The sequence below is a fragment of the Pseudomonas sp. LSJ-87 genome (genome assembly GCF_032971465.1).
Taxonomy (GTDB): Bacteria; Pseudomonadota; Gammaproteobacteria; order Pseudomonadales; family Pseudomonadaceae; genus Aquipseudomonas; species Aquipseudomonas putida_Z.
In genome coordinates this window covers 230,687-340,788 of record NZ_JAWJYQ010000001.1, presented here as the reverse complement: position 1 = coordinate 340,788, position 110,102 = coordinate 230,687, and the positions used below count along the sequence as shown (strand labels likewise).

General features: G+C 64.1%; 107 protein-coding genes (2 of these 107 running past the window's edge). 64 read left to right on the top strand and 43 right to left on the bottom strand.

The features are described from left to right. The 17 genes from RYH74_RS01445 to RYH74_RS01365 form a co-directional block, all read left to right on the top strand. Positions 1-938, top strand: the 3' portion of a protein-coding gene (locus RYH74_RS01445; RefSeq protein ID WP_317408861.1) for an efflux RND transporter periplasmic adaptor subunit. Its footprint begins 130 nt before the window's first position; only the last 938 of its 1,068 coding nucleotides appear in the window; its start codon lies off the left edge, out of view; its stop codon occupies positions 936-938. After that, positions 935-3,988, top strand: coding sequence for an efflux RND transporter permease subunit (locus RYH74_RS01440; RefSeq protein WP_317408860.1), 3,054 nt, complete (start codon positions 935-937; stop codon positions 3,986-3,988). The genes RYH74_RS01445 and RYH74_RS01440 overlap by 4 nt, the downstream gene beginning before the upstream one ends. 249 nt (positions 3,989-4,237) lie before the next feature. After that, complete coding sequence (gene oscA / locus RYH74_RS01435) at positions 4,238-4,420, top strand: sulfur starvation response protein OscA (protein ID WP_003258557.1); 183 nt, start codon at positions 4,238-4,240, stop codon at positions 4,418-4,420. A 48-nt stretch (positions 4,421-4,468) separates the two neighbouring features. Continuing rightward, entirely contained in the window at positions 4,469-5,476 is a 1,008-nt protein-coding gene (locus tag RYH74_RS01430; RefSeq protein WP_317408859.1) for a sulfate ABC transporter substrate-binding protein, read from the top strand. Positions 5,477-5,674: 198 nt separating this feature from the next. Next, positions 5,675-6,493: a sulfate ABC transporter permease subunit CysT gene (gene cysT / locus RYH74_RS01425; RefSeq protein WP_025341028.1), complete on the top strand. Its 819-nt coding sequence runs from the start codon at positions 5,675-5,677 to the stop codon at positions 6,491-6,493. A gap of 11 nt (positions 6,494-6,504) precedes the next feature. Continuing rightward, entirely contained in the window at positions 6,505-7,377 is an 873-nt protein-coding gene (gene cysW / locus RYH74_RS01420; protein ID WP_025341027.1) for a sulfate ABC transporter permease subunit CysW, read from the top strand. A gap of 3 nt (positions 7,378-7,380) precedes the next feature. Further along, positions 7,381-8,370: a sulfate/molybdate ABC transporter ATP-binding protein gene (locus tag RYH74_RS01415; protein WP_013974693.1), complete on the top strand. Its 990-nt coding sequence runs from the start codon at positions 7,381-7,383 to the stop codon at positions 8,368-8,370. 368 nt (positions 8,371-8,738) lie between these two features. Continuing rightward, a complete protein-coding gene (locus RYH74_RS01410) occupies positions 8,739-9,524 on the top strand; it encodes an energy transducer TonB (protein WP_317408858.1) in 786 nt (261 codons plus the stop codon). Between the two features lie 30 nt (positions 9,525-9,554). Next, positions 9,555-10,274 carry a MotA/TolQ/ExbB proton channel family protein gene (locus RYH74_RS01405; RefSeq protein ID WP_075046694.1) on the top strand — a complete coding sequence of 240 codons (720 nt, stop codon included), beginning with the start codon at positions 9,555-9,557 and terminating at the stop codon, positions 10,272-10,274. A gap of 1 nt (position 10,275) precedes the next feature. Beyond that, positions 10,276-10,677, top strand: a complete 402-nt coding sequence (locus RYH74_RS01400) for an ExbD/TolR family protein (RefSeq protein WP_025341024.1) — start codon at positions 10,276-10,278, stop codon at positions 10,675-10,677. A 274-nt stretch (positions 10,678-10,951) separates the two neighbouring features. Next, positions 10,952-11,533, top strand: coding sequence for an alpha/beta hydrolase (locus RYH74_RS01395; RefSeq protein ID WP_013974692.1), 582 nt, complete (start codon positions 10,952-10,954; stop codon positions 11,531-11,533). Between the two features lie 64 nt (positions 11,534-11,597). Continuing rightward, positions 11,598-12,428, top strand: a complete 831-nt coding sequence (locus RYH74_RS01390) for a sigma 54-interacting transcriptional regulator (RefSeq protein WP_274078254.1) — start codon at positions 11,598-11,600, stop codon at positions 12,426-12,428. A gap of 174 nt (positions 12,429-12,602) precedes the next feature. Then, a complete protein-coding gene (locus RYH74_RS01385; protein WP_025341021.1) occupies positions 12,603-13,388 on the top strand; it encodes a MetQ/NlpA family ABC transporter substrate-binding protein in 786 nt (261 codons plus the stop codon). Positions 13,389-13,691: 303 nt separating this feature from the next. Then, a complete protein-coding gene (locus tag RYH74_RS01380) occupies positions 13,692-14,357 on the top strand; it encodes an amino acid ABC transporter permease (protein ID WP_075047059.1) in 666 nt (221 codons plus the stop codon). Further along, a complete protein-coding gene (locus RYH74_RS01375) occupies positions 14,338-14,997 on the top strand; it encodes an amino acid ABC transporter permease (RefSeq protein WP_025341019.1) in 660 nt (219 codons plus the stop codon). The genes RYH74_RS01380 and RYH74_RS01375 overlap by 20 nt, the downstream gene beginning before the upstream one ends. Then, a complete protein-coding gene (locus RYH74_RS01370) occupies positions 14,994-15,767 on the top strand; it encodes an amino acid ABC transporter ATP-binding protein (RefSeq protein WP_054573408.1) in 774 nt (257 codons plus the stop codon). The genes RYH74_RS01375 and RYH74_RS01370 overlap by 4 nt, the downstream gene beginning before the upstream one ends. Beyond that, complete coding sequence (locus RYH74_RS01365) at positions 15,764-16,636, top strand: transporter substrate-binding domain-containing protein (protein WP_015272203.1); 873 nt, start codon at positions 15,764-15,766, stop codon at positions 16,634-16,636. The genes RYH74_RS01370 and RYH74_RS01365 overlap by 4 nt, the downstream gene beginning before the upstream one ends. Positions 16,637-16,765: 129 nt before the next feature. On the opposite strand, the gene RYH74_RS01360 is transcribed toward RYH74_RS01365, so the two are convergent. Both RYH74_RS01360 and RYH74_RS01355 read right to left on the bottom strand, forming a co-directional pair. Next, positions 16,766-17,584: an alpha/beta fold hydrolase gene (locus tag RYH74_RS01360; RefSeq protein WP_075046690.1), complete on the bottom strand. Its 819-nt coding sequence runs from the start codon at positions 17,582-17,584 to the stop codon at positions 16,766-16,768. Between the two features lie 64 nt (positions 17,585-17,648). Then, positions 17,649-20,012, bottom strand: coding sequence for a penicillin acylase family protein (locus RYH74_RS01355; RefSeq protein WP_075046689.1), 2,364 nt, complete (start codon positions 20,010-20,012; stop codon positions 17,649-17,651). 86 nt (positions 20,013-20,098) lie between these two features. Here RYH74_RS01355 and RYH74_RS01350 point away from each other — a divergent pair, with 86 nt between their 5' ends. Next, positions 20,099-20,665 carry a sugar O-acetyltransferase gene (locus RYH74_RS01350; protein WP_015272200.1) on the top strand — a complete coding sequence of 189 codons (567 nt, stop codon included), beginning with the start codon at positions 20,099-20,101 and terminating at the stop codon, positions 20,663-20,665. Here the strand turns inward: RYH74_RS01350 and RYH74_RS01345 are convergent. Beyond that, entirely contained in the window at positions 20,644-21,213 is a 570-nt protein-coding gene (locus tag RYH74_RS01345) for a DUF6436 domain-containing protein (protein WP_075046688.1), read from the bottom strand. The two genes, RYH74_RS01350 and RYH74_RS01345, sit on opposite strands and share 22 nt — an antisense overlap. Before the next feature lie 215 nt (positions 21,214-21,428). Here RYH74_RS01345 and RYH74_RS01340 point away from each other — a divergent pair, with 215 nt between their 5' ends. Then, a complete protein-coding gene (locus tag RYH74_RS01340; RefSeq protein WP_084785297.1) occupies positions 21,429-22,355 on the top strand; it encodes an alpha/beta hydrolase in 927 nt (308 codons plus the stop codon). Here RYH74_RS01340 and RYH74_RS01335 read toward each other — a convergent pair whose 3' ends face one another. Then, entirely contained in the window at positions 22,356-23,108 is a 753-nt protein-coding gene (locus tag RYH74_RS01335) for a DUF2059 domain-containing protein (RefSeq protein WP_003258544.1), read from the bottom strand. Between the two features lie 113 nt (positions 23,109-23,221). On the opposite strand from RYH74_RS01335, the gene RYH74_RS01330 reads away from it, so the two are divergent. Continuing rightward, positions 23,222-23,854 carry a 2OG-Fe(II) oxygenase gene (locus tag RYH74_RS01330; protein WP_317408939.1) on the top strand — a complete coding sequence of 211 codons (633 nt, stop codon included), beginning with the start codon at positions 23,222-23,224 and terminating at the stop codon, positions 23,852-23,854. Then, the gene (locus RYH74_RS01325; RefSeq protein ID WP_286100731.1) at positions 23,841-24,344 is read left to right on the top strand and encodes a DUF523 domain-containing protein; all 504 of its coding nucleotides are present in this window, start codon (positions 23,841-23,843) and stop codon (positions 24,342-24,344) included. The genes RYH74_RS01330 and RYH74_RS01325 overlap by 14 nt, the downstream gene beginning before the upstream one ends. Before the next feature lie 122 nt (positions 24,345-24,466). On the opposite strand, the gene RYH74_RS01320 is transcribed toward RYH74_RS01325, so the two are convergent. After that, positions 24,467-24,955: a substrate-binding periplasmic protein gene (locus tag RYH74_RS01320; RefSeq protein ID WP_085614574.1), complete on the bottom strand. Its 489-nt coding sequence runs from the start codon at positions 24,953-24,955 to the stop codon at positions 24,467-24,469. A gap of 223 nt (positions 24,956-25,178) precedes the next feature. On the opposite strand from RYH74_RS01320, the gene RYH74_RS01315 reads away from it, so the two are divergent. Continuing rightward, positions 25,179-25,655, top strand: coding sequence for a DUF4399 domain-containing protein (locus RYH74_RS01315; protein ID WP_025341008.1), 477 nt, complete (start codon positions 25,179-25,181; stop codon positions 25,653-25,655). A gap of 166 nt (positions 25,656-25,821) precedes the next feature. Here the strand turns inward: RYH74_RS01315 and serA are convergent, their stop codons facing one another. Further along, positions 25,822-27,051: a phosphoglycerate dehydrogenase gene (serA, locus tag RYH74_RS01310; RefSeq protein WP_003258542.1), complete on the bottom strand. Its 1,230-nt coding sequence runs from the start codon at positions 27,049-27,051 to the stop codon at positions 25,822-25,824. A gap of 170 nt (positions 27,052-27,221) precedes the next feature. Here serA and RYH74_RS01305 point away from each other — a divergent pair, with 170 nt between their 5' ends. From RYH74_RS01305 to RYH74_RS01290, 4 genes are all read left to right on the top strand, one after another. Next, a complete protein-coding gene (locus RYH74_RS01305; RefSeq protein WP_286100730.1) occupies positions 27,222-28,619 on the top strand; it encodes an FAD-binding oxidoreductase in 1,398 nt (465 codons plus the stop codon). Positions 28,620-28,644: 25 nt separating this feature from the next. After that, positions 28,645-29,310 carry a fumarylacetoacetate hydrolase family protein gene (locus RYH74_RS01300; protein WP_317408857.1) on the top strand — a complete coding sequence of 222 codons (666 nt, stop codon included), beginning with the start codon at positions 28,645-28,647 and terminating at the stop codon, positions 29,308-29,310. 182 nt (positions 29,311-29,492) lie between these two features. Beyond that, entirely contained in the window at positions 29,493-30,413 is a 921-nt protein-coding gene (locus tag RYH74_RS01295; protein WP_317408856.1) for an SdiA-regulated domain-containing protein, read from the top strand. 90 nt (positions 30,414-30,503) lie between these two features. Then, positions 30,504-31,406, top strand: a complete 903-nt coding sequence (locus tag RYH74_RS01290) for an SdiA-regulated domain-containing protein (RefSeq protein WP_075046682.1) — start codon at positions 30,504-30,506, stop codon at positions 31,404-31,406. 104 nt (positions 31,407-31,510) lie between these two features. Here RYH74_RS01290 and rpiA read toward each other — a convergent pair whose 3' ends face one another. Then, the gene (rpiA, locus tag RYH74_RS01285) at positions 31,511-32,185 is read right to left on the bottom strand and encodes a ribose-5-phosphate isomerase RpiA (protein ID WP_170033521.1); all 675 of its coding nucleotides are present in this window, start codon (positions 32,183-32,185) and stop codon (positions 31,511-31,513) included. 134 nt (positions 32,186-32,319) lie between these two features. Between rpiA and ilvA the strand changes: the two genes are divergently transcribed. Further along, the gene (gene ilvA, locus RYH74_RS01280; protein WP_013974671.1) at positions 32,320-33,834 is read left to right on the top strand and encodes a threonine ammonia-lyase, biosynthetic; all 1,515 of its coding nucleotides are present in this window, start codon (positions 32,320-32,322) and stop codon (positions 33,832-33,834) included. A gap of 148 nt (positions 33,835-33,982) precedes the next feature. After that, positions 33,983-34,408, top strand: coding sequence for a DUF2269 domain-containing protein (locus tag RYH74_RS01275; RefSeq protein ID WP_015272187.1), 426 nt, complete (start codon positions 33,983-33,985; stop codon positions 34,406-34,408). Between the two features lie 129 nt (positions 34,409-34,537). On the opposite strand, the gene RYH74_RS01270 is transcribed toward RYH74_RS01275, so the two are convergent. Further along, positions 34,538-35,194: an HAD family hydrolase gene (locus RYH74_RS01270; protein ID WP_075046680.1), complete on the bottom strand. Its 657-nt coding sequence runs from the start codon at positions 35,192-35,194 to the stop codon at positions 34,538-34,540. A 141-nt stretch (positions 35,195-35,335) separates the two neighbouring features. On the opposite strand from RYH74_RS01270, the gene RYH74_RS01265 reads away from it, so the two are divergent. Both RYH74_RS01265 and ptsP read left to right on the top strand, forming a co-directional pair. Next, the gene (locus tag RYH74_RS01265; RefSeq protein WP_003249017.1) at positions 35,336-35,815 is read left to right on the top strand and encodes an RNA pyrophosphohydrolase; all 480 of its coding nucleotides are present in this window, start codon (positions 35,336-35,338) and stop codon (positions 35,813-35,815) included. 22 nt (positions 35,816-35,837) lie between these two features. After that, positions 35,838-38,117, top strand: a complete 2,280-nt coding sequence (ptsP, locus tag RYH74_RS01260; RefSeq protein ID WP_317408855.1) for a phosphoenolpyruvate--protein phosphotransferase — start codon at positions 35,838-35,840, stop codon at positions 38,115-38,117. A gap of 134 nt (positions 38,118-38,251) precedes the next feature. On the opposite strand, the gene RYH74_RS01255 is transcribed toward ptsP, so the two are convergent. Beyond that, positions 38,252-38,998, bottom strand: a complete 747-nt coding sequence (locus tag RYH74_RS01255) for an NRDE family protein (RefSeq protein ID WP_075046679.1) — start codon at positions 38,996-38,998, stop codon at positions 38,252-38,254. A 129-nt stretch (positions 38,999-39,127) separates the two neighbouring features. On the opposite strand from RYH74_RS01255, the gene RYH74_RS01250 reads away from it, so the two are divergent. Genes RYH74_RS01250 through RYH74_RS01240 form a run of 3 tightly spaced genes read left to right on the top strand, consistent with a single transcriptional unit; the run spans position 39,128 to position 41,756 of the window. Next, positions 39,128-39,910: a sulfite exporter TauE/SafE family protein gene (locus RYH74_RS01250; protein WP_024087873.1), complete on the top strand. Its 783-nt coding sequence runs from the start codon at positions 39,128-39,130 to the stop codon at positions 39,908-39,910. Positions 39,911-39,926: 16 nt separating this feature from the next. Further along, positions 39,927-40,733, top strand: coding sequence for a prolipoprotein diacylglyceryl transferase (lgt, locus tag RYH74_RS01245; protein ID WP_013974665.1), 807 nt, complete (start codon positions 39,927-39,929; stop codon positions 40,731-40,733). A 51-nt stretch (positions 40,734-40,784) separates the two neighbouring features. Then, entirely contained in the window at positions 40,785-41,756 is a 972-nt protein-coding gene (locus RYH74_RS01240; protein WP_013974664.1) for a thymidylate synthase, read from the top strand. Between the two features lie 130 nt (positions 41,757-41,886). Here the strand turns inward: RYH74_RS01240 and cadR are convergent, their stop codons facing one another. Beyond that, complete coding sequence (gene cadR / locus RYH74_RS01235) at positions 41,887-42,330, bottom strand: cadmium resistance transcriptional regulator CadR (protein WP_015272183.1); 444 nt, start codon at positions 42,328-42,330, stop codon at positions 41,887-41,889. Between the two features lie 84 nt (positions 42,331-42,414). Here cadR and RYH74_RS01230 point away from each other — a divergent pair, with 84 nt between their 5' ends. The 6 genes from RYH74_RS01230 (at position 42,415) to RYH74_RS01205 (ending at position 50,249) form a co-directional block, all read left to right on the top strand. Beyond that, complete coding sequence (locus RYH74_RS01230; protein WP_075046677.1) at positions 42,415-44,628, top strand: heavy metal translocating P-type ATPase; 2,214 nt, start codon at positions 42,415-42,417, stop codon at positions 44,626-44,628. 9 nt (positions 44,629-44,637) lie between these two features. Then, entirely contained in the window at positions 44,638-45,507 is an 870-nt protein-coding gene (locus RYH74_RS01225) for a LysR family transcriptional regulator (RefSeq protein ID WP_015272181.1), read from the top strand. Positions 45,508-45,738: 231 nt separating this feature from the next. Next, positions 45,739-46,797, top strand: coding sequence for a putative 2-aminoethylphosphonate ABC transporter ATP-binding protein (locus RYH74_RS01220; RefSeq protein WP_317408854.1), 1,059 nt, complete (start codon positions 45,739-45,741; stop codon positions 46,795-46,797). Position 46,798: 1 nt separating this feature from the next. Then, positions 46,799-48,523 carry a putative 2-aminoethylphosphonate ABC transporter permease subunit gene (locus RYH74_RS01215; RefSeq protein WP_317408853.1) on the top strand — a complete coding sequence of 575 codons (1,725 nt, stop codon included), beginning with the start codon at positions 46,799-46,801 and terminating at the stop codon, positions 48,521-48,523. Positions 48,524-48,541: 18 nt separating this feature from the next. Beyond that, positions 48,542-49,567 (top strand): putative 2-aminoethylphosphonate ABC transporter substrate-binding protein, encoded by a 1,026-nt coding sequence (locus RYH74_RS01210; protein WP_085592463.1) that lies wholly within the window; start codon positions 48,542-48,544, stop codon positions 49,565-49,567. A 133-nt stretch (positions 49,568-49,700) separates the two neighbouring features. Further along, positions 49,701-50,249, top strand: coding sequence for a phosphonate degradation HD-domain oxygenase (locus tag RYH74_RS01205; RefSeq protein ID WP_024087867.1), 549 nt, complete (start codon positions 49,701-49,703; stop codon positions 50,247-50,249). A gap of 125 nt (positions 50,250-50,374) precedes the next feature. Here RYH74_RS01205 and RYH74_RS01200 read toward each other — a convergent pair whose 3' ends face one another. After that, a complete protein-coding gene (locus tag RYH74_RS01200; protein WP_061550299.1) occupies positions 50,375-51,739 on the bottom strand; it encodes a GTPase/DUF3482 domain-containing protein in 1,365 nt (454 codons plus the stop codon). Beyond that, the gene (locus RYH74_RS01195) at positions 51,732-53,123 is read right to left on the bottom strand and encodes a DUF2868 domain-containing protein (protein ID WP_075047057.1); all 1,392 of its coding nucleotides are present in this window, start codon (positions 53,121-53,123) and stop codon (positions 51,732-51,734) included. Before RYH74_RS01195 ends, RYH74_RS01200 begins: the two co-directional genes overlap by 8 nt. A gap of 54 nt (positions 53,124-53,177) precedes the next feature. On the opposite strand from RYH74_RS01195, the gene RYH74_RS01190 reads away from it, so the two are divergent. Then, the gene (locus tag RYH74_RS01190; protein ID WP_075046671.1) at positions 53,178-53,693 is read left to right on the top strand and encodes a dihydrofolate reductase; all 516 of its coding nucleotides are present in this window, start codon (positions 53,178-53,180) and stop codon (positions 53,691-53,693) included. 121 nt (positions 53,694-53,814) lie between these two features. Here the strand turns inward: RYH74_RS01190 and RYH74_RS01185 are convergent, their stop codons facing one another. Further along, positions 53,815-55,206 (bottom strand): L-cystine transporter, encoded by a 1,392-nt coding sequence (locus tag RYH74_RS01185; protein WP_075046670.1) that lies wholly within the window; start codon positions 55,204-55,206, stop codon positions 53,815-53,817. A gap of 244 nt (positions 55,207-55,450) precedes the next feature. Here RYH74_RS01185 and RYH74_RS01180 point away from each other — a divergent pair, with 244 nt between their 5' ends. After that, complete coding sequence (locus tag RYH74_RS01180) at positions 55,451-56,506, top strand: haloacid dehalogenase-like hydrolase (protein ID WP_317408852.1); 1,056 nt, start codon at positions 55,451-55,453, stop codon at positions 56,504-56,506. A 192-nt stretch (positions 56,507-56,698) separates the two neighbouring features. Here RYH74_RS01180 and ilvD read toward each other — a convergent pair whose 3' ends face one another. The 4 genes from ilvD to RYH74_RS01160 form a co-directional block, all read right to left on the bottom strand. After that, positions 56,699-58,540 carry a dihydroxy-acid dehydratase gene (ilvD, locus tag RYH74_RS01175; protein ID WP_025340988.1) on the bottom strand — a complete coding sequence of 614 codons (1,842 nt, stop codon included), beginning with the start codon at positions 58,538-58,540 and terminating at the stop codon, positions 56,699-56,701. A 452-nt stretch (positions 58,541-58,992) separates the two neighbouring features. Beyond that, positions 58,993-59,982, bottom strand: coding sequence for a hypothetical protein (locus RYH74_RS01170; protein ID WP_317408851.1), 990 nt, complete (start codon positions 59,980-59,982; stop codon positions 58,993-58,995). Between the two features lie 175 nt (positions 59,983-60,157). Next, the gene (locus tag RYH74_RS01165; protein WP_013974648.1) at positions 60,158-61,354 is read right to left on the bottom strand and encodes a class I SAM-dependent rRNA methyltransferase; all 1,197 of its coding nucleotides are present in this window, start codon (positions 61,352-61,354) and stop codon (positions 60,158-60,160) included. A gap of 202 nt (positions 61,355-61,556) precedes the next feature. Next, positions 61,557-62,096 carry a type 1 glutamine amidotransferase domain-containing protein gene (locus RYH74_RS01160; protein ID WP_025340987.1) on the bottom strand — a complete coding sequence of 180 codons (540 nt, stop codon included), beginning with the start codon at positions 62,094-62,096 and terminating at the stop codon, positions 61,557-61,559. A gap of 191 nt (positions 62,097-62,287) precedes the next feature. Between RYH74_RS01160 and RYH74_RS01155 the strand changes: the two genes are divergently transcribed. Then, the gene (locus RYH74_RS01155; RefSeq protein ID WP_204249939.1) at positions 62,288-63,106 is read left to right on the top strand and encodes an HDOD domain-containing protein; all 819 of its coding nucleotides are present in this window, start codon (positions 62,288-62,290) and stop codon (positions 63,104-63,106) included. A gap of 3 nt (positions 63,107-63,109) precedes the next feature. After that, positions 63,110-63,922: a bifunctional DNA-formamidopyrimidine glycosylase/DNA-(apurinic or apyrimidinic site) lyase gene (gene mutM / locus RYH74_RS01150; protein WP_010955661.1), complete on the top strand. Its 813-nt coding sequence runs from the start codon at positions 63,110-63,112 to the stop codon at positions 63,920-63,922. Between the two features lie 168 nt (positions 63,923-64,090). Here mutM and RYH74_RS01145 read toward each other — a convergent pair whose 3' ends face one another. The 5 genes from RYH74_RS01145 to RYH74_RS01125 form a co-directional block, all read right to left on the bottom strand. Then, positions 64,091-64,342: a YfhL family 4Fe-4S dicluster ferredoxin gene (locus tag RYH74_RS01145; RefSeq protein WP_013974644.1), complete on the bottom strand. Its 252-nt coding sequence runs from the start codon at positions 64,340-64,342 to the stop codon at positions 64,091-64,093. Between the two features lie 108 nt (positions 64,343-64,450). After that, positions 64,451-64,930 carry a pantetheine-phosphate adenylyltransferase gene (coaD, locus tag RYH74_RS01140; RefSeq protein WP_014861498.1) on the bottom strand — a complete coding sequence of 160 codons (480 nt, stop codon included), beginning with the start codon at positions 64,928-64,930 and terminating at the stop codon, positions 64,451-64,453. Between the two features lie 112 nt (positions 64,931-65,042). After that, positions 65,043-66,641 carry a GMC family oxidoreductase gene (locus tag RYH74_RS01135; protein ID WP_075046665.1) on the bottom strand — a complete coding sequence of 533 codons (1,599 nt, stop codon included), beginning with the start codon at positions 66,639-66,641 and terminating at the stop codon, positions 65,043-65,045. A gap of 20 nt (positions 66,642-66,661) precedes the next feature. Then, complete coding sequence (locus tag RYH74_RS01130; RefSeq protein WP_075046664.1) at positions 66,662-67,147, bottom strand: twin-arginine translocation pathway signal protein; 486 nt, start codon at positions 67,145-67,147, stop codon at positions 66,662-66,664. A gap of 10 nt (positions 67,148-67,157) precedes the next feature. Then, positions 67,158-68,588: a coniferyl aldehyde dehydrogenase gene (locus tag RYH74_RS01125; protein WP_317408850.1), complete on the bottom strand. Its 1,431-nt coding sequence runs from the start codon at positions 68,586-68,588 to the stop codon at positions 67,158-67,160. A gap of 151 nt (positions 68,589-68,739) precedes the next feature. On the opposite strand from RYH74_RS01125, the gene RYH74_RS01120 reads away from it, so the two are divergent. Both RYH74_RS01120 and RYH74_RS01115 read left to right on the top strand, forming a co-directional pair. Further along, entirely contained in the window at positions 68,740-69,405 is a 666-nt protein-coding gene (locus RYH74_RS01120) for a TetR/AcrR family transcriptional regulator (protein WP_317408849.1), read from the top strand. Between the two features lie 47 nt (positions 69,406-69,452). Next, complete coding sequence (locus tag RYH74_RS01115) at positions 69,453-70,307, top strand: sulfurtransferase (RefSeq protein WP_025340980.1); 855 nt, start codon at positions 69,453-69,455, stop codon at positions 70,305-70,307. 128 nt (positions 70,308-70,435) lie between these two features. On the opposite strand, the gene RYH74_RS01110 is transcribed toward RYH74_RS01115, so the two are convergent. From RYH74_RS01110 to RYH74_RS01085, 6 genes are all read right to left on the bottom strand, one after another. Then, a complete protein-coding gene (locus RYH74_RS01110) occupies positions 70,436-71,428 on the bottom strand; it encodes a hydrolase (RefSeq protein ID WP_075046662.1) in 993 nt (330 codons plus the stop codon). Between the two features lie 59 nt (positions 71,429-71,487). Then, positions 71,488-72,888: a pitrilysin family protein gene (locus RYH74_RS01105; protein ID WP_317408847.1), complete on the bottom strand. Its 1,401-nt coding sequence runs from the start codon at positions 72,886-72,888 to the stop codon at positions 71,488-71,490. Continuing rightward, the gene (locus RYH74_RS01100; protein ID WP_317408846.1) at positions 72,885-74,228 is read right to left on the bottom strand and encodes a pitrilysin family protein; all 1,344 of its coding nucleotides are present in this window, start codon (positions 74,226-74,228) and stop codon (positions 72,885-72,887) included. The genes RYH74_RS01105 and RYH74_RS01100 overlap by 4 nt, the downstream gene beginning before the upstream one ends. A gap of 71 nt (positions 74,229-74,299) precedes the next feature. Next, complete coding sequence (rsmD, locus tag RYH74_RS01095) at positions 74,300-74,902, bottom strand: 16S rRNA (guanine(966)-N(2))-methyltransferase RsmD (RefSeq protein ID WP_025340976.1); 603 nt, start codon at positions 74,900-74,902, stop codon at positions 74,300-74,302. Continuing rightward, complete coding sequence (locus RYH74_RS01090; RefSeq protein WP_317408845.1) at positions 74,902-76,392, bottom strand: pitrilysin family protein; 1,491 nt, start codon at positions 76,390-76,392, stop codon at positions 74,902-74,904. The genes rsmD and RYH74_RS01090 overlap by 1 nt, the downstream gene beginning before the upstream one ends. Next, the gene (locus RYH74_RS01085; RefSeq protein ID WP_075046658.1) at positions 76,385-77,740 is read right to left on the bottom strand and encodes a M16 family metallopeptidase; all 1,356 of its coding nucleotides are present in this window, start codon (positions 77,738-77,740) and stop codon (positions 76,385-76,387) included. Before RYH74_RS01085 ends, RYH74_RS01090 begins: the two co-directional genes overlap by 8 nt. A gap of 230 nt (positions 77,741-77,970) precedes the next feature. On the opposite strand from RYH74_RS01085, the gene ftsY reads away from it, so the two are divergent. The 4 genes from ftsY (at position 77,971) to rpoH (ending at position 82,171) form a co-directional block, all read left to right on the top strand. Beyond that, positions 77,971-79,512, top strand: coding sequence for a signal recognition particle-docking protein FtsY (gene ftsY / locus RYH74_RS01080; RefSeq protein ID WP_286100720.1), 1,542 nt, complete (start codon positions 77,971-77,973; stop codon positions 79,510-79,512). A 2-nt stretch (positions 79,513-79,514) separates the two neighbouring features. Beyond that, the gene (ftsE, locus tag RYH74_RS01075; protein WP_013974630.1) at positions 79,515-80,186 is read left to right on the top strand and encodes a cell division ATP-binding protein FtsE; all 672 of its coding nucleotides are present in this window, start codon (positions 79,515-79,517) and stop codon (positions 80,184-80,186) included. After that, entirely contained in the window at positions 80,183-81,205 is a 1,023-nt protein-coding gene (gene ftsX, locus RYH74_RS01070; RefSeq protein WP_075046656.1) for a permease-like cell division protein FtsX, read from the top strand. The genes ftsE and ftsX overlap by 4 nt, the downstream gene beginning before the upstream one ends. 111 nt (positions 81,206-81,316) lie before the next feature. Beyond that, complete coding sequence (rpoH, locus tag RYH74_RS01065; RefSeq protein ID WP_003249083.1) at positions 81,317-82,171, top strand: RNA polymerase sigma factor RpoH; 855 nt, start codon at positions 81,317-81,319, stop codon at positions 82,169-82,171. Positions 82,172-82,338: 167 nt separating this feature from the next. On the opposite strand, the gene mtgA is transcribed toward rpoH, so the two are convergent. Beyond that, on the bottom strand, positions 82,339-83,049 hold the full coding sequence (mtgA, locus tag RYH74_RS01060; protein ID WP_085587709.1) for a monofunctional biosynthetic peptidoglycan transglycosylase: 711 nt from the start codon (positions 83,047-83,049) through the stop codon (positions 82,339-82,341). Between the two features lie 64 nt (positions 83,050-83,113). On the opposite strand from mtgA, the gene RYH74_RS01055 reads away from it, so the two are divergent. From RYH74_RS01055 to trmB, 4 genes are all read left to right on the top strand, one after another. Beyond that, the gene (locus tag RYH74_RS01055; RefSeq protein ID WP_075046654.1) at positions 83,114-83,485 is read left to right on the top strand and encodes a DUF423 domain-containing protein; all 372 of its coding nucleotides are present in this window, start codon (positions 83,114-83,116) and stop codon (positions 83,483-83,485) included. A gap of 102 nt (positions 83,486-83,587) precedes the next feature. Then, positions 83,588-83,788 (top strand): sulfur carrier protein ThiS, encoded by a 201-nt coding sequence (gene thiS, locus RYH74_RS01050; protein WP_003257817.1) that lies wholly within the window; start codon positions 83,588-83,590, stop codon positions 83,786-83,788. A 53-nt stretch (positions 83,789-83,841) separates the two neighbouring features. Continuing rightward, positions 83,842-84,636, top strand: coding sequence for a thiazole synthase (locus tag RYH74_RS01045; RefSeq protein WP_075046653.1), 795 nt, complete (start codon positions 83,842-83,844; stop codon positions 84,634-84,636). A gap of 9 nt (positions 84,637-84,645) precedes the next feature. Then, complete coding sequence (trmB, locus tag RYH74_RS01040; protein WP_013974624.1) at positions 84,646-85,368, top strand: tRNA (guanosine(46)-N7)-methyltransferase TrmB; 723 nt, start codon at positions 84,646-84,648, stop codon at positions 85,366-85,368. Positions 85,369-86,167: 799 nt separating this feature from the next. Here trmB and RYH74_RS01035 read toward each other — a convergent pair. The 9 genes from RYH74_RS01035 to RYH74_RS00995 form a co-directional block, all read right to left on the bottom strand. Further along, positions 86,168-86,494 (bottom strand): DUF3392 domain-containing protein, encoded by a 327-nt coding sequence (locus tag RYH74_RS01035; RefSeq protein WP_003257821.1) that lies wholly within the window; start codon positions 86,492-86,494, stop codon positions 86,168-86,170. A 9-nt stretch (positions 86,495-86,503) separates the two neighbouring features. Next, a complete protein-coding gene (hemW, locus tag RYH74_RS01030; RefSeq protein ID WP_075046652.1) occupies positions 86,504-87,679 on the bottom strand; it encodes a radical SAM family heme chaperone HemW in 1,176 nt (391 codons plus the stop codon). Beyond that, positions 87,676-88,272 carry an RdgB/HAM1 family non-canonical purine NTP pyrophosphatase gene (rdgB, locus tag RYH74_RS01025; protein ID WP_003257822.1) on the bottom strand — a complete coding sequence of 199 codons (597 nt, stop codon included), beginning with the start codon at positions 88,270-88,272 and terminating at the stop codon, positions 87,676-87,678. Before rdgB ends, hemW begins: the two co-directional genes overlap by 4 nt. Beyond that, positions 88,269-88,703: a DUF4426 domain-containing protein gene (locus RYH74_RS01020; RefSeq protein ID WP_003257823.1), complete on the bottom strand. Its 435-nt coding sequence runs from the start codon at positions 88,701-88,703 to the stop codon at positions 88,269-88,271. Before RYH74_RS01020 ends, rdgB begins: the two co-directional genes overlap by 4 nt. 22 nt (positions 88,704-88,725) lie before the next feature. After that, entirely contained in the window at positions 88,726-89,346 is a 621-nt protein-coding gene (metW, locus tag RYH74_RS01015; protein WP_015272149.1) for a methionine biosynthesis protein MetW, read from the bottom strand. A gap of 7 nt (positions 89,347-89,353) precedes the next feature. Continuing rightward, entirely contained in the window at positions 89,354-90,493 is a 1,140-nt protein-coding gene (locus RYH74_RS01010) for a homoserine O-succinyltransferase MetX (protein ID WP_013974620.1), read from the bottom strand. A gap of 99 nt (positions 90,494-90,592) precedes the next feature. Beyond that, positions 90,593-91,183 (bottom strand): YggT family protein, encoded by a 591-nt coding sequence (locus RYH74_RS01005; RefSeq protein ID WP_013974619.1) that lies wholly within the window; start codon positions 91,181-91,183, stop codon positions 90,593-90,595. A 10-nt stretch (positions 91,184-91,193) separates the two neighbouring features. Next, positions 91,194-92,012: a pyrroline-5-carboxylate reductase gene (gene proC / locus RYH74_RS01000; RefSeq protein ID WP_025340969.1), complete on the bottom strand. Its 819-nt coding sequence runs from the start codon at positions 92,010-92,012 to the stop codon at positions 91,194-91,196. A 38-nt stretch (positions 92,013-92,050) separates the two neighbouring features. Then, a complete protein-coding gene (locus RYH74_RS00995) occupies positions 92,051-92,737 on the bottom strand; it encodes a YggS family pyridoxal phosphate-dependent enzyme (protein WP_075046651.1) in 687 nt (228 codons plus the stop codon). Between the two features lie 65 nt (positions 92,738-92,802). On the opposite strand from RYH74_RS00995, the gene RYH74_RS00990 reads away from it, so the two are divergent. Next, complete coding sequence (locus RYH74_RS00990) at positions 92,803-93,801, top strand: PilT/PilU family type 4a pilus ATPase (RefSeq protein WP_317408844.1); 999 nt, start codon at positions 92,803-92,805, stop codon at positions 93,799-93,801. Between the two features lie 127 nt (positions 93,802-93,928). Here RYH74_RS00990 and RYH74_RS00985 read toward each other — a convergent pair whose 3' ends face one another. Continuing rightward, a complete protein-coding gene (locus RYH74_RS00985) occupies positions 93,929-94,564 on the bottom strand; it encodes a C40 family peptidase (RefSeq protein ID WP_085663462.1) in 636 nt (211 codons plus the stop codon). A 166-nt stretch (positions 94,565-94,730) separates the two neighbouring features. Here RYH74_RS00985 and RYH74_RS00980 point away from each other — a divergent pair, with 166 nt between their 5' ends. Then, positions 94,731-95,150 (top strand): NINE protein, encoded by a 420-nt coding sequence (locus tag RYH74_RS00980; RefSeq protein WP_013974614.1) that lies wholly within the window; start codon positions 94,731-94,733, stop codon positions 95,148-95,150. A 144-nt stretch (positions 95,151-95,294) separates the two neighbouring features. Here the strand turns inward: RYH74_RS00980 and RYH74_RS00975 are convergent, their stop codons facing one another. The 3 genes from RYH74_RS00975 to RYH74_RS00965 form a co-directional block, all read right to left on the bottom strand. Next, positions 95,295-95,993 (bottom strand): SPOR domain-containing protein, encoded by a 699-nt coding sequence (locus RYH74_RS00975; protein WP_025340965.1) that lies wholly within the window; start codon positions 95,991-95,993, stop codon positions 95,295-95,297. 1 nt (position 95,994) lies between these two features. Further along, positions 95,995-97,731 (bottom strand): arginine--tRNA ligase, encoded by a 1,737-nt coding sequence (argS, locus tag RYH74_RS00970; protein WP_013974613.1) that lies wholly within the window; start codon positions 97,729-97,731, stop codon positions 95,995-95,997. A 218-nt stretch (positions 97,732-97,949) separates the two neighbouring features. Further along, complete coding sequence (locus RYH74_RS00965; RefSeq protein ID WP_085587728.1) at positions 97,950-100,169, bottom strand: primosomal protein N'; 2,220 nt, start codon at positions 100,167-100,169, stop codon at positions 97,950-97,952. A gap of 167 nt (positions 100,170-100,336) precedes the next feature. Here RYH74_RS00965 and rpmE point away from each other — a divergent pair, with 167 nt between their 5' ends. The 3 genes from rpmE to RYH74_RS00950 all read left to right on the top strand — a co-directional run bounded on the left by rpmE (position 100,337) and on the right by RYH74_RS00950 (position 102,822). Further along, entirely contained in the window at positions 100,337-100,552 is a 216-nt protein-coding gene (gene rpmE, locus RYH74_RS00960) for a 50S ribosomal protein L31 (RefSeq protein WP_003257833.1), read from the top strand. Between the two features lie 2 nt (positions 100,553-100,554). Next, complete coding sequence (locus RYH74_RS00955) at positions 100,555-101,376, top strand: thermonuclease family protein (protein ID WP_317408842.1); 822 nt, start codon at positions 100,555-100,557, stop codon at positions 101,374-101,376. Between the two features lie 177 nt (positions 101,377-101,553). Further along, positions 101,554-102,822: a malic enzyme-like NAD(P)-binding protein gene (locus RYH74_RS00950; RefSeq protein WP_024087853.1), complete on the top strand. Its 1,269-nt coding sequence runs from the start codon at positions 101,554-101,556 to the stop codon at positions 102,820-102,822. A 189-nt stretch (positions 102,823-103,011) separates the two neighbouring features. Here the strand turns inward: RYH74_RS00950 and RYH74_RS00945 are convergent, their stop codons facing one another. Then, positions 103,012-105,462, bottom strand: coding sequence for a penicillin-binding protein 1A (locus RYH74_RS00945; RefSeq protein ID WP_410902905.1), 2,451 nt, complete (start codon positions 105,460-105,462; stop codon positions 103,012-103,014). A 207-nt stretch (positions 105,463-105,669) separates the two neighbouring features. Between RYH74_RS00945 and pilM the strand changes: the two genes are divergently transcribed. The 6 genes from pilM to aroB all read left to right on the top strand — a co-directional run. After that, entirely contained in the window at positions 105,670-106,551 is an 882-nt protein-coding gene (pilM, locus tag RYH74_RS00940; RefSeq protein WP_286100710.1) for a type IV pilus biogenesis protein PilM, read from the top strand. After that, a complete protein-coding gene (locus RYH74_RS00935) occupies positions 106,548-107,084 on the top strand; it encodes a PilN domain-containing protein (RefSeq protein ID WP_025340959.1) in 537 nt (178 codons plus the stop codon). The genes pilM and RYH74_RS00935 overlap by 4 nt, the downstream gene beginning before the upstream one ends. An 11-nt stretch (positions 107,085-107,095) precedes the next feature. Continuing rightward, positions 107,096-108,097, top strand: a complete 1,002-nt coding sequence (locus RYH74_RS00930; protein WP_286101915.1) for a pilus assembly protein PilP — start codon at positions 107,096-107,098, stop codon at positions 108,095-108,097. Then, on the top strand, positions 108,021-109,289 hold the full coding sequence (locus tag RYH74_RS00925; protein WP_286100709.1) for a type IV pilus secretin PilQ: 1,269 nt from the start codon (positions 108,021-108,023) through the stop codon (positions 109,287-109,289). The genes RYH74_RS00930 and RYH74_RS00925 overlap by 77 nt, the downstream gene beginning before the upstream one ends. Before the next feature lie 4 nt (positions 109,290-109,293). Beyond that, a complete protein-coding gene (gene aroK / locus RYH74_RS00920; RefSeq protein ID WP_025340956.1) occupies positions 109,294-109,812 on the top strand; it encodes a shikimate kinase AroK in 519 nt (172 codons plus the stop codon). A gap of 96 nt (positions 109,813-109,908) precedes the next feature. After that, a protein-coding gene (gene aroB / locus RYH74_RS00915; RefSeq protein WP_075046644.1) for a 3-dehydroquinate synthase crosses the window boundary here: on the top strand, positions 109,909-110,102 show its start. 904 nt of this gene lie beyond the right edge of the window; 194 of the gene's 1,098 nt are visible here — the first part of the coding sequence; the start codon lies at positions 109,909-109,911; its stop codon lies beyond the right edge, outside the window.

Below are 110,102 nucleotides of genomic sequence, written 5' to 3'. Positions count from 1 at the left end.
GCCGTTTCGCCGGCAGTATCCAGGCACGTTTCGAAAGCACCTTGGGCTTCCGGGTATCCGGGCGTATCGCCCGGCGCTGGCTGGATGTGGGCGCCCAGGTGAAACCGGGCGACACCCTGGCCACCCTCGACCCGACCGACCAGCAGAACCAGCTTCGTGCCGCCGAGGGCGACCTGGCCAAGGTGCAGGCGCAGTGGATCAACGCCCAGGCCGATGCCCGCCGCCAGCAACAGCTGTACGACCGTGGCGTAGGCGCCCAGGCCCAGCTGGATATCGCCCAGACCAACCTGAAAACCACCAGCGCGGCGTTGGAGCAGGCGCGCTCTGCGCTCAGCCAGGCGCGTGACCAGCTCGACTACAGCACCCTGCGCACCGACCACGCCGCGGTAATCACTGCCTGGCAGGCCGAAGCCGGGCAAACCGTCACCGCCGGCCAGGCCGTGGTAACCCTGGCCAGGCCGGATGTGAAGGAAGCAGTGATCGACCTGCCGATCGGCCTGGCCGAGCAGTTGAGCAAGGGCCTAACCTTCACCGTCGCTTCGCAGCTGGACCCGACCATCAACACCACCGCCAGCCTGCGGGAACTGGAACCCCAGGCCGACGCCACCACGCGCACCCGCCGCGCGCGCCTGACCCTGGCCAGCACCCCGGCGGCCTTCCACCTGGGCACCGCCATCAGCGTGACCCTGAGTTCGGAGGTGTCGCCGCGCAGCGAACTGCCCTTGAGTGCCTTGCTCGAGCGCGACGGCAAGACGCAGGTATGGGTGATCGATACGCAGCAGAAGACCGTGGCCACTCGTGACGTGGCCCTGATCGGCCGCACCGCCGACAGCATCGTCCTGAGCTCGGGCGTACAGCCCGGCGAGCGGGTGGTGACTGCGGGCGTGAACAGCCTCAAGCCCGGCCAGAAGGTCACCTTCGACGAGGATGCGCAATGAAAGGAAGCTTCAACCTGTCCGACTGGGCACTCAAGCATCAATCGTTCGTCTGGTACCTGATGTTCGTCGGCCTGCTGATGGGGATCTTCTCCTACTTCAACCTGGGCCGTGAGGAAGACCCGTCGTTCACCATCAAGACCATGGTCATCCAGACCCGCTGGCCCGGCGCGACCCAGGACGAAACCCTGTACCAGGTCACCGACCGTATCGAGAAGAAGCTCGAGGAACTCGACTCCCTGGACTACACCAAAAGCTACACCCGCCCCGGCGAATCCACGGTCTACGTGTACCTGCGCGATACCACCAAGGCCAAGGACATCCCGGAAATCTGGTATCAGGTGCGCAAGAAGATCCAGGACATTCGCGGTGAATTCCCTGCGGGCATCCAGGGGCCCGGGTTCAACGATGAATTCGGCGATGTGTTCGGTTCGATCTATGCCTTCACCGCCGACGGCCTGACCCTGCGCCAGCTGCGCGACTACGTGGAGCAGGCGCGGGCCGAAGTGCGCGATGTGCCCAACATCGGCAAGATCGAGCTGATCGGCACCCAGGACGAAGTGCTTTACCTGAACTTCTCTACCCGCAAGCTGGCAGCCCTGGGCATCGATCAGCGCCAGGTCATGCAGGCCCTGCAATCGCAAAACGCCGTGACCCCTGCCGGTGTGATCGAGGCCGGGCCGGAACGTATCTCGGTGCGTACCTCCGGGCAGTTCACCTCGGAAAAGGACCTGCAAACCGTCAACCTGAAGATCAACGACCGCTTCTTCCGCCTGGCCGACATCGCCGATATCGAGCGCGGCTACGTCGACCCTCCTTCGCCGATGTTCCGCTACAACGGCCAGACGGCGTTGGGCCTGGCCATCGGCATGAAGGCCGGCGGCAATATCCAGGTGTTCGGCGCGGCGCTGAAAAAGCGCATGGACAAGGTGATCGAAGACTTGCCGGTGGGCGTCGGGGTGCACACTGTTTCCGACCAGGCGGTGGTGGTCAAGCAAGCGGTGGGCGGCTTCACCAGTGCGCTGTTCGAGGCGGTGGTGATCGTGCTTGCGGTGAGCTTCGTCAGCCTCGGCGTGCGTGCCGGGCTGGTGGTGGCCTGTTCGATCCCGCTGGTGCTGGCCATGGTGTTCGTGTTCATGGAATACAGCGGCATCACCATGCAGCGGATTTCGCTGGGGGCGCTGATCATCGCCCTGGGCCTGCTGGTGGACGATGCGATGATCACCGTGGAGGTGATGGTCACACGGCTGGAGATGGGCGAAAGCAAGGAGCAGGCGGCGACCTTTGCCTATACCTCCACAGCCTTCCCCATGCTTACCGGCACCCTGGTGACGGTGGCCGGCTTCGTGCCGATCGGCCTCAACGCCAGTTCGGCGGGCGAGTACACCTACACGCTGTTTGCGGTAATTGCCGTGGCGCTGATGGTGTCGTGGGTGGTAGCGGTGTTCTTCGCCCCGGTGCTCGGCGTGCACATTCTCAGCAGCGCCAAGCTCAAGCCCCACGAAGCCGAGCCGGGCCGTGTCGGCCGAATCTTCGAGCATGGTTTGTTGTGGTGCATGCGCAACCGCTGGCTGACCATCATCGGCACCGTGGTGCTGTTCGCCCTGGCGATCTTCTGCGAGCGCTTCGTGCAGAACCAGTTCTTCCCGTCCTCGGACCGCCCGGAAATCCTCGTCGACCTCAACCTGCCGCAAAACGCCTCGATCGAAGAGACGCGCAAGGTGGTCGACCGCTTCGAGGCGCGGATCAAGGACGACCCGGACCTGGTGCACTGGAGCACCTACATCGGCCAAGGCGCGATCCGTTTCTACCTGCCCCTCGACCAGCAGCTGCAGAACCCGTACTACGCGCAGCTGGTCATCGTCAGCAAGGGCTTCGAGGAACGCCAGGCCATGATGGACCGCCTGCAGAAGATCCTGCATGAAGAGTTCGTTGGCGTCGGCACCAACGTGCAATCGCTGGAAATGGGCCCGCCAGTGGGCCGACCGATCCAGTATCGGGTCAGCGGCGCCAATATCGACCAGGTACGCAAGCACGCCATCGAGCTGGCCACCTTGCTCGACCAGAACGAGCACATCGGCGAGATGATCTACGACTGGAACGAGCCGGGTAAGGTGCTGCGCGTGGAAATCGCCCAGGACAAGGCGCGCCAGCTGGGCCTGTCGTCGGAGGACGTGGCCAATGTGATGAACAGCATCGTCAGCGGCGTGCAGATCACCCAGGTCAACGACAACATCTACCTGGTCGACGTGGTCGCCCGTGCCGAGGACAGCGAGCGTGGCTCGCCCGATACCTTGCAGAACCTGCAGATACTGACGCCCAACGGCACCTCGATCCCGCTGCTTGCGTTCGCCACCGTGCGCTACGAGCTGGAGCAGCCGCTGGTGTGGCGCCGTGACCGCAAGCCGACCATCACCATCAAGGCCTCGGTCAACGGCGACATCCAGCCCACCGACCTGGTGGCCCAGCTGAAGCCGAAGATCGACGAGTTCGCCAGCAAGTTGCCGGTCGGCTTCGAAGTGGCCACCGGCGGTACGGTGGAGGAGAGCGCCAAGGCGCAGGGGCCGATCCGCAAGGTCATCCCGCTGATGCTGTTCCTGATGGCGACGTTCCTGATGATCCAGCTGTACAGCGTGCAGAAGCTGTTCCTGGTGGTCAGCGTGGCGCCGCTGGGGCTGATTGGCGTGATCATTGCGCTGGTGCCCACAGGTACGCCCATGGGCTTCGTGGCGATTCTCGGCATTCTCGCGCTGGCGGGCATCATCATTCGTAACTCGGTGATCCTGGTGACCCAGATCGACGAGTTCGAGGCCCAGGGCTTGTCGCCGTGGGATGCGGTGGTAGAGGCCACCAACCACCGGCGCCGGCCGATTCTGCTGACCGCGGCGGCGGCGAGCCTGGGCATGATCCCGATTGCCCGCGAGGTGTTCTGGGGGCCGATGGCCTACGCCATGATTGGCGGGATCATCGTGGCGACCCTGCTGACGCTGCTGTTCCTGCCGGCCTTGTATGTGGCCTGGTACAAGATCCGCGAGCCACAGAAACACAACTGAAGCCCTGCACGGATCCTGTGGGAGCGGGTTTACCCGCGAATGCGATGGTGGAACCACCGCCGCATTCGCGGGTGAACCCGCTCCCACAGGGCCTACCGTCGCCTTCGAAATTGTCTTTTGTTTTTGGTTATATAAACATTCTTAAACAGTATTTTTAAGAATAACCCCACCTCACTACTATTGCCCTCAAGCCAGGCGCAAATCCCCTTCAAACCTCAGCCCGGCACCCTCACTCCAAGGAGAACGAGCATGAGTGCATCTCTGCGTAGCATCGACGGTCAGGACGAAGCCACCATTCTGCGTGAAATCCAGAGCGCTCTGCGCGACCTGCGATTCGGTGCGGTGGAGATTACCGTGCACAACGCTCAGGTCGTGCAGATCGAGCGCAAGGAGAAGTTCCGCCTGCAGCAGCCCGGCAACAAGACCGGCTGATCGCACCACACATTCAAAACTAGAAAAATGCCAATCGGGAGCTTCACCATGTCCATCCGCCGTTATGCGCTCGCCGCCCTGGCCAGTGCTGTTTTTGCCGGTTCCGCCATCGCCAAGGACTACGAACTGCTGAACGTGTCCTACGACCCGACCCGCGAGCTGTACCAGCAGTACAACGCCGAGTTCATCAAGCACTGGCAGCAGGCCCACCCGGGCGACAAGGTGAAGATCCAGCAATCCCACGGCGGTTCGGGCAAGCAGGCCCGTGCGGTGATCGATGGCCTGCGTGCCGACGTGGTGACCCTGGCCCTGGCCGGCGACATCGATGAAGTCGCCAAGCTCGGCAAGACCCTGCCAGACAACTGGCAGACCCGCCTGCCGGATGCCAGCACCCCGTACACCTCGACCATCGTGTTCCTGGTGCGCAAGGGCAACCCGAAAGGCATCAAGGACTGGGGCGACCTGATCAAGAAGGACGTGTCGGTCATCACCCCCAACCCGAAAACCTCCGGCGGCGCCCGTTGGAACTTCCTGGCTGCCTGGGCCTATGGCCTGAAGGCCGGCGGTAGCGAAGCTAAGGCCAAGGAGTATGTGCAGGAGTTGTTCAAGCACGTACCGGTGCTGGATACCGGCGCCCGTGGCTCGACCATCACCTTCGTCAACAACGGCCAGGGCGATGTGCTGCTGGCCTGGGAAAACGAAGCCTTCCTGGCACTGAAGGAAGACGGTGGCGCCGACAAGTTCGAGATCGTCGTGCCGTCGCTGTCGATCCTCGCCGAGCCGCCGGTGGCGGTGGTGGACAAGAACGCCGAGAAGAAGGGCAATACCGAGATTGCCAACGAATACCTCAAGCACCTGTACAGCCCGGCCGGGCAGAAGATCGCCGCCGAGAACTTCTACCGCCCGCGTGACGAGAAGGTCGCTGCCGAGTTCGGCAAGCAGTTCCCGAAACTGGACCTGGTGACCATAGACAAGGACTTTGGTGGCTGGAAGACTGCACAACCTAAATTCTTCAATGATGGCGGTGTGTTCGACCAGATCTATCAGGCACAGTAAGGGCCAAGGAAAAGCGGGGCCGCGTTGCGGCCCATCGCCGGCAAGCCAGCTCCCACAGGATTACCACAGGCCCCAGGGCTGCGCGATCCTTGTGGGAGCTGGCTTGCCTGCGATGGGCTGCAAAGCAGCCCCAGGATTCAGAAGCTTGCACCGGCCCGGGATCTGTCCCGGGTTTCGTGCGTTCAACCAGGGATATTTATGTCACGCCGCATTTCCCCCGTCATACCCGGCTTCGGGCTGACGCTGGGCTACACCTTGGTGTACCTCAGCCTGATCGTGCTGATACCGCTGGCCGCCATGTTCGTGCATGCCGCGCAGCTTACCTGGGAGCAGTTCTGGAACGTCATCAGTGCGCCGCGGGTGATCGCCGCGCTCAAGCTGAGTTTCGGCACCGCCCTGTTCGCCGCCATCATCAACGGAGTAATCGGCACCCTGCTGGCCTGGGTGCTGGTGCGCTACACCTTCCCCGGGCGCAAGATCATCGATGCGATGATCGACCTGCCGTTCGCCCTGCCCACGGCCGTAGCCGGTATCGCTCTGACCGCCCTGTATGCGCCTTCGGGCTGGGTCGGCCAGTTCGCCACCGACCTGGGTTTCAAGATCGCCTACACCCCGCTGGGCATCACCCTGGCGCTGACCTTCGTCACCCTGCCGTTCGTGGTGCGGACGGTGCAGCCGGTACTGGCCGATATTCCGCGTGAAGTGGAGGAGGCCGCCGCCTGCCTGGGCGCCAAGCCGCTGCAGGTGTTCCGCCATGTGCTGGCGCCAGCGCTGCTGCCTGCCTGGCTGACAGGCTTTGCCCTGGCCTTCGCCCGCGGCGTGGGCGAGTATGGTTCGGTGATCTTCATTGCCGGCAACATGCCGATGAAGACCGAAATCCTGCCGCTGCTGATCATGGTCAAGCTCGACCAGTACGACTACACCGGCGCGACCTCCATCGGCGTGCTCATGCTGGTGGTTTCCTTCATCCTGCTGCTGCTGATCAACCTGCTGCAGCGCCGCATCGAAACCCCTTGAAGGAGGCCGGCATGTCCAGTTCATCCCTGAATGCAACCGCCGCCGCCAACGCCGCCCGCCGGGGCAGCGCCACTTCGCGGCGTATCCTGATCGGCCTTGGCTGGCTGGTGTTCGCGCTGTTCCTGCTGCTGCCACTGGTGATCGTGGTATCGCAGGCGCTGAAGAACGGCTTTGGCACCTTCTTCGAAGCGATCTTCGAGCCTGACGCGTTGTCGGCGCTGAAGCTGACCCTGCTCGCCGTGGTCATTTCGGTACCGCTGAACCTGGTGTTCGGCGTCAGCGCCGCCTGGTGCGTGAGCAAGTACACTTTCCGTGGCAAGAGTATCCTGGTCACCCTGATCGACCTGCCGTTCTCGGTATCGCCGGTGATCGCCGGCCTGGTCTACGTGCTGATGTTCGGTGCGCAAGGCCTGTTCGGGCCGTGGCTGCAGGACCACGATATCCAGATCGTGTTCGCCCTGCCGGGCATCGTCCTGGCCACCATCTTCGTCACCGTACCGTTCGTGGCCCGTGAGCTGATCCCGCTGATGCAGGAGCAGGGCACGCAGGAAGAGGAGGCCGCGCGCCTGCTCGGCGCCAATGGCTGGCAGATGTTCTGGCACGTGACCCTGCCGAACATCAAATGGGGCCTGATCTACGGCGTGGTGCTGTGCACCGCGCGGGCCATGGGCGAGTTTGGCGCGGTGTCGGTGGTGTCCGGCCACATTCGCGGCGTGACCAACACCTTGCCGCTGCACGTGGAGATCCTCTACAACGAGTACAACCATGTCGCGGCCTTCAGCGTGGCCAGCCTGCTGCTGATCCTGGCGCTCTTCATCCTGCTGCTCAAGCAGTGGAGCGAGAACCGTATTAACCGCCTGCGCCACAGCGCCGCGGAGGAATGATTCATGTCGATCGAAGTTCGTAACGTCAGCAAGCGCTTCAACAGCTTCCAGGCCCTGGACAACATCAACCTGGACATCAACAGCGGCGAGCTGGTGGCCCTGCTCGGCCCGTCCGGCTGCGGCAAGACCACGTTGCTGCGCATCATCGCCGGCCTGGAAACCCCCGACCAGGGCAATATCGTGTTCCATGGCGAGGACGTGTCCGGCCATGACGTGCGCGACCGCAACGTCGGTTTCGTGTTCCAGCACTACGCGTTGTTCCGCCACATGAGTGTGTTCGACAACGTTGCCTTCGGCCTGCGCATGAAGCCCAAGGGCGAGCGCCCGAGCGAGAGCAAGATTGCCGAGAAGGTGCATGAACTGCTGAACATGGTGCAGCTGGACTGGCTGTCCGACCGCTACCCCGAGCAGTTGTCCGGTGGCCAGCGCCAGCGTATCGCCCTGGCCCGTGCGCTGGCGGTGGAGCCCAAGGTGCTGCTGCTGGACGAGCCTTTCGGTGCGCTGGATGCCAAGGTGCGCAAGGAGCTGCGCCGCTGGCTGGCGCGCCTGCACGAGGACATCAACCTGACGTCGGTGTTCGTCACCCACGACCAGGAAGAAGCCATGGAGGTGGCTGACCGCATCGTGGTGATGAACAAGGGCGTGATCGAGCAGATCGGCTCGCCGGGCGAGGTGTACGAGCACCCGGCCAACGATTTCGTCTACCACTTCCTCGGTGATTCCAACCGCCTGGCCCTGAGCGAAGGGCATCATGTGCTGTTCCGCCCGCACGAAGTGTCGCTGTCGCGACACGAGACCGAAGGGCACCATGCGGCCGAGGTGCGGGATATCCGGCCGTTGGGCGCGACCACGCGGGTGACCTTGAAGGTAGAAGGGCAGAGCGAGCTGATCGAGGCCGAAGTGGTCAAGGACCATGACAGCCTGACCGGGTTGGCGCGGGGGGAGACATTGTTCTTCCGGCCGAAGGTTTGGCAGAAGGTGGCGGATATCTGAGTCGCCTTTGATGATGAAAAAGCCCAGGGTTGCTACTGGGCTTTTTTATGCCTGATGGATTGCCGGGGCTGCTTTGCAGCCCATCGCCGGCAAGCCAGCTCCCACATCTGTGGGAGCTGGCTTGCCGGCGATCGAGGGCGCAGCCCTCGCGGCAATCTCATGCCTTACGCGAATATTTCGCATGCCGGCAATGCATGATTGAAAACCCGCCCGGCCACAGCCCGCGAATTCCGCGGCTTTGCCACAATCCCTAAAAAACTATATTCAGTAAAGTTCTAACTATAATTTTAAACATTACTTTAAGAGATAAGCCCCTGGCCGCGATGATTCAGCCACACACCTGAATCGAGACCCCAGGAGTTTGATCAATGGGTAATGTCCAGTCGGCCGTCAGGGCCTACGACCAGCCATGGCGCCCGGCACCGGGTGACCTGGTCGACCTTGGACGCACGCTTCGCCTCCCGCTTGGCCAGCTGCGCCTGCAACGCACGCCTGTCAGCGGGCTCAAGCGCCGCGACAAGCTGGTGTTGGGCCTGCTGGTGCTGGCCCTGCATGGCGCTGCAGCGTACTGGGTCAGCCAGGCACCAACGCCCGAGCTGCCGGTGGTGCCACCGCAAGTACCGCCGATGACCATCGAGTTCGCCGCGCCGGCACCGCCTGTAGTCGAGCCACCGCCACCAGCCCCGGCACCGCCGGTGGTCCAGCCGCCACCTCCGCCGGTGGTCGACGAGCTGGCCGCCAAGCCCAAACCCAAGCCAAAGCCCGTGCCCAAGCCGGTGGTCAAGCAACAGCCCAAACCGCAGCCCAAGCCGGTCGAAGCGCCGCCGCCAGCCCCTGTGGCTGCCCCGGCACCGCCAGCGCCACCCGCCCCGGTCACCCCGGCATCGGCCAACGCGGCGTACCTGAAGAACCCGGCGCCGGAGTACCCGCAGATGGCCCAGCGCCGCGGTTGGGAAGGCACCGTGCTGCTGCGCGTCGAGGTGCTGCCCAGCGGCAAGCCCGGGCAGATCCAGATCCAGAAGAGCAGCGGTCGTGATGCCCTCGACGCTGCCGCACTGGCCGCGGTCAAGCGCTGGAGTTTCGTGCCTGCCAAGCAGGGCGACGTGGCCCAGACCGGCTGGGTCAGCGTGCCGATCGATTTCAAGCTTCGCTAACTTTTTCGCAGAACACAGGAAGACATCATCATGAGCCTGCTGGCATCCCCCCTCGAATCCGTTGAAAGCGCAGTCATCTGGCTGCTGGTCGGTTTTTCTGTCGCCACCTGGGGCCTGGCCCTGGTCAAGGTCGTGCAGTTCGTGCGGCTGAAGAACCAGGACAAACGCTTCCACCAGCAATTCTGGGCCGCCTCGAGCCTGGACTCGGCTGCCGAGCCCAGCCACGACCTGCCTGGCCCTGCCGCCCGTGTTGCCCAGGCCGGTTATGCCGCCATCGCCGTCGGTGACAGCCAGGCCAATGACCTGAGCCACGCCATCAACCATCAGGACCGCCTGGAGCGCGCCCTGCGCCAGCAGATCGTGCGTGAGCGCCGTTCGCTGGAAACCGGCCTGGCGGTGGTTGCCAGTATTGGCAGTACCTCGCCCTTCATCGGCCTGTTCGGCACCGTATGGGGCATCATGGAAGCACTCAAGGGCATCAGCGCGGCCGGCTCCGCCAGCCTGGAAACCGTGGCCGGGCCGATCGGCGCGGCACTGGTGGCCACCGGCGTGGGTATCGCCGTCGCGGTGCCGGCGGTGCTGGTCTACAACTACTTCCTGCGCCGCCTCAAGCTCACCGCGGCCGACCTCGATGACTTCGCCCACGACTTCTACAGCCTGGCGCAGAAGAGTGCTTTCCGCGTGCTGGTGCACCCGGCCGTGCACAGGCCCCAGGCCGGTTTCACCCAACCGGTGAAGGAGGCGTCCTGACATGGCCTTTTCGACCCAGGACAGCGACGAAGTTCTCAGTGAAATCAACGTCACGCCGTTGGTGGACGTCATGCTGGTGCTGCTGGTGGTGTTCATCGTCACCGCGCCGCTGCTGACCAATGCCATCCCCATCAACCTGCCCAAGACCGAGGCCGTGGCCCCGGTGGAGCAGAAGGACCCGCTGGTGGTCAGCATCGATGGTGACGGCAAGTTGTTCATCAACAAGGACGAGATCCAGCCCGACCTGCTGGAAACCAGCCTAAAGGCCGCCAAGGACAAGGACGTGGACGTGCGCGTACAGCTGCAGGCCGATGACGGCGTGAACTACGGTGAAGTGGCGCGGGCCATGGCGGCTATCGAACGTGCGGGGATCAGCAAGCTGGCGGTGATTACCGCGCGCTGAACTCGTCAACTTTCTTCAGGCAAGTGCTTAGGGGCCATATCTCTTGGCAGGGGATGGCCCTTTTTTTTGGCCGGATTTCATGGCTATCAATGCCCCCTGTGGGAGCGGGTTCACCCGCGAATGCGATGTAGGCATCACCGACGCATTCGCGGGTAAACCCGCTCCCACAAGGATTGCATTTTTGGTTATTAATAAATAGCTTCTTATTCCTTTACTGATATAACTCCCTCCCTATACTTGTCTCCAAGCACGCAAACTCACTGGAGGCGTCCCCATGCGCAATGAGTCGATTCGTTACCTGATTGTGCCGGGCTGGCAAGGATCGCCAGACAACCATTGGCAAAGTCACTGGCAGCGCACCCTGCCCAACAGTGCCCGGGTCGAGCAGCACGACTGGCTGACCCCGCAACGCCAGGACTGGGTGCAGGCACTGGAGCAGGCGATTGCCGCCGAGCGCTCGCCGGTGATTCTGATTGCCCATAGCCTGGGCTGCATAACCGTCGCTCATTGGGCCGCGCAAGCCAGCCCGGCCCTGCTGCGGCGGGTACGTGGTGCGCTGCTGGTGGCACCCGCTGACGTAGAGCGGCCAACCTGCGCGCCGGCTCTGCGCAACTTCGCGCCGATCCCGACCGAAGCACTGCCATTCCCCAGCCAGGTGGTCAGCTCGGACAACGACCCGGCCGTAAGCGTGCCAAGGGCGTTGTACCTGGCCCAGGTCTGGGGCGCCGAAGCAGGGCTGCTGACCAACGCCGGGCACATCAACGTCAAGTCCGGCCATGAGCGCTGGGAACAGGGTTTCGCCTACTTGTATCGCTTGCAGAGCCGGGTCGAGCAGCGCGCACTGCGCCGCGCCTGATCGCCCTTACTGTTTACCGTTTGCCTGACGCCCGGCCATTGAAGGCCTGGGGCGGGAGTTCGTCATGACTTTTCAAAACCCTTTTGGCCAGCCGTTGCTGACCTTCCCTGAGCTGGACAAGAGCCCGCTGAGCATCCGCGCCAAGGCGCTGGTGTTCATCGACCCACGTTCGCAGCAGTTGCGCGAGGAGCTCGAGCACCTGGCGCCACAACCCTTGCCAGTGCTGATCCGTGGCGAAACCGGTACCGGCAAGGAACTGCTGGCTCGGCAGATCCACCGTGCCAGTGACCGCAGCGGGTTGTTCGTGTCGGTCAACTGCGCGGCCATCAGCCCCACCTACGCCGATGCCGAGCTGTTCGGCTACAGTGCCGGCAGCCAGGGCGGCACAGCCAGCAGCCGCGCCGGCTGGTTCGGCTCGGCCAACGGCGGCACGTTGTACCTGGACGAGATCGCCGACTTGCCGCTGGCCATCCAGGGCAAGCTGCTGGCCGCCCTGGAAAACCGCGAGGTTACCCGGGTGGGCGCGCCGCAGCCGCAACCGGTGGACGTGCGCCTGGTGGCCGCTACCAGTATCGACCTGGCGCGGGTAGTGCGCGCAGGGCGCTTCAACGAGCGCCTGTACCAGTACCTGCGCGAGGGGGCGCTGGAGCTGCCGCCACTGCGCGAGCGGCCAGGCGATATCCTGCCGTTGGCCGAGTATTTCGTGGGCATCTACAGCGTGCGCCTGCAACGGCCTGTGCCGCTGGTGAGCGAGGCGGCGCAGCAGGCGCTGGAGGCACACCCATGGCCCGGCAACACCCGTGAACTGGAGAACGTCATCCACTTCGCCTTGCTGGTGAATGACGGCGAAGAGATCCTGGCTGAAGACCTCGACCTGCCAAACCCCGCGCGCTAGACATCGCTCATAAGCAAAGTGGCTGATGGCAGTTTGTTTTTGGAATAAGAAGCTAAATAAAAGATATTGTTACGGAATAAAAAATCTGGGTATTGTCCGCCTCACGCCCGCTGGTGAACCGGTTGGGCACCCGATTCGCCATCGTCGATGGCCCAGACCAGAACAAGGACCACCATGAAGAAGACCCTGCTGACCACTGCCCTGGCTGCTGCCCTGTCGTTTGCCGGCCTGGCTGCCGCCGCCGAGAAACTGGTGGTTGCCGCCACCCCGGTACCGCACGCCGAAATCCTCGAGCTGATCAAGCCGACCCTGGCCAAGGAAGGTGTGGACCTGCAGATCAAGGTCTTCACCGATTACGTGCAGCCGAACGTGCAGGTTGACCAGAAGCGCCTGGACGCCAACTACTTCCAGACCCTGCCGTACCTGCAGAACTTCAACGAAGGCAAGGGCACCCACCTGGATACCGTGATCGGCGTGCACGTCGAACCCTTCGGTGGTTACTCGAAGAAGGTCAAGAGCCTGAGCGAACTGAAAGAAGGCGCTACCGTTGCCATCCCTAACGAGGGCAGCAACAGCGGCCGAGCCCTGCTGCTGTTGCAGAAGGCTGGCCTGATCACCCTGAAGGACCCGAAGAATGCCCTGGCCACCCCCAAGGACATTGCCGAGAACCCGAAGAAGCTGAAGTTCCGCGAGCTTGAGTCGGCCATGCTGCCGCGCGTGCTGGACCAGGTCGACCTGGACATGATCAACACCAACTACGCCTTGGAAGCCGGCCTGAACCCGGCCAAGGACGCGCTGGTAATCGAAGGCAGCGACTCGCCATACGTGAACTTCCTGGTCGCCCGCCCGGACAACAAGGACAGCGAAGCCATCCAGAAACTGGCCAAGGCCCTGACCAGCCCGGAAGTGAAGGAATTCATCGCCAAGAAGTACCAAGGTGCGGTGCTGCCGGCGTTCTGATGCGCTTGCATTACCTTGCATGACCCAACGCCGACACCCTTGTGTCGGCGTTTTTATTTGTGGGCATAGTTACCTGTGGGAGCGGGTTTACCCGCGAACACGGGCGAAGCCCGTGCCATCCACCGCGTTGTCTGCTTCGCGGGTAAACCCGCTCCCACAAGGTCCTGCGTGCGCCGTCAGTACATGCATCCAGCGCGGAACTCTCAGTGATATGCATATGCTACAAAGGTATTTATCAAAAAGTTTTTAGATCATTAGAGTCTAGCTATCGTGCCCACGCGCACCCTGCAGACCTGCTTCACCATGACCCTCGACACCGCATTCATCCTCGGCACGCTGCCCGCCTTCCTCAAGGCCGTGGGCGTGACCCTGCAGGTCGGCCTGATCGCCATCGCCACCTCGCTGCTGGTCGCCCTGGTCAACGCCACACTGTTGGTATTACGCACCCCGTACCTGTCGCGCCTGGTAAAAGCCTACGTGGAGCTGGCCCGCAACACGCCGCTGCTGATCCAGCTGTTCTTCGTCTACTTCGCCTTGCCCAGCCTGGGCCTGAAGATTTCCGGCTTTGCCGCAGCGATCATCACCATGACCTTCATGGGCGGTGCCTACCTCACCGAGGTGCTGCGTGCCGGCATCGAGGCCGTGCCCCGTGCCCAGCTGGAGTCCGGGCGCTCCATCGGCCTGTCCGAAGGCCAGCTGCTGCGCCATGTGGTGTTGCCCCAGGCCGGCATCCTCAGCCTGCCGGCACTGTTTGCCAACTTCATCTTCCTGCTCAAGGAAACCACCGTGGTGTCGGCGGTGGCCGTGCCGGAAATTCTCTACACCACCAAGAACTACATCGCGCTGTACTACAAGACCTATGAAATGCTCACCGTGCTGACCCTGCTCTGTGTGCTGCTGTTCCTGCCGCTGTCGTTGCTGCTGCGCTATGTCGAAAGGAGGCTGCAACATGGCCAGTTCGGCGTCTGAACTGCTGCTGCAGGCATTGCCGCAGCTGGCTGGCGGCGCGGCGCAGACCCTGGCCATCTCTGCGCTGGGCATCCTCTTCGCGACGCTGGGCGGTGTGCTTTATGGAGTACTGGCAACCTTGGGCAACCGGGCCCTGAACATTGCTTTGCAGGTGTACCTGGAGCTGTTCCGTGCCATCCCGGTGCTGGTCTGGCTGTACCTGGTGTTCTTCGGCCTGCCGATCTTCCTGGCCCTGAGCATCCCCAGCTTCTGGTGCGCGGTACTGGTGCTGGGCCTGTGGGGCGCCAGCGAGGTGGGCGAGGTGGTGCGTGGCGCGCTGCGCTCGCTGCCGCGCGGCCAGCGCGAGGCGGGGTTGTCGATCGGCCTGGCCGGCTGGCAGCTGTATGGCTACGTGCTGTTGCCACAGGCGCTCAAGCGCATGACCCCACCGACCATCAACATTTACACGCGGATCATCAAGACCAGCTCGCTGGCGGTGCTGATCGGCGTGGTCGAGGTAATCAAGGCCGGCCAGCAGATCATCGAGCGCACCTACGAGTCGGTGCTGATCTACGGCGCCTTGTTCCTGTTCTTCTTCATCGTCTGCTATCCGCTGTCCGCCGCTTCACGCGTGCTGGAACGCCGCTGGGCCCACTCATGAGCGCATTGATCGAATTCCAGGGTTTCAACAAGTTCTTTGGCGAGCACCAGGTGCTCAAGGACGTCGACCTCCAGGTGGCGGCCGGCGAGGTGGTGGTCATCCTCGGCCCCAGCGGTTGTGGCAAAAGCACGCTGCTGCGCTGCCTCAACGGCCTGGAGCAGGCCCACGGCGGCCACCTGCGCCTGGCCGGGCAGGAGCTGCTCGACCCGCGCACCGATTGGCGCGAGATCCGCCAGCGGGTCGGCATGGTGTTCCAGAGCTATCACCTGTTCGGTCACATGAGCGTGATCGACAACCTGCTGCTTGGCCCGCTCAAGGTACAAAGGCGCGAGCGCGCCGAAGCCCAGGCCCAGGCCGAGGCGCTGCTGGCGCGGGTCGGCCTGCTGGACAAGCGCGACGCCTTTCCCCGGCAGTTGTCCGGGGGCCAGCAACAGCGCATCGCCATCGTGCGTTCGCTGTGCATGAACCCCGAGGTGATGCTGTTCGACGAGGTTACCGCAGCCCTCGACCCGGAAATGGTCAAGGAGGTGCTGCAGGTGATCCAGGGCCTGGCCCGCGACGGCATGACCTTGCTTATCGTTACCCACGAAATGGCCTTCGCTCGCGCGGTGGCCGACCGCATCGTGTTCATGGAGGCCGGCAGGATCCTTGAACAGGGCGACCCCGAGAGCTTCTTCACACGACCGCGGACCGCACGCGCGCAGCAGTTCCTGGAGAAATTCTCCTTCGTAGAAAGCCTGCCGAAGACACTGCACAAGGAACTGTCATGAAAACTGCCAACCTCACCAAACTGCTGGCGCCGTTGTTCGGCCTGGCCTTGCTGGCCGGCTGCAACAAGGCTGAAGAACCACCCAAGCCCGCGGCGGCCTCGCCGGCCACCAGCTACCTGGAAACCATCAAGGCCCGCGACAAGCTGATTGTCGGGGTGTTCACCGACAAGCCGCCGTTCGGTTTCGTCGATGAGCAGGGCCGCTACGTAGGCTTTGACACCGATATCGGCCGGCGCCTGGCCAAGGACCTGCTGGGTGATGAAAACAAGGTCGAGTTCGTTGCCGTGGAGCCGGCCAGCCGTATCCCGTTCCTGCAGAGCGACAAGGTCGACCTGATCCTCGCCAACATGACCGTGACCCCGGAGCGCAAGGAAGCGGTGGACTTCACCAACCCCAACCTGCGCGTTGCCGTGCAGGCCATCGTCGCGGATGGCAGCCCGGTGCAGAAGCTCGACGACCTGGCCGACAAGACCATCATCGTCACCACCGGCACTACCGCTGATATCTGGCTGACCAAGAACCACCCCGACTGGAAACTGCTCAAGTTCGAGAAGAACAGCGAGTCGCTGCAGGCGCTGGCCACCGGGCGTGGCGATGCCTATGCGCAGGACAACCTGATTCTGTTCAGCTGGGCCAAGCAGAACCCGGGGTACCGCGTGCTGCCTGAGCTGCTGGGTGACGAGGCACCGATTGCACCGGCGGTTAAGAAGGGCAACACCGAGCTGCGTGACTGGGTGAATGCCGAGCTGGCCAAGCTGGGGGAGGAGAAGTTTCTGCTGAAGCTGTATGACCAGTATGTGCGCAAGGAACTGAGCGATGACACCAAGCCGGAAAGCGTGATCGTGGAAGGGGGCAAGTGGCAGGGTTAGTCAGGTAAATAAGGCCATTGTGGGAGCGGGTTCACCCGCGAACACCGGCGAAGCCGGTGCCATGCACCGCGGTGCCTGCTTCGCGGGTGATCCCGCTCCCACAAGGGCTGCAAAGCAGCCCCGGTAATCTCACTGGTTACGCGGCAGCCAATTCAGCAAGAATTCATTCACCACCCGCGGGTTCTCCAGGCTGGAGATATGCCCCGCAAACGGAATCTGCGCCGCCAGGCAGCCAATGATCCGCGCCATTTCATTGGACTCTTCCGGCGGCCGCGGAATGTCCTGGTCGCCGCACATCAGGATGGTTCTCTCGCTCGGCAGCTGCTCGAGTTGCTCCAGCAGGTCGTGTCGTCCAAAGATTATCCGCCCCATGGGGTCGAGGCTCTCGCGAATGGTTTGTGCACTGCTTGCCTTCAGCTGGGCACGAAACCGCTCACGGATTTCAGGCACGGTCTGGCCGCCTGCGTGGAAAAAAATAGGCACAATGATGTCGAGCAGCAGGTCGCTGAATTCGCCGGCTTCGCTGGCGGCATCCAGCAAGGCGAAGTACTTGAGCCGAGTCTCCTCCGGCTCGGCGCCCAGGTAAGTGTCCATGAGCACCAGGCGATCAATTCGTTCAGGGTGGGTAGCAGCCAGCGGTGCCCCCCACATACCGCCTACCGACAGCCCGACCAGGTGGCACTTGGTAATTTCCAGTTTGTCCAGCAACGTCAGGTGCTGGCGGACCAGGCTGTTCATGTCGATGGTCGTGGCAGGCGGAGCATCGGAGCCGCCGTGGCCCCACAGCTCGGGGACGATGACGCGGAAGTGTGCTGACAAGGCTTCGATTTGTGGCTGCCACATCTCGGCGGACCACAGGTAGCTGTGGCCGAGCAGGACCGGAAAACCCTGGCCCTGGTCGATGTAGCTCATGCGGGCGCCGTCGATTTCGATGAAGTGTCTTTTCATGCAGTGGGTCTCGGCTGGAAGTGTTGTAGGGAATTCGAAAATGTCGGGGGCCGCTTTGCGGCCCCTACGGTGCTGGCACCAGACGCAAGGTACTCTGCGCCGGAATCACCCCCATCTGCGCTTTCTGGTACTGCCCCTGCACATACCCTTCGGCCTGATCCGCAAAATGCCTGTCGAACGGCACGCCACTCTGCCCGACCGGGTTGGTGGTCAGCGCCTGCCCGGCATCGGCAAAGTCGACCAGCCGCCGCGTCGACGGCCCATAGGTCACCGGCCATGGCGCCGGGCCGATCTTCGCCGAGAGGTTGTTCGGCACTTCATGGGTGCCCGGTGCGGCGAACGGGCCGACGTTGAACAGCAGGTTCAGCGGCTTTTTAACCCCCAGCGGGTGGTTGTGGGTCAGGGTATGGGCCTTGCCCCACTGCCAGCTGGCCGGGTCACTGCCCAGGGTGTCCCGCAGGTGCTTCAAGCTGTTCTGCCACGCCGTGCGCACTACGGCGGTACGGTCGGTGCCCTGGTTGGCTCCGCGGGTGTTCCACCACGGCGAATCGGCATCCGCCGCCAGGCGCGGCAGGGCTGCGTCGATGGCGCGGGTGCTGATCAGCACCGGGAACCAGGTGTCGCCCAGCTCGTCATGCAGGGCCGCGAATGCCAGCTCATAGAGGAACTGGTTGAACAGCGTGGCACTGGTCGAGTCGAGCGGGTAGTCGCCGCTCCAGGCTGCCAGTTGCTCGACCAGTTCCTTCTCTTCGTCGCCTTCGGCCACTGCGCGCAGCGTTGCCAGCAGTGGTGCAAGGGTGCGCGGGCCATGGTCGCTGGCAGTGTCCAGCTGCAGCGCCTGGCTGTTTTGGGTATCCCACTTCACCTCGGCGTTTGCCAGGTGGCGGTCGAGCTGGCGGCCTCGGTCCGGCAGGTTGTAGTAACCGGGTATCGGCACCGCCGCCGGAGGCTGGTAGTTGGCCGAGACAATGTAGCCGCGCGCCGGGTTCTCCTGTTGCGGGTTGACGCTGAAGGGATAGAAGCCGAGCTTGTCGGCCTGCGCACTGGCACCGTCAAGGATGAACGCGGGGTCGACGCCGTCGGGGCGGATCGGCAACTGCGCCGCCGCCCACCAGCCGATATCGCCACGGGCATTGGCCCACACCAGGTTCAGCCCCGGCGCATGCACCTTGGCCGCGGCCTCGCGCATCTTGCCCAGGGTATCGGCGCGGTTGAGCTGGTAGAAGCCGTCGAGGATCGGGTTTTCGGTTTCCAGGAACGCCCACCACATGGCGATTGGCGTGGGCCCGGCAGTGGCGCCCAGCACGTCGTTGACGATCGGGCCATGGGGCGAGCGGCGCAGGCTGAGGGTGACCGGTGCTTCGCCTTTGACGGCGATCTGTTGCTCAGTCTTTTCCATTGCCTGCCATTTGCCATCGACCATCACCTGGTTGGCGTCGGCCGGGTTGATGCGCTCGGCGATCAGGTCGACGTCGTCGTTCTGGAACATGGTCAGGCTCCAGCCGAAGTCGCGGTTGTGGCCGAGCAGGGCGAACGGGTTTAGCGCCTGGAAGTAGCCATACAGGTTGAAGCCCGGCGCCGACAGCTCTGCCTCGTACCACACTGCCGGCACCGCAAAACCGATGTGCGGGTCGCCGGCCAGCAGCGGCCTGCCGCTGCGGGTGCGGCTGCCGGCCACGGCCCAGGCGTTGCTGCCCTCGAATTGCGGGATGCCCGCATCGCCCAGCGCGTCATGGCTGAGGCGGGCGAGGGCCTCCAGGCTTTGCCAGTCGGCAGCGGCTAGCGGTGTACTCAAGGCGCCCTCGGGCTGCCAGGCGAGATCGAAGATGTGCAGGTACTCAGGGCCCAGCTGGTCGCGGATGTAGGTCAGCGCGGGCTCGGTGCGAAACGCGGCGGCAAAGCTGTAGGCCAGATAGCCGGCGATGCTCAGGGTGTCTTCGGCGCTGAATGGGCGCGGGGTAATGCCGAGCAGGTCGAATTCCATGGGCTTGGGGTGGCTGGCCTGCCAGCTGTTCACCCCGTCGAGATAGGCTTGCAGGGCTTGCCAGGCGGGCGATTGCCGGTCCTGACGCTTGGCCATCAGTGCTGCCTGTTCGCGAATGCGCAGGCTGCGGAACAGGGTGTCGGTGGGCAGCAGCTTGTCGCCCAGCACCTCGGCCAGCTCACCCCGGGCCAGGCGGCGCAGGATCTCCATCTGGAACAGCCGGTCCTGGGCATGCACGTAACCGAGGGCACGGTACAGGTCCGGCTCGCTCTGCGCCTGCAGGTGCGGCACGCCGCGGGCATCGTAGCGCACGCTGACCGGCGCCTGCAGGCCGGCGATGGCCACCTCGCCCTCGCGTTGCGGCAGCTTGCCCTGCACGTACCAGTATCCGGCGCCGGCGGCCACGGCAACCACCACGGCCAACAGGGTCAGGCTGCGCTTCATGCAGGCTCCTTGTGCGTTCAAGCGAAAAATGTGGTCCGATGATCGGCGGATTCGCGAACAGAGCATAGCCCCAGGAAGGAGTTTCCATGTCCCTCAGCGAAAAACAGAAAATGCTTACAGGCCAGCTCTATCACGCTGGCTGCCCCGAGCTGCAGGCCGAGCAGATCGCCAACAAGCACTGGATGCACCGCTACAACAGCAGTGTCGAGTTGCTCAACGACGCACGTCATGGGCTCCTGGTAGAGCACTTTGGCCAGGTCGGCGAAGGCGCGGTGATCCGCCCGCCGTTCTATTGCGACTATGGCTACAACATCAGCGTCGGCCGTAACACCTTCATGAATTTCAACTGCGTGATCCTCGATGTGCTGCCGGTGCGTATCGGTGATGACTGCCAGATCGGCCCCAACGTGCAGATCTATACCGCCGACCACCCGCTCGACCCCGAGGTGCGTCGCACTGGGCTGGAGAGTGGCCGGCCGGTGACCATCGGCAACAACGTGTGGATCGGCGGCGCGGCGATCATCCTGCCGGGGGTGACCATTGGCGATAACGCCGTGGTGGGTGCCGGTAGTGTGGTCACCCGTGACGTGCCGGCAGGCGCGGTGGTGGTGGGCAACCCTGCGCGGGTGCGTCAGCCGGCCCAGGGGCAGTAGCAGCCCACCGCCAGGGTATTGGAGGCACTCACCTGGCGGCCGTCGAGCAGCGCCTTGAGGATCGGTTCGATGAAGCTGTTGCTGGCATTGCACACGGCGCCTTCGCTGTAGGGGCCGAAGTAGGCCAGGTGGCCTTGCCGGTCCCAGATGGCCACGGCCGGGGAGGCGGGCAGGTGTTCGCTGCCGGGCACGCTGGCGAGTGGCTTGAGGGCGGTGAGGTTGGCGGGCAGCTGGCCGTGGCTGTCGGGCTTTTGCAGCACGTGGAAGGTCACGCCCTGGCTGGCGAACTGGTTGACCAGGTCGCCCAGATGCTGCTGGTTGCCGACGTTGCACGGGCAGGCCGGGTCCCAGAAATGCACTACCCGGATCGGGCCGGGGCCGGCCAGCTCGGGGGGCAACTGCAGCTGGCTGCCGTCGAACAGCGTGGTTTGATTGTCGAACGGGCGCAGGTAGCGGGCCTGGAAGGTGGTGTAGGCCTGCCAGACCAAAGTGGTGCAGAGCAGCAAGGCGAGGGCGATCAGGACTGGTTTGGCAAGGCGGGTCGGCATGGATGTCTGCGGGTTTCTTGTGTGGGTTCACTGGCCCTATCGCCGGCAAGCCAGCTCCCACAGGATATCACCAGGCCTGAGGCCGGTAGGCAACCTGTGGGAGCTGGCTTGCCGGCGATAGGGCCGGTACAGGTGACACATAGTCCAAGCTTGCCACGACGCCAGCCAGAGCTGAATATCCCAGATCAATACTTGCTTCACTGTGGATGTACCCGATGCCCGCTGCCTTTCACCCCGACCTCCTGCGCACCAGCCTGGCGCCGTTGACCGCTCGCCAGCCGTTGTCGGCGCAGGCGCAGGACTACCAGCGCTTCTATGGCCTGAACCTGTCGGCCCGCAGCTGGCTGGGCGGCTTCCAGGCCGCAGGCTTCGAGCTGGTCGGGCAGGCCTGGCTACCCGAGCAGCCGAGCGCGACGCTGTTCCTGCTGCACGGCTATTACGACCATATGGGCCTCTACCGGCATGTGATCGATTGGGCGCTCAAACAGGGTTTCGCCGTGATCAGTTGCGACCTGCCCGGCCATGGCCTGTCCAGCGGCGAGCGGGCCAGCATCAGTGATTTCGCGGTTTACCAGCAAGTGCTGGAGGCTTTGTTCGAACAGGCGCGCACGCTGCAACTGCCGCGCCCCTGGCACCTGTGCGGGCAAAGCACCGGTGGCGCCATCGCCGTGGACCACCTGTTGTACCAAGGCGCGCGCAGCCCCATCGATGGCCAGGTCATCCTGTTGGCGCCGCTGGTGCGGCCCTGTGCCTGGCGCTGGTCGAAGCTGAGCTATCGCGTGTTGCGTCACTTCGTGAATGGCATCGAGCGGCGCTTCAGCGAGAACACCAATGACCCGACCTTCCTGCCGTTCCTCGAAGCCGACCCGCTGCAACCGCGCCGCCTGCCTACAGCCTGGGTGGGTGCCTTGATTGCCTGGGTCAAACGCATCGAGGCCGCGCCGCGCAGCACGCGGCGGCCGTTGATCGTGCAAGGAGAAGCGGATGGCACAGTGGATTGGCCCTACAACCTCGAAGTGCTCAAGGCCAAGTTCGCCGAACCGCAGATTCTGATGCTGCCCGAGGCCCGTCACCACCTGGCCAACGAGCTGCCGGGCATTCGCCAGCGCTACTTCGACTTCATCGATCAGCGCCTGGGCTGATCACTTCAGGTCGCTGCTGCTCTGGCCAACCGCCAGGCCTGCGCGAACGGCGGCCAGGGCGGCCTGGTAGTAAGCCTTGCCGTCTGGCGACTCGGCAAAGGTGGCGAACTCTTCCAGCTCGGCATCGGACAGGTCGCGATAGACATACAGCAGGGTGTTGTTGAGGTCTTCGCCGATCTGGCCCATCAGGCGCTGGCGCTGGCCGTCGAGCAGGTTCTGGGCCTGGCCGCCGCCGAACAGGCCGGGGATCATCGAGCTGAGGCTGTCGGCCGCCACGCCGGCGATGGCCAGGCTCACTTCGGCGCCGGCTTCGCGCGCCGGCAGGGCCTGGGCCAGGTGGCCGATTATCAGCAGGCGGTCATCGCTGGCCTGGATCTTCGGCAAGCCCTTGGCATTCCTGGCCAGTTCGTCCTTGCGTGTGGCCTTGAGCTCCGCAGCCACCACCTTGCGCCCCAGCGGCGACCGGAAGAAGGCCAGCGCTGGTGCCGGGTTGGCCAGGGTTGCGCGCAGCTGCGCCTGGGCGCGACGGTCCACCGCCTGGGCCTGGAAGCGCTGGTTGCTGTTGTTTACCAGCGCCTGGTACACGGCGGGTGGCAAACTGTTGCGGTAGCGTTCCTGGGCGGCGGTCAGGGCATCATTGAAATGGGCGCGCTGGTCGGGCCAGCCGGCGGCCTTGTACAGTTGATCCAGGTTGTCTGCCCAGACAGGCACGGTGCAGATCATCAGCAGAATCAGGGAAAACAGACGGCGCATTCAGGACTCCTGTCGGCAGGTGGCTATTGTCCGTGGCCGGGCGCCGGTTTGTCGAGATATCCGCGTGCTTCTCGGCCAAGTGGCGCTGTGCGCCGGCATGGCTAATGGATATGATGCGCGCCATGCACATCTCCCCTGAACACCCGATGCTTGCGGCCGTCGTCGACGATCTGGTCACCCATGGCTGGTCCCAGCAGGCGCTTTTTCTGCCTGCCGACCTGGTGCGCGCGCTCGCGGCCGAGTGCCGGCGCCGTGATGCCGAAGGCGAACTCAACCCTGCAGGGGTTGGGCGCGGTGCTGCCCAGGAGGTGCGCGAGGCCATTCGCGGCGACCAGATCCAATGGATCGACCCTGGCCAGGCCGAGGCCTGCGACCAGTACCTGAGCGCCATGGACCAGCTGCGCCAGGCCATCAACCAGGGCTTGTACCTCGGCCTGGAAGACTTCGAGTGCCATTTTGCCTTGTACCCGCCAGGGGCGTTCTATCGCCGCCACCTGGACCGCTTCCGCGATGATGACCGGCGCATGGTGTCGGCAGTCCTGTACCTGAATGAAGGCTGGCAGCCGCAGGACGGTGGCCAGTTGCGCATGTTCCTGGCGGACGGTGTCGAGCATGATGTCGAGCCGGTGGCGGGCTGCCTGGTGGTGTTCCTGTCGGGCGAGGTGCCCCATGAGGTGCTGCCGGCAGGGCGTGAGCGGCTTTCGTTGACCGGCTGGTTCCGGCGCCGTGGCAATGACCCGTTCTGACCTGCCCAAGGTGCTGGTCAGCGCCTGCCTGCTGGGGCAACCGGTGCGCTATGACGGCCGCGCCAGTGGCCACCCCGACCTGTTGCAGCGCTGGCAGGCCGAAGGGCGCGTGGTGCCGTTGTGCCCGGAAGTGGCGGGTGGCTTGCCGACCCCACGGCCGCCTGCAGAGATACCGGGCGGGCAGGGCGGGGAGGTGCTCGACGGTGGCGCGCAGGTGCTGACGGTGACGGGCGAGGATGTCAGCGCCGAGTTCCTGGCCGGGGCGCAGCGGGCGCTGGAGCTGGTGCACCGGTATGGCATTCGTGTGGCCGTGCTGAAGGCTGGAAGCCCTTCGTGTGGCAACCGGTTGACCTATGACGGCACGTTCAGTGGTGTGAAGGTGGCCGGGGAAGGGGTGACCACGGCATTGCTGCGGCGGGCGGGGGTAATGGTGTTCAGCGAGCTGGAGCTGGACGAGGCACAGCAGGCTCTGGCCGGGCTTTCAGCTTAAGCCTGTACCGGCCCTTTCGCGGGTGAACCCGCTCCCACAGGGACATCACAAGCCTTGAGGGCTGTGGAGAACTTGTGGGAGCGGGTTCACCCGCGAAGAGGCCGGTACAGGCAGCAAAAATCCTATTGCCCGGCCGCAGTCTCAGGCACACCCTTGAACCACTTCTGCTCAAGCTCGGCAGTCCGCCCGCTGTCCTTGAGCCGCTGCAGTGCATTGTTAACCGCGCTCTCGAACGCCGGGTTGTCCTTCTGGAACGGGATCACCAGCTGCTTCTCGCCAAACGGCAGGCTCACATCGAGCTGGCCGTCACCTTTGGGCGATTCGCTCGACGGGGTCAGTGCGATGTCGTACTTGCCACTCTCGACACCGGGCAGTACCTCTGCCGCAGGGGCTTCGATGAACTCGGCGCGCAGGTCCAGTTCCTTGGCCAGGTCCTGGCCAAACTCGATCTCGAAACCGGTCAGGTGGTCATTTTCCTTGAATGCGTACGGCGAGTTGTCGGCCTGTACGGCAATGCGCAGTTCGCCCCGGTCGGCAATTTCGTCTATCAGCTCGGCCTGAGCCAATGGCGTGATCAGTACCGCCAGCATTACTCCGATGATCGAACGCATTAAAGCCCCTTTCTCTTTGGCAGATGAATAACCTTCGCCACGGCTTTCTTCCTCGCCGTGGTCGAGCGCAGCCTATGACCTTGAAGCCTCGGCATTGTTTAACCCTGATTGAAATATTTCTGCCTGACGATGTGAACATCTGGGCAAACATATCAACTAAGGTGAACCACCGCCGCCACTGGAATACTGGCGGCGGTCAATAAGTGAATCACAGGAGAAGTGAATGAACAGCCTATTTTCGCGTGCTGCCGTTGCTGGTCTGTTGATGGGAGCGTCAATGTTCGCCAGTGCCGCAGATGCCCTGAAGAGCCAGGAGCCGCCCAAGGATGCCAAGGTCTTCATCGTTTCCCCCGCCGATGGCGCCACGGTCGACAAGACCTTCACCGTCAAGTTCGGCATCGAGGGCATGGCGCTCAAGCCTGCGGGCGACAGCACCCCGCACACCGGGCACCACCACCTGCTGGTGGATGTGGATAAAGAGCCGGTGGCCGACATGGCGCTGCCATCCAGCCTGATGCCACAGGCCGGCACCGCGCTGCCGGATGGCCCGCAAGTGCTGCACTTCGGCAAGGCGCAGACCGAGACCAGCATTACGCTGACCCCGGGCAAGCACACCCTGCAGCTGGTGCTGGGTGACCAGTATCACGTGCCGTTCAAGCCGAGCGTCGTGTCGCAGAAGATTACTGTCGACGTGAAATAGGTGTCGGGCTCTTCGCGGGCTCGCCCGCTCCCACATGATCACCACCGGCTTCAAGGCTGGTGTGGACCCTGTGGGAGCGGGCAAGCCCGCGAAGCAGGCGACACCAATGTCACAGGCAAAAAAAGGGAGGCCACCAGGGCCTCCCTTTTTCATGCCGCCAGCGAACTTAGAACAGGACGCGGGAACGGATGGTGCCCTTGACCTGTTGCAGCTTCTCTTGCGCCAGGTCGGAGTACTCGGCGTCAACGTCGATCACCACGTAACCGACTTTCTCGTTGGTCTGCAGGAACTGACCGGAGATGTTGATGCCGTTCTCGGCGAAGACCTTGTTGATCTCGCTGAGCACACCCGGGATGTTTTCGTGGATGTGCAGCAGGCGGTGCTTGCCTGGGTGCGCCGGCAGGGCCACTTCCGGGAAGTTGACCGAGGATACCGAGGTACCGTTGTCGCTGTACTTGACCAGCTTCTCGGCCACTTCCAGGCCGATGTTGGCTTGGGCTTCAGCGGTGGAGCCACCGATGTGCGGGGTCAGGATCACGTTGTCCAGGCCACGCAGCGGGCTTTCGAACTGCTCGTCGTTGGAGCGCGGCTCCACCGGGAACACGTCGATGGCGGCGCCGATCAGGTGCTGGTCCTTGATGGCGGCGGCCAGGTGGTCCAGCTCGACCACGGTGCCGCGAGCAGCGTTGATCAGGATCGCGCCCTTCTTCATCGCGCGGATTTCCTTCTCGCCGATCATCCACTGGGTGGATGGCAGCTCAGGCACGTGCAGCGAAACGATGTCGGCCAGGCCCAGCAGCTCATGCAGGCTGGTGACCTGCACGGCGTTGCCCAGTGGCAGCTTGGTCAGCGGGTCGTAGAAATACACCTGCATGCCCATGTTCTCGGCCAGGACCGACAGCTGGGTGCCGATCGAGCCGTAACCGACGATACCCAGCTTCTTGCCGCGGATTTCGAAGGAGTTGGCCGCGCTCTTGATCCAGCCGCCACGGTGGCAGGAAGCGTTCTTCTCGGGGATGCCGCGCAGCAGCAGGATGGCTTCGGCCAGTACCAGTTCGGCTACCGAACGGGTGTTGGAGTATGGCGCGTTGAACACGGCGATACCGCGCTCGCGGGCAGCTTCCAGGTCGACCTGGTTGGTGCCGATGCAGAAGCAGCCAACGGCGACCAGTTTCTTGGCGCAGTCGAAGATCTCTTCGGTCAGCTGGGTGCGCGAACGGATGCCGATGAAGTGGGCATCGGCGATCTTTTCCTTCAGCTCGGCTTCCGGCAGCGAACCAGTGAGGTATTCGATGTTGGTGTAGCCGGCGGCCTTGAGGGTATCGACCGCGTTCTGGTGCACACCTTCAAGAAGAAGGAACCGGATCTTGCTCTTGTCGAGAGAAGTCTTGCTCATCTGCGTAAACCTGTATCCCGGAGAAAAAATGGCGAGGGTGATGCCAGGCGCAAAGGCAGCCTTAGCATGAACAGCGGGAGGGCTATGCTAGCATACGCGACACAATCTGAGCTTATCCCGACAGGTGAAGAGTGCTCAGGGTGACTATGAATAAGTCGAGAGTTCCAGCGATGACCCACCCCGCTGCTATTGATGAACTGATGACCCTTGTCGACCCTGGCAAGGTCCTGACCGACGCAGCTTCCCTGGAAGCCTATGGCAAGGACTGGACCAAGCATTACCCACCGGCGCCCAGCGCCATCGTCTTCCCCAAGACGGTGGAGCAGGTGCAGGCGATCGTGCGCTGGGCCAATACGCACAAGGTGGCGCTGGTGCCGTCGGGCGGGCGTACCGGGCTTTCCGCAGGCGCCGTGGCGGCCAATGGCGAAGTGGTGGTCGCCTTCGACTACATGAACCAGATTCTCGGCTTCAATGCCTTCGACCGCACCGTGGTCTGCCAGCCTGGGGTGATTACCCGCCAGCTGCAGGCCTACGCCGAAGAACAGGGCCTGTATTACCCGGTGGACTTCGCCTCCAGCGGCTCCAGCCAGATTGGCGGCAATATCGGCACCAATGCCGGCGGAATCAAGGTGATTCGCTACGGCATGACCCGCAACTGGGTGGCCGGGCTGAAAGTGGTCACCGGCAAGGGTGAGCTGCTGGAGCTGAACAAGGACCTGATCAAGAACGCCACCGGCTACGACCTGCGCCAGCTGTTCATCGGTGCCGAAGGTACCCTGGGCTTCGTGGTCGAGGCCACCATGCGTCTGGACCGTGCGCCGCGCAACCTCACCGCGATGGTGCTGGGGACCCCGGATTTCGACTCGATCATGCCGGTGCTGCATGCCTTCCAGGGCAAGCTGGACCTGACCGCCTTCGAGTTCTTTTCCGACAAGGGCCTGGCCAGGATCCTGGCGCGTGGCGATGTGCCGGCGCCGTTCGAGACCGACTGCCCGTTCTATGCGCTGCTGGAATTCGAGGCCAGCACCGAGGAGGTGGCCAACGAAGCCCTGGCCACCTTCGAGCACTGCGTCGAGCAAGGCTGGGTGCTGGACGGGGTGATGAGCCAGAGCGAGACCCAGCTGAAAAACCTGTGGAAACTGCGCGAGTACCTGTCGGAAACCATCTCGCACTGGACCCCGTACAAGAACGACATTTCCGTCACTGTGTCGAAAGTGCCAGCGTTCCTGCGCGATATCGACGCCATCGTGGCCGAACATTACCCGGATTACGAAGTGGTGTGGTACGGCCACATCGGCGACGGCAACCTGCACCTGAACATCCTCAAGCCCGAGCACATGAGCAAGGATGACTTCTTCGCTTCGTGCACCAAGGTCAACAAGTGGGTGTTCGATATCGTCAAGCGCTACAACGGCTCGATCTCGGCCGAGCACGGCGTGGGCATGACCAAGCGAGACTACCTGGGCTACAGCCGCTCGCCCGAAGAAATCGCCTGCATGAAGGCAATAAAGGCCGTGTTCGACCCTAACGGCATCATGAATCCGGGTAAGATCTTCGCACCTGAATAGAAAGCAGTATCCAGAGGAGTCGGCCATGAGTTACCAGCACCAGTACGTAGACGGCACACGCATTCACTTCCCGCTGGGCAAGGTGGTGTGCATCGGCCGTAACTATGCCGAGCATGCCAAGGAGCTGGACAACCCGATCCCCACCGAACCGCTGCTGTTCATCAAGCCGGGCAGCTGCGTGGTGCCGGCCGAGGGCGGCTTCAAGATTCCGGTCGAGCGTGGCTCGGTGCACTATGAGGCGGAAATTGCCGTGCTGCTGGGCAAGCCGTTGTCGACTCATCCGAGCGAGGAAGAGGTGCTGGACGCCATTTCCGGTTACGCCCCGGCGCTGGACCTTACCCTGCGCGATGTGCAGGCCAAGCTGAAAGAGAAGGGCCTGCCATGGGAGTTGGCCAAGTGCTTCGACGGCGCCTGCGTACTGCCGCCGTTCGTGTCGGCCGCCAGCTTCGAAGACGTGGCCGACATCCCGGTGCGCCTGACCGTCAACGGCGAAGTTCGCCAGGACGGTAACAGCGCGATGATGCTCAACCCGATCGTGCCGATGATTCAGTACATGGCGGCACATTTTTCGCTGCAGGCGGGGGATGTGATCCTCACCGGCACCCCGGCGGGTGTGGGGCCGTTCAATGTCGGTGACGAACTGGTGCTGGAGCTGCCGGGTGTAAGCCGCTTCGAAAGCCGGGTGCTCTGACTCGAAACCGCGTCGCCTTCTTCGCGGGCACGCCCGCTCCCACAGGAGTATCACAAGCTTCAAACCTGTGGAGAACCCTGTGGGAGCGGGCATGCCCGCGAAGAGGCCGGTCCTGTTTACCGATTTTTCACACCTGATCCGGATAATGCGCGAATCTACGCCCATTTCCCCAGGACCCCCGCATGCCATCTCCCTCCAGCGCCCCGGCAACCCCCAAGCGTCGTTTCTTCCTGCGCTGGCCCTTCGGCCTGGCCGCGGCGGCGGTAATCGGCTATGGCGTGGCCGTGGCCATGCACTGGGATGACCGCGGCGCGCTGTGGGTCAAGGAAGGCTTCGAAAGCACCGCCGAGCGCAGCGAAAGCGTATGGCTGCCGGACTACCAGGTCGACATCGATGCCAAGCCGCTGCCGGGCATGGACGACGATGAAGCTTCGGATGTGGCCTTCAACCCGCGTACCCGCACCCTGTTCGCAGTCATGGGCAAGAACCCGATCCTGGTCGAACTGAGCCTGGATGGCGATGTACTGCGCAAGATCCCCCTCAACGGCTGGAACAACCCGGAAGGCGTCGCCGTGTTGGAAGACGGCTTCCTGGCAATCACCGATGAGCGCCTGCACGACCTGACCGTGGTCAAGGTGGATGCGCAGACCACCTCGTTGAACCATGATGATTTCCAGAGCCACGACCTGGGCCAGTCGGTGAAGAGCAACAAGGGCTTCGAGGCGGTGGCCTGGGACCCGCTGCGCCAGCGCCTGGTCATCGGCGAGGAGCGCCCGCCAAGGCTGTACACCTGGAGCACCGATGGCCGCAGCCCGCTCACGGGCGAAAAGCAGCCGTTGCCCAACGATGAACTGGACCTGCGCAACCTCTCGGCGCTGGGCGTCGACCCGCGTACCGGCCATCTGCTGGCGCTGTCGGCCGATTCCAACATGCTGCTGGAGCTGGACGAGCAGGGTCAGCAGGTCAGCTTCATGACCTTGCTCGGCGGTTTCAACGGCCTGCAGGACACCATTCCGCGTGCCGAAGGGGTGGCCATGGACGACAAGGGCAACCTGTACATGGTCAGCGAGCCGGCCCTGTTCTATCGCTTCAGAAAGAACTGAACCCAATATCCGACTTTTCGGATGCTGGCATTAAGCTTTAATTCAGAGGTTCATGGTTAGATTCGCCACCCCTATGTCGAGTCTGCCCTCATGCGCCGTTCTGTTCGCCTGTTCCTTGTTTTGGCCGCCATCGGCCTGCTCCTGCTCGGCTTGGCCGGGCAGGAGTTCCGCCTGTTCGAGCGTGGCTGGTTCAACCTCAAGGCCTGGTGGCAGCCCGCCGAGCAGAGCATCGGCCTGGACCGCTACCGGGTGGTGGTGGAGGCGCAGCCGGTCGAAGGGCTGGATGACGACATATCGGCGCTAACCTACGACCCCGACCGCAAGACCCTGTTTACCGTCACCAATGCCCGCTCGGAGCTGATCGAGCTGTCGCTGGACGGCCGCATCCTGCGCCGGGTGCCGCTGACCGGCTTCGGCGACCCGGAAGCCGTGGAGTACGTCGGGCCCAACAGCTATGTGATCACCGACGAGCGTCAGCAGCGGCTGATTCGCGTGCGCCTGGAGGACGACACGATGTTCCTCGATGCCGGCGATGCCGAGCAGCTGACCCTGGGCATTGGCCTGAACGGCAACAAGGGTTTCGAGGGGCTGGCTTACGATTCGGCGGGCAAGCGCCTGTTCGTGGCCAAGGAGCGTGACCCGATGCTGATCTACGAGGTGCATGGCTTCCCGCACGACAACCCTGAGCAGCCCTATGCGGTGCATGTGGTGCAGGACCGCAAGCGCGATTCGCGGCTGTTCGTGCGGGACCTGTCGAGCTTGCAGTTCGATGAGCGCAGCGGGCACCTGCTGGCGCTGTCGGACGAGTCGCGGCTGGTGCTGGAGCTGGATGTGGAGGGCCGGCCGCTGAGTACCTTGTCGTTGCGCAAGGGGTTCCAGGGGTTGCAGGCGACGGTGCCACAGGCGGAGGGGATTGCGATGGATGAGGCAGGGACCATCTATCTGGTCAGTGAGCCGAACTTGTTCTATGTGTTCAAACAGCCAGCGGAGTGAGTGCCTGTGAGGGCCTATTCGCGGGCATGCCCGCTCCCACAGGTACGCCACAGGTTTCGGACCCTGTGCAGTACCTGTGGGAGCGGGCGCGCCCGCGAAGAAGGTTACTCGGCCTTGAGGCTCTTCACGCCCTCAGACGTACCCAGCAGCAGCAAATCCGCCGGACGCGCCGCGAACAGGCCGTTGGTCACCACACCAACAATGGCGTTGATCTGCGCCTCCAGCTCCACCGGGTTGGTGATCTGCAAGTTGTGCACATCGAGGATCACGTTGCCGTTGTCGGTAATCACGCCCTCACGGTACACCGGGTCACCACCCAGCTTGACCAGCTGGCGCGCCACGTGGCTGCGGGCCATCGGGATCACTTCGACCGGCAGCGGGAAGGCGCCCAGCACCGGTACCAGCTTGCTGGCGTCGGCGATGCAGATGAAGGTCTTGGCCACGGCGGCGACGATCTTCTCGCGGGTCAGGGCTGCGCCGCCGCCCTTGATCAGGTTCAGGTGCGCGTCGCTCTCGTCGGCGCCGTCCACGTAGAACTCCAGTTCGCTGACGCTGTTCAGCTCGTAGACCGGGATGCCATGGCCCTTCAGACGCTGGGCAGTGGCTTCGGAGCTGGCGACCGCGCCGTCGAAGGCGGTCTTGTGCTGAGCCAGGGCGTCGATGAAGAAGTTGGCGGTCGAACCGGTGCCGACGCCGACGACGCTCTTTTCATCCAGCTTGGGCAGAATGAAGTCGACAGCGGCCTGGGCGACGGCCTGTTTGAGTTGGTCCTGGGTCATGCGGGCTCCGAGAGGGGCAGGGCGGTTTTGAAAAGAGCCTAGTATAACGGCTCGGGCGGCTTTGCTGTGGTCGCCCGACGTAGCGCTGGGGTAGACTCCCAGCCCTTGTCCCGCGGCCCAGTGATGCATTCCCGATGCTCGAACAGTACGTCAAGAAGATCCTCACCTCGCGCGTTTACGACGTTGCGGTCGAAACCCCGCTGCAGAGCGCCGGGCAGCTGAGCAAGCGCCTGGGCAACCAGATTCTGCTCAAGCGCGAAGACCTGCAGCCGGTGTTCTCGTTCAAGATCCGCGGGGCCTACAACAAGCTGGCCCAACTGACCCCGGAAGAACTGGCCCGTGGCGTGGTCACCGCCTCGGCCGGCAACCACGCCCAGGGCCTGGCCCTGGCTGCGCGCGAGATGGGCATCAAGGCCACTATCGTGATGCCCAAGACCACCCCGGAAATCAAGGTTGAAGGCGTGCGTTCGCGGGGCGGCAAGGTGGTGCTGCATGGCGACTCGTTCCCCGAGGCGCTGGCCTATTCGCTGAAACTGGTCGATGAAAAGGGCTTCGTCTACGTGCACCCCTACGACGATCCGCACACCATCGCCGGGCAGGGCACCGTGGCCATGGAGATCCTGCGCCAGCACCCAGGCCAGCTGGACGCGATCTTCGTGCCGGTGGGTGGCGGCGGCCTGATCGCCGGCATTGCTGCCTACGTGAAGTACCTGCGCCCGGAAATCAAGGTGATTGGCGTCGAGCCGGACGACTCCAATTGCCTGCAGGCGGCCATGGCGGCGGGCGAGCGCGTGGTGCTGCCGCAGGTCGGGCTGTTCGCCGACGGCGTGGCGGTGGCTCAGATCGGCCAGCACACCTTCGATATCTGCCGCCATCATGTGGATGAAGTGGTCACCGTCAGTACCGACGAGATCTGCGCGGCTATCAAGGATATCTACGATGATACCCGCTCGATCACCGAACCTGCCGGTGCCCTGGGCGTGGCGGGCATCAAGAAGTACGTCGAGTTGTACGGCGTGACCGGGCAGACCCTGGTGGCCATCGACTCCGGTGCCAACGTCAACTTCGACCGCCTGCGCCATGTGGCCGAGCGTGCCGAGCTGGGTGAAAAGCGCGAAGCGATCATCGCCGTGACCATCCCCGAACGCCCGGGCAGCTTCAAGGCCTTCTGCGAGGCTATCGGCAAGCGCCAGATCACCGAGTTCAACTACCGCAAGCACACCTCCGACGAGGCGCATATCTTCGTCGGCGTGCAGACCCACCCGGAAAACGACCCGCGTGCGGCGCTGGTACAGCAACTGACCGAGCAGGGCTTCCCGGTTACCGACCTGACCGACAACGAGCTGGCCAAGCTGCATATTCGCCACATGGTCGGTGGCCATTCGGCCGGTGCCAGTGACGAGATGGTGCTGCGCTTCGAGTTCCCCGAGCGACCGGGGGCGCTGTTCAACTTCCTCAACAAGCTGGGCGGGCGCTGGAACATCTCGATGTTCCATTACCGCAACCATGGTGCCGCTGACGGGCGCGTGGTGGCGGGGTTGCAGGTGCCGGAGGACGAGCGCCACCTGGTGCCAGCGGCGCTGGCGAAGATCGGCTACCCGTACTGGGACGAGACTGACAACCCGGCTTACAAGCTGTTCCTGGGCTGAGCGGCTAAGCTGGGGCTGATGGCCCTTTCGCGGGCTTGCCCGCTCCCACAGGTACTGCGCAGGCTTCAGGGCCTGTGATATCCCTGTGGGAGCGGGCAAGCCCGCGAAGAAGCCTGCACAAAATGGCCTGCTTAAGGACAACCGAGACATGGAACACCTGACCACCCTCAAGACCCTGCACATCATCGCCACCGCGCTCCTACTGCTGGGTGCTCTGGGCCTGGCGCTCTGGACCGTGCGCGCCCGCCGCCAGGGCGATGCCGAGGCCTACGCCAAGCTGCTGCGTCGGCCGCTGGTGTTCGTCTGGCTGGTGATGGGCCTGTGCCTGGTGAGCATGCCGTTTACTGGCTGGTGGCTGGTGCACCTGGTGGGCTGGCCGCTGGGGCAGACCTGGGTGCTGGCGTCCAGCGTCATCTATACGCTGGGCGCGTTTGCCGTGTGGTGGCTGCTGGTGCGGTTGAACCGGCTGCGCAAGGCCGAGGTGGTGGGGTTGCGTTTTACCTTGGCACTGGCGGTGTTCAGTGGGGTTTGCTTCCTGTCCATCGCCGGGTTGATGGGGGCCAAGCCGGTCTGACAGGCTTGTGCTGTATGTGCCGGCCTCTTCGCGGGTAAACCCGCTCCTACAGGATCTGAGCAAGGCTTGAGGGCTGTGCAGTACCTGTGGGAGCGGGTTTACCCGCGAAGAGGCAGGCACAGTAAAACCTCAATCCCGCAGCGAAACCACAGGCCACCCGCGCATCTCGGCCTCCGCCCGCAGCTTCGGGTCGGGGTCCACCGCCACCGCATGCGCCACTCGCTGCAACAACGGCAAATCGTTCATCGAGTCGCTATAGAAATAGCTGTCCTCGAGATCGAAGCCGTTCTCCAGCATCCAGCGCTCCAGCCGCGTCACCTTGCCTTCACGGAAACACGGTATATCGGTACTACGCCCGGTATAGCGGCCATCACGCATCTCGCATTCGGTCGCCAGCAACACGCGAACTCCCAGGCGCCGGGCAATCGGTGCGGTGACGAAGCGGTTGGTGGCGGTGATGATCACCAGCTGGTCGCCGGCCTCGCGGTGCTGCTGCAGCAAGCTCAGCGCCTTAGGCAGGATGATCGGCTCGATGCAGTCGCGCATGAAGTCGCGGTGCCATTCGTCGAGCTGGGCTACCGGTGTTGCCGCAAGGATTTCCATGGAAAAGGCCAGGTAGGCCTGCAGGTCCAGGGTGCCGTTCAGGTATTCCTGATAGAAGCCATCGTTGCGTTGCTTGTAGGTAACCGGGTCGAGGATGCCGCGCTGGCAAAGGTAGTCACCCCAGGCATGGTCGCTGTCGCCACCGAGGAGGGTATTGTCCAGGTCGAATAAAGCCAGGCGCATCGCGGTCACTCGCATAAGCCACAGGGTAGGCCCGCAGAATACGGAGTTTTCACGCTGCTGCACATAAGCTTGGCGGGCGCGTTGCTGCGCTCGCAAGCTTTGTGGAACAATGCGGTGACATGCGTTTGCGAGGTTGCTGCCGTGATCGACCCGGATGGTTTTCGCCCCAATGTCGGGATCATTCTCACGAATGATGCCGGGCAGGTGCTATGGGCTCGACGGATCAACCAGGATGCCTGGCAGTTTCCCCAGGGTGGCATCAACCCTGACGAGACGCCGGAAGATGCCCTGTACCGCGAGCTGAACGAAGAAGTTGGCCTTGAACGCGATGATGTGGAAATTCTTGCCTGCACCCGTGGCTGGTTGCGTTATCGTTTACCCCAGCGACTGGTGCGTACGCATAGCCAGCCGCTGTGCATCGGCCAGAAGCAGAAATGGTTCCTGCTGCGTCTGGTCAGCAACGAACAACGGGTGCGGATGGACCTGACCGGCAAGCCGGAATTCGACGGCTGGCGCTGGGTCAGCTATTGGTACCCGCTGGGCCAGGTTGTGACATTCAAGCGCGAGGTCTACCGACGCGCCCTGAAAGAGCTAGCACCGCGTCTGCTGACGCGCGACTGACGACGGAGTTCGACCCCGAGCCATGCTCAATACGCTGCGCAAGATCGTCCAGGAAGTAAACTCCGCCAAAGATCTCAAGTCGGCGTTGGGGATCATTGTCTTGCGTGTCAAGGAGGCCATGGGCAGCCAGGTCTGCTCGGTCTACCTGCTCGACCCGGAAACCAACCGCTTCGTGCTGATGGCCACCGAAGGCCTGAACAAGCGCTCCATCGGCAAGGTCAGCATGGCCCCCAACGAAGGCCTGGTCGGCCTGGTCGGTACCCGGGAAGAGCCGCTGAACCTGGAAAACGCTGCCGACCACCCGCGTTACCGCTACTTTGCCGAAACCGGCGAGGAAAAATTCGCCTCCTTCCTCGGTGCGCCGATCATCCACCACCGCCGCGTGGTCGGGGTATTGGTCATCCAGCAAAAGGAGCGCCGCCAGTTCGACGAGGGCGAAGAAGCCTTCCTGGTCACCATGAGCGCCCAGCTCGCAGGGGTTATCGCCCACGCCGAGGCCACCGGCTCGATCCGTGGCCTGGGCCGCCAGGGCAAAGGTATCCAGGAGGCGCGCTTCGTCGGCGTACCGGGCTCGCCTGGCGCCGCCGTGGGGCGCGCAGTGGTGATGCTGCCGCCAGCCGATCTGGAAGTGGTACCGGACAAGACCGTCGATGACATCGACGCCGAGCTGAAACTGTTCCAGAACGCCCTCGAAGGTGTGCGCGACGATATGCGCAAGCTGTCGGCCAAGCTGGCCACCCAGCTGCGCCCGGAGGAGCGTGCACTGTTCGATGTGTACCTGATGATGCTCGAAGACGCGGCTCTGGGCGGTGAGGTGACCGAAGTCATCAAGACCGGCCAGTGGGCCCAGGGCGCACTGCGCCAGGTGGTGGGCGAGCACGTCAACCGCTTCGAGCTGATGGACGATGACTACCTGCGCGAGCGCGCCTCCGACGTCAAGGACCTGGGCCGGCGCCTGCTGGCCTACCTGCAGGAAGCCCGCGCGCAGTCGCTGGTGTATGCCGACAACACCATCCTGGTCAGTGAAGAGCTGACCCCGGCGATGCTCGGCGAAGTGCCGGAAGGCAAGCTGGTCGGCCTGGTCTCGGTACTGGGCTCGGGCAACTCCCACGTCGCCATCCTGGCTCGAGCCATGGGCATCCCCACGGTGATGGGCCTGGTCGACTTGCCTTATTCCAAGGTCGACGGCATCGAGATGATCGTCGACGGCTACAAGGGCGAGGTGTTCACCAACCCCAGCGAAGTGCTGCGCAAGCAGTACAGCGACGTGGTCGAGGAGGAGCGCCAGCTGGCCCAGGGCCTGGATGCCCTGCGCGAACTGCCGTGCGTTACCCCGGACGGCCACCGCATGCCGCTGTGGGTCAACACCGGCCTGCTCGCCGACGTGGCCCGTGCCCAGCAGCGTGGCGCCGAAGGGGTGGGGCTGTACCGCACCGAAGTGCCGTTCATGATCAACCAGCGCTTCCCCAGCGAGAAAGAGCAGCTGGCCATCTACCGCGAGCAGCTGGCGGCCTTCCACCCGCTGCCGGTGACCATGCGTACCCTCGACATCGGTGGCGACAAGTCGCTGTCGTACTTCCCGATCAAGGAAGAAAACCCGTTCCTCGGCTGGCGCGGCATTCGCGTCACCCTCGACCACCCGGAAATCTTCCTGGTGCAGACCCGCGCCATGCTCAAGGCCAGCGAGGGGCTGAACAACCTGCGTATCCTGCTGCCGATGATTTCCGGCATCCACGAGCTGGAAGAGGCGCTGCACCTGATCCACCGCGCCTGGGGCGAGGTGCGTGACGAAGGCACCGATGTGCCGATGCCACCGGTTGGCGTGATGGTGGAAATTCCTGCGGCGGTGTACCAGACCAAGGAGCTGGCGCGGCAAGTGGACTTCCTGTCGGTCGGTTCCAACGACCTGACCCAGTACCTGCTGGCGGTGGACCGCAACAACCCGCGGGTCGCCGACCTGTACGACTACCTGCACCCGGCGGTGTTGCAGGCGCTGAACACGGTGGTGCGCGACGCCCATGGCGAAGGCAAGCCGGTGAGTATCTGCGGTGAGATGGCCGGTGACCCGGCAGCGGCGATCCTGTTGATGGCCATGGGCTTCGACAGCCTGTCGATGAACGCCACCAACCTGCCGAAGGTGAAGTGGATGCTGCGTCAGGTGAATATGGGCAAGGCCAAGGAGCTGCTGGTGGAGGCCTTGAGCCATGACAACCCGCAGGTTATCCACAGCTCGCTGCAACTGGCCCTGAAAAACCTTGGGTTGGCGCGGATGATCGGGCCTGGGGCCAATAAAACCCTCTGAATATGAGGTGGCCTGTTCCGGCCTCTTCGCGGGTAAACCCGCTCCCACAGGTACAGCGCAGCCTTCAGATGCGGCGCAGTACCTGTGGGAGCGGGTTTACCCGCGAAGAGGCCGGAGCAAGCAACATCAAATTATCAGACCAGCAACTCAACTTCCCCCAAATGCCCACCAAAGGGCCCGAAACTGCGTTCAACCAGTCGCCTTTTCCCCTGATCATCCACAATCAGCACCGTGCTCGCCCGCGTCCCGTAGTTCTGGCTGGCAATGAATACGCTCGACAGCAGCTTCTCGGTCGCCAACCCCACGCCCGTCTCCGGCAACTCGCCCTCCGGCGCCGGTTCGGCATCGGCCAGCAACGCCAGCAAGCGCTGTGGCTCTGGCGTCTCCAGTAGCCCTTCCAGCCCACTGCGCGCCTTCACCAGCTTCGGCCAAGGCGTATCCAGCCCGGCATTGGAAAGCCCGTAAACCCCGGCCTTCAGCAAGCGCGGCGCTGCGTCCCGGGCATGCAGATAGCCCAGCTGTCGCCCATCGCCCACCAGCAGGTTGAACCCTGAATATTGCCTGCTGCGGCTGGCCACCTGGTCCAGATAGGCCTCGACCCCCAACTCCCCCTGCAGATACGCCGCCACCAGCTCGCCCCGCGAGCGCGGCCCCAAAGCCTGCGCCGGGTCGCGAATATTGGTCAGCGCCGCGAATCGCCCCTGCGGGCCGACGCCCAGCCAGGTGCCGCCGGCCTCCAGGTCGCGCCCGGCATATACCCCGGGTGCATCCTCCCAGGCCGCCAGGGCCTGGGTGGGGCGGGCATAGAACTCATCGCGGTTGGCCGCCACGATCAGCGGCAGGGCATGCCCCGGCCGCCAGGCGAATACGATCAGGCACATCGGTCGGGCCTCTGGGTTTTTTGCCACTGTACCCACAGCGGCGGGGAGGATCCATCCTGACACACTGTTCACTAGAGCCCCGAGCCCGGCTTCCGTTACCATGCCGCATTGTTTTTTCGGGGAAGACGAATGGAATTCGTGCTCTATCTGCTGTTGGGCGCCTGCGCCGGTGTGCTGGCCGGGCTGTTCGGCGTGGGCGGCGGTATCATCATCGTGCCGGTGCTGGTGTTCAGCTTCACCTTGCAAGGTTTCGATGCCTCGGTGCTGACCCACCTGGCTGTCGGTACGTCGCTGGCAACCATCGTCTTCACCTCGATCAACGCCGTGCTCGAGCACCATCGCAAGGGCGCGGTGCAATGGCCGATCTTCGCCTGGATGACCCTCGGCATCCTCCTTGGGGCCGGTGTCGGCGCCAAGACCGCCTCGCTGATCCAGGGGCCACTGCTGCAAAAGATCATCGGTGTGTTCGCCCTGGTCATTGCCGCGCAGATGGCCCTGGACCTCAAGCCCAAGGCCAGTCGTGGCATCCCCGGCAAGCCCGCGCTGATCGGTGCAGGTGGGGTGATCGGCTGGGCTTCGGCCATTTTCGGCATCGGCGGCGGTTCGCTGACCGTGCCGTTCCTGACCTGGCGCAGCCTGCCCATGCAGCAGGCAGTGGCGACGTCTTCGGCCTGTGGCCTGCCGATTGCCTTGGCCAGTGCCCTGAGCTTCATGCTGCTGGGTTGGCACGAGGAGCACCTGCCGGCCCACAGCCTGGGTTACGTGTACCTGCCGGCGCTGCTCGGCATTGCCGTGACAAGCATGTTTTTCGCCCGCTTCGGCGCGCGCCTGGCGCACAAGCTGTCGCCACGTTTGTTGAAACGCCTGTTCGCAGCCCTGCTGTTCTGTGTCGGCCTCAGCTTTTTGATTTGAATCGAGAGGAAGTTCCATGCTGCCTTACCCGCAGATAGACCCCGTGGCCGTGGCCATCGGGCCGCTGAAAATCCATTGGTACGGCCTGATGTACCTGGTCGGCATCGGCGGTGCCTGGCTGCTCGCCTCGCGCCGGCTGAACCGCTTCGACCCCACCTGGACGCGCGAAAAGCTCTCCGACCTGGTGTTCTGGCTGTCGATGGGTGTGATCGTCGGTGGTCGCCTGGGCTACGTGCTGTTCTACGACCTGCACGCCTACCTGGCCAATCCGACGCTGATCTTCGAGGTGTGGAAGGGTGGCATGTCGTTCCACGGCGGTTTCATCGGTGTGATGCTGGCGGCCCTGTGGTTCGGCAAGCGCAACAACAAGTCGTTCTTCGAGCTGATGGACTTCGTCGCGCCGCTGGTGCCGATCGGCCTGGGGGCCGGGCGCATCGGCAACTTCATCAACGCCGAGCTGTGGGGCAAGGCCACCGACGTGCCATGGGCGATGGTCTTCCCGCCGTTCAGCGACCCGGCGCAGCTACCGCGTCACCCATCGCAGCTGTACCAGTTCGCACTCGAAGGTGTAGCGCTGTTCCTGATTCTCTGGGCGTTCTCGCGCAAGCCGCGGCCGACCATGGCGGTGTCCGGCATGTTCGCGCTGTTCTACGGCATCTTCCGCTTCATCGTCGAATTCGTCCGCGTACCGGATGCCCAGCTTGGCTACCTGGCCTGGGGCTGGCTGACCATGGGTCAGATTCTGTGCGTGCCGATGATCCTGGCTGGCCTTGGCCTGATCTGGTGGGCTTATAATCGCAAGCCTACGGCGAAACCCGCCTGATTAATCCCACGGCAGGGGCGATCCCCCTGCCGTTTTTGCTACAGGTAAGCCATGAAACAGTATCTGGACCTGGTCCGCGACGTCATCGACAACGGCACGCTGCAGGGCAACCGCACCGGCATCCGCACCATCAGCCTGCCGGGCGCCATGCTGCGTTTCGACTTGCAGAAGGGCTTCCCGGCCATTACCACGCGCAAACTGGCGTTCAAGTCGGCGATCGGCGAAATGGTCGGTTTCCTGCGTGGCGTGAAGAACGCCGGTGAATTCCGCGAACTGGGCTGCAAGGTCTGGGACCAGAACGCCAACGAGAACGCCCAGTGGCTGGCCAACCCGTTTCGTCAGGGCCATGACGACCTTGGCGAGATCTACGGCGTGCAATGGCGCCAGTGGCCGGGCTACAAGCGCATCCCGCTGAGCAACCCGGCGGCCATCGAAATGGCCGAGAAGGCGGGCTTCCGCCGCATCGCCCAGGACGAGGAGGACGGCGTCGCGTTCGTCATCCTGTACAAGGCCATCGACCAGGTGCGCCAGTGCCTGGACACCATCGCCAACGACCCGGGCAGCCGCCGTATCCTGTTCCACGGCTGGAACTGCGCGCAGCTGGACGAAATGGCCCTGCCGCCGTGCCACCTGCTGTACCAGTTCCACCCGAATGTGGAGACCAGGGAGATTTCCCTGACCCTCTACATCCGCTCCAACGACCTGGGCCTGGGCACGCCGTTCAACCTCACCGAAGGCGCGGCGCTGCTGTCGCTGTTCGGCCGCCTGACCGGCTACACCCCGCGCTGGTTCACCTACTTCATCGGCGATGCCCATGTGTATGAGAACCACCTGGACATGCTCAACGAGCAGCTCAAGCGTGAGCCGCTGGAAGCGCCGAAGCTGGTGATCAGCGACCGCGTGCCGGCGTTTGCCGAGACTGGCAAGTACGAGCCGGAGTGGTTGGAGAAGATCGAGCCGAGCGATTTTTGGCTGGAAGGGTATGAGCACCATGCGCCGATGACGGCGCCGATGGCGGTGTGATCTTTTAGATTGCCGGGGCTGCTCTGCAGCCCTTTCGCCGGCAAGCCAGCTCCCACAGGACGGCGCTGCCAGTTGGGGCTGTGCAAAACCTGTGGGAGCCGGCTTGCCGGCGATTGGGCCCTTGGATCTTTCAATGCCCGTGACTTCGCCCCACATGCGAATGCTCGGTTTCCGGCACCGATACCGCCCCGTTCGTCTCCAGTTGCTGCAAGATCGCACACTCCGCCCCCTGTGCATTGCAGCGCCGCCGCAGCTCCACCAGCTGTTCCTGCAACGCCACCAGACCATCGATCCTTGCCTGCACATGCTCGATATGTTCGTCGATCAGCGCATTGACACTGCCGCACGAATCATCGGGGCTGTCGCGCAGGCGTAGCAGGCTGCGGATTTCATCCAGGGTCATGTCCAGGGTGCGGCAGTTGCGGATGAACGTCAGCCGCTCGACATGGGCCTGGGTGTATAGCCGGTAGTTGCCGTCGCTGCGCGCCGGCTCCGGCAGCAGCTGTTCACGCTCGTAGTAGCGGATGGTTTCCACGGCGCAGTCGGTGGCTTTGGCCAGTTCTCCGATCTTCATCACGAAATTCTCCAGCAAGTGGCTTGACCCTATAGTGGCTACAGGGTGTTCACTTGGCAACAGGCTCAAATTAAGGATGACCCCATGAACCAGCCTGTCAGCCACGAACACAAGCACGATCACCACGCCCACAGCTGCTGTGGCAGCGCTGCTGCGCCAGCCTTGGTCCAGCTGAGCGAAAAGGCCAGCAGCCACGCCCAGTTCAGCCGTTTCCGCATCGAGGCCATGGACTGCCCTACCGAGCAGACCCTGATCCAGGACAAGCTGGGCAAGCTGGCCGGTATCGAGCAGCTGGAATTCAACCTGATCAACCGTGTGCTTGGCGTGCGCCACACCCTGGGTGGCACTGCTGAAATCGAGCAGGTCATCGACAGCCTGGGCATGAAAGCCGAGCCGCTTGGCGCCGAAGACGATGGCACCGCCAGCGCACCACAAGTGGCCAAGACCCGCTGGTGGCCGCTGGCGCTGTCCGGTATTGCCGCGATCGCCGCCGAAATCGTGCACTTTGCCGCACTGGCCCCGGAGTGGGTGGTGGCGGCGCTGGCGCTGGCAGCGATCCTCGGCTGTGGCCTGGGTACCTACAAGAAGGGCTGGATCGCCCTGAAAAACCGCAACCTCAACATCAACGCGCTGATGAGCATTGCCGTGACTGGCGCGGTGCTGATCGGCCAGTGGCCGGAAGCGGCCATGGTGATGGTGCTGTTCACCGTCGCCGAGCTGATCGAAGCCCGCTCGCTGGACCGCGCGCGCAACGCCATTGGCGGCCTGATGCAGCTCACCCCGGACATGGCCACCGTGCGCCAGGCCGATGGCCAGTGGCGGGAAGTGGAGGTGCGGGAGGTGGCCATCGGGGCCCTGGTGCGGGTACGCCCCGGCGAACGCATTGGCCTGGACGGAGAAGTGACCAGCGGGCAATCCACCGTCGATCAGGCGCCGATCACCGGCGAAAGCCTGCCTGTGGAGAAGGCCGTGGGCGACAAGTTGTTCGCCGGCACCATCAACCAGGCAGGGGCGCTGGAGTTCCGCGTTACCGCTGCTGCCGGGCAATCGACCCTGGCGCGGATCATCAAGGCCGTCGAGGAAGCGCAAGGCGCGCGGGCGCCTACCCAGCGTTTCGTCGACCGCTTCTCGCGCATCTACACCCCGGTGGTGTTTGCCATTGCCCTGGCCGTTGCGGTGATACCGCCGCTGTTCATGGCCGGTGCCTGGTTCGACTGGGTCTATCGCGCCCTGGTGCTGCTGGTGGTGGCTTGCCCATGCGCCCTGGTGATCTCGACCCCGGTGACCATCGTCAGCGGCCTGGCTGCCGCCGCGCGCAAGGGCATCCTGATCAAGGGTGGCGTGTACCTGGAAGGCGGGCGCCAGCTGGACTTCCTGGCCCTGGACAAGACCGGCACCATCACCCACGGCAAGCCGGTGCAGACCGACGCCAAGGTACTGGAGCCGTTGTTCGAAGGCCGCGCGCAAGCCCTGGCCGCCAGCCTGGGCGAGCGTTCGGACCACCCGGTTTCCCGCGCTATTGCCCAGTTCGGCAAGGAGCAAGGCCTGGCCTTGAGCGAGGTCGATGACTTCGCCGCCCTGGCCGGGCGCGGCGTGCGCGGTACCATCGCGGGTGAGGTTTACCACCTGGGTAACCACCGTCTGGTCGAGGAGCTGGGGCTGTGCTCGCCCGAGCTCGAGGCCCAGCTGGATGCGCTGGAGCGCCAGGGCAAGACCGTGGTGCTGCTGCTCGACCGCTCCGGCCCGTTGGCGCTGTTCGCGGTGGCCGACACGGTCAAGGAAAGCAGTCGCCAGGCCATCGCCGAGCTGCACGAGCTGGGCATCAAGACTGTCATGCTGACCGGTGACAATCCGCATACCGCCCAGGCCATCGCCACCGTGGTGGGCATCGACCGTGCCGAGGGCAACCTGCTGCCTGCCGACAAGCTCAAGAGCATCGAAACCCTGTACGCCCAGGGCCATCGGGTGGGCATGGTCGGTGACGGTATCAACGACGCCCCGGCGCTGGCTCGGGCCGAGATCGGTTTTGCCATGGCGGCGGCCGGTACCGACACTGCCATCGAGACCGCCGATGTGGCGCTGATGGACGACGACTTGCGGAAAATCCCGGCCTTCGTCAGGCTGTCGCGCCAAAGTGCGGCGATCCTCATGCAGAACATCGTTCTGGCGTTGGGCATCAAGGCGATATTCCTGGCGATCACCTTTGCCGGCATGGCCACCATGTGGATGGCGGTGTTCGCCGACATGGGCGTGAGCCTGCTGGTGGTGTTCAACGGCTTGCGCCTGTTGCGCAAATAGAGGACGTGCATGCTGAGTTCGGAGCTTAAAGCCTTCTACATGGTGGCCCGCCTGGGCAGCATCACCCTGGCGGCGAAGAAGCTCGGCCTCAGCCAGCCCACGGTGACCACGCAGATTCGCAACCTGGAGAGCCAGTACGCGGTGGAGCTGTTCTACCGCGGCGGGCGGCGCCTGGTGCTGAGCGAGGAGGGCGTGCGCCTGCTGCCGATGGTCAAGGCACTGCTGCAGCAGGAGGCCGACATCGAGTTCGAGCTGCGCAACAGCGGCCAGGCCCAGGGCAGCCTGCGCATCGCGGCCACGGCGCCTTACTACATTCTCGACCTGGTGAAGATCTACCGCGAACGCCTGCCGCAGGTGGAAGTGGCGGTGGAAATCGGCAACTCGCAGCAGGTGCTGGAGATGCTCGAGGACTACCGGGTGGATATCGCCGCTTCGTCGCAACTGCTGGAAGACGCGCGGCTGGTGCGGCGGGTGCTGGGGACTGACCCGTTGGTGGTGGCGGTGCATCGCAACCACCCGTTGGCACACCGCCAGGCGGTGTCCATTGACGTGGTGGCCGGGCATTGCCTGCTGATGCGCGAGAAGGGCTCGACCACACGCAAGCTGACCGAGCAGATGATGCAGGAGGCCGGGGTGAAGGCCGGGGCGTTGCTGGAGATTGGCAGCCGCGAGTCTATCCGTGAGGCGGTGCTGCGCAACATCGGCATCAGCGTGATTGCCCGGCACGAGGTGCCGCACAACCCTGAGTTGCGGGTGCTGGCGCTGGAGAACGCGCCGGTGATGCATGAGTACCTGTATTGCCTGAAGGAGCGGCGCCAGGCCCGGTTGCCGGCGGCCTTCCTTGGGGTGGCGCAGGAAGTGGCCGGTTCGCACTTCTGATAGCCATGTAGCGGCTGTACCGGCCCTATCGCCGGCAAGCCAGCTCCCACAGGTACCCCACAGTCCTTGAAACCTGTGCAGTACCTGTGGGAGCTGGCTTGCCGGCGATAGGGCCCGCGAAGGCCACTACAAAATCTGCCTATACCACTATCACCTGCTTTTGCCCTAAAGCCACAGAACCTTCGCACAGCCTTCCTAGCATGGCCCCCATCTCTTCGATGAGGCCCTGCCATGAACCACACCACCCCCGGCGCACAGATGAAAGTGCGCAACATCCACAAGCGCTTCGGCGCCTTCACGGCGCTGAACGATGTCTCGCTGGACATCGCCGCCGGCGAACTGGTGTGCCTGCTCGGGCCGTCCGGCTGCGGCAAGACCACGTTGCTGCGCTGCATCGCCGGCCTGGAGCGCCAGGACCGCGGTACGTTGTACATCGGCGAGCGCGATATCTCCGAGCTGCCACCCCAGGCTCGTGACTACGGCATCCTGTTCCAGTCCTACGCGCTGTTCCCCAACCTCACCGTCGAAGCCAACATCGCCTATGGCCTGACTGGCAGTGGCCGCGAGCAGGCCCGCCAGCGAGTGGCCGAAATGCTCGAACTGGTGGGCCTGGCCGGCAGCGAGAAGAAATACCCCGGTCAGCTTTCCGGGGGCCAGCAGCAGCGTGTGGCCCTGGCCCGCGCGCTGGCACCGTCGCCGTCGTTGCTGCTGCTGGACGAGCCGATGTCGGCGCTGGACGCCCGGGTGCGCGAGCACCTGTGCACCGAACTGCGCCAGCTGCAGCGCCAGCTGGGTATCACCACGCTGATGGTCACCCACAACCAGGACGAGGCCATGCTGATGGCCGACCGCATTGCGGTGATGAACAACGGCCAGGTCGAGCAGTACGCCACCCCGCAGGAAATATACGACCAGCCGGCCACGCCGTTCGTTGCCGAGTTCGTCGGCCAGGGCAACTGGTTGCCGTTCCAGCGCAGCAGTGACAGCCATGCCCAGGTCGGTGGCATGAACATGCGTCTGGCACCAGGTTCGGCCCGGGCTAGCAGCGGCCGGCTGTTCTGCCGCCCGGAGGCGATCACGGTCAACCCGGCGGTGCACGAAGAAAACCTGTTCCCGGCCATGGTCCGTGAAATCACCTTCCTCGGTAACCGCTGCCGCATGAGCTTCGAGCTCAAGGCGCTGCCTGGCCATGCACTGCTGGCGGAGCTGGCCCCCGAGGCCATGCCGCGGCTGGGCTCGCAGGACATCTGGGTGGCGCTGCCGCCGCAGAGCCTGCAGGTGTTTGCCTGAGATGGCCGCGCCAATGTCCCTGCCGCTGAGCCAGGCCAAGGCCACGCCGCGTGCTGGCGTCGCCCTGGGCGACCGGTTGTTCGTCGGCGGCGGCAAGAGTCTGCTGCTGATCCTTCTGGTGCTGGCGGTGCTGATGCCGCTGCTGGCGATCTTCTGGCGCGGCTTCAGTGCAGAAGCGGGCCAGGGTGGCGGCCTGCTGGCGGCCCGCGAACTGTTCGCCAGTGAAAACTTCCACTGGCTGCTGGGCAACAGCCTGTCGGTGGCCTTCACGGTGGCAGCCATCGTGGTGCCGCTGGCCTACCTGTTCGCCTATGCCCTGCAACGCACGCTGATTCCGGGCAAAGGCCTGTGGCGGGGGATTTCGTTGCTGCCGCTGCTGGCGCCGTCAATGCTGCCGGCCATCGCCCTAGTCTACCTGTTCGGTAACCAGGGGCTGCTGCGCGGGTTGCTCAGCGACAACATCTATGGCTTCTGGGGCATTGTGCTGGGCGAGGCCATCTACACCTTCCCGCATGCCCTGATGATCCTGCTGTCGGCGCTATCGCTGGCCGATGCACGCCTGTTCGACGCAGCGTCCAGCATGGGTGCCGGCCCTTGGCGAGCGTTCACCAGCATCACCTGGCCGGCCACGCGCCAGGCAGTATTCGCAGCGTTCTGCCTGGTGTTCACCCTGACCATCACCGACTTCGGTGTACCGGTCGTGGTCGGCGGCGACTATCAGGTGCTGGCCCTGGAAGCCTACAAGGCTGTGGTCGGCCAGCAGCAGTTCGGCCGCGGCGCGCTGATCGGCATGGTGCTGCTGTTGCCGGCGCTGTTCAGCTTTACCGTCGATGCCTGGCTGCGCCGGCGCCAGGGCGAGGCCATGAGCGGCCGTGCCCAGGTGTTCGAGCCCAAGCCGTCGCGCGGCCGTGATGCCTGTTTCCTGGCGATCGTGCTGCTGGTGTGCGCGGCATTGCTGCTGGTGATCGGCATGGCGATGTACTCGTCGCTGGTTACTTTCTGGCCCTACAACCTGTCGTTGTCGCTGCGTCACTACATGTTCGAGGACACCGCCGGTGGTGGCTGGCTGGCCTACCGCAACAGCGTGACCATGGCCATCGGCACCGCGCTGATCGGCAGCATCGTGATCTTCACCGGCGCCTACCTGATGGAGAAGACCCAGGGCCAACGCCTGCTCAACCAGGCGCTGCGCCTGCTCAGCTTCATCCCCATGGCCGTGCCGGGCCTGGTGCTGGGCCTGGGCTACGTATTCTTCTTCAACCTGAACGGCAACCCTCTGCATGTGTTCTACGGCGGCATGGGGCTGCTGGTGGTGTGCACCATCGCCCACTACCTGACCACCGCGCAGATGACCGCGACCACCGCCCTGCGCCAGCTCGACGGCGAGTTCGAGGCCGCCGCGCTGTCGCTGAAGGCGCCGCTGTACAGGCACTTCCTGCGGGTTACCGTGCCGATCTGCCTGCCGGCGCTGCTGGACATCATCCGCTACCTGTTCGTCTCGGCGATGACCACCGTGTCGGCGGCGATCTTCCTGTACAGCCCCGACACCATCCTGGCTGCCGTCGCCGTGCTGAACATGGATGACGCCGGCAATGTCGGTGGTGCCGCCGCCATGTCCACCCTGATCCTGCTGACCAGTGCCGGCGCTTCACTGCTGCTGGCCGCAGCCTCACGCGGCCTGCTGCGCCGCTCCCAAGCCTGGCGCCAACGCGCCGCGACCGTCTGACCTGTAAGGAACCTACCCATGTACAAGCACCTTGCACTTGCCGCTGCCGTTTCCGCCGTGTTCAGCCTGCAGGCTTCGGCCGCTGGTACCCAGCTGACGGTCTACACCGCCCTGGAAGCCGAACAGCTGAAGAGCTACAAACAGGCCTTCGAGAAGGCCAACCCGGACATCGAGATCAAGTGGGTTCGTGACTCCACCGGCATCATCACCGCCAAGCTGCTGGCCGAGAAAGACCGCCCGCAAGCCGACGCAGTGTGGGGCCTGGCTGCTTCCAGCCTGGCCATCCTCGACCAGAACGGCATGCTCGAAGCCTACGCACCGAAGGACCTGGGCAAGATTGCCGCCAATTATCGCGATGCTGCCAACCCGCCAGCCTGGGTCGGTATGGACGTGTGGGCCGCGACCATCTGCTTCAATACCATCGAGGCCGAGAAGCAGGGCCTGAGCAAGCCGGTAAGCTGGCAGGACCTGACCAAGCCCGAGTACAAGGGCAAGATCGTCATGCCGAACCCTGCCTCGTCCGGCACCGGCTTCCTGGATGTCAGTGCCTGGCTGCAGACCTTTGGCGAGCCACAGGGTTGGGCGTACATGGATGCACTGCACCAGAACATCGGCCAGTACGTTCATTCCGGTTCCAAGCCGTGCAAGCTTGCCGCAGCGGGTGAATTCCCGATCGGTATCTCGTTCGAGTACCCGGCCGTGCAGCTCAAGCGCCAGGGCGCGCCGCTGGACATCGTGCTGCCGAAGGAAGGCCTGGGTTGGGAGATCGAGGCGACTGCGGTGATCAAAGGTTCGCCAAAAGCGGATGCGGCCAAGCGCCTGGCTGATTTCTCGGCAAGCCCGGCGGCCATGGAGCTGTACAAGGAGAACTTCGCCGTGCTGGCTGCCCCGGGTATTGCCAAGCCGCAGACCGAACTGCCGGCGGACTATGAACAGCGCCTGATCAAGAACGACTTTGCCTGGGCCTCGAAGAACCGTGACCAGATCCTGGCCGAGTGGCGCAAGCGCTATGACGGCAAGTCGGAGAAGGTGGCTCAGCAGTAACCTGCACCGGCCTCTTCGCGGGCGCGCCCGCTCCCACAGGTACCGCGCAGTCCTTCAGCTGTGTGCGATCCTTGTGGGAGCGGGCATGCCCGCGAAGAAGCCACTGCTGCAATCCAGCCAGGAATAAACAGTGATGCCCACCCCAGCCCAGATCATCGACAGCACCTTCGCGCTGTACGAACGCCACGGTAGTGACGACTACATCGGCGAAGCCATCACCCAGCTCGAACACATGTCCCAGGCCGCGCAACTGGCCATGGCCGAAGGCTTCGACGACGAAGTGGTGCTGGCGGCGTTCTTCCACGACATCGGCCACCTGTGCGGCGGTGACGCCAGCATGGGCGGCTATGGCGTGGTCAGCCATGAGCGCATCGGCGCCGAGTATTTACGCCGCTGTGGTTTCGGCGAACGCATGGCGCGGCTGGTGCAGTATCACGTGGAGGCCAAGCGCTACCTGACTTTGCGCCAGCCTGGGTATTACCAGCGGTTGAGTGAGGCGAGCCGGCGGACCTTGGAGTATCAGGGGGGCGTGATGAGCGAGGACGAGGCGGATGTGTTCGAGCGGGATCCGCTGTTCGAGGTGAGCTTGCGGATGAGGGAGTGGGATGAGCGGGCCAAAGTGGTCGGGGTGGCGGTGATTGACCTGGATGGGTTGAAGCGGAAGGCTTTGGCATTACTATGAGATGTGGGCTGCCTGTGCGGGCCTCTTCGCGGGTGAACCCGCTCCCACAGGAATAGTGCACATCTCAAGGAATGTGAGATACCTGTGGGAGCGGGTTTACCCGCGAAGAGGCCAGACCTGCTTGATCAAAACTGTGAAACCAGCGCCTCCAGCTGTTCCTGCCGCTCAGCCTGGTTCAGCTTCGCCCCAGGGTTGAGGGTGGACCACTGCGGATGCGCCCGCGCCTTGCTCAGCGCCTCCGGCAACTTGCCCTCCCGCCAGGCCTTCTCGTCCAGCTCCCCCAGCCGAATGCTGTCCTGCGCCGCATGCCCGCGGTTTTCCAGCGCCACCATCAACTGCTGCTGACGCAAGGCCAACAAGCGCAACACCGTGTCGTCCACCGTCAGCTCGCGCTTGCCCTTGAGCTTGCCCATCAACCGCGACCCATAGTTGCGCGCCGTCTGCAGCGCGCCGCCGGCAATCGCCCCGGCCAGGGCGGCAGCCCCCAGTGTCAGGCCGCCGACCAGCAGGTCTACCCCGGCACCCGCCGCAGCACCGGCGGCCACACCACTGCCCAAGCGCACGCCCAGCAGCTTCAAGGTTTCGGGGTTGAACAGGTCATCGCCCCAACGGCCATCCAGCAACGGCAGGTCGCTGGCATGGGCGTCCTCACGGCGGAAGGCATACAGCTTGAGCAGTGCCTCGACGCAGCGCTGCTCGCGCTGGCGCACCTCTTGCCGCAATGCCTCGATGGCCCGGGCTTCGGCAGCCGGTTCGGCCTCGACGCTGCGCCGGCAGGCAGCGCAGTCCAGCAGCAGCTCGGCAATCAGGCGCTTGCCGCTGTGCCGACGCGCCAGGCGCTGTGCCTGCTGGTCGTCGATCAGCCGCTGCAGGGCCGGGCGGGCGTCTTCCAGCAGCAGGGCCAGGCTTTCGTACAACCGGCGCTCGCCATCCTCTGGCGGGGCCACGCTGTCGAACCGCACCAACGCGTGAAGCCCAAGCCTGGCAAGGGCTTCACGCCATTGCGGCTCGCGGTGCTGGTGGCTGGCGACGAAGTTGAGCACCGGTAGCAGCGGCTTGCCGCAACTGGCCAGCACTTCCAGTTCGTCGCGGTATTTGGCCAGCACCGGTTCGCGGGCGTCGATCACATACAAGCCGGCATTGCTGGCCAGCAGCTGGCGCAGCACCTTGGCCTCCTGCTCGAAACGCTGGCGTGCCTCGCTGCCTTGCAGAAAGCGCTCGAGGCGGGCCGGGCCGTCCAGGCGCTCGCCCGGGCGCTCCAGGCGTTCGAGGTAGTCGAGCAGGGCGATGGCGTCTTCCAGGCCCGGGGTGTCGTACAGCTCGAGCAAGGGTTCGCCGTCCACCGACAGCCGCGCACCTTCCACATGGCGGGTGGTGCTGGGGCGGTGGGAGACTTCGCCAAAGCCGACGTCACGGGTCAGGGTGCGCAGCAGCGAGGTCTTGCCGACGTTGGTGTGGCCGACCACGGCCAGTTTCAGCGGCTCAGTCATGGCCATGCTCCAGCCAGGTCAGCGGCGAGGTATCGGCATGCGCCAGGCCAAGGCGGTCGAGGGCTTCGTGCCAGTCGCCCAGGCGCTGGGCGTCCAGGGCCTCGCCCGGTGCGGCCTGCAGTAGCCAGATGCGGGTGGCGCCGGCATTGCGTGCCAGCTCGGCGAGCAGCGCCAGGCTGCCGCGGTCGGGCGAACGGCGCGGGTCGCAAGCGATGGCCAGGCGTGCCGGCGGAAAACGGCTGAGCTGTTCGAGCAGGCGGTTGCGCGATTCGCGGCTGTCGAGCACGCCAGCACTGGTCACGCTTTTCGGCAGGGCGGGTGGCCAGGGGTGCTGGTCGTCCAGCTCCAGGCCGACCAGCAGGGCGCCGCTGCTGCCGCTTTCCAGCTGGCCAGCGGCAAACTGCGGCAAGGCTTCGGGCGCGGCATCCTGGACGCCGATGCGTTCGCTGCGTGGCATCAGCGCTTCACGCAGCTGCGCGTAGCCGGGCAGGCTGAGGTCCAGCGCCAGGTGTTGGCGGCCTTGACGCCAGCGCCACAGGCACAGCCCGGCCAACAGCAGACGCGGCAGCAGGCCGTACACCAGCACCACGCCAAGCAGCCAGCTGGCCCAGGCTTGGCGCGCCAGGTCCAGGGCCGGCTGGCTGTCGCCGCTGGCGCGGATCATGGTCTCGTCGGGTACCGTGAAGCCCAGCAACGAAGGCAGCGCGCCCAAGGCTTGGGTCAGGTGGATGAACGGGTCGGCGGCGAGCAGGGTGGTCTCCCAAACAAAGCCATAGCGCCGGGTCGCCAGCAAGGCCAGCAGCATGGCCAGTGCGGTGATCATCGCCAGCAGCCACAGGCCATGCACCAGCAGGCCGAGCAGCCAGCGGTTCAGGCGCTGGCGTTGCAGCAGCACCAGCAGCGCTGGTGCCAGGTGCGCGGCCTTGGCGTCACGGGCAAAGCGTTCGCTCAGCCACAGCCACAGGCGGCCCAGCCCCGCGCCATGCTCGCCGCTAAGGGCAAAGCCGATGGCCCAGCCCAGCAGCATCAGCAGGTTCAGCCCGAGCAGGCTGCCCAGGGCCCAGAACACATTCACCGGGCGCTGCCCGTCGCCCAAGGCGGCCAGTGCCAACCCTGCGCCGCTGAGCACGGCCAGCACCAGCAAGGCCAGCAGCGCCAGGCGAGCGCCCTGTTTCCAGTGGCGCAGGGCGGTGCTGATGCCGTCGCGTTCGGCCAGGAACAGGGCGCGGGTTTCGATGCGGGCTGCCAGGTCACCGCCTGCCTGGCGGGCGCGGCGGTTGGCTTCCTGGTCCTCCAGGGGGCCGGCATGTTCCTCGCGCAGGCGTACCGCTTCGGTGAGCCAGCGCTTGTCCAGTGAAGTCGGTGCGGTCACAAGGTCTTCCATTGCACAGGTCAGGGCAGAAGCATAACCCACACGCCCGGTGCTATCCTCGCTGGCATGAATACATCACTCCCCCTCAGCCTGATCGCGGCTCACGCCGAGAACCGCGTGATCGGCATCGACAACTCCATGCCCTGGCATTTGCCGGGGGACTTCAAGTACTTCAAGGCCACTACCCTGGGCAAGCCGATCATCATGGGGCGCAAGACCTGGGACTCGCTGGGCAGGCCATTGCCCGGGCGGTTGAATATCGTCGTCAGCCGGCAGGCTGGGCTGAAGCTGGCGGGGGCCGAGGTGTTCGGCTCGCTGGAAGAGGCGTTGGTGCGGGCCGAGCAGTGGGCGCGGGAGGCCGGTGTCGATGAGCTGATGCTGATTGGCGGGGCGCAGCTGTATGGGCAGGCGCTGGAGAAAGGGCTGGTCAGCCGCATGTACCTGACGCGGGTCGAGTTGTCGCCGGAAGGGGATGCGTGGTTCCCTGAGTTTGATCGGGGGCAGTGGACCTTGGTGTCGAGCGAGACGCAGGCTGAGGAAGGCAAGCCTGGGTATCATTTCGAGGTATGGGACAAGGTTTGAGATTGCCGGGGCTGCCTTGCCGCCCTATCGCGACACAAGGCTGCTCCTACAGGGGGCCGCGGTCCGTTGTAGGAGCGGCCTTGTGTCGCGACAGGGGCGCAGCGCGCCCCCCGGCAATCCGTCAGGAATGGCTCAGCTCGGCATGTTCATCGCCAGCCAGCACATCCTTGTCGGTCTCTTTCAGCAGTTGGCTGGTCACCACCCCTGCGGTCATCGAACCGTTCACGTTCAACGCCGTGCGGCCCATGTCGATCAGCGGCTCCACCGAAATCAGCAACGCCACCAGCTCCACCGGCAAGCCCATGGCCGGCAGCACGATCAGCGCGGCGAAAGTCGCACCGCCACCTACGCCGGCAACACCTGCCGAACTCAAGGTGACGATGGCCACGAGGGTGGCGATCCACAGCGGGTCGAAGGTATCGATGCCCACCGCCGGCGCCACCATCACCGCCAACATGGCGGGATAGAGGCCTGCGCAGCCGTTCTGGCCAATGGTGGTACCGAACGATGCGCTGAAGCTGGCAATCGACTGCGGTACGCCCAGGCGGCGGGTTTGCGCTTCGATGTTCAGCGGAATGCTGGCGGCGCTGGAGCGGCTGGTGAAGGCGAAGGTCAGCACCGGCCACACCTTGCGGAAGAAGCGCAGCGGGCTCACGCCGGTGGCGGCGAGGATAACGCCGTGCACCACGAACATCAGCGCCAGGCCCAGGTACGACACCACCACGAAGCTGCCAAGCTTGAGGATGTCTTCCATGTTCGAGCTGGCCACCACCTTGGTCATCAGCGCCAATACGCCATACGGGGTCAGCTTCATCACCACCCGCACCAGGCGCATCACCCAGGCCTGCAGGGTGTCGATGGCCGACAGCGCGCGTTCGCCTTTCTCGGCATCGTCCTTGATCAGCTGCAGCGCGGCCAGGCCGAGGAAGACGGCAAAGATCACCACGCTGATGATCGAGGTCGGCTTGGCCCGTGCCAGGTCACCTACCGGGTTGCTGGGGATGAACGACAGCAGCAGTTGCGGGATGTTGAGGTCGGCGACCTTGCCGGCGTAGTCGCTGTGAATAACCTGCATGCGCGCGCTTTCCTGCGCGCCGGCCACCAGGCCTTCGGCGCTCAGGCCGAACAGGTTGGTCAGGACGATGCCGATCAACGCGGCGATGGCGGTGGTCAGCAGCAGGGTGCCGATGCTCAGCACACTGATGCGGCCCAGTGACGAGGCATTGTGCAGGCGAGCCACGGCACTGAGGATCGAGGCGAAGATCAGCGGCATGACGATCATCTGCAACAGGCCGACGTAGCCGTTGCCGACCAGGTCGAGCCAGCTGATGGTGGCCTTGAGTACGGGGTGGCCAGCGCCATACACGGTATGCAGGATCAGGCCGAACACCACGCCCAGCACCAGGCCCAGCAATACTTTCCTGGCCAGGCTCCAGTCGGTGCGGCGGGTTTGTGCCAGGCCCAGCAACAGGGCCAGGAACGCCAGCAGGTTAAGGGACAGCGGCAGGTTCATTGAAGCTCCAGCAGAAAAAAGCAGAAGAGGCATCGCCTCTGTGAGCGATTGCGAACGGAAATGCTAACAGGCTGAAAACAAACGAATTTATACCCAAATGGAATGTGCATAGTCGTTTATGGAATAACGGCGTGTCGCGGATTGCAATGAACACGGCGTTTGCAGCTGCATGGAGGTCGTTATCAAGGGCTGCCGGCGGGGATTGTTGCACTAGCGTTTCGGGGTCATTTCAGGAGATTCGTACATGAAGTTCGCTCCGAAAGCCGTCGCCATCGGCCTGTCCCTGCTGTTCAGTATCGAAACCTTCGCCACCGAGCTCAAGCACTGGCCCGCCGAGGCAGCCAGGCAGCTCGACGGCATGATTGCCGCCAATGCCAACAAGGGTAACTACGCTGTCTTCGACATGGACAACACCAGTTACCGCTACGACCTTGAAGAGGCCTTGCTGCCGTTCATGGAAAACAAGGGCCTGCTGAGCCGCGACAAGCTCGACCCCTCTTTGAAGCTGATGCCGTTCAAGGACACCGCCGAGCACAAGGAAAGCCTGTTCAGTTACTACTACCGGCTGTGCGAAGTGGACGACATGGTCTGCTACCCGTGGGTGGCCCAGGTGTTCTCCGGCTTTACCTTGCAGGAGCTGAAGGTGCAGGTGGATGAGCTGATGGCCTCCGGCAAACCGATCCCGGCCACCTATTACGAAGGGGACCAGGTCAAGGCCATCGAGGTACAGCCACCCAAGGTCTTCACGGGCCAGGCCGAGCTGTACAACAAGCTGATGGAGAATGGTATCGAGGTCTATGTGATTTCCGCTGCTTCCGAGGAACTGGTGCGCATGGTCGCGTCGGACCCCAAGTACGGCTACAACGTGAAACCGCAGAATGTGATTGGCGTGAGCCTGCTGCTGAAGGACCGCGCCAGCGGCCAGTTGACCACCGCGCGCAAGCAGATCAGCGCCGGGCACTATGATGCCAAGGCCAACGTGGGGCTGGAGCTGACCCCGTACCTGTGGACCCCGGCCACCTGGATGGCAGGCAAGCAGGCGGCGATCCTGACCTATATCGATGAGTGGAAGAAACCGGTGCTGGTGGGGGGCGATACGCCGACCAGTGATGGCTACATGCAGTTTCATGGGGTGGATGTGGGCAAAGGTGGCATCCACCTGTGGATAAACCGCAAGGCCAAGTACATGGACCAGATGAACGGGATGATTGCCAGGAATGCCGCGGCGCAGGCCAAGGAAGGGCTGCCGGTGACGGCGGACAAGAACTGGGTGATCGTGACGCCGGAGCAGATTCAGTAGTTGGTGTTTCGCCTGTACTGGCCCTATCGCCGGCAAGCCAGCTCCCACAGGGAACACACAGGCCTTCAGAACTGTGTGGTCTCTGTGGGAGCTGGCTTGCCGGCGATAGGGCCAGTACGAGCAGCACACAAATCACAGGTATAAAAAAACCGGCGCCCAGGGCGCCGGTTCTTCATTCATACCGTCAGAGCCTCACAGCCCTTCCAGCATCGCCTTGTTACGTACAGCGCCCTTGTCGGCACTGGTCGCCAGCAGGGCATAGGCCTTCAGCGCGGTGGTCACCTTGCGTGGGCGTACTTCAGCCGGTTTCCAGCCCTTCTTGTCCTGCTCGACACGGCGCTCGGCCAGCTCTTCGTCGCTGACCTGCAGGTTGATCGAACGATTCGGGATGTCGATCAGCACCTTGTCGCCGTCGCGCACCAGGCCGATGGCGCCGCCAGCGGCGGCTTCCGGCGAGGCGTGGCCGATCGACAGGCCCGAGGTGCCGCCCGAGAAGCGGCCGTCGGTGAGCAGGGCGCAAGCCTTGCCCAGGCCCTTGGACTTCAGGTACGAGGTCGGGTACAGCATTTCCTGCATGCCCGGGCCACCTTTCGGGCCTTCGTAGCGGATGATCACGATGTCGCCGGCCTTCACTTCGTCGGCGAGGATGCCGCGTACGGCGCTGTCCTGGCTCTCGAAGATCTTCGCGGTGCCTTCGAACACCAGGATCGACTCGTCGACACCGGCGGTTTTCACCACGCAGCCGTCCAGCGCGATGTTGCCGTACAGCACGGCCAGGCCGCCTTCCTGCGAATAGGCGTGCTCGACACTGCGGATGCAGCCGTTCTCACGGTCGTCATCCAGGGATTCCCAACGGGTCGACTGGCTGAATGCCGTCTGGGTCGGGATGCCGGCAGGGCCGGCCTTGAAGAAGGTGTGCACGGCTTCGTCATCGGTCTGGGTGATGTCCCACTTGGCGATGGCTTCTTCCATGCTGCGGCTGTGCACGGTCGGCAGGTCGGTGTGCAGCAGGCCGCCACGGGCCAGCGAGCCGAGGATGCTGAAGATGCCGCCGGCACGGTGCACGTCTTCCATGTGATATTTCTGGATGTTCGGCGCAACCTTGCACAGCTGCGGCACCTTGCGCGACAGGCGGTCGATGTCGCGCAGGTCGAACGCCACCTCGGCTTCCTGGGCGGCAGCCAGCAGGTGCAGGATGGTGTTGGTCGAGCCGCCCATGGCGATGTCGAGCATCATGGCGTTCTCGAACGCCTTGAAGTTGGCGATGTTGCGCGGCAGTACCGACTCATCGTTCTCGCCGTAGTAGCGCTTGCACAGCTCGACGATGGTGCGGCCGGCAGTGAGGAACAGCTGCTCGCGGTCGGCGTGGGTGGCCAGGGTCGAACCGTTGCCCGGCAGTGCCAGGCCCAGGGCTTCGGTCAGGCAGTTCATCGAGTTGGCGGTGAACATGCCGGAGCACGAACCGCAGGTCGGGCAGGCGCTGCGCTCGTATTCGGCGACTTTTTCGTCGGAAGCCGAGGAGTCGGCGGCAATGACCATGGCGTCGACCAGGTCCAGGCCGTGGCTGGCCAGCTTGGTCTTGCCGGCTTCCATCGGGCCGCCGGAGACGAAGATTACCGGGATGTTCAGGCGCAGGGCGGCCATCAGCATGCCGGGGGTGATCTTGTCGCAGTTGGAGATGCACACGATGGCGTCGGCGCAGTGGGCGTTGACCATGTACTCCACGGCGTCGGCGATGATCTCGCGGCTTGGCAGCGAGTAGAGCATGCCGTCGTGGCCCATGGCGATGCCGTCATCGACCGCGATGGTGTTGAATTCCTTGGCCACGCCACCGGCGCGTTCGATTTCGCGGGCGACCAGCTGGCCCAGGTCCTTCAGGTGCACGTGGCCCGGGACGAACTGGGTGAACGAGTTGGCGATGGCGATGATCGGTTTCTTGAAATCTTCGTCCTTCATCCCGGTGGCGCGCCACAGGGCACGGGCGCCGGCCATGTTGCGGCCTTGGGTGGAAGTCTTGGAACGATAATCAGGCATGAAACACTCCTGGCGGCTTAATCAGGTCACAAAAAGGGGAGTGAGCTTCTCTTTTCCTTTGTACCGCAGGCCGGTTGCCACTGGCACGGATGGGGCCGAAGACCGCGCGGGATCGCCGCGTGCTTGGGCAGAGCTCATAAACCCGCCGGGGATGACTGGCGATGAATAGGCCGATTCTACACCGCTGGCGCGGCGAGGGAATGGAGATGTGTCTGGGCGGTGGCTTTCGCCTAATGACCGGTCACTTGTAGGACGCTCCCGAAACGCCGGTCCAGGGCTGACCTGCCGTCCCAAGCTGATTATGATCCGACCGCCGCATGTGCGGCTTCACGAGATACACCCTCAATGGACCTTCCCAGTCCAGTGGCCCGCTGGTACTCAGCGAGCGACCGTCTCGGGCTTGTCGAAGGGACCATGCAAGTTTATATGACTCTACTGCTTGGGGCTGTGTTTTAGGCCAGTGCTACGAAGTGCGTGTTAGACGTGTAGGTGCCTGATGAGGTATGTACCAGTGTTATTAGTTTGAAGTTCCCTAGGTAAAAAAGTATGGATTTTGAAAGTGTGTGCTCTACTGTTTTTGTAGGCGCTGTTATGGTTGTTTGAGAAATCTCATTTTGAATGCGTGCGCTATTCAGTGCTAACAGGAAAACCTCTTCGCCCCCTTGGAGTGGTGCGCCCAGCTCTGTACTAAATGCCATTTTTCCTGTGCCAGACTCGACGCGGTCCATGAAAGTGGGGGTGCACTCGGTAGCTTTAATTATATGAGCGGGATTTGGGGCGAAAACTTGAGCTTCGCTCATAAAGCTTATTGAAGGGGAGGTGCGTGCCTTGTCATCGCGGATGATTTGATAAATGACGTGAACTTCTCCTCCATTTGTCTGGATGGAAAGCGCTTTGTCGATACTGATAACGACAGGTTCATCCAGATTTTCGAGAGGTACATCAATTATTCTGCTGGAGCGTTGATAGGAACCAACGAAGAACAGTCGAACGATATCGGCAAGCGTTGCGTCAGGGTAAATGGGTATTGATATGCTAAAGCCTTTTTTCACAGTGTCCCAAGGAAGGACTCCATCCTGTAGATTTTCAATTACAGGACGGTAAAGCTCTGTCCCGAAATCATAATCTGTGGAAGGTGGGGTTATCTCGGGTATTCTAATGTTCAAGTAAGAGAGAGTAACGCGGCGCCCATGTTCCTCGCGTAGTTTCTCGCCAGGGATGAAGTGTTTCATCGTGCGGCCAATGTCTTCTTCTGCTATGAAGAAAAAGCTGCCTGTGCCGCCCACGCCTATTGCGATGTGGTCGCCTTCCTCAAACAAGTCTGACCAAGGAATTAGGACAGTGATGCCCGTGTTCAAAGTTTCTAACGGTACGAAATTTTCGTCGTTTGCTTCTTTGAGTGTGGGGGCCTTTAATTCTACTTGATACTGGTCGTTGTTCACTGGCGTGATCTCCAAAAATTGCCCGAGTGGATGGCCTATTGGATTCCCGCGACTTGGCGAAGGCAACTGGCAAAAATGCTAGGTGCCCGCCATGCATTGACAGTGTTGTACGAGGTGAAGGAAGGGCCTCGGCTGTGTGCGCCGAGGCCACGATCGTTAAGTCCGGGAATTGTCCTTAACTGTTAGGCAGCAACCGGCAGGTGATGCTCTTGATGTAGCGGGTTTCGGCGATGGCCGGGTGCACCGGGTGGTCCGGGCCCTGGCCGCCGCGTTCGAGCAACTGCAGGTTGCGGTCCAGGTGACGGGCGCTGGTCAGCAGGATGTTGTGCAGGTCGTCCTCGGGCAGGTGCATCGAGCACGAGGCACTGACCAGGATGCCGTCCTTGGTCAGCATGCGCATGGCCTGTTCGTTCAGGCGGCGGTAGGCCGCTTCGCCGTTTTTCAGGTCTTTCTTGCGCTTGATGAAGGCGGGTGGGTCGGCAATGATCACGTCGAAGCGCTCTTCGGCGGCCTTCAGTTCGCGCAGGGCCTCGAACACATCGCCTTCGATGCAGGTCAGTTTCTCGCTGATGCCGTTCAGCGCGGCGTTACGCTCCACGCCGTCCAGGGCGAAGCCCGAGGCGTCGACGCAGAACACTTCGCTGGCGCCGAAGGCACCGGCTTGCACGCCCCAGCCACCGATGTAGCTGAACAGGTCGAGCACACGCTTGCCTTTCACGTACGGCGCCAGGCGTGCACGATTCATGCGGTGGTCGTAGAACCAGCCGGTCTTCTGGCCTTCACGTACCGGGGCTTCGAACTTGACGCCGTTTTCTTCCAGCGGCACCCAGTCCGGCACTTCGCCATAAACGGTCTCGACATAGCGCTGCAGGCCTTCGGCGTCACGCGCGGAGGAGTCGTTCTTGAACAGGATGCCGCTTGGCTTGAGCACCTGTACCAGGGCTGCAATCACGTCGTCCTTGTGCGCTTCCATGGTGGCCGAGGCCAATTGCACCACGAGGATGTCGAAGAAGCGGTCGACCACCAGGCCTGGCAACAGGTCGGAATCGCCATAGACCAGGCGGTAGCACGGTTGGTCGAACAGGCGCTGGCGCAGCGACAGGGCGACGTTCAGGCGGTGCACCAGCAGCGACTTGTCCAGCGGCAGCTTGGCGTCGCGCGACAGCAGGCGGGCGCAGATCAGGTTGTTCGGGCTCAGTGCGACGATACCCAGCGGCTTGCCGTTGGCCGCCTCGAGAACAGCCTGCTGGCCGGCCTGGAAGCCTTGCAGCGGGGTCGCGCTGACGTCGACTTCGTTGCTGTAGACCCACAGGTGGCCGGCGCGCAGGCGGCGGTCGGCATTGGCTTTGAGGCGTAGGCTGGGCAGGGACATGACGTCGCTCCGGGAAAAAAGAGCGGGATTATAGCCTGTTGCCGGGCCGCATGCCCGTTGTGGGAGCGGCCTTGTGTCGCGAAAGGGCTGCGCAGCAGCCCCAGGGTTTCAGCAGCGCTGCATGGATTGCCGGGGCCGCTTTTGCGGCCCTTTCGCGACACAAGGCCGCTCCTGCAGGTCTCGCGTTGGCCATGAGATGGCGTCAGGCTGCCAATGCCTTGATCAGTTGCTGGTTGAACGCCGGAATGTCGTCGGGTTGGCGGCTGGTGATCAGGTTGCCATCGACGACCACTTCTTCATCCACCCAGTCTCCGCCGGCATTGCGGATGTCGTCCTGCAGGGTCTTGTAGCTGGTCAGCCGCTTGCCCTTGGCTAACCCGCACGACACCAGCAACCAGCCACCGTGGCAGATCACCGCCAGCGGCTTGCCAGCCGAATCGTGGCTTTTCACCAGTTTCTGTGCGGCGGGGATCAACCGAATCGTGTCAGAGTTTTGCACGCCGCCGGGCAGCACCAGGGCATCGTAGAGGTCCAGGTGGGCGCTTTCGAAGGTTGCGTCCACGGCGAATGCGTCGGCCGGCTGGTCGTGGTTCCAGCCGCGTACCGTACCCTCCTTGTCGCTGAGGATGTCCACCACCGCGCCGCTCTGTTCCAGGGCTTCGCGAGGGCCTGTCAGTTCCACTTGCTCGAAGCCGTCGGTGACCAGGAAAGCTACTCGCTTGCCGTTCAGTTCTGCACTCATGGGCCTTGCTCCTTTCCTTGATGAATATGAGAGAGAGGCCCGCATGGATAGAGTAAAGTTCCGGCGCAACGATTCAGTGGTTGGTCCCTTTCCGGTCTGGAGGGTTAGAATCGCCGGTCCCAAACGAGTGTGCACGTATGTCCCAAGAACTCAGCGCCGAACAGATCCAGCAAGCCTTGCAAGGCATCACCATCCCGCCGCAACCGCAGATCATGGTCGATCTGCAGTTCGAGCAGTACATGCCTGACCCGGACCTGGAAACCATCGCCAAGCTGATTTCCCAGGACCCGGGCCTCTCGGGCGCCTTGCTCAAACTGGTCAACTCCCCGCATTTCGGCCTTTCCAACAAGATCGGTTCGATCCAGCGCGCGGTGAACCTGCTGGGCAGCCGTTCGATCATCAACCTGATCAACGCCCAATCGATCAAGGGCGAGATGAGCGACGAGACCATCGTTACCCTCAACCGTTTCTGGGACACCGCCCAGGACGTGGCGATGACCTGCCTGACCCTGGCCAAGCGCACCGGCATCCAGGCGGCGGACGAGGCCTACACCCTGGGCCTGTTCCATGACTGTGGCGTGCCGCTGATGCTCAAGCGCTTCCCCGACTACATGGATGTGCTGGAAGAGGCCTATGCCAAGGCCGACGAGGAAACCCGCGTGGTCGACACCGAAAACCGCGCGTTCAACACCAATCATTCGGTGGTCGGCTATTTCACTGCCAAGTCCTGGCGCCTGCCCGAGCACCTCAGCGCGGCCATTGCCAACCACCACAACGCCGTGGCGGTGTTCCGCGACGAGAGTTCGCACAATACCCAAAGCCAGCTTAAAAACCTGCTGGCGGTGCTGAAGATGGCCGAGCACATCTGCGCGTCGTACCGGGTGCTGGGCAACCAGGCCGTGGACCACGAATGGAATGTGGTCGGCCCGCTGGTGCTCGATTACATTGGCTTGTCGGAATACGATTTCGAAAACCTCAAGCAGAACATTCGCGAGTTGGGCGGGCACTGACACATGCCGGAATTGCCAGAAGTAGAAACCACCCGGCGCGGTATTGCGCCCCACCTGGAAGGCCAGCGCGTCAGCCGGGTGGTGGTACGTGACCGGCGCCTGCGCTGGCCGATTCCGGAAGACCTGGATGTGCGCCTGTCGGGGCAGCGCATCGTCAGTGTCGAGCGGCGCGCCAAGTACCTGTTGATCAATGCCGAGGTCGGCACCCTGATCAGTCACCTGGGCATGTCGGGCAACCTTCGCCTGGTCGAGCTGGGCTTGCCGGCGGCCAAGCATGAGCACGTGGATATCGAGCTGGAGTCGGGGTTGATGCTGCGCTACACCGACCCGCGCCGCTTTGGCGCGATGCTGTGGAGCCTGGACCCGCTCAACCACGAACTGCTGCTGCGGCTGGGGCCGGAGCCGCTGACCGACCTGTTCGACGGCGAGCGGCTGTTCCAGCTGTCCCGTGGGCGGTCGATGGCGGTCAAGCCGTTCATCATGGACAACGCGGTGGTGGTGGGGGTGGGCAACATCTACGCCACCGAGGCGCTGTTTGCCGCTGGCATCGACCCTCGTCGGGAAGCGGGCGGGATTTCCCGGGCGCGTTACCTGAAGCTGGCGATCGAGATCAAGCGCGTGCTGGCGGCGGCGATCGAGCAGGGCGGCACCACGCTACGCGACTTCATCGGTGGCGACGGGCAGCCGGGGTATTTCCAGCAGGAATTGTTCGTGTACGGGCGGGGCGGGCAGCCGTGCAAGGTGTGTGGCACGGAGTTGCGCGAGGTGAAGCTGGGGCAGAGGGCGAGTGTGTATTGCCCGCGCTGCCAGCGCTGAGGCAAGTCACGCGGTACCCCTTGTGGGAGCGGCCTTGCGTCGCGAAAGGGCCGCACAGCGGCCCCGGCAGTTTCTGCTGCGAAGCTGAAATCCTGGGGCCGCTTCGCGCCCCATCGCGACGCAAGGCCGCTCCCACACAGGGACCGCGTGGAGGCGGCCAGGCAGCGATCAGGCCTTGCCAGTAATCCGGCGGTACTTGGCCATCAGCTCTTCTTCGGTTTCCGGGTGCGCTTCATCCAGCGGGATGCAGTCGACCGGGCAGACCTGCTGGCATTGCGGCTCGTCGTAATGGCCCACGCACTGGGTGCACAGGTTAGGGTCGATCACGTAGATCTCTTCGCCTTGGGAGATGGCCTCGTTCGGGCACTCGGGTTCGCAGACGTCGCAGTTGATGCAATCGTCGGTGATGATCAGGGACATGGGGACTCCGGCCGGGGCTCTGCGCCCGGGCATGTTCAACGCAGTGGGCACAATTGTGCCGCATTCGCGCCCGCAGTGCACGCGGGCGCGATGATCAGCCGCTAAAGGTCACTTCTTGAAGCGTTCGGTCAGCGCCTCGGCCACCACTGGGTGGACGAACTTGCTGATATCACCGCCCAGCGCGGCAATTTCCCGGACCAGGGTCGAGGAAATGAACGAGTAGCGCTCCGAAGGCGTGAGGAACAGGCTCTCGACGTCGGGAGCCAGTTGCCGGTTCATGTTCGCCAGCTGGAACTCGTACTCGAAGTCGGACACCGCACGCAGGCCACGCAAGAAGACGTTGGCGCCCTGTTCCTTGGCGAAATGCGCCAGCAGCGAGGAGAAGCCGATGACTTCGACATTGGGCAGGTGCTTGGTGACCTCACGGGCGAGCTCGACCCGTTGTTCCAGCGGGAACAGCGGGTTTTTCTTCGGGCTGGCCGCCACCGCGATGATCACGTGGTCGAACAACCGCGAGGCGCGCTCGACCAGGTCGCCATGGCCTTTGGTAATGGGGTCGAAAGTACCCGGGTACAACACTCGGTTCATCGCGTCATCCTGGCTGGAGTGCGTTGGGGAGTCGGATGGTAGCGCAGCGACGGCGCCCCGGCCAAGTCATGCGGCCGGCTGATGGCACTATAGACAGGGGGCCTGTTCCTTGTCATGCGCTGTGTGCCAGGCGGGCGACCAGCGCTTCGGTGAGCCTGGCGCTGATGGCATACACCGACAGTTGCGGGTTGGCGCCGATACTGGTGGGGAACAGCGAGCCGTCGTGAACCGACAGGTTTTCCAGCTGGTGATGGCGGCCAAGGCTGTCGCATACCGCCTGGCGCGGGTCGTCGCCGAGGGCGCAGCCACCCATCACGTGAGCGCTGCCCAGGCGCGTGCGAAACGGCTCCAGGCGCAACCTGTCGATCATGGCCAAGGCCTGCTCCAGGCTGGACTCGGCGCTGGCATCGCTGTGCACGGGGGTGACCTGGGTGGCGCCGGCGGCGAACTGGATCTGCGCCATGCTGCGGTAGGCGCGGCGCAGCCCGTCGCGCAGGTAGTCGGTGACCGGGTAATCGAGCACCGGTGAGCCATCGCTGCGCAGCTCCACGGCCCCTCCCTGGCTTTGCGGGTGGAAGCCGTCACGCAGCAGCGCCAGCATCACGTGGGTATGTGGCAGCTCGGCCATGCGCCGGGCATTCTCGTGGCCGTGCCCGCCCAGCAGGGTGCTGGCCAGGGCCGGGTGCAGCGGTGGTACTTCCAGCTTGTAGCCAACCGGGCCGTCGCTGCCGCCTTGCCATTGGAAATGGTCGCTGTAGATGGACTGCGGGGCGCCGTAGTAGGGGTCGATACGGTCGTTGAAGCGTGCTGCGCTGAAGTTGACCAGGTGCAGGAAGGTCCGTTTGCCCAGGCGGCCATGCGGGTCGGGCGCGTCGGAACGCAGCAGCAGGGCCGGGCTGTTGATGCCGCCACCGGCAAGGATGTAGTGACGCGCGCGAACGCGGATCTGCCGGCCGGTGGTGTGTATGCCCTGGCTATCCAGCGCCTGGCATGACAGGCCCTGGATGCGCTCGGCGTTGTGTTCGAAGCGCTCGGCCCGAGCCAGGTACAGCAGCTCGCCGCCTTGTTCGAGGGTGGCGGGAATACGCGTGACCAGCATCGACTGCTTGGCATTCACCGGGCAACCCATGCCGCAGTAGCCCAGGTTCCAGCAGCCGCGCACGTTGCGCGGGATCACCGCCCAGCGGTAGCCCAGCTGTTCGCAGCCACGTCGCAGCACGTCGTTGTTGGCGTTCGGTGGCAGGGCCCAAGGGGTGATGCCCAGTTCCTGCTCGATGCGCTCGAACCAGGGGCGCATCTGCTCCTCGCCCAGGCCGCTCACGTTGTGGGCTGCGGCCCAGTGCGCCAGGGTCTGTGGCGGCGTGCGAAAGCTCGAGGTCCAGTTGACCAGCGTGGTGCCGCCCACGGCGCGGCCCTGGAGAATGGTGATGGCGCCGTCCTTGCTCATGCGGCCCAGGCCTTCCTGGTACAGGCTGGCATAGGCTTCGTTTTCCAGCAGGTGGAAATCGCTGCTGGTCTTCAGCGGGCCTTCTTCGATCAGCAGCACCTTGAAGCCGGCAGTGCTGAGCATTTGCGCGCTGGTAGCGCCACCGGCACCGCTGCCGATCACGGCAACGTCGGCTTCCAGCGTGAGGTCGTGCTCCAGGCGCGAGGCGTCGTGGGTGATCCAGCCGCTTTCCAGGCCTTGGCGAAACGGGTCGGGTACAGGCATTGGCGCTGCTCTTGTTGTTTTCAGATTTTCGGTGGTCCGGGGTAGCCGCAGGCGGCCCAGGATTCGGGGCGTTCGTACCAGGCCATCTGCAGCAACTGCAGCAGCGAGGCGTGGCCCATGCGCAGCAGGTTCAGCGAGCTGTCCTGCCAACGTTGCAGGAAGGCCGTGACCTGCGCGGCGCTGGCTCGTTCCCAGGCTCCCCAGACACCGGTCAGGGGGCCGCGGGTGAGCGGCAGGTTGAGCACGTCGAACAACTGCCGGGTGAGTTTGAGCATTTCCGGCGACAGCGCCGCCAGCTTGTGGTCGAGGCTATGCAGCACCAGTGTCTCGGCGGCCTGGGTGCCGGCCAGTACCACCGGGATCAGCGCGCGCAGCAGCGGCAGGTCGTCGTCGCGCAGTACCTGGTAACCCGTTGCGGCTGTCTGTGCGCTGCAGCCGACCAGGCTGGTACTCGCCAGAAAGACGCTGGCGCCAAGGCTGAAGCGCAGCAGTTCGCGGCGGTGCATGGGCCGGCCCTCAGCGGATGAAAAGCTTGAAGACCAGGCGCTGCAAGGCTTTGCCATAAGGCGGGTAGGTCAGCCGGGCAGCGTTGAAGCGTTGCTTGGCCAGCACCGCCTTGGCCTTGCTGAAGGTCAGGAAACCGTCGTGGCCATGGTAATGGCCCATGCCTGAAGGGCCGATGCCGCCGAACGGCAAGTCATCCTGGGCCACGTGCAGCAGGGTGTCGTTCAGGCACACTCCGCCGGAGTGGGTGTGGCGCAGCACCTGCTCCTGGGCTGCGCGGTCATAGCCGAAGTAGTAAAGCGCCAGCGGGCGGGGGCGCTGGTTGATGTAGGCCAGTGCCTGCTCGAGGCTGTCGTAGGGCACCAGCGGCAGCAATGGGCCGAAGATTTCGTCCTGCATCACCTGCATGCCGTCGTTCACCCCCAGCAGCAGGTGGGGTGGCAGGCGCCGGCCCTGGCGGGTTTCACCGGGGTACAGGTCGAGTACCTGCGCACCTTTGGCGTGGGCATCGTCCAGTAGATGCTGCAAGCGCTGCAGTTGGCGCGGGTTGATGATGGCGGTGTAGTCGGGGTTGCCGGCGATGCGCGGGTACAGCCGGCGTACAGCACGCTGGTAGGCGTCGCTGAAGGCCTCCAGGCGCTCGCGTGGCACCAGCACGTAGTCTGGGGCGACGCAGGTCTGGCCGGCGTTCAGGGTCTTGCCGAAGGCGATGCGCTCGGCGGCGCTGTCCAGCGGTACGTCGGCCGAGACAATGGCTGGCGACTTGCCGCCCAGTTCCAGGGTGACGGGGGTCAGGTTGTGCGCCGCAGCCAGCATTACCTGGCGCCCCACGCTGGTGGCGCCGGTGAACAGCAGGTGATCGAACGGCAGGCGGGCAAAGGCCTGGCCTACCTCGACTTCGCCGAGCACCACGCTGACCAGATCGGTGGGGAACACCTGCTCCAGCAGTTGCTTGAGCGCCTGGCCAGTGGCAGGCGTGGCTTCGCTGAGCTTGAGCATGACCCGGTTGCCGGCGGCCAGGGCACAGGTCAGCGGGCCGATGGCAAGGAACAGCGGGTAGTTCCACGGCACGATGATGCCGACCACGCCCAGGGGTTGGTAGCGCACCTGCGCGCTGGCCGGCTGGAAGGCCAGGCCGACCTTGCGCCGGCTGGCGCGCATCCAGCGCTGCAGGTGCTTTTCGGCGTGGCGCAGGCCTTGCACCGAGGGCAGCAGCTCGGCCAGCAGGGTCTCGTCGGCGCTGCGCCCCTCAAAGTCCTGGCCGATTGCCTCGATCAGTTCGGCCTGGCCGGCCAGCAAGGCTTCCCGCAGGCTTTTCAGCCATTGGCGCCGCTGCGCCGCCGCTGGCAAGGGGTTGCCGGCAAAGGCCTGGCGCTGGGTGGCGAACGTCGCCGCAAGGTCGAGGTCGGATTGCACAGGGGGCAAGGCACTGGGCGAGTTCATGGCGGCGTCGAGTCCGGGCAGGGAATCCCTAGAGCCTATACTCTAATTTGTACGATGGTGCGAATTTTTCCGCGTTGTCGAGCGGTGCATTCCACCGCCAATACGCCGTAAGATGACCCTTTGATGAAGGCCCGCAGACTGGGAGCTGAGCATGGCCCCGCGCATGAAGACCCGAGAGCGCATCGTGCAGAACAGCCTCGAGCTGTTCAACCAGCAGGGCGAACGCAGCGTCAGTACCAACCACATTGCCGCGCACATGGAAATTTCGCCCGGCAACCTGTATTACCACTTCCCCAACAAGCAGGCGATCATCGCTTTGCTGTTCAGCCAGTACGAAGAACTGGTGGACAGCTTCCTGCGCCCGCCGCAAGGCCGCGCGGCGACCGTGGAGGACAAGCGCTTCTACCTCAAGGCCCTGCTGGCGGCGATGTGGAACTACCGTTTTCTGCACCGCGACCTGGAGCACCTGCTGGACAGCGACCCGGAGCTGGCCGCCCGTTATCGCCGCTTTTCCGAGCGCTGCCTGCGCCAGGGCCAGGCGATCTACCGCGGCTTCGTCGAGGCGGGCATCCTGGCCATGGTACCAGCGCAGATCGAATCGCTGACCATCAACGCCTGGATCGTATTGACGTCCTGGGTACGTTTTCTCAGCACCACGCGGGAGCATTCCGCGCACCTGGGTGAAGAAGCCTTCAAGCGCGGCGTCTACCAGGTACTGGTGCTGGAGCTGGGCTTCGTCACCGACAACGCCCGCAATGCCGTGGACGCCCTTTGCCAGGAATTCCATGTACCGTTCAACCAGGCCCTGGAGCACTAACCCAGGGCCTCAGTGTTATCGATAGTGCCATCGATCAGGAGATTGTCATGCCCCTTGCGCAATTGATCACCCCGCAGCAGTTGGCCGAGCGTCTGGGCTCGCCCAAGTTGGTGATCCTCGACTGCCGCTTTGCCCTCGAGGATGTGGACTATGGCCAACGCAGCTATGCCCAGGGGCATATTGCCGGAGCGCATTTTGCCGACCTGGAGCGTGACCTCAGCGGGCCTGTGAGCAAGGGACGCACTGGGCGCCACCCATTGCCGGATGCGCGCCGGTTGGTCGAGCGCCTGCGTGAGTGGGGCCTGGACGATGACAGCGAGGTGGTGCTGTACGACGACGGCCCTGGCGCTTTTGCCGCCCGTGCCTGGTGGCTGCTGGCCTGGCTGGGCAAGCGCAGCGGCGTGGCGATCCTCGATGGTGGCCTGAAGGCCTGGCATGCGGCGCATCTGCCGCTCAGCCTGGATCCGCCGCTCAAGCGGGAAGGCACCTTCAACGGTGAGCCGGACGGCAAGCTGCTGATCGATGCCGAGCACCTGGCCAAGCGCTTGGGTAACGCAGACCTGACCTTGATCGATGCGCGCGCATTGCCGCGTTTCCGTGGCGAAGTGGAACCGATCGACCCGGTGGCGGGGCATATTCCGGGGGCGCAATGCGCGGCGTTCACCGACAACCTGGGGGCTGATGGGCGTTTTCTGCAGCCGGACCAGCTAAAACAGCGCTTTGCCGAAAAGCTGGCCGGGCGGGCGCCGGAGCAGTTGGTGGCGTATTGCGGGTCAGGGGTGACGGCGTGTCATAACCTGTTTGCCCTGGCGTTGGCCGGGTACCCGCTGGGCAAGCTGTATGCCGGGTCGTGGAGTGAGTGGATCAACGATCCGCAGCATGGCGTAGCCACTGGCGAGTAAGCAGGCCCGGCCTCATCGCCGGCAAGCCAGCTCCCACAGGTACACCACTGCCCATCAGGCCTATACCACACCTGTGGGAGCTGGCTTGCCGGCGATGAGGCCGGTACTGCCAATGAAAACCGCAGCTCCTATTGACCCTCCACCAACCACTGTGGAATCCGCCGCTCCAGGTAATAGCCCGGGTTGCGCAGGCTGCCATCGACAAAGCCCACATGGCCGCCGCGGCTGTGCAGTTCGAAGCGGGTCTGCGGCGCCAGTTCGCGGGCCGTTGGCAGGCTGTGACCGGAGACGAAAGGGTCATCGCTGGAGTGGATGATCAGCGTCGGCGTTCGGTTCTGGCCGAGGAAAAAATGACTCGATGAGCGGCGGTAGTAGTCGTGCGCATCGCGAAAACCGTTCAGTGGTGCGGTGACCTTGCCGTCGAAATCCCAGAACGTGCGCAGGTTGGCCAACGGCCCCAGCCGTTGCAGCGTCGCCAGCCCTTCATGCTGGCCCTTGTCGTGGAAGTGCCGCTGCTTGAGCTGCACATAAGCCAGCATCTCGCGCATGAAATGCGCCTGGTACACCTTTGAAAAGCCCTGGCCGATGCGGTCGGCGCAGTGGTCCAGGCGAAACGGCACCGACACCGCTACCGCAGCCTGCAACTGGCTGGCGACACCGCTTTCGCCCAGGTATTTCAGCAGCACATTGCCCCCCAGCGAATAACCCACCGCATACAACGGCGCCAACGGGCGCTGGGCACGCAGGTGGCTGACGATTTCGGCCAGGTCTTCGCTGGCGCCGGAATGGTAGCTGCGTGGCAGCAGGTTGGGCTCGCCCGAGCAACCGCGCCAGTTCACCGCCACGCTGGCCCAGCCGAGGCCTTGCAGCGCTTGCTGCAAGCCTTTGACGTAGGGCGAGTGGGAGGAGCCGGTCAAACCGTGCAGCACCAGCACCAACGGCGCGTGGGGCTGGTGCGGGCCGTGCCAGTCCAGGTCGATGAAGTCGCCATCGGCCAGCCATAGCCGCTCGCGGTTGCGCTGCAGCTCTGGCAGTTTTCGCCACAACGGCCCCCACAAGGTTTGCAAGTGGGGATTGGCAAGGCCGAGGGCTGGACGGAACGTTGCGCTGGGGCTGGGCATGTGGGCGACTCATGTTGTGCGTGCCTAGAATGCCATGGAAAAACCCCGATGTACCTGCGCTATTGGTCGTCCTTCATTGTTTCCGGCAGTGGCAGCTGCACTGACTCGGGGCCTATGGTCACCAGCACTTGCGTCGCGTTGCCCAACCACACCTGCCCGGCTTCACGCAGGTTCGCAGGCGTGAGCGACTGTAGCCTGTCAAGAAAAGTGGCAAGGTGATCGCCTGGCAGCCCTTGGTGGCTGTAAGTCGCAAGTGCTCTGGCCAGTTTGGCGCTGTCTGCAAGGTCGTGATGCAGCTTGGCCGCAATTTCGTTCACAGCGATGTCGCATTCTGCCTGGCTTGGGCCTCGTTCGCGCAGGCACGCGACAATCCCCGACACCAGGGCCGCTGCCGCATCCCGGTACTGCGGGGCGATGTCCCAATGAATTTGCAGCAGGCATGCCGCATCCAGCGGGTTGAGGTCGGAGTAGATGGCGTAGGTCAGGCTGCGCAGGGTTCGCAACTCTTGCGTCAGGCGTGATTCATAGCTGGTGCCAAGTATCACGTTGAGCAGCGTCAAGGCCGGAAATAGCGGGCTGCTTGGCGAAGCTTTCGAGGACAACGTCAACAGTGCCCGGGTGGCGCTGCCGGCGGCGGTCAGGTGCTGCATGAGTGGCGGGTGTTCGGGGAGTGGCGGCGGGGCGGCGGCGGCCCACTCCTGCGGCAGGGCACGGGTGAGTACGTCGATCAGTTGCTCCGCATCATTGCGGCTCAGGTCCCCCACCAGGCCAATATCCAGATTGTTCGCCGAGTAAGCCTTCTGGTGGAAGTCCCTGATCTGCTCGACATTGACGGTGCCACTGGCCGTCGTGGTGGCGCTGGCAGCGTACGGATGATCACGGAAAACATGAGCCATCGTGGTGTTGGCAAGCCGTATCAGGGGGTGGCTGCCCTGTCGGACACGGTTGAAAGCCAGCCGCTCCCGGATTTTCGCCACGTCAGGCTCCCTGAAAGCAGGATATGCCAGCATCTGGGTGAACAGTTGCATCACGCTGGCGCGTATCTCGGGCAAGCTCAGGCAGCGGAGTGAGATGACGGCACTGTCATCGGTGATCCTTCTGCCGAGGATGGCCCCGTGCCCGGCCAGCTGCTCGGCAAACTGTGCTGCATCGAGCTCCCCGGTCCCTTGGTCGAGGCTGTACAGGGTAACTGCAGCCAGGCCTGGGTTTGCACCGTCAAGCACGTTGCCGGCTCGAAAGCGCAAGGCCAGGTCGAACATCGGGCGGTCATGGTCTGCGATGAAGCTGACCTTTGCGCCGCCGGCGGTTTGCCAACACTCGGCGGCGGCTTGCAGGGGCGGTACCTGGCCAAGCTCGATTTCCTTGGCCGATTCCAGGTTGGCCATGGCCTCCAAGGCGGTGTCGGTAGTTGGGCCGTCGCACAGCGTTGGTCGGGTGGTCGTCAAGTTGTCTGGGCTCATGCTGGCACTCCTGGCCGAAGGTAGGTTGTGGTCAGCCGTTCGCGCCCCAGATAGGCAACCGCCACCTGTTGCACTGTCGCGCTGTCGAGGTCCCGGATGAGAGGGCAGTCCTCGTCAATCACCGATGCTGGCAAACCGGCGGCGGCAGCGGCGCCCAGCTCGTCTGCCTGGGCGGTGAGCGCGTCAAGGTCGAATAGCCGTCGGGCGAGCATGCGCAACTTGGCGCGCTGCAGCTCTGCTTCCGGCAAGGCAACGCTGCGCAGCGCCTGCACATGCTCGTAAACGGCTTGGGCGGCGTCTTCCGGTGTGGCGTGGGTGGTGTTCACGTAGGCTGAAATCGTCAACAGCGTGTCGCCACGTACCAAGGGCTCGTAGGTCACTCGCACACCTGTAAGCAGGCGCCTGTCCCGTACCAGGTCGCTGTACAGCCGGGAGCTGAAACCTACGCCAAGCAAGTCGCAAAGCAGGGTCAGGGCAAGCGATGTCTTGGCGTCGGGGGCTGTTGCTCGGCCTGGAACGTTGAATGACATGAACAGCCCCTCGCGTAACCCTGGCAGGCTTACGGTGTGGCTGCGGGCCTGCAGTTGAGCGTCATGGCGTGGAACAGGCCGGTCGGCGACAGGCGCTTTCGGCATGCCTGCGAAGTAACGCTCCACATGCTGCCGGAGCGTTGGCAGGTCAACGCTGCCGACTACCACAAGCGTTGCGTTGTTGGGCTGATACCAGGACCTGTACCAGGTTCGCAGCGCCGCCAGGTCGATGCTGTCCAGGTCTGCCGGATAACCGAAGGTCGGGCCTGCATAAGGGCTGGTGCCATGGGCCAGAGCGTTATGCTGATCGTATGCCTGTCGGTCGGGCTGGACGTCCAGCTTGAGCCGGCGCTCGTCCTCCACCGCCTTTATCTCCCTTTCCATCTCCGCTTGACCGAAGGTAGCGGTGCTCATGGCATCGGCCATGATTTCCAACGCTATGGGCAGGCGGCTGGCCGGTAGCGAGATTTCATAGGAGGTGGCGTCCAGGTGGGTGGTGGCATTGGCATTGCCCCCTATACGTGCGATCACCCGGCTGTATTGGCCGGCGGGCAGTTTGCTGCTGCCTGCGAAAATCAGGTGCTCCAGTACGTGTGACAGGTTCGTGTGGCCGGCAGGCTCATGGCTTGAGCCTATGTGGTACCAGAGTTGGACTGCGGCCAGAGATGTCTTGTGATTTTCCCGCAAGTAAACGGACAGGCCGTTTTCCAGCGTGAAGTGCTGCAATGGCGAGGTAGTGGTGCAGGACAAGGCGGCAAGCCCCGCAGAGACCTGGCCCAGGTCGGGTGGCGAAGTAGGTGGTGAGGTCATCGCTGAAGTGCTCTGGTTGATGTGAACCCGAACAGCTTCAGCGACAAGGGTGCTGCACCTGCTTTAAATAATTAGCCCCGCTGCCAGAGCGCGTAATGTACCTGGCCGGTCTTTTTCTCTCGATGCAGGCGCCAGTTACCTGGCAATTGCAAGGTCGACGGGGCAGCCTCGCTTTCTGTGTAGACCCACGCCTGCTCGCGCAGCCACTGGTTCTGTTCCAGCAGGTTGCAGGTGTCGGCCAGCAGGTCCTGGTGGAACGGCGGGTCGAGGAACACCACGTCGAACTGCTGCTTGGCCGGGCCTTGCAGATAGCGCAGGGCGTCGGTCTGCAGGATTTGCCCGCGCGGGCAGCGCAGGATCTCGAGGTTGTTCTTCAGGTTGGCGATGGCCGCCGGGTTGCTGTCCAGCGCGACGGCGTCCTCGGCCCCGCGGGACAGGGCTTCGAGCACCAGGGCGCCGCTGCCGGTGAAGGCGTCCAGCACGCGGGCACCCTCGATATAGGGCGCCAGCCAGTTGAACAGGGTTTCGCGCACGCGGTCGGGCGTTGGCCGCAGGCCTTCGCCTTCCGGCACCGCCAGACGGCGGCTGCGCCATTCGCCGGCGATGATGCGCAGGTGGCCCTGGCCCTTGCTTTGGCCCGGTTGCGGGCGGGCGGGAGGGGTGGATCTTGGCATTAGTGCTCCGGTACCCCGAGCGGCTGCTCGGAGGGCTTGTCAGTGGGTGCTGGCAGCGGTTTTTGCGGCACTTTCGGGCCAGCGGTGACGATCACCAGTTTATCGGCTGACAGGTGTTTGTTCATGGCCGTTCTTACCTGTTCGACGGTGAGGGCCTGGGACTGCTGCATGAAGTCCTCCAGCCAGGTCAGCGGCAGGTTGTAGAAGCCAATGGCACCCAGTTGGCCGACGATACTGGCGTTGCTGGCATTGGACAGCGGGAAGCTGCCGGCCAGTTCGCGCTTGGCATCGTCCAGCTCCTGCTGGGTGGGGCCGGCCTTGAGGTAGTCGGCGAGAATATCCTGCACCAGCTTGAGCGTGCCCTCGCTGAGTTCGGCACGGGTCTGCAGGTTGATCATGAACGGGCCGCGCACCTGCATCGGGCTGAACACCGAGTACACGCCGTAGGTCAGGCCGCGCTTTTCACGCACCTCGCTCATCAGCCGGGTGCCGAACGCACCGCCGCCGAGGATCTGGTTGCCCAGTGACAGAGCCGGCCAGTCCGGGTCCTGGCGGTCGATGCCGAGTTCGGCCAGCATCAGGTGGGTCTGCTTGGACGGGAAGTCGATGTGGGTCAGGCCTGCCTTGGCTTCGCCGGGTTGGGCCGGTGCGGCCAGCGCGGGGCCCTTGGGCAGGCCGGCGGACACCTGGGCGGCGATGGCTTCGGCCTCGGCGCGGCTGAGGTCGCCGACCAGGGCGATGACCGCGTTGCCGCTGGTGTAGGCCTTGGCGTGGAAGGCGCGCAGCTGTGCCAGGGTGATGCCGCTGATGCTTTCGGCGGTGCCGTCGCTCGAGTGGGCGTAGGGGTGGTCGCCGTAGAGCTTGGCGAACAGGGCCTTGCCAGCGATCTTGCCAGGGTTCTGCTTTTCATACTCGAAGCCGGCCAGCATCTGGTTCTTGATGCGCTTGAGGGCGTCTTCGGGGAAGGTCGGCTTGCCAGCCACCTCGGCGAACAGCTTGAGCGCCGGTTCGCGCTTGTCCTTGGCGCTGAGGCTGCGCAGCGAGGCCACGGCCATATCGCGGTAGGAACCGTTGCCAAAGTCGGCGCCCAGGCCCTCGAAGCCTTCGGCGATGGCAGTCACGTCCTTGCCGGCCACGCCTTCGTTGAGCATGGCGTTGGTCAGGGCAGCCAGGCCTGGCGTTCCGCCATCCTGGCTGCTGCCGGCGGCGAAGGTGATGCGCAGGTCGAACATCGGTAGTTCGCGGGCCTCGACGAACAGTACCCGGGCACCTTCGGCGGTGTTCCAGTGCTGGATGTTCAACTGGCGCCGGCTGGGCGCCTTGCCATCCAGCTCGGCCAGCGACTGCAAGGTGTTGGCCGGGCGTGCCGCGTTGCTGTCGGCCTTGGCGGCGTTGTCGGCCATGGCCGGGGCGGCCAGCACCGCCGCCAGCGCCAGGGCGCGGATGCCCGTGGCCAGCAGGGTTGGGCGTGGTGCGCGGCGATCACTCATGAGCGGACTCCTCGGGCAATACATGGGCAACGCTCAGGCGTTCGCGGGTGAAGTAGGTGCGCGCGGCGTTCTGGATGTCCTGCGGGGTCACGCGCTTGAGCTCGTCCAGCTCGCTGTCGATCAGCTTCCAGGACAGGCCGACGGTTTCCAGCTGGCCGATGGTGGTGGCCTGGCTGCTGATGGAGTCGCGGTCGTAGACCAGGCCGGCTATGACCTGGGCGCGTACGCGCTCCAGCTCTTCGGCGCTGGGTGGGGTGGTCTTGAGCTCATCCAGCAGCTGCCAGACGCCTTTCTCGACATCGGCGAGGGTTTTCTGCTTCTGCACGTTCGGCGTGGCCGAGATCAGGAACAGGCTGTCGCCGCGGGTGAAGGCGTTGTAGCTGGAAGAGGCACCGGCCACCAGTTCCTGGCCACGTTCCAGGCGTGCCGGCATGCGGGCACTGTAGCCGCCGTCGAGCAGCGCCGAGATCAGGCGCAGGGCATGCACCGTACGCGGGTCCTTGGCGGTGGACAGGCCAGGTACGTTGAAACCGTAGATCAGGCTCGGCAACTGGGTGCGCACGTGCAGGGTCAGCTGGCGCTGGCCTGGTTCGGCCAGTTCGAGCGGCAACTTGGCCGGCGGCACGGCACGCTTGGGGATGCTGCCGAAGTACTTCTGCGCCAGGCCCTTGACCTCATCGGCGGTGACATCGCCGACTACCACCAGAGTGGCGTTGTTGGGGGCGTACCAGGATTCGTACCAGTGGCGCAGTTCCTCGACCTTCATGCGCTCCAGGTCGGCCATCCAGCCGATGGTCGGGGTGTGGTAGCCGCTGGCCGGGTAGGCCATGGCGCGGAACAGCTCGAATGCCTTGGAGTTGGGCTGGTCGTCGGTACGCAGGCGGCGTTCTTCCTTGATCACCTCGATTTCACGGCTGAATTCGTCAGCGGGCAGGCGCAGGCTGGCCAGGCGGTCGGCCTCGAGTTCCAGGGCCACCGGCAGGCGGTCGCGCGCCAGCACCTGGTAATAGGCGGTGTAGTCGTCGCTGGTGAAGGCGTTTTCTTCGGCGCCAATGTCACGCAGGATGCGCGAAGCCTCGCCGGGGCCGACCTTGGCGCTGCCCTTGAACATCATGTGTTCCAGCGCGTGGGACAGGCCGGTCTGGCCCGGGGTTTCGTAGCTGGAGCCAACCTTGTACCAGATCTGCGAGACCACCACCGGGGCGCGGTGGTCCTCGCGCACGACCACTTTCAGGCCGTTGTCGAGGATGAATTCGTGGGAGGGTTGCACATCGGCGGCGAAGGCCGCGAGCGGCAGGCAGAGCGTGCCGAGCAACAGGCCAGCGGCGCGGCGGGCTAGAGCATTCATACGGTGTTTAACCTGTTCGGCGGCCCACTGGTTTAGCGTCGGCGGGCCAGGAGGTGCTAGGATACTGATCCGGTTGCCTGGCGACCATGCCTGTCGCCGTTCTGGCCCGCAGGACACTAAGACAAAACGTTGCGCATGAACCAGCCGGCTTCAAGATAGTCTGTTCTGCGTAGAGAGAATTTCCGATGCGCCATAGCTGGCCCATCGCTACCCTGAGATAGCCGTCTTCCATGTTTGGTTCCAACGACGACAAAAAAGCGCCGGCCGAGGCTGGTGAGAAGAAAGGCCTGTTCAGCTGGTTTCGCAAGAAACCGCAGCAACCTGTGGAAGCGGGCGTGCCCGCGAATGAACTCCCAGCCGTCGAGCAGCCTGCAGCCGCTCCGGTCGAGGGGGCTACTGCCGAAGCGCCACAGGCCCCTGAACCCGTTCAGGCCCCTGCGGCACCACAGCTGACAGAACCGCAGCTGACAGAACCGCAGCAGGTCGCCGCACCCGTCCAATCCCCGGTGGTCGAGGCCCCTGTCCCCGAACCGGTTGCTTCCCAGCCGTTGCAGGCCCCTGAACCCGAGCCGGTCGCGTCCCAGCCACTGGTGGCACCTGCACCGCAGCCGGTCGCGTCCATGCCCTTGCAGGCGGCCCCGGTCGAGCCAGCCCCTGTCGAGGCGGCCCCGGTCGTCGAGCCGGTCGCGCCGGTCAGCAACCTGGTGCTGCCGGTTGCCGAAGAGCCCGTGGCCCTGGTGCCGGATCTGGAGCCGAAAGCGCCGCCCGCCATCCCGGAACGCCCTGCACCAGAGCCTGCTGCCCCTGTGGCTGCAGCCCCGGTCGCCGCGCAGGCCGAGCAGGCCAAGCCCGGCTTCTTCGCCCGCCTCAAGCAGGGCCTGTCGAAGACCAGCGCCAGCATCGGCGAGGGCATGGCCAGCCTGTTCCTGGGCAAGAAAGTCATCGATGACGACCTGCTCGACGAAATCGAAACCCGACTGCTGACCGCCGACGTTGGCGTGGAAGCCACTTCCACCATCGTCCAGAACCTGACCCAGAAGGTTGCCCGCAAGCAGCTGGCCGACGCCGATGCCCTGTACAAGTCGCTGCAGGAAGAACTGGCTGCGCTGCTGCGCCCGGTCGAGCAGCCGCTGGTGGTACAGGCGCAGAACAAGCCCTATGTGATCCTGGTGGTCGGTGTGAACGGCGCCGGCAAGACCACCACCATCGGCAAACTGGCCAAGAAGCTGCAGCTCGAAGGCAAGAAAGTGATGCTGGCTGCTGGCGACACCTTCCGTGCCGCTGCGGTCGAGCAACTGCAGGTGTGGGGCGAGCGTAACCAGATCCCGGTGATCGCCCAGCACACCGGCGCCGACTCCGCTTCGGTGATCTTCGATGCCGTACAGGCCGCCAAGGCCCGTGGCGTCGACGTGCTGATCGCCGACACCGCTGGCCGCCTGCACACCAAAGACAACCTGATGGAAGAGCTGAAGAAGGTTCGCCGGGTCATCGGCAAGCTCGACGCCGAGGCGCCGCACGAGGTGCTGCTGGTACTCGATGCGGGCACCGGCCAGAACGCCATCAGCCAGGCCAAGTACTTCAACCAGAGCGTCGAACTGACCGGCCTGGCCCTGACCAAGCTGGACGGCACTGCCAAGGGCGGGGTGATCTTCGCCCTGGCCAAGCAGTTCAAGCTGCCGATCCGCTTCATCGGTGTCGGTGAAGGCATCGACGACCTGCGTACCTTCGAAGCCGAGCCGTTCGTCAAGGCTCTGTTCGCCGAGCGAGACTGAACATGATCCGATTCGAACAGGTTGCCAAGCGCTATCCCAATGGTCATGTGGGTTTGCATGAGCTGAGTTTCCGGGCGCGCCGGGGCGAATTCCTGTTCGTCACCGGCCACTCGGGCGCGGGCAAGAGCACCTTGCTGCGCCTGCTGCTGGCCATGGAGCGCCCGACCAGCGGCAAGCTGATGCTGGCCGGGCAGGACCTGGGCCAGATCAGCAATTCGCAGATCCCGTTCCTGCGCCGGCAGATCGGCGTGGTGTTCCAGAACCACCAGCTGTTGTTCGACCGCACGGTGTTCAACAACATCGCCTTGCCGCTGCAGATTCTCGGCCTGTCCAAGGCCGAGGTCGCCAAGCGCGTGGACTCGGCACTGGAGCGAGTGTCGCTGGCCGACAAGGGCGAGCTGTTCCCGGCCGACCTGTCCACCGGGCAGCAGCAACGGGTGGGCATCGCCCGCGCCATCGTTCACCAGCCAGCCCTGCTGCTGGCCGACGAACCCACCGGTAACCTCGACCCGCGCCTGGCCGCGGAGATCATGGGGGTGTTCGAGGACATCAACCGCCTGGGTACCACGGTATTGATCGCCAGCCACGACCTGGCACTGATTGCGCGCATGCGCCACCGCATGCTGACCTTGCAGCGCGGCCGCTTGATCGGCGATGGGGAGGCCGGGCAATGAGCACTACACGTACGCCGAAGGTTTCCGAGCGGGTTGCGCCGAAACCGGCCGACCCGCAACCGGCAAAGAAAAAGCACGACGACGATGACGGCCCGGATTTCCGCACCCTGCTGCATGCCTGGCTGGAAAGCCACCGTGCCAGCATGGCCGACAGCCTGCGTCGGCTGGGCAAGCAGCCGATCGGCAGCTTCTTCACCTGCCTGGTGATGGCGGTGGCGCTGAGCATGCCCATGGGCCTGTCGCTGCTGCTGAAGAACGTCGAGAAGCTTGGCGGCTCGTGGCAGCGCGCCGCGCAGATTTCGCTGTACCTCAAGCTCGATGCCGGCAGCCGCGAAGGCGAGGCGCTGCGCGACGAGATCAAGGGCATGACTGGCGTGGCCGACGCGCAGTATGTCAGCCGCGAGCAGGCGCTGGAGGAGTTCCAGCAACAGTCCGGCCTGGGCGAAGCCCTGCGTGAGCTGCCTGACAACCCGCTGCCTGGCGTGGTGGTGGTGACCCCTACCGAAGTCGACAAGCCGGCCCTTGAAGCCTTGCGTCAGCGCCTGTCGGAGCTGCCGCGGGTGGAAGTGGCGCAACTCGACCTGGTTTGGGTCGAGCGCCTGGCGGCCATCCTCAAGCTGGGTGACCGCTTTGTCTTTGGCCTGGCCGTGATGCTGATTTCTGCCCTGCTGTTAGTAATCGGTAACACAATTCGTCTACACATTGAAAACCGCCGTACCGAGATCGAAGTGATCAAGCTGGTCGGTGGCACGGATGCCTACGTACGCCGGCCTTTCCTGTACATGGGTGCGCTGTATGGCCTGGGTGCAGGGGTGATCGCATGGGGCATCCTGGCGTTTGGCCTGAACTGGCTGAACGAGGCGGTGGTAGGGCTTTCCGGGCTGTACGGCAGCGACTTCGCCCTGGGCGGGGTGCCGGCGTCCGATGGTCTGTCGCTCTTGATCGGAGCGGTGCTGTTGGGGTATATCGGTGCATGGATCGCAGTGGCCCGCCATTTGAACGAGCTGGCGCCGCGATAGTTTTTACGTGCCAGCATTGACAAATTCTTCACTATGGAACTTGTACCGTCGTTCCAGGTCAATGTTGGCAGCGCCCACAAGGCGCGAGTTCTGTAAGTCGGAGGTTCTTGAATGACCACATCGTTGCAACCTGCCTATGCCCTGGTACCCGGTGCAAACCTGGAAGCCTACGTGCACACGGTCAACAGCATCCCGCTGCTGACTGTCGAGCAGGAGCGTGATCTGGGCGAGCGTCTCTATTATGAGCAGGATGTCGAGGCCGCTCGTCAAATGGTGATGGCCCACCTGCGTTTCGTCGTACATATCGCCCGTAGCTATGCCGGCTACGGGCTGGCCCAGGCCGACCTGATCCAGGAAGGCAACGTCGGCCTGATGAAAGCCGTCAAGCGCTTCAACCCGGAAATGGGCGTGCGCCTGGTGTCGTTCGCCGTGCACTGGATCAAGGCAGAGATCCACGAGTTCATCCTGCGCAACTGGCGCATCGTCAAGGTGGCCACCACCAAGGCCCAGCGCAAGCTGTTCTTCAACCTGCGCAGCCAGAAGAAGCGTCTGGCCTGGCTGAACAATGACGAAGTGCACCGCGTGGCGGAAAGCCTGGGCGTGGAGCCGCGTGAAGTGCGCGAGATGGAAAGCCGCCTCAGCGGCCAGGACATGGCGTTCGACCCGGCAGCGGAAGCTGACGACGACAGTGCCTTCCAGTCGCCTGCGCATTACCTGGAAGACCACCGTTACGACCCGGCAGTGCAGCTGGAGGATGCCGACTGGAGCGACAACTCCACCAGCAACCTGCACGAAGCACTGCAAGGGCTGGACGAGCGTAGCCGTGACATTCTCTACCAGCGCTGGTTGGCGGAAGAGAAGGCCACGTTGCATGAGCTGGCGGACAAGTACAGCGTTTCGGCTGAGCGGATTCGCCAGCTGGAGAAGAATGCGATGAACAAGGTCAAGGCGCTGATCGCGGCCTGATCGAGCCCTGGCTGCAAGGAAAAGCCGCTGGCCCGCATAGGGTGAGCGGCTTTTTTTTGCGCAAGATTTACCGGCCTTTTCGCGGGCGCGCCCGCTCCCACAGGTACTGCACAGGCCTCAGGGGTAATGCTGGCACTGTGGGAGCGGGCGTGCCCGCGAAGAGGCCCTCAAGGCTTGCGCGAAGTGTCGAGCTGCATCAGGTAGCTGGGCCCACCCAACTGGCTCATCTGCCGGCGAATCCAGCCGGCCCGGCTGGCCACGTAGGCGCTCGGCCGGCTGGCACTCCACTTGATCGGGCTCGGCAGCACCGCCGCCAGCTGCGCCGCCTGCTGGCGGCTAAGCCTGCTCGCATCGATGCCAAAGTGGTAGCGCGCTGCCGCCTGGGCGCCAAACACACCTTTGCCCCATTCGGCACTGTTCAGGTAGACCTCGAGAATCCGCTCTTTCGACCAGAACAGCTCGATCAACGCGGTGAACCAGGCCTCCAGCCCTTTGCGGAACCAGCTGCGCCCGGACCACAGGAACAGGTTCTTGGCCACCTGCTGGGTCAGGGTGCTGGCACCGCGAATGCTGCCGCCGCGCTCGTTGTAGGCCAGCGCCGCCTGGATAGCCGGGATGTCGAAGCCCCAGTGGTTGGCGAACTTCTGGTCCTCGCCAGCAATGACTGCGACCTTGAGGTCGTCGGAGATGTTCTCCCACGGCTCCCAGTCGCGCTGCAGGTCGATCGGCTCGCCATTCACCCAGGACTGCACCTTGCGCTCGACCATCAGCGCCGTACCGGGTGGTGGCACCCAGCGGAACACCAGCACCAGCACGATGCTGCCGGCAGCGAACCAGAGCAGGGCGCGGGAGAGGCGGCGGAGAAGGGTTGGCAGCATGACGATGGCTTGGCCGTACGGGTGGAAGGGGCCATTATACAGACCCGATCCAAGGAGTCGTCCCATGCTTCGCAGCTTCCTGATGCTTGCCGCCTTTTTCGGCTTCACCGGTGTCGCTCTGGGCGCTTTCGCTGCCCATGGCCTGAAAAGCCGGCTGACGGCCGACTATCTGGCGATCTTCCAGACTGGTGTGACCTACCAGTTGGTGCATGCCCTGGCGATCTTCGCTGTCGCCGTGCTCTCGGTGCACCTGCCAGGGCGCCTGGTCGGCTGGGCTGGCGGCCTGTTTGCCGTGGGGATAGTGCTGTTCTCCGGTAGCCTGTACCTGCTGACCCTCAGCGGCCTGGGCAAGCTCGGCATGATCACCCCGATTGGGGGCCTGTGCTTCCTCGCCGGCTGGCTGTGCCTGGGCCTGGCAGCCTGGCGGCTCGGTTGACCGAGTGGTCCACAATCGCGACTAATGGCGTGCAGCGCCCTTGGGTTGCAGGGCGGTTCAGCGCTAGAATGCGGGCCCCAAAGAACAATGGTGGCCGTGCGCATGCGCATTCAACTGAACGGTGAACCTTACGAATTGCCCGCTGGCGAAAGCGTCGCGGCCCTGCTGGCCCGCCTGGAGCTGACCGGGCGCCGCGTCGCGGTGGAACTTAACCTGGATATCGTGCCGCGTAGCCAGCACGACAGCACGCTGTTGAACGACGGCGACCAGGTCGAAGTGGTCCACGCCATCGGTGGCGGCTGATTCCGGCCGGCGATTCACCTGCAAGCCCAGCAACCTTTTCCCGAGGAACAACCATGAGCAACGTTCGTAGCGACAAGCCCTTCACCCTGGCCGGGCGTAATTTCCAGTCGCGCCTGCTGGTCGGTACCGGCAAGTACCGTGACATGGAAGAAACCCGCCTGGCCATCGAAGCCTCGGGTGCCGAGATCGTCACCGTTGCCGTGCGCCGCACCAACATCGGCCAGAACCCGGGCGAGCCGAACCTGCTCGATGTGCTGCCACCGGACCGCTACACCATCCTGCCGAACACCGCTGGCTGCTACGACGCGGTCGAAGCCGTGCGCACCTGCCGCCTGGCCCGCGAACTGCTGGATGGCCACAACCTGGTCAAGCTGGAAGTACTGGCTGACCAGAAAACCCTGTTCCCCAACGTGATCGAAACCCTCAAGGCCGCCGAAGTGTTGGTCAAGGATGGTTTCGACGTGATGGTCTACACCAGCGACGATCCGATCATCGCCCGCCAGCTGGCCGAAGCCGGCTGCATCGCGGTCATGCCGCTGGCTGGCCTGATCGGTACCGGCCTGGGTATCTGCAACCCCTACAACCTGCAGATCATCCTGGAAGAGTCCAAGGTGCCGGTGCTGGTCGATGCTGGCGTGGGTACCGCGTCCGACGCCACCATCGCCATGGAAATGGGCTGTGAAGCGGTGCTGATGAACTCGGCCATTGCCCACGCCCAGCAGCCGGTGCTGATGGCCGAGGCCATGAAGCACGCCATCGTCGCAGGTCGCATGGCCTACCTGGCCGGCCGTATGCCGAAGAAACTCTATGCCAGCGCCTCTTCGCCGCTGGATGGTCTGATCAAGTAAGAGCCCCTGATGACTGAATCGCACGATACGCCGATCACCCCCGACGGCGAAGCCCGCCCGCACCGCCGCATCAAGAGTTTCGTGATGCGCGCCGGGCGCATGACCGAAGGCCAGCAACGTGGCCTGGAGCAGGGCGGCCCGCTGTACATCCTGCCGCTGGCCGACAGCCCGGTGGACTACGACCAGGTATTCGGCCGCTCGGCGCCGCGCACCCTGGAGATCGGCTTCGGCATGGGCCATTCCCTGCTGGAAATGGCTGCTGCCGCGCCTGAACAGGACTTCATCGGTGTGGAAGTACACCGCCCGGGTGTTGGCGCGCTGCTCAACGGCGTGCTGACCCAGGGCCTGAAGAACCTGCGGGTATATGACTGCGATGCCATCGAAGTGCTGAACCGCTGCGTGGCGGACAACAGCCTCGACCGCCTGATGCTGTTCTTCCCCGACCCATGGCACAAGGCGCGCCACCACAAGCGCCGCATCGTCCAGCTGGAGTTCGCCGAGCTGGTACGACGCAAGCTCAAGCCCGGTGGCGTGTTCCACATGGCCACCGACTGGGAACCGTATGCCGAGTACATGCTGGAAGTGATGAGCGCTGCCCCGGGCTATCGCAACCGTGCGGCTGACGGTACCTACGTGCCGCGCCCGGAAGAGCGCCCGATCACCAAGTTCGAGCGCCGCGGCGAGCGGCTGGGGCATGGGGTTTGGGATTTGAAGTTCGAGAAGGTGGATTGACCGGCTGATACGGCCTTTCGATATGCCGATGCCTGCAAAAATGCAGGCGAAAAAAAAACCGCCTTGAGAAGGGCGGTTTTTTTATGTGAGCGACAGGACTGAGTATCCTTCGCTCTGGGACTCACCGAAAACATCCACACAGTCAGTGGATCATAGGCAGCCAGAAAAGGCCCGTCAATGATCAGAAATATCCAGCATCACGTGTGTCAACGCGGTTAACAGCTTTGGCCACGTATCCCAATTATCATCGCACTGCTCCTGTATGAACGAATTCGGTGATGGGCCGGGTAGGAGAAGAATTCTGCTTTCCGGCCCCTTCGACATGGCCTGAGAACCATGCCGGTATCTGATTTCGAAGGGCCATCAACCTGGCCACTTCACCGAAAACGTCCACACAGTTTTCGAAGGCATCGAAGTACCGGTTAGATGCTGGAAGATTGGCCCGCCAACACGGAGGCCAAGGCATATGAAGCGTTTGCTTGATGCGCTGAGCCGCGTTTGGACGTTCATCCGGATCTTGACTGTGCTCAAGACCGTTCGGGACTTCATGCGCGATCACTTCGATGATGCCCAGTAAGGGCTAGTCAGGTGGTAGGGCTGCCCTGGTTCTCCGGGGCAGCTTTTACAACCCATCTCTGTACTCGCCAGATTACGCGGTCATTGTAGGAGCGGCCTTGTGTCGCGATGGGCCGCGTAGCGGCCCCAGGATGTCAGCGGTGAGGCAGCAAGTGCTGGGGCCGCTTTGCGGCCCATCGCGACACAAGGCCGCTCCTACACGGGTTCAGTGCAAGGCCGTGGCTCAGCCCCGTCGATCCGCCACCACCCCGATCAGCACCAGTACCACCAGCAACACCGGCGCCAGCGCGTAGTTGTTGAACTGGCTCAGCCCTTTCACCACCCAAGGCGTGGCATAGATCAGCGCCGCACCACTGCCGATCATCACCAACAAGGCCATGAACGGTACGCGCAGGGCGCCCGCCAGGCCGCCCAGGCGCTGTTCCACCCAGCCTTTGATATCAGTGCCGAACAGCACCAGCAGGCAGCCTACCAAGGCCAGTGAAATCTCCGACAGGTTGCTGCGGCTCCAGCGAGAAACCGTCGCGAGCAGATCAAGTACCAGATCCATGGGTCATCCTTAGGTCAAGAAATACTGCAGCAGGTCATTGAGGAACAACTGGCCCCTTGGCGTGGCCACCAGTCGATCCGGTTCGACCTGCAAAAGGCCCTTTTGTTCGGCCGCGCGGCGTGCCTCGCGCAGTTGTGCCAGCGGTAAACCGGTGCGTTGGGTGAACAGTTCGGCTTCCACCCCATCGGTCAGGCGCAGGGCGTTCATCAGGAACTCGAACGGCAGCTCGTCGACTGGCAGCAGCTTTTCGCCGGCCTTGAACGGCTTGGCCAGGTTCAGGTAGTCCTTGGGCAGGCGGGTTTTCCAGGTGCGCAGGATGCGCCCGTCGGCGAAGGTCAGCTTGCCGTGGGCACCAGCGCCGATGCCGATGAAGTCGCCAAAGCGCCAGTAGTTGAGGTTGTGCCGGGCAGCGCGCCCCGCCTGGGCATAGGCCGAGACCTCGTACTGGCGGAAGCCGTGTTCGGCCATCAGTGCCTGGCCGGCCTCCTGGATATCCCAGAGGATGTCGTCCTCGGGCAGCTCGGGCGGCTGGTTCCAGAACACCGTGTTTGGCTCCACGGTCAGCTGGTACCACGACAGGTGCGTCGGCCCCAGGTCGATGGCCTGGCGCAGGTCGCCCAGCGCGTCGTCGAGCGACTGGTCGGGCAGGCCGTGCATCAGGTCCATGTTGAAGTTGTCGAAGCCGGCGGCGCGCGCCATACCGGCGGCGCGGACCGCTTCATCGCCGTTGTGGATACGCCCCAGCGCCTGCAGTTTGGCTGGCTGGAAGCTTTGCACACCGATGGACAGACGGTTGATGCCGGTTTGCCGGTAGGCCTTGAACTTGTCCTGCTCGAACGTGCCCGGGTTGGCCTCCAGGGTGATTTCGATGTCCGGCGCAAACGGGATGCGTTGCTCTACGCCACGCAGCAGTCGGCCAAGGGCGTCGGCACTGAACAGGCTGGGGGTACCGCCGCCGAAGAAGATCGAGCTGATCGGCCGGCCTTGCACGGCGGCCAGCTCCTGGTCGAGATCGGTCAGCAGGGCGGCGACGTAGGCATCTTCCGGCAGTTCAGGCCCGGCAGCGTGGGAGTTGAAGTCGCAGTAAGGGCATTTGCGTACGCACCACGGGATGTGGATGTACAGCGCCAGCGGCGGCAGGCTGGTGAAGCCCGCCGCGCCGGGGGTGGACAGCGTTTCGATCATGCCAGGCCCAGACGTTGGCGCAGCAGGGCCATGGCGCGGGCGCGGTGGCTGAGCTGGTTCTTGTCCACAGGGGCCAGGTCGGCACTGGAGCAGCTGCGCTCCGGTACCCAGAACAGCGGGTCGTAGCCAAAGCCGTGCTCGCCACTGGCCTCGAACATGATGCGCCCGTGCCACAGGCCTTCGCACAGAATCGGCAGCGGGTCGTCGGCATGGCGCACCAGTGCCAGGACGCAGACGAACTGTGCGCCACGCTCGGCTTCAGGCACGTCTTTCAGTGCTTCGAGCAGCTTGGCGTTGTTCGCCGCGTCACCCTTGCCGTCGGCATAGCGCGCCGAGTAGATGCCCGGCGCGCCGCCGAGGAAATCCACCGCCAGGCCCGAATCGTCGGCCAGGGCCGGCAGGCCGGAAATGCGTGCGGCGTTGCGCGCCTTGAGGATGGCGTTCTCGACGAACGACAGGCCGGTTTCTTCCGGCTCGACCTGGCTGAACTCGCCGATCGAGCGCAGTTGCACGGACGCGCCGAGCATGGCCTGGAGTTCCTTGAGTTTGCCGGCGTTGTGGCTGGCCAATACGAGTTGCTGGAAATTCATCATTCGCCTGGGAAAACGTCCTGATTGAAGCTGAGGGAGTTGCTGATGCCGCCGGTTTCGATATTCAGGTCGAAGGTGACGGTTTCTGGCTGGTCGATCTTGAACTGGGCGATGTAGTACACCGCGCCCTGTTCGGTGATCTGCTTGAACGACAGCGGGCTGCTGCGCCCGGTCAGGTCCTTGACCGTGCCGCTGACCACCGCCATGGCGGGCTTGTTGGCCTTGAGCACGGCGATGTTGAGTACGCCCTGGTTCTTGCTGCGTACCAGGCCGGTGGCTGCGGCCACCTCCGGTGTCAGCATGCTCGAGGTGAACGCGCTGTAGTGCACCGTCACGTCGCCAAACACTTCCTTGCGCTCGGGACGGGCAGCATCGGCAGCCAGTACCGGCAGGGCCAGGCACAGGCTGATCAGGAACAGGGCTAGGCGACGCATGGGGTGATTCCTCCGGTGGGCGTCAGACCGCGAGCTGATGTTCTTGCAGGCCCGGGCTGCTGACGCGGTAGATGCCGATCTCACCTAGAAGATTAGGCCAAAGCCGGCCACCCCACCCGTTGCGGTGCAAGTGGTCGACCGCCAGGCGGTCTAGCACCTTGGCGCGGCGCTCGTGGCACAGCTCTTCGAAGTCGGCGAAGGTGCAGAAGTGGATGTTCGGCGTGTTGTACCAGGTGTACGGCATGAAGTCCGAAACCGGCATGCGGCCTTTGGTCGCCAGGTACCAGCGGCAACGCCAGTGACCGAAGTTGGGGAAGGTGATGATGCACTGGCGGCCCACGCGCAGCATCTCGTCGAGGATGCGGTCGGGGTACTCCACGGCCTGCAGGGCCTGGGTCATGATCACCACGTCGAAACTGTTGCTGGCGAAGTTGCCCAGGCCCTTGTCCAGGTCCTGCTCGATGACGTTGACGCCCTTGGCCACGCAGGCGGCGATGTTGTCGGCGTCGATCTCCAGGCCATAGCCGGTGACCTGCTTGCGGTCGCGCAGCGAGGCCAGCAGTTCGCCGCTGCCGCAGCCCAGGTCGAGTACCCGGCTGCCGGCGGGGATCCAGTCGTGGATGATTTCCAGATCGGCTCTCATGCTGTCCTCAGATGGCAATGCGGTTCATGTAGTTCGAGAAACCCTGCATGTAGCGAGGCGTGGGGATCAGGAAGGCGTCGTGCCCGTAAGGCGAGTCGATCTCCAGGTAGCAGACGTTCTTGCGCGCGGCCATCAGGGCGTCGACGATCTCGCGCGAACGGGCCGGGGAGAAGCGCCAGTCGGTGGTGAACGACATGATGCAGTAATCCGCCTTGACGTGGGCCAGGGTGGCCGCCAGGTCGCCGCCCTGGGCGGCGGCGGGGTCGAAGTAGTCCAGCGCCTTGGTCATCAGCAGGTAGGTGTTGGCGTCGAAGCGCCCGGAAAACTCCTCGCCCTGGTAGCGCAGGTAGCTCTCGACCTGGAATTCGACGCTGTGGAAGTCGTAGTTGAGCTTGTCGCTCTTCAGCTCGCGGCCGAATTTTTCACCCATCGAGTCGTCCGACAGGTAGGTAATGTGGCCGACCATGCGCGCCAGCATCAGGCCGCGCTTGGGGATCACGCCCTGGTCCTGGAACGATCCACCGTGGAATTCGGGGTCGGTGAGGATGGCCTGGCGTGCCACTTCGTTGAAGGCGATGTTCTGTGCCGACAGCTTGGGCGCCGAGGCGATGTCGACGCAATGGCGCACGCGCTCGGGGTAGCTGATGGTCCACTGCAGCGCCTGCATGCCACCCAGGCTGCCACCGACCACGGCGGCCCACTGCTGGATGCCCAGGCGCTCGGCGAGACGCACCTGGCTGTGCACCCAGTCTTCCACGGTCAGCACCGGGAAGTCGGCGCCATAGGGCTTGCCGGTGGCCGGGTTGATGCTGCTGGGGCCGGTGCTGCCGTTGCAGCCGCCCAGGTTGTTCAGGCTGACCACGAAGAAGCGGTTGGTGTCGATCGGCTTGCCAGGGCCGATGCAGCTGTCCCACCAGCCCGGCTTGCGGTCGGTGGCGGCATGGTAGCCAGCGGCATGGTGGTGGCCGGAAAGGGCATGGCAGATCAGCACGGCGTTGCTCGCGCTGGCGTTCAGGGTGCCATAGGTCTCGTAGACCAGTTCGTAACTGGCCAGGGAGCGGCCACAAGCCAGTGCCAGCGGTTCATCGAACCGGGCGGTTTGCGGTACTACCAGACCGACGGAATCTTCGGGAAAGACAGTGGACATCGACCCTGCTCACGCTTGACGGAGGCGTAAGTCTAAAGAGCGCTACCCCCAGCGGCAAGCAGAGGCTTGTCGCTGGAAGCAACCAGGGTCAGGTGAGGCTCAGATCATCCGCCACAGCTCTTGTGGCATGCCGGCATAGGCGGCCAGCGGCGGCATGACGAACGACTGGATCACCTGGATCGCGAGGAAGGCGAAGATCGGCGAGATGTCCATGCCGCCCAGGTTGGGCACGATGCGGCGGAACGGTGCCAGCACCGGTTCGCTGATCTGGTAGGCCAGTTCGGCCGCCGGGTTGTGGCTGTTGGGAGCAACCCAGGACACGATCACCATGACGATCATCGCGACCCAGAAAATCTTCAGGAACAGCGAGGTGATACCGATGATGGCCCACATCAGCAGGTGCAGGATGTCACCGAAGGTGCCGTAGGTGACCATCAGCACGAAAGCCATCAGCAACGCCTGGATGACCACCGACAACAGCAGCGACGAGGTATCCAGCCCACCAACGCTGGGGATGACCCGGCGGATCGGCTTGAGCAGCGGTTGTGTGGCGCGCACGGCGAACTGGCACAGTGGGTTGTAGAAGTTGGCCTTGACCAGCTGCAGGACGAAGCGCAGCAGGACGATCACCAGGTACAGGCTGACCAGGGTTTGCACCACGAAGATCGCGGCGCCGGACAGTGCATTCATCTAAGGCTCCTTATTTGCCCAGTTGTTCGGCCAGCTCGGCGGAACGTGTAGCCGCAGCCTGCAGCGCCTGTTCGACGATGGCTTCGAAGCCGCTGGCCTGGAACGACTTGATCGCCGCTTCGGTAGTGCCGGCAGGCGAGGTGACACGGCGGCGCAGTTCGGCAGCATCGACATCGCTGGCAACCGCCATGCGTGCGGCGCCCAAGGCTGTCTGCAGGGTTAGCTGCGAGGCGGTTTCACGTGGCAGGCCAAGTTTTTCGCCTGCCGCGGTCATGGCTTCGATCAGCAGGAAGAAATACGCCGGGCCGCTGCCGGAGACAGCCGTCACGGCGTCCAGTTGCTGCTCCTGCTCCAGCCACAGGGCGGTGCCCACGGCCGACAGCAGTTGCTCGGCCTGCTGGCGTTGTTCGCTGGATACTTCCGCGGTGGCGTACAGGCCGCTGACGCCTTGGCGCAGCAGTGCCGGGGTGTTGGGCATGCAGCGCACCACCGGGCGAGCGCCGACCCAGCTTTGCAGGCTGGCGCAGGTGATGCCGGCGGCGATGGAAACGATCAGCTGGCCATCCTGCAGGTTCGGTTGCAGGGCTTGGCACACGGCTTTCATGACCTGGGGCTTGACCGCCAGGACGATGACGTCGGCACCATCGATGGCCTGGGCGTTGTTCTCGAAGGTTTCGATGCCGTGCTCGGCCTGGATGCGGCTGCGGGTCTCGGCGCCCGGGTCGCTGGCGCGGATCTGCGAGGCGTCCAGGCCCTGGGCACGCAGACCACCGATCAGGCTGGCGGCCATGTTGCCGGCGCCGATGAAGGCAATACGAGTCTTGCTCATGTCAGGTCCTTGTGGGAAAGAGTGAGTAAAGCATGGAATCAGGGCTGCCCGTAGTCGCGGGCACCGAACAGGGCGGTACCGATACGCACCCAGGTCGCACCCTGTGCAATGGCCGCTTCCAGGTCGTGGCTCATGCCCATGGACAGGGTGTCCAGGCCGAGGCCAAGGCCTTCCTGCAACTGGCGCAGGGTGGCGAAGGCGGCTTCCTGGGCGGCGCGGTCATCGGTAGGTTCGGGGATGGCCATCAGCCCGCGCAGGCGCAGGTTGGGCAGTGCGGCTACCGCCTTGGCCAGGGCCGGCAGGTCGGCAGGGGCGCAGCCAGACTTGCTGTCTTCGCCGCTGACGTTCACCTGCAGGCAGATGTTCAGTGGCGCCAGCCCGGCCGGGCGCTGCTCCGAGAGGCGTTGGGCGATTTTCAGGCGGTCCACGGAATGTACCCAGTCGAAATGCTCGGCGATGGCTTTGGTCTTGTTCGACTGAATGGGGCCGATGAAGTGCCAGATCAAGGGCAGGTCGCCGAGTGCCTGCTGCTTTGTCAGCGCTTCCTGTAGGTAGTTTTCCCCGAAATCGCACACGCCGGCGGCGTGGATCTCGCGGATGGCGCTGGCTGGCTTGGTCTTGCTCACGGCCAGCAACTGGACGCTGGCCGGTTCACGCCCGGCAGCCTGGGCAGCGCTGGCGATACGGGCGGAAATAGCGGAAAGGTTGTCTGCTAGGGTGGACATGGACTGATGCCGGCGGCTGTGGGGTTTGCGGCATTCTACCTACTTGAAGGCCTTTGGGGAGTCTCATGGATGTGACCGACCTGTTGGCCCGGGCCGTGGATGCGGGGGCTTCCGACCTGCACCTGGCGGCGGGCCAGATACCGATGCTGCGCCTGGATGGCGAGCTGCAGCGCATGGCCCTGCCGACCTTGGGCCCTGCCGCCTTGACCGAGGGCATGGCACCCATGCTGGATGAAGACCAGCGCCGACAGTGGGCCCGGGGTGATGAGCTGGACCTGGCGCTGGAATTGCCGGTGCTGGGGCGCTTTCGGCTGAACCTGTTTCGCCAGTTGCATGGCCCTGCGGCCACCTTTCGCCTGATCCCGGGGCATATCGCCACACTCGATGAACTCGACCTGGGGGATGTGTTTCAAGCTGTTGCGCAGTGCAGCGATGGCTTGATCCTCGTGGGTGGGCCGACCGGCAGCGGCAAGTCCAGCACCTTGGCGACACTGCTTGACCAACTGAACCGCGATCGGGCTCTGCATATCATCACCCTCGAAGACCCTGTCGAGGTTATCCACAGTAGCCAGCGCAGCCTGGTCAACCAGCGTGAGGTCGGCCGCCATTGTGGTGGGTTCGCCCAGGGGTTGCGCAGTGCCCTGCGCCAGGACCCGGATGTCATCATGATCGGTGAGCTGCGCGACCTGGAAACCATTCGCCTGGCCTTGCGCGCGGCCGAGACCGGACACCTGGTGCTGGCGACTGTGCATACGCGTTCGGCGGTGAGCAGTATTGACCGGTTGGTGGAGGTGTTCGCTGCCGAAGAGAAGCCGCTGGTGCGGGCGATGCTGGCCGAGTCGTTGCGCCTGGTGGTGGCGCAGGTGCTGGTCAGGCGTGCGGGCGGTGGGCGGGTTGCTGCGCGGGAAGTGCTGGTGGTGACGTCAGCGGTGCGTAACCTGGTTCGGGAAGGGCGGATGGCGCAGTTGTGTTCGGTGATGCAGGCGGGTGGTGCGGACGGGATGCGGACGATGGAAGGGGCGATGCGGGGGTTGAAGGAGAGGGGGCTGATCAGCGATCTATAGTGCCTGTGCTGGCCCTTTCGCGGGTAAACCCGCTCCCACATGGATAACACAGCCTTCGAATGCTGTGGTGTACCTGTGGGAGCGGGTTTACCCGCGAAGAGGCCCGGACAGGAGAGCGCCGATCAGATCAGCGCTTGGCCAGGTTCAGCTGCTGCTGTTCTTTCGGCAACACTCGCTTGGCCACCACGTAATGCTTCTGCCAGTACGGCTTGCTCAGGGTGTCGATGCTTACCCGCTTGCCACGGCGTGGAGCATGGATGAAGCGGTCGTTGCCCAGGTAGATGGCAACGTGGTTCACCCGGCGGCTCTTGATGTTGAAGAAAATCAGGTCACCTGGCTTCAGGTCACCCTTGGCTACCTTGACGCCGTGGCCCTGGGCCATGGCATTGGAGGTGCGCGGCAGGTCGACGTCGGCGACGTCGTTGAAGGCGTATTTGACCAGCCCGCTGCAGTCGAAGCCTTTCTTCGGGCTGCTGCCGCCCCAGACATAAGGGGTGCCGAGCACATTCACCGCACGGCTGAGCACATCGCTGCTCTGCTTCGGCGACATGGCGGCGACCGGCACACCGGGCACGCTGCGGCTGCTGGCGGCATTGCTTGGGCGGGTGCGCAGCGCGGTCTGCTTGACCGGTGCATGTCTTACCGAGGCATTGGTGGTGTAGCCGGTAAAACCATTGGGAAGACGTTGCTCACGATTGGTGGCGTGGGCGGCCAGGGGCAATAATAGGCAGAGGGTCAGCCATGTCTTGAGTAAAGGCGGCATAGATGAAGCTCTTATGAATAGTTATGTGTTGGGCGCGCAACTTTATAACAGCTTTTTGATCAATCTTTGATCCGTTGGTCGATTGTCCAGGTGCCGTACGTCGGCCTGCGACAAGAAAGTCACATTTTTTCTTAGAAAATTTTCGGATAACCCACGGGGGCTATGAATGAACAGTTATCAACAGGGGGCGCCGTTTCACGACACCCACAGCAAGACCATTGGCTACCTGCTATGGATTTTCGGCTTTACCGGGTCGCATCGTTTCTATTACGGCAAGCCGGTAACCGGCACCATCTGGTTCTTCACCCTGGGCCTGCTGGGCATCGGCTGGTTGATCGACCTGTTCCTGATCCCGTCCATGGACCGTGAAGCCGACCTCAGGTTCCAGTCCGGGCGCATTGACTACAACATCGCCTGGATCCTGCTGACCTTCCTCGGGGTGTTTGGGCTGCACCGGCTGTATCAGGGCAAGTGGATCACCGCGATCATCTACTTCTTTACCGGCGGGCTGTTCCTGGTGGGGGTGCTGTATGACTTCTGGACGCTGAACAGCCAGGTTTCCGAGCGGAATGCGGGGCGGGGTTGACGCACAGCCCTTGTGGGAGCGGCCTTGTGTCGCGAAAGGGCTGCAAAGCAGCCCCAGCATGCTCAGCAGCACCGCTGAAATCATAGGGCCGCTTTGCGGCCCTTTCGCGACACAAGGCCGCTCCCACAGGGCCGCAAACGCAGGTTACTGACGGGTCTGCCGCTGTTGCAGCAGCAGGTTGCTGAAACCTGCCCCAGCCAGTTGCTTCTGTGCCCCGGTCAGCTGCTCGCGGTTGCTGAACGGCCCCACCAGCACGCGGTACCAGGTTTCGTCCTTGACCGTGCCCGACTCCACCTTCACCGACTGGCCCAGCAGGATGATCTGCGCGCGCACCTTGTCAGCATCGGCCTGCTTGCGGAACGAACCGGCCTGCAGGAAGAACTGGGTGGTTGCCGCCGGCTTGATCACCGGTGGTGCCGGTGGCGGGGTCTGGCCCATCAGCGCCGCCTGGGCTCGCGCCGTGTCGATCTTCGCCGCTTCGGCCGGCGTCACCGGGGTCACCGGCTGGGCCGGGACAGGTGGCGTCTTCTCTGGCACGGCCTCCGGCGGCACGATCACCTCCGACTCCGGCAGCAGCGTGTAGAAGTCGTACTTCGGCTTCACCGGCTGCTGCGGGGTGGCCTGCGCCGGTTTGCCGGCTTCGGCCACTTTCTCCGCCTTCTGCTGCTCGGGCTTGGTGCGCTTGATGTCTTCGCCACCGGGCTCGAGCTTCATCAGGAACACGATGAACGCGCCTACGGTCAGGCCGACCGCCAGCCATACCCAACCGGGAATCGGCTGCTTGGCCGGCGCCGTCTGGCGGCTGGCGCCGCGTTTGGGTGCGGGTTTTTTCTTGGCAGCCAACTTACATGCGCTCCAGGGTTTCCAGGCCGAGCAGTTCCAGACCTTGCTTGAGAGTGCGGCCGGTCAGCGCCGCCAGGCGCAGGCGGCTCTGCTGCTGCTGCGGGGTTTCGGCGGCAAGAATCGGGCAGTTCTCGTAGAAGCTGGAGAACAGGCCGGCCAGGTCGTACAGGTAGCTGCACAGCACGTGCGGCGTGCCCTTGTCGGCGACGTTGTTGAGGATTTCGCCAAACTGCGCCAGGCGCGCGGCCAGGTCCTGCTCGTGGGCAGCCTGCAGCACGATGTTGCCGTCGACTTCATCGAAGCCCTTGCCCAGTTTGCGGAATACGCCGGCCACGCGGGTGTAGGCATACAGCAGGTAAGGCGCGGTGTTGCCTTCGAAGTTGAGCATCAGCTCGAAGTTGAAGCTGTAGTCGCTGGTGCGGTGCTTGGACAGGTCGGCGTACTTAACTGCGCCAATGCCCACCACTTCGCCGATGTGGCGCAGTTCTTCGTCGGCCAGGCTCGGGTTCTTTTCCTTGACCAGCGCGTAGGCGCGCTCCTTGGCCTCGGTGAGCAGGTCGATCAGCTTCACGGTGCCACCGTCACGGGTCTTGAACGGGCGGCCATCGGCGCCGTTCATGGTACCGAAGCCCATGTGCTCCATCTGCATCGGGTGGCCGACGAAGCCTGCGCGGCGCGCAACTTCGAACACCTGGTTGAAGTGCAGGGCCTGGCGCTGGTCGACGAAGTACAGGGCGCGGTCCGCCTTGAGCACGTTGCTGCGGTAGCGCACGGCAGCCAGGTCGGTGGTGGCGTACAGGTAGCCGCCGTCGGCCTTCTGCACGATCACCGGCAGTGGTTCGCCTTCGCTGTTCTTGAACTCGTCGAGGAACACGCACTGGGCGCCCTGGTCTTCGACCAGCAGGCCCTTGGCCTTGAGGTCGGCGACCACGTTGGCCAGGTCGTCGTTGTAGGCGCTTTCACCCATCACGTCGGCCATGGTCAGCTTGACGTTGAGCAGCTCGTAGGTCTTCTGGCAGTGCGACAGCGAAATGTCCTTGAAGCGCGTCCACAGGGCCATGCAGTCCGGGTCGCCGGCCTGCAGCTTGACCACCAGGCCGCGGGCGCGGGTGGCGAATTCTTCGGATTCGTCGAAGCGCTTCTTGGCGGCGCGGTAGAAGTTTTCCAGGTCCGACAGCTCGTCGCTGGTGATCGGGTTTTCTTCCAGGTAGGCCAGCAGCATGCCGAACTGGGTACCCCAGTCGCCCACGTGGTTCTGGCGGATCACATCATCGCCGAGGAACTCCAGCACGCGCGCCACGCTGTCACCGATGATGGTCGAACGCAGGTGGCCGACGTGCATCTCCTTGGCCAGGTTGGGTGCCGACATGTCGATCACAACCTTTTGCGCAGGGCCGGCCTTGCGCGCGCCCAGGTGGGCGTCGGCCAGTGCGGCATCCAGGCGGTTGGCCAGGGCGTCGGTGTTCTGGAAGAAGTTGAGGAAGCCGGGGCCGGCGATCTCGACCTTGCTGATGTCGGCGCTGGCCGGCAGGGCATTGATCAGTTTCTCGGCCAGGTCGCGCGGCTTCATGCCGGCCGGCTTGGCCAGCATCATGGCGATATTGCTGGCGAAGTCGCCGTGGGTCTTGTCCCGGGCGTTTTCCACCTGGATCGCCGGCGACAGCCCTTCAGGCAGCACACCGTCGGTGACGAGTTGGGTGAGGGCTTGCTGGATCAGCTGGCGAATGGTGTCTTTCATGGGGATCTCTTTTCGACCGCAAGCGCGGTGGAGCGCTTGGATGCGCAGGTGGAAAAACTGGGCATTATCCGTGGCTGGGGGCGGGTTGCCAACCTTTGGGGTGCAACCATCAAGGGTTCCATGTTGTGTTCGAGGGCCTCATCGCCGGCAAGCCAGCTCCCACAGAAGAGCGCGCGCAACCTGTGGGAGCTGGCTTGCCGGCGATGAGGCCGGTCGATTCAGTACAGGTCGACTGGATCGACATCCAGCGACCACCGCACCTGGCGCCCGCTCGGCATCTGCTCCAACACTAGCAACCAGGCGCTGATCAGTCGATGCAAAGGCGCCCGCGTATTGGCCTGTATCAACAGTTGCGCGCGGAAGCGCCCGGCGCGGCGCTCCATCGGTGCTGGCACCGGCCCCAGCAACTCGATGCCGGGCAGGCGCTGTTCGGCCACCAGGCGCTCGGCGGCGGCGCAGGCCTCGTCGAGGAAACCTTCGGCCTGCCCGGGCTTGTGTGCTTCGGCGCGCAGCAGTGCCAGGTGCGAGTAAGGCGGCAGCCCGGCCGCGCGGCGTTCGTCCAGGGCCTGCTCGGCGAAGGCGAAGTAGCCCTGCTCGGTAAGCTGCACCAGCAGCGGATGGTCGGCCAGGTGGGTCTGGATGATGACCTTGCCGGGTTCCTCGGCCCGCCCGGCCCGCCCGGCAACCTGCACGATCAGCTGTGCCATGCGTTCGCTGGCGCGGAAATCGCCGGAGAACAGCCCGCCATCGGCATCGAGGATGGCCACCAGGGTCACCCGCGGGAAGTGATGGCCCTTGGCGAGCATCTGGGTGCCGACGAGGATGCTCGGCTGGCCGCGCTGGATGGTGCTGAACAGGTTGTGCATGGCGTCCTTGCGTGCCGTGCTGTCGCGGTCCACACGCAGGATCGGGTAATCCGGGAACAGCACTTTCAGGCGCTCCTCGGCGCGCTCGGTGCCGGCGCCGACCGGGCGCAGGTCAACGTGGTTGCACTGCGGGCACTGCTGCGGCAGGCGCTCGTCATAACCGCAATGGTGGCAGCGCAGCACGCCGGAGCGCTGGTGCACGGTCATGCGCGCATCGCAGCGCGGGCATTCGGACAGCCAGCCACAGTCGTGGCACAGCAAGGTCGGGGCGAAACCGCGGCGGTTGAGGAACACCAGTACTTGCTGGCCCGCCTCCAGGGTTTGGCGGATGGCCTGCTGCAGTGGGCCGCTGATGCCGCTGTCCAGCGGCAGGCTCTTCACATCCAGGCGCAGCATGCGTGGCGGACGGGCACCGCCGGCGCGCTGGTTCATGCGCAGCAGGCGGTAGCGACCGGTCAGGGCGTTGTGCAGGGTTTCCAGCGATGGCGTGGCAGAACCGAGCAGGATCGGGACGTTTTCCTGGTGGGCACGCACCAGCGCCAGGTCGCGGGCGTGGTAGCGCAGGCCTTCCTGCTGTTTATAGGAACCGTCGTGCTCCTCGTCGATGATGATCAGGCCGGGGTTCTTCATCGGTGTGAACAGCGCCGAGCGGGTGCCGATGATGATGTCGGCCTCGCCGTCCCGGGCTGCCAGCCAGGCATCCAGGCGTTCGCGGTCGTTCACCGCCGAATGCAGCAGGGCGATGCGGGCGTTGAAGCGTTGCTCGAAGCGGGCCAGGGTCTGCGGGCCGAGGTTGATCTCCGGGATCAGCACCAGGGCCTGCTTGCCGGCTTCCAGTGTTTCGCGGATCAGTTGCAGGTATACCTCGGTCTTGCCGCTGCCGGTGACACCGGCCAGCAGGAAGGCGCCGAAGCCGCCAAAGCCTTCGCGCACGGCGTCGAAGGCGTCGCGTTGCTCTTCGTTGAGCGGCAGTTCCGGCTGTGCCAGCCAGTGTTCGTGGCGCAGCGACGGCAGGTGGCGGCGGACCTCGATCTGCACCAGGTCCTTGGCCAGCAGCAGGTCGAGGCTGTCCTTGTTCAGGTTGAGCTTGGCCAGCAGGCTGTGGGCCACGCCGTGCGGGTGCTGGGCCAGGGTCTTGAGGGCATCGCGCTGGCGCGGTGCGCGGGCGATGCGCGGGTCTTCCAGGCGGGCGCCGGGGGCGACGTGCCAGAAGCGCTCCTGGCGCATCTCGGCGGGCTCGCCCTGGCGCAGCAGGGTCGGCAAGGCCCAGCTCAGGGTGTCACCCAGGCTGTGTTGGTAGTACTGGGCGGTCCACAGGCACAACTTGAACAGCGACGGGGGGATCGGCGACACCGGGTCGAGCAGGGCGCTGGCCGGCTTGAGCTTGTCGGCGGGCACTTCGCTCTGCTCGCACACCTCCACCAGCACGCCGATCATTTCGCGGCGGCCGAATGGCACGCGAATGCGCATGCCCGGGGTCAAGGCCTGGCGCGCCATGCTTGCCGGCGCCTTGTAGTCGAACAGGCGACGCAGCGGGGAGGGCAGGGCAAGGCGCAGGATGACGTCGGACACGCGGAAAGTCTCGGAGGGCGTTTCAAAGACTGGCGAGCCTAGCAGACGACGGTCGGTGCAAGCGACAACTTGCGTTGGCGTGATGCTCTGGTATTATTCGCCGCCTAATTACGTGCGGTATTCAACAATTGGTGTTGGGTGGCGGCACGCAGCTCGAGGAAGTGACCATGAAAGCAGATATTCATCCGAACTACGAAGTAGTTGCAGTCACCTGCAGCTGCGGCAACAAGTTTGAAACCCGTTCGACCCTGGGCAGCACCCTGGCGATCGACGTTTGCAACCTGTGCCACCCGTTCTACACCGGTAAGCAGAAAGTCCTGGACACCGGTGGTCGCGTACAGAAGTTCGCCGATCGCTTCGGTATGTTCGGTACCAAGAAGTAATCATGCGCATGGCGAACCCCTCGGGTTTCGCATTGCTGCAAAAAAAGGCGCCCCTTGTGGGCGCCTTTTTTATGGGCGTCATCTGGCATTTCCCGGCCCTGGCGTTCTGCCCGCTACCAGGCAGCCCTCAGCAGGTGGCGGTGCGCCAGGTGGTCGATGGCGATACCTTGCGTCTGGTCGATGGCCGCAGCGTGCGACTGATCGGCATCAATGCCCCGGAAATCGGTCGTAACGGGCGCACCAGCGAGCCCTATGCCGAGGCCGCCAGGCTACGTTTGCAGGCCTTGGTCAAGGCCAGCGACGGGCGTGTCGGGCTGGAGCCGGGCGTCGAGGCCAAGGACAAATACGGCCGCACGCTGGCGCATATCTACGGCCGCAATGGCGACAATATCGAAGCACAGTTGCTCAGCGAGGGCTTGGGCTATCGCGTCGCGGTTGCCCCCAATGTACGCCTCAGCGCTTGCCAGCAGCTTGCCGAGCAGGCTGCGCGCAAGGCTGGCTCCGGGCTGTGGCGTCGTTCGCCGGTGGTGGGTGCCGGGGATGTCCGGCAGTCGGGTTTCGCGGTCATTGCGGGCCGCATCGAAGGCGTGGAGCGCAACCGTGGCGGGGTCTGGCTGAACCTGGACGGTACGGTGGTGCTGCAGGTTCCCGCTCGTCTGCAGCGCAACTTCCCCGCCAGCTTCTTCGATAACCTCAAGGGACGCCAAGTCGAGGCGCGTGGCTGGGTGCTGGATCGTTCCCGCAAGGGCGGCCTCAAGCCCGGGCAGCGACGTTGGCTGTTGCCGTTGACCGATCCGAGCATGTTGGAGCGCATTTCAGGCTAAAAGATGTAGACATTTCGCTATTAGATTGTACACACTGTTAGCCGTATGCCCCGTGGGTTATAGCGTAAAGTCGTAGGCTAAAGGCCTTGACACAAGTGACCGACCAGTCTTGTGGCTCCCCGGCTCTTTGCGTATCCTCGGCGGTCCGTCAGAACAGTAAATAGCGGAATGCCCACCATGTCAGACCTGAAAACCGCCGCTCTCGAATATCACGCTCAACCTCGTCCGGGGAAACTGAGCGTCGAACTCTCCAAGCCCACCGCCACCGCCCGTGACCTCGCCCTGGCCTACAGCCCAGGTGTTGCTGAGCCCGTGCGTGAAATCGGCCGTGATCCAGAGCTGGCTTACAAATACACCGGCAAAGGCAACCTGGTTGCGGTGATTTCCGATGGCACCGCCATCCTCGGTCTGGGTGACCTCGGCCCACTGGCTTCCAAGCCGGTCATGGAAGGCAAGGGTGTTCTGTTCAAGCGTTTCGCCGGTATCGACGTGTTCGACATCGAAGTGGAATCGGAAAGCCCGCAGGCGTTCATCGACACCGTTCGCCGCATCTCGATCACCTTCGGTGGCATCAACCTCGAAGACATCAAGGCGCCTGAGTGCTTCGAAATCGAGCGCACCCTGATCGAACAGTGCGACATCCCGGTATTCCACGATGACCAGCACGGTACCGCCATCGTCACCGCGGCCGGCATGATCAACGCCCTGGAAATCGCCGGCAAGAAGCTGGAAGACGCCAAGATCGTCTGCCTGGGTGCCGGCGCTGCTGCCATCTCCTGCATGAAGCTGCTGGTGAGCATGGGCGCCAAGGTCGAGAACATCTACATGATCGACCGCAGCGGCGTGATCCACGCTGGCCGTGACGACCTGAACCAGTACAAGGCGCAGTTCGCCCACGCCACCGACAAGCGCACCCTGGCTGACGCCCTCGACGGTGCCGACGTGTTCGTAGGCCTGTCCGGCCCGAACCTGCTGAGCGCCGAAGGCCTGAAGTCGATGGCTGCCAACCCGATCGTGTTCGCCTGCTCGAACCCGGACCCGGAAATCTCGCCAGAGCTGGCGCATGCCACTCGCAGCGACGTGATCATGGCTACCGGTCGTTCCGACTACCCGAACCAGGTCAACAACGTACTGGGCTTCCCGTTCATCTTCCGTGGTGCCCTGGACGTTCGCGCCAAGCGCATCAACGAAGAAATGAAGATCGCCGCTGCCATCGCCCTGAAAGACCTGGCCAAGCTGCCAGTGCCGAAGGAAGTCTGCGATGCCTACGGCGTACAGGCGCTGGAATTTGGCCGTGAGTACATCATTCCGAAGCCGCTGGACGCTCGCCTGATCACCGTCGTTTCCGACGCTGTGGCCAAGGCCGCCATCGAATCCGGCGTGGCTACCCTGCCGTATCCGAAGCACTACCCGCTGACCAGCGTGGATGACGTGTTCAAAGGCTGATTGCTGCCTGGCGACACAAAAAAGCCCCGGCTCGTATGAGCCGGGGCTTTTTGTTTACCGGTGGGGTTGGCGCGGCCTTTGTGGGAGCGGGCGTGCCCGCGAAGAATCCAACGCGGAGGCTGGCACCGGCTACGCCGGTGTTCGCGGGCATGCCCGCTCCCACAGGGGCGGTGTTGCCTTCGAGGGCTCTTAGAACAGATCCATCGGCGCCGCTTCATCCGCCGGCAACGGGCTGCCCGGTGCTGCGCCAGTGCCCAGTTCGTCCACCGACGGCGGCGAGTCTTCGGCCTTGAACAGCTCGAAGTAGGCATTCGGTGTGCTCGGCGAAGCGGCACGGCCGCTGACCGGGTCGACGCGCAGGCTGAGGATGCCTTCCGGCTCTGCCGGCGCATGCGCAGGCTTGTCCTTGAGTGCCGCGCCCATGAAGCTCATCCAGATCGGCAGTGCCGCGGTGCCGCCGTACTCGCGGCGACCAAGGGTTTCGGGCTGGTCGAAACCGACCCACACGGTGGTCACGTAGTCGGCGTTGTAGCCGGAGAACCAGGCGTCCTTGGACTCGTTGGTGGTACCGGTCTTGCCTGCCAGGTCGGTGCGGCCCAGGGCCAGCGCCCGGCGGCCGGTACCGCGCTTGATCACGTCCTGCAGCATGCTGGTGAGGATGTAGGTGGTGCGCCCGTCGATGATCTGCTCGGCCACGGCCGGCGCCTGCGGTGCAGACGCCACCTGGCTGAAGGCTGCGGGTGCCTCGCCCGGCATGGCGGCGGTGCTGATCGGCTGTTCGGGCGCGGCCACACCTGCCTGGTCCTCGGCACCTTGCGGTACCCGGGCCGGGTTGGCGGTGAACAACGTCTCGCCGCTGCGGCTTTCGATGCGTTCGATCAGGTACGGGGTGATCTTGTAACCGCCGTTGGCGAAAGTACTCCAGCCTGTGGCGATTTCCATCGGGGTCAGGGTGGCGGTGCCCAGTGCCAGCGACAGGTTGCGCGGCAGGTCCTGCTTGTTGAAGCCGAACTTGGCGATGTAGTCGATGGTGCGGTCCACGCCCATGGCCTGCAGCAGGCGGATCGACACCAGGTTGCGCGACTTGTACAGCGCTTCGCGCATGCGGATCGGGCCAAGGAAGGTGTTGGTGTCGTTCTTCGGTCGCCAGACCTTGTCCAGGTACTCGTCGACGAACACGATCGGTGCGTCGTTGACCAGGCTGGATGCGGTGTAGCCACTGTCCAGGGCGGCGCTGTAGATGAACGGTTTGAAACTCGAGCCCGGCTGACGCTTGGCCTGCATGGCGCGGTTGTAGTTGCTCTGCTCGAACGAGAAGCCGCCGACCAGGGCGCGGATGGCGCCGTTGTAAGGGTCGAGGGTGACCAGCGCACTCTGCGCGCCAGGTACCTGGCTGAACTTGAACTTGCCATCCTCCAGGCGCTGCAGGCGCACCAGGTCGCCGACCTGGGCCACGTCTGCCGGCGACTGCGGCGCACGGCCCTGGGAGTTGCTGTTGATGAACGGGCGCGCCCATTTCATGGTGTCCCAGGCTACCAGCTCTTCCTGGCCGCTGCGGGTCAGCACCTTGAGGCCGGTTTTTTCGACCTGGGTGACGATGGCCGGCTCCAGGCCGCCAAGGCTGCGCTGCTTGCCCAGTTCCTGCAGCCAGGCCGCCTGGGTGCGCCCCGGGAAGCGTGCTTCGGGGCCGCGGTAGCCGTGGCGCTCGTCGTAGTCGGAGAGGCCGTTGAGGATGGCCTTGTTGGCCATTTCCTGCATGTCGCTGGGCACCGTGGTGGTGACGCGGAAGCCTTCGGTGTAGGCGTCGCTGCCGTAGCGGCCGACCATTTCAGCGCGGGCCATTTCGGCGATGTAAGGCGCATTCACTTCAGGCGTGGGCACGTGGTAGCTGGCGTTGAGCGGCTCGGCCAGGGCTGCCTGGTAGCTGGCTTCGTCGATCTTGCCCAGCTTGTACATGCGGCCGAGGATCCAGTCGCGGCGCTCCTTGGCGCGCACCGGGTTGGCCAGCGGGTTGAAGCGCGAGGGTGCCTTGGGCAGGCCGGCGATCATCGCCATCTGGGCCAGGCTCACGTCGCGGATCGACTTGCCGTAGTACACCTGCGCGGCGGCATCGATACCGTAGGCGCGGTTGCCCAGGTAGATCTTGTTCACGTACAGCTCGAGGATCTCGTCCTTGGTCAGCTCACGCTCGATCTGCAGGGCCAGCAGAATCTCGTTGGTCTTGCGCGAGAAGCTGCGCTCGCTGGTGAGGAAGAAGTTCTTCGCCACCTGCATGGTGATGGTACTGCCGCCGGTCTGGATATGGCCGGTTTTCACCAGCTGGGTCGCGGCACGCATCAGGCTGCTGGGGTCGACACCATAGTGGTTGAGGAAATTGTCGTCCTCGGCCGACAGAAGCGCCTGGATGAATTGTGGGGGAATTTCCGCGAAGCGGATCGGCGAGCGGCGCATTTCGCCGAACTCGGCAATCAGCTTGCCGTCGCTGCTGTACACCCTGAGGGGGATCTGCAACTGGATGCTTCTGAGCGACTCGACCGAGGGCAGGCTGGGGCTAAGATACAGAAACGCACCGCTCACACCGAGTACGAGCGCGCAAATGACTGCGACGGAAGACCACCAGAAGAACTTCAGCAGACGTATCAAGGCTTTTCGGTGTCCAGGTTGGGAGTGGATTGCACGCAGGTCCGGCGGACCAAAAAACGCTGGGCATTATAAGCATTTTTTCGCCTCTCCGGGTTACCGGCCAGGCTGCCCGTCGCCTCGATGGGCCGGCGCGGCCTAGTGTTGACGCGGGGTTGGGGCAGGTAGCCGCGACAGATGGCGGCGACAGACAACAAGGATGCCACGATGCTAGGACGCTTCGGCAAGGATGCCGGTTCACTCGTAGGGGTGGAAATTGCCCCCGACTCCGTTCGGATTGTGCAACTGCAGCGGCGTAACCGGCGCTGCCGGGTGCTTGCCTCGGTACAAGAGCCGTTCGAATCAACGGCTGGCAGTGACTGGGCGGCAGAGCCTGGCGCCGTGGCGGCTGCCTTGAGGCGCGCCTACCGACGCAGCGGCCTCAGGCAGCGCCGGGTCGCGCTGGCACTGCCGGGCAACCAGGTGATCTGCAAGCTGTGCCACCTGCCAGTGGAACAGGGCGGGGCAGAAATGGAGGCGCAGCTGCTGGCTGACGCCGAACGGTTGTTTCCATTTCCGCTGGAAGACCTGGCCCTGGATTTTCAGGTACTGGGAGGCTCTAGCGTCCAGCCAGGCTGCGCCGAGGTGATGGTGGCTGCGTGTCGGCAGAGTGCACTGGCGCCACTTGAGGGCATCGTCGAGGAGGCCGGGTTGCAACTGGAGGCCGTGGAGGTCGACAGCATTGCCTTGGGGCGCATGCTGCCGCTGGCCAGGCACCAAAGCTCGGCGCTGCTGCGTATCGAGGCGCAAAGCACCACCCTTCATGGCTGGCAGTCGAGTCGGCCTCAGCAACGGCGTGAGCTGAACCTGGGGCTGTCGACGATAGCGGGGGCGCTGCCGGAGCGCCTGCTGGCCCTGCTTGCCGGTGAGCCTTTGCCCGATTGTCTGTTGATCGCCAGCCGTTCGCCGATCGAGCCGGGCCAGTTGCAGAGCCTCGGCTCCCGGTTGAACCTGCCGTGTCGCCTGGTACCCGAGCTGGCGCGCGTGGAACACGTCGATGGCGCGATGATCCTGGCGTGCGCCCTGGCTCTCGGAGGGTTGCGCCGATGATGCGGCTGAACCTTCTGCCCTGGCGCGAACGGCAACGCCAGGCTGCGTTGCGGTCTTTCCGCAGGCGACTGGTCGCCGGCGCGCTGCTGGCCCTGTGTGGCGTGACGCTGGTCGACCAGCTGGCCCGCCAGCGCGGGCAGCAGCAGGCGCTGGCCAATATCCGGCACCAGGCGGCCCTTGAGGTGTTGGGCGAGCAATTGCAGCCGCTAGCCGATGTGCGTGCGCAGCATGAGGCGCTACTGGCACGTGCGGCGGCGCTGGAAGGCCTGCGTGCCAACCAGGATGTGCTGGCCGGGGTGTTCGCTGACCTCGAGCGGGCGTTGCCAGTGGGTGTGCAACTGCTCGACCTCAGCCTGGAAGACGGCAGCCTGCAGATGACCGGGCTGGCCACGTCCGGTGCCGTGGTCGCGCAGTTCATGCGGGACCTGAGCCGCTCGAGTGCGCTGGTTGGTCTGGAGCTCAAGCGCATCAGGAGCCTGCCGGGCGGCGATGAATTCCTGCTGGGCGCGCGCGTTTCGGCGTTCTGGTCGTGAATGCTGCACAGGTGCTCGGCTGGCTGGCCATGGCAGAACGCTCCAGCCGCTTCAGGCAGCTGGCGCCAGTGCTGATGGCCTTGGCGTTGTTCGGCCTGGGCTGCGCCATACGTCTCCCGGCAGCGCTGCAGCAGCAGGCGCAGGAGGAGGCCCGGCACGCCGAATTGCACGAACAGCATTCAGCCGGCGCGGTGCAGCTGGCCGAGCTGGAGCAACTCCACGCGTCTGTGGCCATTGCCGAGCGACGCTTGCGGGAGGCGTATTGGCACCTGGCGGCCGGGGAGGGCATGAGCGACCTGCTCGAGCGCCTGGCGGCGTCGGGGCATGAGCACGGCTTGCTCATCGAGCGCTTCGATGTACATGAAGATGAACAACAGGCTGGCTTGCGCAAGGTACCGCTGGAGCTACAGGTGGTGGGGCGATACGCGGCCTTGCGCCAGTGGCTGGGCGACTGGTTGGGCCAGGCGCGTGTGCTGCGCAGCGGTGACCTGCAGCTGGCTGCAGCCGATGGCAAGCCTGGCCTGCTGCGCCTGCAGTTGCGGGTTGATGCCTATCAGGCGCTGGCGCCAGTGCCGGAGCCTGCGATGCTTGCGCTCATGCCGGCCAGGGGCGTGATGGCAGCGCCCCCGGTCGACCCGTTTGCGCCTGGGGCGACGCGATTGACGGGTAGCGGGTTGGCCGACGTGCCTTTGGCGCAACTGGAGATGGTCGGCAGCCTGTCGCGTGGGGCGGAACACGAAGCACTGCTGATGGCGGCCGGCAGGCTCTATCGCGTGCGCCCTGGGGACCGGGTCGGGCGGGACCAGGGGGTGGTGGCGAGCGTTGATCAAACCCAGGTCGAAGTACGCGAACGGCTGTTCATGGCAGGGGTGTGGCATGAACGCACGGCGTTCATCACACTCGCAAAGCACCTGGGCAAGGAGGCCTCGGACGACGATGAAAACGTTGATGAAATGGATGCTGGCAGCCCTGCTGCCGGTCCCGCTGGCGTCGGCGACGCCTTATCAGGGTGAACCACTGTCGCTGAACTTCCAGGATGTGGAAGTGCGCTCGGTGCTGCAGGTGCTGGCTGACTATGCTGGCGTCAACCTGGTCGCCAGCGATGCCGTGCAGGGTAGCGTCACCTTGCGCTTGCAGGATGTGCCATGGGATCAGGCGCTGGACCTGGTGCTACGCAGCAAGGGCCTGGCCCGGCGCCAGGAGGGCAATGTGCTGCTGGTGGCGCCTGCGGCCGAGTTTGCCGCGCAGTCTGTCGATGCCCGTGTGGGCCAGGCACTGGATGCGCAGTTGCAGCCGTTGCGCCGGGAGCTGTTGCCCATCCATCACGCAAAGGCCGCCGAACTTGCGGAGCTGCTGCTGGCGAGCCTGGCGGATGACGGCATCCTCACCGGTCGGGGCAGCCTGAGTGTCGATGAGCGCACCAACACGCTGGTGGTACACCTGCCGGCCGACCGCCTTGCCGAGCTGAGGCAACTGGTGGCGCAGCTGGACGTACCGGTGCGCCAGGTGGCGATCGAGGCGCGTATCGTCGAGGCCAACGTCGATTACGAAAAAAGCCTGGGGGTGCGCTGGGGTGGGCCGCTTTACGTTGAGGACCCGCTGCCGGGCAAGGACCTGTTCGTCGACCTCGGGGTGGAGCGGGTGGGTGGCAGCATCGGCCTGGGCCTGCTGCGTGGCGACGTGCTGCTCGACCTGGAGCTCAGTGCCATGGAAAAGAGCGGCAACGGCGAAATCATCTCGCAGCCCAAGGTGGTCACGGCCGACAAGGAAACCGCCAGGATCCTCAAGGGTACCGAGGTGCCGTACCAGGAAACCAGCAAGAGCGGCGCTACCTCGGTAGCGTTCCGCGAAGCCTCGCTGTCGCTGGAGGTAACCCCGCAGATCACCCCGGACAACAAGGTGATCATGACCGTCAGGGTGACCAAGGACGAGCCGGATTACGTCAATGCCTTGAACAACGTACCGCCGATCCGCAAGAACGAGGTCAATGCCAAGGTTCGCGTGGTGGACGGTGAAACGATCGTGATTGGTGGCGTGTACTCGACTTCGCAAAACAATGTGGTCGACAAGGTGCCATTTTTAGGCGATCTGCCGTATGTTGGGCGGCTGTTTCGACGCGATGCATTACAAGAGAAAAAATCCGAGCTGCTGGTCTTCCTGACTCCGCGTATCATGAGTGACCAGGCGATTGCTGTGAGTCGTTGATTCTGTGCGAAATTTGATACTTGTGGGGCCCATGGGCGCTGGTAAAAGCACCATCGGACGCCTATTGGCCAAAGAGCTGCGCCTGCTGTTCAAGGATTCCGACAAGGAAATCGAACTGCGATGCGGCGCCAACATCCCGTGGATTTTCGACAAGGAAGGCGAGCCGGGTTTCCGTGACCGCGAGCAGGCGATGATCGCCGAGCTGTGCGCACTCGACGGCGTGGTCCTGGCGACCGGCGGTGGCGCGGTAATGCGCGAAGCCAACCGTCAGGCCCTGCACCAGGGTGGCCGGGTGATCTACCTGCATGCTTCGGTGGAACAGCAGGTTGGCCGCACCGCGCGTGATCGCAATCGCCCCCTGCTGCGCACCGCCAATCCCGAGGCGACCTTGCGCGCCCTGCTGGAAACCCGCGACCCGCTCTACCGCGAGATCGCCGACCTGGTAGTGGAAACCGACGAGCGGCCGCCACGCATGGTGGTGATCGATATTCTCGAGCGCTTGCAGCAGTTGCCGCCCCGTTAGCCCGGGACTATTCTCGGCCACCAGCGCCGAGGCGAGGTTCAACGTTACCGCGCGGGTGCCTGAACGGCGCCGCGCCCAAGTACATTGTGGGGATACATGCAGACACTAAAGGTCGACCTGGGCGAGCGTAGCTACCCGATCTACATTGGCGAAGGCCTGCTGGACCAGCCCGAGCTGCTGGCGCCGCACATCGCCGGGCGGCAGGTTGCCATCGTTTCCAACGAGACCGTCGCGCCCCTGTATCTCGATCGCCTGAGCAAGACCCTGGGTGCCTATTCGGTGCTGCCGGT

Excerpts from the sequence above, each read along its gene's own strand:
- RYH74_RS01315 (WP_025341008.1), top strand. The coding sequence starts at position 25,179 with ATGAACAGCCTATTTTCGCGTGCTGCCGTTGCTGGTCTGTTGATGGGA.
- RYH74_RS01205 (WP_024087867.1), top strand. The coding sequence starts at position 49,701 with ATGCCCACCCCAGCCCAGATCATCGACAGCACCTTCGCGCTGTACGAA.
- hemW (WP_075046652.1), bottom strand. The coding sequence starts at position 87,679 with ATGATCGAAACGCTGTCCACCCCCGGCGCGGCGGGCTTCACCAGCCTG.
- rpmE (WP_003257833.1), top strand. The coding sequence starts at position 100,337 with ATGAAAGCAGATATTCATCCGAACTACGAAGTAGTTGCAGTCACCTGC.
- RYH74_RS01335 (WP_003258544.1), bottom strand. The coding sequence starts at position 23,108 with ATGCGCCGTCTGTTTTCCCTGATTCTGCTGATGATCTGCACCGTGCCT.
- RYH74_RS01350 (WP_015272200.1), top strand. The coding sequence starts at position 20,099 with ATGTCCCTCAGCGAAAAACAGAAAATGCTTACAGGCCAGCTCTATCAC.
- RYH74_RS01405 (WP_075046694.1), top strand. The coding sequence starts at position 9,555 with ATGAGCCTGCTGGCATCCCCCCTCGAATCCGTTGAAAGCGCAGTCATC.
- coaD (WP_014861498.1), bottom strand. The coding sequence starts at position 64,930 with ATGAACCGAGTGTTGTACCCGGGTACTTTCGACCCCATTACCAAAGGC.
- RYH74_RS01035 (WP_003257821.1), bottom strand. The coding sequence starts at position 86,494 with ATGGATCTGGTACTTGATCTGCTCGCGACGGTTTCTCGCTGGAGCCGC.
- RYH74_RS00990 (WP_317408844.1), top strand. The coding sequence starts at position 92,803 with ATGGATGTGACCGACCTGTTGGCCCGGGCCGTGGATGCGGGGGCTTCC.
- RYH74_RS01215 (WP_317408853.1), top strand. The coding sequence starts at position 46,799 with ATGGCCGCGCCAATGTCCCTGCCGCTGAGCCAGGCCAAGGCCACGCCG.
- RYH74_RS01055 (WP_075046654.1), top strand. The coding sequence starts at position 83,114 with ATGCTTCGCAGCTTCCTGATGCTTGCCGCCTTTTTCGGCTTCACCGGT.
- ilvA (WP_013974671.1), top strand. The coding sequence starts at position 32,320 with ATGCTCGAACAGTACGTCAAGAAGATCCTCACCTCGCGCGTTTACGAC.
- RYH74_RS01125 (WP_317408850.1), bottom strand. The coding sequence starts at position 68,588 with ATGAACTCGCCCAGTGCCTTGCCCCCTGTGCAATCCGACCTCGACCTT.
- RYH74_RS01100 (WP_317408846.1), bottom strand. The coding sequence starts at position 74,228 with ATGACCTCACCACCTACTTCGCCACCCGACCTGGGCCAGGTCTCTGCG.
- RYH74_RS01275 (WP_015272187.1), top strand. The coding sequence starts at position 33,983 with ATGGAACACCTGACCACCCTCAAGACCCTGCACATCATCGCCACCGCG.
- RYH74_RS00935 (WP_025340959.1), top strand. The coding sequence starts at position 106,548 with ATGATGCGGCTGAACCTTCTGCCCTGGCGCGAACGGCAACGCCAGGCT.
- mutM (WP_010955661.1), top strand. The coding sequence starts at position 63,110 with ATGCCGGAATTGCCAGAAGTAGAAACCACCCGGCGCGGTATTGCGCCC.
- RYH74_RS01430 (WP_317408859.1), top strand. The coding sequence starts at position 4,469 with ATGTCCATCCGCCGTTATGCGCTCGCCGCCCTGGCCAGTGCTGTTTTT.
- RYH74_RS01440 (WP_317408860.1), top strand. The coding sequence starts at position 935 with ATGAAAGGAAGCTTCAACCTGTCCGACTGGGCACTCAAGCATCAATCG.
- RYH74_RS01045 (WP_075046653.1), top strand. The coding sequence starts at position 83,842 with ATGAGCAACGTTCGTAGCGACAAGCCCTTCACCCTGGCCGGGCGTAAT.
- RYH74_RS01385 (WP_025341021.1), top strand. The coding sequence starts at position 12,603 with ATGAAGAAGACCCTGCTGACCACTGCCCTGGCTGCTGCCCTGTCGTTT.
- RYH74_RS01340 (WP_084785297.1), top strand. The coding sequence starts at position 21,429 with ATGCCCGCTGCCTTTCACCCCGACCTCCTGCGCACCAGCCTGGCGCCG.
- RYH74_RS01220 (WP_317408854.1), top strand. The coding sequence starts at position 45,739 with ATGAACCACACCACCCCCGGCGCACAGATGAAAGTGCGCAACATCCAC.
- RYH74_RS01300 (WP_317408857.1), top strand. The coding sequence starts at position 28,645 with ATGAGTTACCAGCACCAGTACGTAGACGGCACACGCATTCACTTCCCG.
- pilM (WP_286100710.1), top strand. The coding sequence starts at position 105,670 with ATGCTAGGACGCTTCGGCAAGGATGCCGGTTCACTCGTAGGGGTGGAA.
- RYH74_RS01250 (WP_024087873.1), top strand. The coding sequence starts at position 39,128 with ATGGAATTCGTGCTCTATCTGCTGTTGGGCGCCTGCGCCGGTGTGCTG.
- RYH74_RS01320 (WP_085614574.1), bottom strand. The coding sequence starts at position 24,955 with ATGCGTTCGATCATCGGAGTAATGCTGGCGGTACTGATCACGCCATTG.
- RYH74_RS01355 (WP_075046689.1), bottom strand. The coding sequence starts at position 20,012 with ATGAAGCGCAGCCTGACCCTGTTGGCCGTGGTGGTTGCCGTGGCCGCC.
- RYH74_RS01360 (WP_075046690.1), bottom strand. The coding sequence starts at position 17,584 with ATGAAAAGACACTTCATCGAAATCGACGGCGCCCGCATGAGCTACATC.
- RYH74_RS01225 (WP_015272181.1), top strand. The coding sequence starts at position 44,638 with ATGCTGAGTTCGGAGCTTAAAGCCTTCTACATGGTGGCCCGCCTGGGC.
- argS (WP_013974613.1), bottom strand. The coding sequence starts at position 97,731 with ATGAAAGACACCATTCGCCAGCTGATCCAGCAAGCCCTCACCCAACTC.
- thiS (WP_003257817.1), top strand. The coding sequence starts at position 83,588 with ATGCGCATTCAACTGAACGGTGAACCTTACGAATTGCCCGCTGGCGAA.
- RYH74_RS01410 (WP_317408858.1), top strand. The coding sequence starts at position 8,739 with ATGGGTAATGTCCAGTCGGCCGTCAGGGCCTACGACCAGCCATGGCGC.
- RYH74_RS00925 (WP_286100709.1), top strand. The coding sequence starts at position 108,021 with ATGAAAACGTTGATGAAATGGATGCTGGCAGCCCTGCTGCCGGTCCCG.
- RYH74_RS00995 (WP_075046651.1), bottom strand. The coding sequence starts at position 92,737 with ATGTCCACCCTAGCAGACAACCTTTCCGCTATTTCCGCCCGTATCGCC.
- mtgA (WP_085587709.1), bottom strand. The coding sequence starts at position 83,049 with ATGCTGCCAACCCTTCTCCGCCGCCTCTCCCGCGCCCTGCTCTGGTTC.
- RYH74_RS00980 (WP_013974614.1), top strand. The coding sequence starts at position 94,731 with ATGAACAGTTATCAACAGGGGGCGCCGTTTCACGACACCCACAGCAAG.
- RYH74_RS01305 (WP_286100730.1), top strand. The coding sequence starts at position 27,222 with ATGACCCACCCCGCTGCTATTGATGAACTGATGACCCTTGTCGACCCT.
- ilvD (WP_025340988.1), bottom strand. The coding sequence starts at position 58,540 with ATGCCTGATTATCGTTCCAAGACTTCCACCCAAGGCCGCAACATGGCC.
- cadR (WP_015272183.1), bottom strand. The coding sequence starts at position 42,330 with ATGAAGATCGGAGAACTGGCCAAAGCCACCGACTGCGCCGTGGAAACC.
- RYH74_RS01375 (WP_025341019.1), top strand. The coding sequence starts at position 14,338 with ATGGCCAGTTCGGCGTCTGAACTGCTGCTGCAGGCATTGCCGCAGCTG.
- proC (WP_025340969.1), bottom strand. The coding sequence starts at position 92,012 with ATGAGCAAGACTCGTATTGCCTTCATCGGCGCCGGCAACATGGCCGCC.
- RYH74_RS01010 (WP_013974620.1), bottom strand. The coding sequence starts at position 90,493 with ATGTCCACTGTCTTTCCCGAAGATTCCGTCGGTCTGGTAGTACCGCAA.
- RYH74_RS01380 (WP_075047059.1), top strand. The coding sequence starts at position 13,692 with ATGACCCTCGACACCGCATTCATCCTCGGCACGCTGCCCGCCTTCCTC.
- RYH74_RS01210 (WP_085592463.1), top strand. The coding sequence starts at position 48,542 with ATGTACAAGCACCTTGCACTTGCCGCTGCCGTTTCCGCCGTGTTCAGC.
- RYH74_RS01090 (WP_317408845.1), bottom strand. The coding sequence starts at position 76,392 with ATGAGTGATCGCCGCGCACCACGCCCAACCCTGCTGGCCACGGGCATC.
- oscA (WP_003258557.1), top strand. The coding sequence starts at position 4,238 with ATGAGTGCATCTCTGCGTAGCATCGACGGTCAGGACGAAGCCACCATT.
- RYH74_RS01200 (WP_061550299.1), bottom strand. The coding sequence starts at position 51,739 with ATGACTGAGCCGCTGAAACTGGCCGTGGTCGGCCACACCAACGTCGGC.
- RYH74_RS01105 (WP_317408847.1), bottom strand. The coding sequence starts at position 72,888 with ATGAGCCCAGACAACTTGACGACCACCCGACCAACGCTGTGCGACGGC.
- metW (WP_015272149.1), bottom strand. The coding sequence starts at position 89,346 with ATGAGAGCCGATCTGGAAATCATCCACGACTGGATCCCCGCCGGCAGC.
- lgt (WP_013974665.1), top strand. The coding sequence starts at position 39,927 with ATGCTGCCTTACCCGCAGATAGACCCCGTGGCCGTGGCCATCGGGCCG.
- RYH74_RS01365 (WP_015272203.1), top strand. The coding sequence starts at position 15,764 with ATGAAAACTGCCAACCTCACCAAACTGCTGGCGCCGTTGTTCGGCCTG.
- RYH74_RS01120 (WP_317408849.1), top strand. The coding sequence starts at position 68,740 with ATGGCCCCGCGCATGAAGACCCGAGAGCGCATCGTGCAGAACAGCCTC.
- rpoH (WP_003249083.1), top strand. The coding sequence starts at position 81,317 with ATGACCACATCGTTGCAACCTGCCTATGCCCTGGTACCCGGTGCAAAC.
- RYH74_RS01390 (WP_274078254.1), top strand. The coding sequence starts at position 11,598 with ATGACTTTTCAAAACCCTTTTGGCCAGCCGTTGCTGACCTTCCCTGAG.
- RYH74_RS01135 (WP_075046665.1), bottom strand. The coding sequence starts at position 66,641 with ATGCCTGTACCCGACCCGTTTCGCCAAGGCCTGGAAAGCGGCTGGATC.
- trmB (WP_013974624.1), top strand. The coding sequence starts at position 84,646 with ATGACTGAATCGCACGATACGCCGATCACCCCCGACGGCGAAGCCCGC.
- RYH74_RS01085 (WP_075046658.1), bottom strand. The coding sequence starts at position 77,740 with ATGAATGCTCTAGCCCGCCGCGCCGCTGGCCTGTTGCTCGGCACGCTC.
- RYH74_RS01190 (WP_075046671.1), top strand. The coding sequence starts at position 53,178 with ATGAATACATCACTCCCCCTCAGCCTGATCGCGGCTCACGCCGAGAAC.
- RYH74_RS01180 (WP_317408852.1), top strand. The coding sequence starts at position 55,451 with ATGAAGTTCGCTCCGAAAGCCGTCGCCATCGGCCTGTCCCTGCTGTTC.
- RYH74_RS01255 (WP_075046679.1), bottom strand. The coding sequence starts at position 38,998 with ATGTGCCTGATCGTATTCGCCTGGCGGCCGGGGCATGCCCTGCCGCTG.
- rsmD (WP_025340976.1), bottom strand. The coding sequence starts at position 74,902 with ATGCCAAGATCCACCCCTCCCGCCCGCCCGCAACCGGGCCAAAGCAAG.
- RYH74_RS01110 (WP_075046662.1), bottom strand. The coding sequence starts at position 71,428 with ATGCCCAGCCCCAGCGCAACGTTCCGTCCAGCCCTCGGCCTTGCCAAT.
- RYH74_RS01230 (WP_075046677.1), top strand. The coding sequence starts at position 42,415 with ATGAACCAGCCTGTCAGCCACGAACACAAGCACGATCACCACGCCCAC.
- cysW (WP_025341027.1), top strand. The coding sequence starts at position 6,505 with ATGTCCAGTTCATCCCTGAATGCAACCGCCGCCGCCAACGCCGCCCGC.
- RYH74_RS01345 (WP_075046688.1), bottom strand. The coding sequence starts at position 21,213 with ATGCCGACCCGCCTTGCCAAACCAGTCCTGATCGCCCTCGCCTTGCTG.
- rpiA (WP_170033521.1), bottom strand. The coding sequence starts at position 32,185 with ATGACCCAGGACCAACTCAAACAGGCCGTCGCCCAGGCCGCTGTCGAC.
- RYH74_RS00955 (WP_317408842.1), top strand. The coding sequence starts at position 100,555 with ATGCGCATGGCGAACCCCTCGGGTTTCGCATTGCTGCAAAAAAAGGCG.
- serA (WP_003258542.1), bottom strand. The coding sequence starts at position 27,051 with ATGAGCAAGACTTCTCTCGACAAGAGCAAGATCCGGTTCCTTCTTCTT.
- RYH74_RS01005 (WP_013974619.1), bottom strand. The coding sequence starts at position 91,183 with ATGAATGCACTGTCCGGCGCCGCGATCTTCGTGGTGCAAACCCTGGTC.
- cysT (WP_025341028.1), top strand. The coding sequence starts at position 5,675 with ATGTCACGCCGCATTTCCCCCGTCATACCCGGCTTCGGGCTGACGCTG.
- ftsY (WP_286100720.1), top strand. The coding sequence starts at position 77,971 with ATGTTTGGTTCCAACGACGACAAAAAAGCGCCGGCCGAGGCTGGTGAG.
- RYH74_RS01130 (WP_075046664.1), bottom strand. The coding sequence starts at position 67,147 with ATGCACCGCCGCGAACTGCTGCGCTTCAGCCTTGGCGCCAGCGTCTTT.
- rdgB (WP_003257822.1), bottom strand. The coding sequence starts at position 88,272 with ATGATGAATTTCCAGCAACTCGTATTGGCCAGCCACAACGCCGGCAAA.
- RYH74_RS01195 (WP_075047057.1), bottom strand. The coding sequence starts at position 53,123 with ATGGAAGACCTTGTGACCGCACCGACTTCACTGGACAAGCGCTGGCTC.
- RYH74_RS01145 (WP_013974644.1), bottom strand. The coding sequence starts at position 64,342 with ATGTCCCTGATCATCACCGACGATTGCATCAACTGCGACGTCTGCGAA.
- RYH74_RS01400 (WP_025341024.1), top strand. The coding sequence starts at position 10,276 with ATGGCCTTTTCGACCCAGGACAGCGACGAAGTTCTCAGTGAAATCAAC.
- RYH74_RS01270 (WP_075046680.1), bottom strand. The coding sequence starts at position 35,194 with ATGCGCCTGGCTTTATTCGACCTGGACAATACCCTCCTCGGTGGCGAC.
- RYH74_RS01370 (WP_054573408.1), top strand. The coding sequence starts at position 14,994 with ATGAGCGCATTGATCGAATTCCAGGGTTTCAACAAGTTCTTTGGCGAG.
- RYH74_RS01020 (WP_003257823.1), bottom strand. The coding sequence starts at position 88,703 with ATGCGTCGCCTAGCCCTGTTCCTGATCAGCCTGTGCCTGGCCCTGCCG.
- RYH74_RS01325 (WP_286100731.1), top strand. The coding sequence starts at position 23,841 with ATGACCCGTTCTGACCTGCCCAAGGTGCTGGTCAGCGCCTGCCTGCTG.
- RYH74_RS01240 (WP_013974664.1), top strand. The coding sequence starts at position 40,785 with ATGAAACAGTATCTGGACCTGGTCCGCGACGTCATCGACAACGGCACG.
- RYH74_RS01290 (WP_075046682.1), top strand. The coding sequence starts at position 30,504 with ATGCGCCGTTCTGTTCGCCTGTTCCTTGTTTTGGCCGCCATCGGCCTG.
- RYH74_RS00950 (WP_024087853.1), top strand. The coding sequence starts at position 101,554 with ATGTCAGACCTGAAAACCGCCGCTCTCGAATATCACGCTCAACCTCGT.
- RYH74_RS01395 (WP_013974692.1), top strand. The coding sequence starts at position 10,952 with ATGCGCAATGAGTCGATTCGTTACCTGATTGTGCCGGGCTGGCAAGGA.
- RYH74_RS00985 (WP_085663462.1), bottom strand. The coding sequence starts at position 94,564 with ATGCCGCCTTTACTCAAGACATGGCTGACCCTCTGCCTATTATTGCCC.
- RYH74_RS01415 (WP_013974693.1), top strand. The coding sequence starts at position 7,381 with ATGTCGATCGAAGTTCGTAACGTCAGCAAGCGCTTCAACAGCTTCCAG.
- RYH74_RS01295 (WP_317408856.1), top strand. The coding sequence starts at position 29,493 with ATGCCATCTCCCTCCAGCGCCCCGGCAACCCCCAAGCGTCGTTTCTTC.
- RYH74_RS01160 (WP_025340987.1), bottom strand. The coding sequence starts at position 62,096 with ATGAGTGCAGAACTGAACGGCAAGCGAGTAGCTTTCCTGGTCACCGAC.
- ptsP (WP_317408855.1), top strand. The coding sequence starts at position 35,838 with ATGCTCAATACGCTGCGCAAGATCGTCCAGGAAGTAAACTCCGCCAAA.
- RYH74_RS01330 (WP_317408939.1), top strand. The coding sequence starts at position 23,222 with ATGCGCGCCATGCACATCTCCCCTGAACACCCGATGCTTGCGGCCGTC.
- RYH74_RS01115 (WP_025340980.1), top strand. The coding sequence starts at position 69,453 with ATGCCCCTTGCGCAATTGATCACCCCGCAGCAGTTGGCCGAGCGTCTG.
- RYH74_RS01165 (WP_013974648.1), bottom strand. The coding sequence starts at position 61,354 with ATGTCCCTGCCCAGCCTACGCCTCAAAGCCAATGCCGACCGCCGCCTG.
- RYH74_RS01185 (WP_075046670.1), bottom strand. The coding sequence starts at position 55,206 with ATGAACCTGCCGCTGTCCCTTAACCTGCTGGCGTTCCTGGCCCTGTTG.
- ftsX (WP_075046656.1), top strand. The coding sequence starts at position 80,183 with ATGAGCACTACACGTACGCCGAAGGTTTCCGAGCGGGTTGCGCCGAAA.
- ftsE (WP_013974630.1), top strand. The coding sequence starts at position 79,515 with ATGATCCGATTCGAACAGGTTGCCAAGCGCTATCCCAATGGTCATGTG.